Source organism: Fictibacillus halophilus (assembly GCF_016401385.1).
Classification (GTDB): Bacteria; Bacillota; Bacilli; order Bacillales; family Fictibacillaceae; genus Fictibacillus; species Fictibacillus halophilus.
Genome location: NZ_JAEACF010000001.1, coordinates 115343 through 230685, shown reverse-complemented (window position 1 = coordinate 230685; position 115343 = coordinate 115343). Strand labels below are relative to the sequence as shown.

Genomic DNA, 115343 nt, shown 5'->3' with positions numbered 1-115343 from the left:
GTAACCTCAAAAGGGTGTATTTTTAAACGTGTAAAACCTTTTAAAACGGGAATATGTTATAAAGCTGATGAAATAGATAAAGGAGTAGTTCGTATTGCGTATCATAAAAAAGAATATTTTAGCATTATGTCTTCTCCTCTCTATCCCTTTACTGAATATAATTTATCAAGTATTAAATCATGGGGAACGCGGGGCGAGGCAACTTATTACAGCAGTGGATCACCAAATCCCATTTGCGGAGATTTTTATCGTACCTTATGTCCTTTGGTATGCTTTTATTTTTCTAATGTTTGTTTACTTTTGTGTTTATGACAGAGCCATTTATTATCGCACCTTATTAAGTTTTTGTGTTGGAATGCTGGTATGTTATGTGATTTACTTCTTTTTTCAAACCACTGTTCCTCGTCCGGAATTAGTTGAAGGTGGTATCCTCACAAAGATGGTTCAGTATGTGTATGGAGCTGACCAACCGTTCAACTGTTTTCCGAGTATCCATGTTTTAAGTAGTTATCTTATGATATTAGGGATACGCCATAGTAAGATGTGGACGATCAAAAAAGATATCATTGTATCAACTATCGCATACAGCATTATTTTGTCGACACTTTTCGTTAAACAGCATGTTGTATTGGATGTTGTAGCTGGGATTTTATTAAGCAGCCTGCTTTTCAAATTGTTCTATTATCTTGAGGCTGAAACGGTCTTCAGCTTTTTCAAACGAATGTTCAAAGCAAAACTGCAAAGCACAGAAAAAAGTTAAGGTAAAGAACTGCTTTTATAGCGGTTCTTTTTTTGTCTTCTCTTTATTCAGGCATAACTAGGGATGGAAGTAAATATGAATAACATGGGAAGGAGTGATAACATGAGCTACGAGCAACATAATTCAAATGAGCAAATTAGGGCTGACAACATGCATCAAAAGTGTAAGCAACACATGTATTATCATGTAACGATTAAGACCCGAGACGGGCAAGAAGTTGAAGGAATTATTACTGATCTAGACAAGAAAAATGTTTACATGATGGTTCCACAAAACATGATGCCTGTAGAAGAACAGCAAGAAAGTCCACAATCTGCACAACAGCCTGCAAATCCCCAACAACAGTCTCAGCAAGTCCAACAAAATACTCAACGAAATCAAAGACAATGGTATGGTAATCCGTATTATCGAAGATTTTACCGTCAGATATTCCCGTTAGCATCCATTGCAGCTTTATCGTTATATCCTTACTACCCGCCTTATCCGTATCCTTATTATCCACCTTATCCATACCCATATTATTAGAAGACCGCCTGAAACAGACAGGCGGCTTTTTTTATGATTTCATTTTGGTAAAAACGGGAAGTGTACATAAGTCAAATTAATTAAGGAGGTCATAGAATGGCTAACATTTTAGTTGTGTATTATAGTTCTTATGGTCATATTCATGAGATGGCACTAGCTGCAGCAGAGGGTGTAACACAAGTTGACGGTACGAAAGTTAAAGTCGTAAAAGTTCCTGAATTTGAAGTCACAAAAAAATATATGTCTCAACAAGATGCTTATGTAAAAGCACAAGAAGCACAGGCTGATATTTCTGAAGTTACATTAGATGATTTGAAATGGGCAGATGGCATTCTTTGGGGAATTCCGACGCGATATGGGATGATGCCAGCACAGATCAAACAATTGCTTGATTCTGCAGGAAGCCTTTGGGCGAATGGTGACTTAGAGGGTAAACCGACTGCCGTAATCACAAGTTCAAATACAATTCATGGTGGACAAGAATCTACCGCCATCACTTCTTTCGTTCCACTCATGCACTTCGGGATGATCTATGTAGGGCTTCCTTATGGAGAAAATCCAGAACAGATGACATCAGAAGGCATCGGTGGTTCACCGTACGCAGCTTCTACTGTCGCTGGAGCAGATGGTAGTCAACAGCCTCAGGATGCAGAAAAAACAATGGCTACTCGTTTAGGAAAACGCGTGGCAAAAGTGGCAAAAGCACTTAAAGGGAATCTATAGAAGCTGATATATAAAAAGCCCCTCCATTCCATTTGGAGAGGCTTTTTTCACATTACTTTACATCATATCCTTGATCTTCAATCGCTTCACGCATGTCTTCATCTGTCACTTTCGAGGAATCCACTTCAACTTCCACTTTTCCTGTTTCTAAGTGAACCACTACGTTTTTCACTCCTTCTAGTTCATTCAGTGCATTTGTTACAGCTGCTTTACAATGTCCACAAGTCATACCTTCTACATTTAGTGTTTTTGTTTCCATCATTTTTTCCTCCTAAATTTTATTTAAGTTTAAACGTTTTAAACGCAATGCGTTCGTAACAACGGATACAGAGCTAAAAGCCATAGCCGCTCCGGCAACCCAAGGTTCGAGCAAACCGAATGCAGCGATTGGAATCCCTGCTGTATTGTAAAACAATGCCCAAAATAAGTTTTGTCTAATATTCCGCATTGTCTTTCGGCTTAACTCTATCGCTTTTGGAATATGATTGAGATCCCCGCCAACGAGCGTGACATCAGCTGCTTCGATCGCTACATCTGTCCCTGTTCCGATCGCCATTCCGATGTTAGCAGTCGCGAGTGCTGGAGCATCATTGATTCCATCACCTACCATCGCAACTGTTTTTCCCTTATCTTGAAGCTCTTTTACGATACGCGCTTTATCCTCGGGTAACACCTCAGCAAATACTTCTTTAATACCTACTTCTTGTGCGATTGCAAGTGCTGTTCTCTTGTTATCACCTGTGATCATATACACTTCAATACCCTGATCTCTCAAAGTGTTAATCGCATTTTTTGATGTTTCTTTAACCGTATCAGCTACAGCTACAATCAGAACGAGCTCTCCATCTACCGCTCCAAGCATGGCTGTTTTTCCTTCGTTCTCATATGCTTCAAGAAGGGCTTCGTGCTCTGTGTATTCTACTGCTTTTTCTCTCATGAGCTTTCTCGTTCCGACGAGTACGTTTTTTCCACTCACAACAGCTTCAATCCCATGACCCGGAATAGCATGAAAGGACTCCGGTTCAATGAAAGGAATATTCTGTTTGTTTCCGTACTCAACTAAAGCTTCCGCTAAAGGGTGTTCAGAGCTTTTCTCTGCGGAGATCACTTCAGAAATAAAACCTTCTTTTAACTCTTTGAGATCCGTCACTTCTGGTTTTCCTTTTGTAACCGTTCCTGTTTTATCAAGAAGTACAGCATCAATTCTTTGTGCGCCTTCTAAGTATTCTCCACCTTTAAACAAGATTCCCTGTTCTGCTCCTTTACCTGTTCCAACCATAATGGATGTCGGGGTTGCAAGACCAAGTGCACACGGGCAGGCGATCACTAAAATAGCAATGCTGACTTCAAGAGCTTGAGGCAGGTTTCCTGGATCAACAAGTAAATACCAAGCCATAAAGGCAAGTAGTGCAATCCCTACTACAATCGGCACGAAAATCCCAGAGATATAATCAGCCATACGTTGTATAGGTGCTTTTGATCCTTGAGCTTCTTCCACAATCTTTATGATTCCAGCTAGAGCCGTTTCTTTCCCTACCTTTTTAGCTTCCATACGGAGTGTACCGTTCTTGTTGAGTGTAGCTCCAATAACGAAATCACCTATTGTTTTTTCAACAGGAATTGCCTCACCTGTAATCATACTTTCATCAACGGCCGAATTTCCAGAGAGCACGGTGCCATCAACCGGTATTTTTTCACCCGGTTTAATAAGCAGCGTATCTCCAACTACCACTTGATTTAGAGAAATCCTCTCTTCACTTCCATTTCGAATGACAGTTGCTTCTTTTGCCTGCAGATTCAATAGTTTAGAAATGGCTTCTGTTGTTCTACCTTTTGCAAGAGTCTCGAAATATTTTCCGACTAAGATGAGTGTGATTAAAACAGCGCTCGTTTCAAAATACAGTTGTGGCATATATTCTGGATTGCTGATCGTTTTTATGGCTTCAACAACGCTATAAAAAAACGCAGCAGAAGTTCCTAGTGCAACAAGAACATCCATGTTCGCACTCTTATTTCGAAGTGCTCGATATGCCCCTACATAAAACGGACCTCCAATATAAAATTGAACAACTGAAGCGAGAAGAAGTTGAAACCAAGGGTTCATTAAAACAGAAGGCATTGGCAAACCAAAATCCCAAGGCATATGAGCAATCATTGTGTATAGAAGTGGCAGAGACAAGATGACAGAAAGAATTAACTTTCTTTTTTTTGACGTGATCTCTTCTTCCTTCTTTGTCTTTTTGGTTTCCCGATCTTGTTGAGTAGTCGCATGATATCCAAGTTTTTTTATCTTGTTTAACACATCATCTACCGAAACGATCGAAGGATTATATTCTATTGATCCTGTTTCATTCGTTAAGTTAACAGTGGCACTAGAGATACCTTCCATGCGATTTAAACTTTTTTCAATACGTGTAGAGCATGCTGCACAGGTCATTCCTGAGATATCAAGATCCACTTTTTCTTTAACTACTCCGTATCCTAGCTTCTCAATTCTTTGTTCGATTTCTTGAAGACTGACCGTTTCAGGATCAAACGTTACTGAAGCTTTTTCCATGGCTAAGTTTACGTTAACATCGACATGTTCGATTTTATTCAACACTTTTTCAATACGTGTTGCACAAGCTGAGCATGTCATGCCCGTGATTCCTAGATTCACTTTCTTTTCGCTCATGGTCTTCACCTTCTTTTAAGATTTAGAGAATTGTTTAATGACTCTCATCAATTCTTCTATAGAGTCTTCCCCATCACCTGATTTAATCGCATCAGCAACACAATGCTGAGTGTGACTTTCCATCAATTGATAACCCACTCTTTTTAATCCTGCTGTAACAGCTGAAATCTGAACAAGAACATCAATACAATATCGATCATCTTCGATCATTTTTTGTAGCCCACGAACTTGGCCCTCGATCTTTTTCAAACGGTTGTTTAAATCTTGTTTATCACTCTCACAGCGATGTGTTTTTTGTTCCATCTTGTTTCATCCCTTCGTTTTGGATGTTTGTAAAGTTAGTATATACTATACCCCCCTATAGTATCAAATGATATGATTAGTTTCTTCGTTTTGTTACAAAAATGTATATACCCACTAAGGCCGCAACTCCTAAAATAATTTTCCCTTCTGTATTCCATTCCGTTACGCTATACACCGAATATGCTTCAATCACCAATGCTGGTATCTTCCCTAATGAGCTGGCTACAACAAAAGTCCACGCTGAAACAGCCCCGATCGCACTAGCAAACGTAACGAATCCTGATGGGACAAAAGGCAACAGTCGCAGTGAAAGGATAAGGATGAATGCTTCCTTCCCACTTGCATCTAACAACCTTACCACCCTGGGGTACCCTTTAAGCTTCTCTCTAGAAAATTCTTTAAATCCTTTTCTATATAAAAGAAACGCTACCACAGCTCCTAATGCCTCTCCAATAAATGAAAGAATCGTTCCATACCAAAACCCAAAGAACATCATGTTTGCAGCTGTTATAAAAACGGAAGGAACAACACCTAAGATCCCAATTAATATATTTAGTCCTAGTGAAATCATAATCGCCCATTCGCTATACTCTTGGAAAAATTGAATAACCGTTTCTGACATAAGATGCGTCCTCCTTTTAAAAAAACTCATACCCCTTCATGGTACTAAAAAAGCCATGCTGCTGCATGGCTTTTCACGTTCATTATTTTCTATTGTGAAGCAGGACAGTTAGACTGATTAATGTTACAAGTATTGTAGCACCCATGTCAGAAAGGATTGCAATCCAAAGTGTGAGCCACCCCGGAATCGTAAGCAAGAGAGCTAGAAGCTTCAACCCTAGGGATAATCCGATGTTCCACTTGATGATTTTATTTACTTTCCTTGATACCTGCACAGCATCTGGAAGTTTTCCTAAATGATCTTGCATCAGTACAATATCTGCTGTTTCAATCGCACTATCTGTTCCTTTTCCCATCGCTATACCGAGGTCAGCCGTAGCAAGTGCGGGTGCATCGTTGATTCCATCGCCAATCATAGCTACTTTTCCATGCTTCTTAAGCGATTTAACCTTATTCACTTTATCCTCTGGCAACAACCCGCCGAAGAAAGAAGACACCCCCGTTTTTTTTGCAACTTTATCTGCAACAATTGGGTGATCACCAGTCAGCATGACCGTTTCTTTTATTCCTTTTTCATGAAGTAGAGAGATGATATCAGGACTTTCTTTTCTAATTTCATCTGCAATAGCAAACACACCGAGAATTTCCGTGTCACTGGCAACAAGAACGATCGTATTACCCTCTTCTTTATAAAGATCGATAATATTTTTTACGTCTTCACTCGATTCTGTTCTGCCAATTATTTTTTCATTTCCTAGTCTATAGGTTTTATGATCGACTACTGCTTTAATTCCTTGGCCACTAACTGTAGTGATTTTATCCGCTTTAACTTCTTCAGTACCCATTTCGCGGCATCTTGCAACTACTGCTTTAGCGAGAGGGTGAGATGATGAGCTTTCAATCGCATAAGCGACTTTGTAAAAGTCAGGATGAAACGCTTTTTCCGCCACAACATGAGGTTCTCCGAGTGTAAGTGTTCCTGTTTTATCAAAAGCAATGATATTTATCTTACCGAGCTGTTCAAGGTATGCTCCACCTTTAATCAGAATCCCGTTTCTTGCATTGACTGTAATCCCAGAAAGGATCGCGATCGGTGACGATAGAATAAGTGCACAAGGACACCCCACGATCAATACCGCAAGTCCTTGGTAGAACCATTCACCCCACGGATCATTGAACAGAAATGGTGGTACTAACATAACAAGTGCAGAAACAACCATAATGATCGGCGTGTAATAGTTTGCAAACCGATTAATGAAAAGTTCCGTTGGTGTCTTGGATTCTTGTGCTTCCTGAACAAGAGCCAGTATTTTAGAAAGTGCTGACTGATTATAAGTCTTCGTTATTTTCACATGAAGTACACCTTCATTGTTGATGCTTCCACCAAATACGGTCTCTCCACTCTCTTTTTCTACAGGAAGCGATTCACCCGTGATCGCAGCTTCGTTCACAGAGCTTTTCCCATATACTACGACGCCGTCTGATGGAATCTTTTGACCTGTTTTTACGAGTACGACATCGTCAACTGCAAGTTCTTCGATCGAGATCACTTCTGTTTTCCCGTCTCTTAACAGAAGCGCTTCTTTCGGTGCTACCTTTAAAAGGGATTCCATCGAGCGTCTTGCTTTTTCCATTCCGTAAGATTCAAGCAGTTCATTAATTCCAAAAAGGATAGCCACAAGTGCTGCTTCTTTCCATTCTCCGATGGCTACCGCACCGACTAAGGCGACTGTCATTAAAGTGTTAATATCAAATTTAAGCTTCGTCAGGTTTCGAAGACCTTTTAAAAACGTTGAATAACCAGAGAAAACCGTTGCAACAGCATAAAAAATAATGGAGACATACGTAGTGTTCAACACATGTTCTGTTATAAGTGCTGCTATAAAGGAAGCAACTGATACATACAACCCGATCATTAACCAATTTGGACCTGTAGGCTCTCCATCTGATTCAAAACGTACATTTTCAGTCGAAAGGATAGAACGTACTTTATCCATGTCCATTTTTTCATCTAATACAACTTTACTTGAATTAAATTGTACTTTTGCTCGCTCTCCCCCAGGAAGTTGTTGGATCTGTTCTTCAAGCTTTAATGCACAATGGCCACAAGATAATCCGGTGATCTTATGCTCTTTCATTTTGCTCCCTCCTTTCTAGTCGTGTCTCGCATGGTGTATAGATTGATGCAGAAGGGTCATCACATGCTCGTCATCTATTGAGTAAAATAGTGTTGTTCCAGCGCGCCTGAATTTTACGAGTCTTAAGTTTTTCAAAAAGCGTAACTGATGGGATACTGTTGATTGCATAAGTGACAGTTCTTCAGCAATTTCAGAAACATTGCATTCTCTCTCCCCTAAAAGATGCAAAATTCGAATTCGGGTTGGGTCCGAAAGTGCTTTAAATGTTTGAGATACGATGAATAGTGTTTCCTCATCGAGGTGTTCGTATTTGTTTTGTTGGTCAGACATGTAAACAGCCCCCTAAATTCCGGCTTTGTTTATTATATGAACATATGCTCATATATGTTACTTAGAGTGTACCTAAAATTTTGTAATTGTGCAAAACAAAAAGAAGCTAGATTTCCCAGCTTCTTTAACCATTGCTTAATTTGTGTCTTTTTAATCGCTGTTTTCGACCATATGTCAGAGAACGCCACACCCATTCAAGCGGTCCCATGTAATACCTATGCATCCACCACTTTGAAAATAGAACTTGGATAGAAAAAATAACACAAGCAAAGATGACACCAACCAATGGTCCGAATTCACCGTACAGACCAAATCCATAACTATAGAAGAACGTTGTTGCAATTATCGATTGAGTTAAGTAATTGGTAAAAGCCATCCGCCCTGTAAATTGAAAGTAGTTAAACAAACGTTTACATTTTCCACTTCGATAAAGAAGAACGATGCTGCAAATATAGAAGATGCTCATCATCGCACCCCCAAATTCGTATCCCCATGACATCGCAGTTTCATAGCGCCAATCTTCCCCTTTAAAAGGAAAGAAGATAACAGCGAGTAATTTACTGCCGGGACCAAGAATCAATGTTAACAGCCAAATTTTCCATAAGCCTCTGTTCGTGAATGTTCTTTTCTTAGCTGCATAGGCACCGAATGAAAACATCGGCAAAAGTCCCGCTATAAAAAAGAGAAAGTAACGGTTCAAATCTCCCCATTCATGAATTCTTTCCTTCATGATCTCAAGATATGTACCATCGCTATACACTTCAATGGATTGAACGATTTCTTGTTCATTGAGCTCATTTTGTGTACTCTGATAGGTTATCGCTGCGCCACTACTCCAATAATCATACGTCAAGGTTGTCATAAATAAACTGTAAACCGTTATCAGGGCAAATCCAAATGTAATGAGAAATTTCTTATTTAAACGATAGAAGATTAACATGAGCAATCCTACGATTGCGTACATAATTAAAATATCACCGTACCAAAAAAACAGAACATGTAAGATTCCAAATAGAAGTAGAACAAACTGTCGTCTTAGAAAAACAGGAACAAACCTGGTATTTTTGGCTTTTGCTCTTTCTGCCATCAAAACGATACCAAACCCAAATAAAAAGGAAAACATCGTTATAAAGTTTCCTTGGACAAAAAACTCTAACAGCACATTTGTCCAAACGTTATACGGCTCGTCAAAATACTCATAACTTAACGCACGGATTGGTGAATCAGGTCCTGAAAATGACTTCATATTTACAAGTAAAATGCCAAAAACGGCTATACCGCGCATAATATCTAACGATTGAATCCGTTCTTGATCTCCGACTGGCTTCCAATTCATGATGTACCCCACTGAAATTTTTTTTTCATGATTCCACTCCCTTTGGTTTATTTTACCGCAAATAGGCAAAAAAGTTAGAATATGAGTCATTATTTGCTATTCTATAAAGAACAGATCACGTATTTGGGAAGGATGAAAGCGGTTTTGAGAAAATATACCTTAACGATCGTTTCGATTGTCTCTATTGCAGCTACGCTTTTATGGCTGTTTGGCTTAGGCTGGACGTTACAAGATCAGCTCTCAGCTAATGAAAAAGTTATGCAGCTCAAAGAAAAAACAGAATCCACTTCAACCAAAAAACAAGACGGAACACTTACGATCTTTGCATTAGGGGATTCTTTAACTCGTGGAACTGGTGACGCTGATGGAAAAGGTTATACCGGCTATCTAACTGAGCGCTTAAAAGAAAAAACAGATCAAGATATTAATCTGCTTAACACTGCTATTAAAGGAGAAACATCTAGAGGTCTTCTTAAGCAGCTTCAACAAAGCGAGATCAAGCGTCAAGCCAAACAAGCAGATGTTATCGTGATGACGATTGGCGGGAATGACCTTTTTCAGCAAGGCGCAGCACTTGAGAACTTAGACACTAATGCGATTAACGGTAAAAGACAGATCTATTTAAGCAATGTAAAAAAAATCTATACTCAGCTTAGAGAACTGAATCCGGAGGCTGTCATCTATCATGTCGGATTGTACAACCCTTTTAGCAATATGCCTGATTCAAAAACGACTTCTTCCATCGTTAGAGACTGGAACTTTCAGTCTGCTGAAACAGCAGCTGGGTTTGAAAACATCGTATATGTACCTACTTTTGATCTCTTTCAGCTTCAAGTAGAAAACTATTTATATACCGATCAATTTCATCCTAACACGGAAGGTTACCAGCTGATTGCAGAACGTGTAGCCTCACTGATCAACTTTGAACAGAAGGAGAAGGAATCATGAGTCAAACACCCGCATTAGAAGTAGAGAATCTAACTAAGAAAATCAAAGGCAAGCAGATTATAAAAGGTGTGTCCTTTACACTTGTTCCAGGAGAAGTCTTTGGTTTTCTTGGGCCGAACGGTGCTGGGAAAACGACAACGATACGAATGATCGTCGGTTTGATCTCTCCCACTTCTGGAACGATTAAAATCGGAGGTAAGAATGTAAGAACTGAATTTACCGAAGCGATGAGACATCTCGGCTGTATTGTTGAAAATCCTGAACTGTACCCGTATTTAACAGGTTGGGAAAATCTTGTACACTTTCAAAAAATGGATTCTTCCATTCCTAAGACGAGATTGAATGAAGTAATTGAACTCGTCGGATTACAAAATCGGATTCACGATCGTGTGAGTACCTATTCACTCGGTATGAGACAGCGTTTAGGAATTGCTCAAGCTCTTTTAGGAAAACCGAAAGTACTTATATTGGACGAGCCGACAAACGGACTAGATCCTGCAGGTATTCGCGAGATGCGTGAATTCATAAGGCAGTTAGCAAGAGATGAAAACTTAAGCGTTCTTGTATCCTCTCATTTGTTAAGTGAAATTCAGCTTATGTGTGATCGAGTTGCGATCATATCAAAAGGAACGGTATTACGCACAGACTCTGTTGATAACCTATTGGCTGAGCAGGAACGTGTGATTTGGCGTGCTGAACCTCTTCCACTTGCTAAAGAGATTCTTTCTCTGGAAACAGAAGTTACAGAAGGTCCTGATGATACATTAATCACTTTGTATAACGAGCCACTGCTGCCAGAATGGAACGAAAAGCTCGTAAAAGCTGGCGTGAGGGTAAAAGAAATGAGAACTCAGCTTCCTTCTTTAGAAGATCTGTTCTTAGAAGTAACAGGAGGCGAAAGTATTGATTAATCTTGTCCGTAACGAAATGTTAAAGCTTCTTAGGAAAAAACGGTTATATGTCATCATCCTGATTATCGCGTTCCTTGTTCCTCTTTTTACATATGCTCAGTTCAAAGAGATTCAAGATCAACGTGAGAAGTTGGGGAATCAAGATTGGCGAACCACGCTGCAGCAAGAGATCACTGACACACAAAACCGATTAAGCTCGAGCCGTATTCAAGATGAATGGCGTAAGTTTCTAAAGATCAGACTTTCTCAGCAACAATATTATTTAGAGAATGATATTGATCCACGTGCTCCAGGTGCACCAACGTTTATGCGTATATTCGTTGAGAACTCGATCGATCTACTTCTTCCATTGCTTGTGATGGTAATCGTGGCAGACCTCGTTTCTTCTGAATCAAGCGGGGGGACGATTAAGCTCTTGCTCACTCGGCCTGTGAAACGATGGCGGATTCTGCTCAGCAAATATTTAGCGATGCTGCTCTCAATTTCATTTATTGTTTTATCCGTAGCTGTTCTATCGTATGGAATATCTGGCGTCGTCTTCGGATATGGTGGATGGAACATGCCACTATTAACAGGCTTTACGGTCTCTGGAGATGAACTTTTAACTGAAAATGTTCATATCGTTCCACAATGGCAATACATCCTGATGGAGTTTGGACTCGTATGGTATGTGTGTATGATCGTAGGAACACTCACCTTCATGCTATCCGTACTGTTAAGAAGTACGGCCGCTGTAATGGGAATCATGCTCGCGTCACTCATCGCTGGAGCCATTCTAGCAAACATGGTATCTTCTTGGGAGAGCGCGAAATATTTCTTTATGGTAAACCTGAACCTGACGAACTATGTGAGTGGAATGGCAACTCCAATCGAGGGGATGTCGTTAGGATTCTCGATGAGCGTTTTAGCGGTCTGGGGAATTGCTGGATTCATCATCGCTTTCGTAACATTTTCTAAGAGAGATATCTATTAAAATAGAAAAAGAGAAAGGAAACCGAAGTCGGTTTCCTTTTTTATGTGACACGTTTCTAGGTTTTGAAGGTAATCTGTCCGTTCTCGCAGTTAATCTGTCGGATTTGGATGATAATCTGTCCGGTTTAGCCGATAATCTAGCCATTTGACGCCTTTATCTGTCCAACTGCAAACTCTACTAGATCTTGAAGTGTTTAATCATCTCAGTCAGCGCTTCGGAAGCATTGTTCAATTCTTCGGCCGACTGTGAAACCGTGGATAGTGCCCTCACTTGCTCTTCAGAAGACGCGCTGACTTCTTCACTCGCTGCTGCAGATTGTTCGGCTACTGCTGCGATACTTTGAATGGACGCTACTACTTCCTCTTTATAATTGTTGATCATTTCTACTTCACTCGTAATCTGTTCGATAGACTTCACCATATCAGCCATCGTACCTGAGATTTCGGTAAACGCAGACTCTGTGTCTGTTACGGTCAAGTTTTGATCGTGAGCAATTCTTTTTGTGTAATCCATCTCTTTTACAGCTCGCTCCGACTCTTCTCCGATTCCGGAGATCGTCTTTCGTACTTTATCTGCTGCAATAGCAGATTGTTCCGCTAATTTTCGTACCTCGTCTGCAACAACCGCAAAACCACGCCCACTCTCACCCGCTCTAGCAGCTTCAATACTTGCATTTAAGGCGAGTAGATTGGTCTGATTCGAGATCTCTGTGATTGATTGAATCACTTGTTCAATCTCTTCTACTTTAACAGCTAGACCAGAAATGACAGATTCAATGTTTTTCAGAACTTGGTTGCTTTCTCCCGTTTTTTCACGCAAAACATCCATTTGCGAGATTCCTTTTTTATTTGCATCCTCAGCTAATAAGGACAATCGTGTCATTTCTTCTGCTTGTTTCTTTACTTTTTCAATCTGTAGCGATAAGTCCATCGTCCGACGGTTTGTTTCATCAGCATCTTCAGCCTGTGTTGTAGCTCCAGAAGCAATCTCTCTGACAGCTCTCGAAACCTCCTCGCTCGCTGCAATGGTTTCTTCTGACACTGCGCTCAAGTTAGAGGTAGATTCATTAACAGTTACAACAGAATGACTAACAGACGTTATCAGTCCCCGCATGTTTTCAACCATAGCGTTAAAGTGATGAGTGAGTGTCCCCACTTCGTCTTTGGATTTAGCTTCAACAGATACAGTAAGATCACCTTCAGCTACCTTCTGTACTTGTGCTTGTAATCTAGCAATCGGATTTGAAATACTTTTCGCCAACATATAGGTTACACCTAAAGCAACGATGACTGCGACCGAGGTGAAAATTAGTATCATATTCAAAAGCTCTTCAGCATCTTTTAGTAACTCTTTTTGGTCGTAGACAAAACCAAGCTTCCAGTTCGTGTCGGCTATCGTGGTGTAATAAAGCTCTCGGTCTTTATTCTGATAAGTATAGGAAACATTTCCTTTTTCATTTTTGTATATTTCTTTAATAAAAGTCTCTTTACTTAAGTTTTTTCCTTGTTGTGTCGGATGAACGAGTGCCATACCTTTTGGATCAAGAAGCACTGGATATCCTTCAAAGCCGACTTTTGTTTTGTTGATCATGCTCGTAAGTCCAGCAAGATTTAAATCGAGACCAACTACACCAAGCACCTCATCGGTTTCAGGATCTAATACCGGTTTTGTAACCGTTACAACATATTCACCCGAACTGGCATCCTCGTATGGTTCTGTCCACATCGTCTTTTCTGGTGTTTGTTTAGCCGTTTGATACCAAGGACGTCCAGTTGGATCAAACCCTTCTGGAAGCTCAAGTTTAGGAGTCGTTTTAAACTGTTTGGTTTCTGCACCTATGTATAATACCGCAACGTTTTTATTAAGATCCAAAAAGTGTTTGAAGTCCTGATCTACAACTGGCCAAGCTTCATTCAAACCTTTTGTTTCATTCGTTTTTAATGTTTTTAAATAATTGATAAGTCTGCTGTCCTGGCTGTATCGATCAATCGTATCTCCATAAGATTTTAGATACAGCTCTGTTGATGCTTTAACTTCGCTTGAAAGACTTGTTGCTTGTTCGTTGCTGTTACTTTCAAGTTGTTGTTTTGTTTGAAAATAAGAAAATAGCGATACAGATAAAAGTGTAATGGCAACTAGAATACTTACCGAAAGCATGATTTTTGTTTGAATTTTTTTGAACATCTGTTCAACCCCCATTTATCATCTAAAACCCCTTATCTACATATCGACAATTAGTTCTAAATGATTTAAGAAATAGGTCCAAACAGGTACAAAAGAATCATTTTCAATTTAAAATCTTTCAAGACAAGTGCTTTTTACCCAATTTAAGTCATGATTTATAAATGAACGCACAAAAAAAACCGCACGAGGCGGCTTTCTTAAGCTTCTTTTCTAGCCAGCACCTTTTCAGATGCTCTCTCTTGAGCAATTTTTCTTTTCTTAAGAGTACCTAATCCTAGAACAAAAAGAACCACGAGAACTTCAAATCCATATTTCACAAATCCATTCTCAAAATAAGGAGCCATGAATTTTTCTCCAACGATCATTTTAGAAGCCGTCCAAGCAAGGACACCTGCTCCAATTGTGATGATGAACGGGTATTTATCAATGACCTTAAGGAATAATGTACTTCCCCAAACAACAATCGGTACTGAGATTAATAAACCGATCACTACTAGTAAGAAATCACCATGTGCAGCTCCTGCAACAGCAAGAACGTTATCAAGACCCATTACCGCGTCGGCAATAATTATTGTTCTAATCGCTGCCCACACACTATTCTGAGCTTCAATATCATGATCTTTTTCTTCGATCATCAACTTATAAGCGATAACGACAAGAATTAATCCACCTGCGAGCAGCAAGCCTGGAATCTGTAGTAGCCATACAACCGCAAGCGTTGCAGCTGCACGGATTACAATTGCTCCTACTGTTCCCCAGATGATTACTTTCTTCTGATTTTCTTTCGGCAAGTTTCTAGCAGCTAAGCCGATTACAATTGCGTTATCACCAGCTAATACTAAGTCGATAACAACGATCGCCAATAAGGCCGACCAAAAATCTGGTGTTAAAAAATCCATTCAAAAAATCCTCCCTGTTAAACATCTGTTTAATTACAAATAAAAAAATAAAAAATTGAGTAATTACGCACACTTTATGCCCTGCCAGGCTTATCCACTTCTACATATAATAAGAGCAAAGGGGGTGTTTTTATGCGTTCATGTTCATGCGGATGTAAGCCTAGATGCCAATCCTGTGTAAACTTTTGTGGCGTTCCATTATTTTGTCGAGACATTCATCCCTGCTGTTATCCTTTCATTCAGCCTCAACCTACACCAGTAACCTCTCCTTTAATTGTTGTTTGTAGATGTCATCGTTGCTCAAAAAGACACAGGTAACACGTTTTAACAGCATTTAGCTTGTAACTTCACATCACTGATACGATTGAGTGAACGTTTTGTTTCAAAAAAAGCGTTCTTTTTTTTGATTAAGGGAATAATGCAGGATAGATTGATAAGATCCATTTTTTTGGGGGTGTCCTCGTGCGCTGGTTTATGAAACAGTGGTTTCACCGTTTCTTTCAAGATAAAGTATTTGATCTTTCTGCACAGCTTGCTTATTACTTCCTCGTTTCTCTTTTTCCTTTTGTTTTTCTCATTTTTACGATACTCAGCTTTTTGCCTATTTCTTCTTCTTATGTACTATCACTTTTCCAGTCTATTGCACCAGAAGAAGCATATGCTTTACTAGAGTATAATCTAGTGGCTGTATTGGACGAGCATAGAGGAGATGTATTATCCGTTTCATTAATCATCATGATTTGGTTAGCTACAATAGGGACGCACGCCATAATACGTGTTTTCAACCAAGCCTACCAAGTTGAAGAAAGCCGACCTTTTATAAAAGAACTTATATTAGGTATGTTCCTTACGTTCGGTCTTGTGATCGCAGTTATTACTGCTCTCCTATTGCCGGTCTTTGGAAGAAGCATCGGGATTTACATATTTGAAAGAACGGGATTCTCCCATCCTGTATGGCACATATGGGAAACAGCACGTTATCTTATTGGGTTCTCTGTGCTTCTCTCCATCTTCTCAGCTCTCTATCGTTTTGCACCAAACGTAAGATTAACGTTCAGAAACGTTTGGCCAGGAGCTATTTTTTCAACTGCAGGCTGGCATCTATTTTCTTATTTATTTTCTTCATACGTTCTTATTTTTGACTACGGACAGATATACGGAAATTTAGGCGCAATATTAACATTAATGGTGTGGTTCTATCTATCTGCCATGATCTTAATCGCTGGTGGACAGTTGAATGCGATCCTTGCATTAAAGAGGGAATTAAGAAAATAAGAAGATTTTTGAAAACTTCAGTTTCTGTGATTGACATTTTCACATTATCGTAACATCATTGTGTATATATGAAGAATTAACATCTTTTTTTCCGGTCATAATGGATAGTAACGAAAAATTTGCTGACCGGCTAAAATTACGGAGATCGGGGCTGGAAAATGACTGTAAAAAACTTAATCTTATTACTCATTTTGCTTGCCGGAATCGTCATCTTTGTCTTTTACAGTATACCTCTCCTTCTCGCATTGCTAACTGCAATAATGCTAGAACCAGTAGTAAAATTGTTTATTAGACTATTTAAAGGCAGACGATTGTTGGCCGTCACTGCTACTTTTATCTTGTATCTTGCAGGACTTGGTATTTTCTCTTACTGGCTTACAACAACACTTGTTATTCAGGTCATCGAGTTTATAACCGTTCTTCCATCCTATTCTGTTCATCTGTTTGAAGTAGCAGAGAATACGTTTTATGAAATGGAAAACTTTTATGCTAGCTTACCTCCTGAAGTTGTAAGGACGCTTGAAGAGGGATTAGTAGGTTTGAAGGATTATGGCGTTGAAACAGCAAAGAATCTAACATCTGGTATATTGGGTCTAATTACAGCCATACCAGGATTGTTGATCTACTTTATTATCTATGTCGTAGCCGTTTTCTTATTTTCACTGGATCTTCCACGTTTGTATGCTGAGTTTCTTAACCTGTTTACAACAGCAGCCCGCGAAAAGGTTGAATTAGTCTTTAGTCAACTGTCTAGAGCAACAGTAGGGTTCTTTCGTGCTCAGATCATCTTAAGTGTTGTTACATACGCATTGGCTTTGATCGGACTCATGATTTTAGATGTTCAGTATGCGGTTATTCTTGCTCTATTAATTGTTATTGTTGATATACTTCCAATCCTCGGAACAGGATCATTCCTTGTTCCATGGGCAGCTTATTCTTTCTTTATCAACAACAATGACCATCTTGCATTCGGACTTCTGATCATGTTCGGAGTAATCACGATCGTTCGAAGAATTATTGAACCTAAAATACTCGGTTCAAGTCTTGGCATATCTGCACTAGCAGCTCTTGTATCCTTATATATTGGATTCCAGCTTCTAGGCTTTATCGGATTGATCGTTGGTCCTGCTATCGTCATCATCTATGAAGCATTAAGAAGTGCTGGATTTATCAAAATAAAGATCGATTTCTAATGAAAACGTGTTTCCTGTAATAGGAAACACGTTTTTTTCTATTTATAGGTTAGAAACACCTGCAATGTTGGGAATTATAGAGAATAAGTAAAAAAAATGAGAAAATCATTCGAATACTTTATAAGGTGAATAATTATTGGAGGAATATCGATGAGTACTGCTACAAAAGAACGCGATTATTATTTCGACAACGCAAAGTTTATTTTAATCTTCCTCGTCGTGTTCGGGCACTTTATTTCCCCGATAAAAAGTCAAAACGAGTGGCTTTACACGATTTATAACTTTATATATACCTTTCATATGCCTGCATTTATCTTAATAGCAGGATTCTTTACAAAAGGAGTTTGGCGTGATGGGTATCTTCCAAAAATCTTTAAAAAAGTTCTGATTCCTTATTTGGTATTCCAGTTGATCTACAGCTTTTTCTATTACGATCTGTACGGTAAAAGTGAAGTTAAGCTAGACTTCTTTTCACCACACTGGACGCTTTGGTTCTTGCTAAGTTTAGTTTTCTGGAACATTCTTTTAAAAGTCTTTGTGAAAATGAAGTATCCGCTCGTTCTCGCCATTGGTATAGGAGTGGCAGTGGGCTATATTCATGATATTGGTACATTTTTGAGTCTCCTTCGCACATTTGTCTTCTTCCCTGTTTTCTTGCTTGGACATCTGCTTGAAAAGAGAGACTTCAAAAAGATTTTACGTCCTAGAGCCAAGGCAGTCTCTGCAGCCTTCTTAATCGTACTATTCGTGACCTATCATTTCGTATTTCCAAACGGTACAAAAGAGTGGCTATTATCGTCATCTTCTTACTCAGAAATTCTAGGATACAACGATTGGTATGGCGGTATTGTCCGACTTGCTATGTACGGTGTCATGTTTGCGGCAACCTTTAGCTTTTTAGCACTTCTTCCGCGTAGAAGATTGTTTTTCACTGAATTTGGAGAACGAACATTATATATCTATCTGTTGCATGGTTTCGTGCTGAAATACTTGTTTACAACAGATCTGTTTGCATCTATTGAGGAAAACGGCGCATACTTTATGCTCCTGTTCCTAGCTGTTATCGTAACCCTGTTTCTAGCAAGCAAGCCAGTTATCGCACTAGCACAGCCGTTTATAGAGTTACGCTGGTCTAAGCTTAAAAAAATGATAAAACCAAAGCCCTCAAAAGCCTAGAGAGAGCTAATGTTCATAGCATAAACACCGCTAAGCAGAAATCGCTAGCGGTGTTTTTTCGTTATTTAAAATAATAGGGTGATAAATATAAAGATAAGAGTGCGTAATGAAAATAAAACTTTAGGAACCATGCTTATAGTAATTTTGTTTTGCATCTGCTAACACACGTAATGGAAGTTTGTCAGCGAGTTTAAATGCTTCTTTTTCATTTAATTCCAATGTCTTTACGAGCTTTTCTATCTTTTCTTCAGAAGGAATCATTCTTCCCTTTTCAATATCTGCCATGTATTGAGGTGTAATACTTAATCTTCGTGCGAGCTCTGATTTGCTCAAGCCTTTTTGGTTTCTGGACATTTCTATAAACTTTCCGAACTCACTCATTTTTAACCCTCCCTTCTCTTTGTATAAAAAAGTGTGAATTGTATGATGATGTACGCTGCTAATCGGCTCGTCATGTTACGAAAATCTAGGGTTGGATCAATCTCTACGATATCCATTCCCTTAACAGATGACTCTTGTGCAAGATATTGTATTCCTTCAATTAATGAGTCACTGTCTAATCCACCTGGACCGATCGCAGGACAACCTGGCGCAAAAGCCTGATCCAAAACATCCATGTCGAGAGAAATATATATGTTATCTGTTGTCTGTTTTAACTGGTCAACTGATTTTTGTAACAAAGAAAGCAATCCATTACTTTTTACATCACCCATCGTATGAATTGTAACTCCATGATCCTTGGCATAATCATGATAGAGTTTTCCATTTGAGAAATCTCGAATACCAATCTGAACAAGTTGGTCGCCTGTAATCACACCATTTTCAATAAGCTGGCGAAACGGTGTACCGTTTGATGGTCCACCGTCCTCGGTGTTACGAAGATCAAAATGCGCATCAAACTGGATGATGCCGACCCGTCCCCTCGTTTCTTGGAAAGCTTTGATTGCTCCGGCAGAAACTGAATGATCACCACCAAGAGTAATCAAACATGCTTCTCTATGCTGAGTTCCAATATCTTTTAAGACCGAATGGATACGGGATTGTGAAGTAAAGAGATCAGTTACATGCATTTCAATATCCCCAAAATCGGTAATGCAGTAATCCCAAAGATCACTTTCTTCTTCAATGCTATATGTGGAAAATGAATGCATCATCGCACGGATGGTCTGTGGTGTGAGATGTGCACCTGAATGCGAAATAGAAGTCTTAGAGAGAGGAGCACCGGCTATTGCTACTCCTCTCACTTCATCTCCTGACCAAGGTTGTAAAAGCTGACCTGCCTTTTTAATCCCTCGATCAGTAAATGGCGCCTCACCCGATTTACGTAGAAAGGGTATAGTTTGCATGAATATCTCCCTTTCCAACTACTAACTTACCGTTCTTCCAAACTTTATTAACGTGGTTCACACCGTAGTGATAAGGAATATACTTATAATTTGGTACATCCCATAGAACTAGATCTGCTTTTCTTCCTACTTCTAGACTACCTGCTACATGACCGCGTCCAATCGCATAAGCGGCATTGACGGTTACGGCGTTCCAAATTTCTTCTGGCGTCATCTTAAGCTTTAATGCAGCAAGACTCATAATGAACTGCAAATTTTCTGTCGGTGAACTTCCAGGATTAAAATCAGTCGACAGTGCTACTGCTGCTCCACTTGAGATCATGTCCCGTGCTGGAGCGAAATGATCTTTTCCTAAATAGAACGTTGTGCCTGGAAGAAGGACTGCGATAGTATCAGATTCACCGAGCATACGAACCCCTTCTTTACTTGCTCCAACTAAGTGATCAGCAGAAACCGCACCGATCTCACAAGCCATCTCCGTTCCACCGAGAGGATCGATCTCATCCGCATGAATCTTCACACCAAATCCTGCAGTTTTTGCTTTTTGAAGAAAGGCTTTAGACTGTTCTACCGTAAACACACCTGTCTCACAGAAAATATCTACAAACTCTGCAAGACCCTCTTTTGAGATAACACTCAACAAAGAAAGCATCTCTTCTAAAAAGGCATCTGGTCTACCTTTATAATTCTCAGGAATAGCATGAGCTCCCAAAAAAGTTGAAACAAGATCGATCGGGTGAGTTTCATTCAGCTGTTTTGCTACTCTCAGCTGTTTTAGTTCAATCTCTTTATCCAATCCGTACCCACTCTTTGCTTCCATCGTTGTAACACCATATGTTAAACACCTGTTTAAATGGAACATTCCCTTTTTATAGAGAGCATCTTCAGCTATTTCACGTGTTGCTTTGACCGTTGAATGAATCCCGCCGCCTTGTGCCAAGATTTCTAAATAAGGAACTCCTTGTTGCTTCAAAGCGAGCTCATGCTCTCGTGATCCCCCAAACACAAGATGTGTATGAGGGTCCACTAAGCCGGGTGATAACAGTTTTCCTGCTGCATCAATTGTATCTTTTGCCTTTAGTGATGCCGCTTCTTCGGCCGTTCCAATAAAAGCGATCACTCCATCTTTTATGCCAACTACTCCGTCATCGATGATGCAAAGTTCATTCATCTGTGTACCTCGTAGTGCTTCTCCATTACTTTTCGGAACTACCACCTGTCCAGCAAAAATCAATGTATCTAGCATTGGTCACACTCCTTTTTATTTCTCGATCATTGGCAAATCTACGCCTTTTTCTTTTGCCGTTTCAATCGCTAAATCATAACCTGCATCAGCATGTCTCACGATTCCCATTCCAGGATCACTCGTTAGTACACGCTCAAGACGATGAGCAGCTTCTTCTGTTCCATCTGCTACAACGACCATTCCAGCATGAAGAGAATAACCCATACCAACACCACCGCCATGGTGCACAGATACCCAGCTTGCACCATTTACCGCATTGATCATCGCGTTTAAAATCGGCCAGTCTGAAACCGCATCACTGCCATCCAACATTCCTTCTGTTTCACGATTAGGCGATGCAACTGAACCACAATCCAAGTGGTCACGCCCGATGACGATTGGTGCTGACAATTCGCCGCTAGCTACCATTTCGTTAATAATTTTTCCAAACTTCGCACGTTCACCATACCCTAACCAACAGATGCGGGAAGGAAGACCTTGAAACTGTACTTTGTCTTGAGCCATCTTGATCCATTTGCAGAGGTGCTCGTTATCACTAAACTCTCGTAATATCACTTCATCTGTTTTTCTGATATCTTCTGGATCTCCCGATAACGCTACCCATCTAAAAGGCCCTTTTCCTTCACAGAACAGCGGTCGAATAAACGCTGGAACGAACCCAGGGAAATCGAAAGCGTTTGTAACTCCTTCATCAAGCGCAACTTGTCTGATGTTATTTCCATAATCAAATACAACGGAACCCTTCTTTTGCATCTCAAGCATAGCCTGAACGTGAATCGCCATTGATTGCTTCGATTTTTCGATATATTGCTCAGGATGACGTTTACGAAGTTCTGCTCCTTCTTCCATAGAGAAACCTACTGGTAAATACCCATGCAGCGGGTCATGTGCAGATGTCTGATCCGTAACAAGATCCGGAATCTCTCCCATCTCAATCATCTTTGGTAAAAGCTCAGCAGCGTTTCCTAAAAGACCGATTGATAGTGGCTCACCTTTTGCCGCGTATTCTTTTGCCATGCTTAATGCTTCGTCTAAACTCGTTGTCATTTTATCTAAGTATCTCGTGTCTAAGCGGCGTTGGATTCTTGTTTCGTCTACATCGATCGCTATCACAACACCATCATTCATCGTTACTGCTAGAGGTTGTGCCCCACCCATACCTCCAAGACCTGCTGTGAGTGTAATCGTTCCTTTTAGTGATCCGTTAAAATGTTTGCGAGCAGCTTCTGCAAACGTCTCGTAAGTACCTTGTAGGATGCCTTGTGTGCCGATATAGATCCAGCTTCCTGCTGTCATCTGGCCGTACATCATCAGTCCTCTTTTTTCAAGATCACGGAATGTATCCCAATTTGCCCATGCAGGAACAAGGTTGGAGTTCGCAAGTAAAACACGTGGAGCATCTCTGTGTGATTTAAATACAGCGACTGGCTTTCCAGATTGCACAAGAAGAGTTTCGTCATTCTCTAAACGCTCTAATGTTTCTATGATCTTATGATAAGAATCCCAGTTGCGGGCAGCTTTGCCGATACCACCATAAACGACTAGTTCATCGGGATTCTCCGCCACTTCCCCATCTAAGTTGTTCATCAGCATTCGGATAGCCGCTTCTTGAACCCACCCTTTTGCTGATAATTTTGTACCTCTAGCAGCTGATATAGAATGTTTTACGTTTGACATGTAAAAATACCTCCTTTTAATGTGCTAACTTTTGAATTTTTGATCCGATTAAGATGTCATTCCACGATGTATCAAGAATCCATGAAGCAACAGCTTCCATATCTCGGTGGAACATGCGGTCACATTGTATCGTTGGACAAACGATTCTTCCTTGTTCATATACTTTTCTTGTTTTTGGTGCGAGCTTTTCAGGTCCGCGGAAATCTGCAGCCTGCATCGCACAGATTAACTCAACAGCAAGTACACGCCTTGCATTTGCGATTATTTGAGCCGCATGCCTAGAAGCGATCGTTCCCATACTTACATGATCTTCTTGATTGGCAGATGAAGGTATCGAATCAACACTTGCAGGATGAGCCAATGTTTTGTTTTCTGAAACAAGTGATGCTGCTGCATATTGCATGATCATCGCACCAGACTCAAGCCCTGGATTCGGACTTAAGAAACCTGGTAAGTCACTTAATTGAGGATTGACCATCCGTTCGATCCTTCGCTCAGAAATATTTGCCCATTCTGCTGCTGCAAGCTTTAAGAAATCCATAGCAAAAGCGATAGGCTGACCATGAAAATTTCCACCTGATATGATTTTGTTTCCTCCATCAAAAATCAGTGGGTTATCCGTTGCAGCATTCATTTCGATCTCAAGCTTTTCTTTTACATAACCAAGAACTTGCCACGAGGCACCATGAACTTGAGGGATGCACCTTAAGGAGTAAGCATCCTGAACCCGGATCTCTCCTTGTTTCGTTGTAAGCTGGCTGCCTTCTAAATATTCTCTTAAACGCTTTGCAACATCTACCTGCTCTTGATAACCTCGAGCAAGATGTACGTCCTCATCAAACGCATCTGTTATACCTCGTAAACTTTCTGTGGTAAGCGCTGCAATCGCATCTGCCATGAGTCCAATACGTTCCGCTTCTATATAGGCAGCAATTCCTTGTGCTGTCATGGCTTGCGTTCCATTTATCAGGGCAAGCCCTTCTTTAGCGGTTAGGACAACAGGCTCAATGCCCGCTCTCTTGAGAACTTCTTGGCCAGGCATACGTTCCCCTTTGTAATACGCCTCTCCCTCGCCAACTAATACAAGTGCCAAGTGAGAAAGCGGCGCAAGATCTCCACTCGCGCCAAGTGATCCTTGCTGCGGAACAACAGGGTGTACACTCTTTTCGACCAACTCTAGCAGCCTTTCAATCACTACTGGTCGGATCCCAGATAAACCTTTTAATAACGCGTTCGCCCGCAAGATAAGCATTAGGCGAGAGATCGTCTCTGGAAATGGATCTCCTATGCCGCACGCATGACTGCGGATTAGATTGATCTGAAGCGTTTCTACATCGTCTCTAGAAATAAAAACATCGCTGAATTTTCCGAAGCCCGTAGTGATTCCGTATACGACTTTACCTGCAGCTACGATCTCCTCAACCGCTTTCCGACTATCTGCTACTTTCTTCATGCTAAGCGGGCAAGCTTCTACGGGTTCGTTATCATGCAGAATCCGCTTGATCTCTTCCATGGAAAGCGTATTACCTGTTAATGTAATCATCTTCATCCCTCATTTACTAAGACTGTTTTTATTATCGATTTTTATAGACTCGCGGATATACGTTAAAAACTTGCGGAATTACCTCTGAAACTCGCGGGATTATAGTCAAAACTCGCGGTATTAACTCTAAATCTCGCGGGATTATTGCTTATTTTCATTCTTTCGCTAATTGAGTATCCTCTATTTGCCTAAGCTCTGACTCGTCTGATGCCGAATTAATCGTAAAATTCGGGAAAGCGAGCACCTGGAACGGAAATCAACCACTTTCAGGACATCAGATGTCGCTTTCTCACATACAAAAAGAGCGCACCCGAAAGAAAACTCTTTCGAATACGCCCCCTCATCACTAGTTACTATGGGCACTATTTAAATATGATTGATTCCTAGACCGACCGCCTCATGCTCCAACCCTTTTACAGGAGCACCGATCGTTCCATAGAGAGCGACTGCTATCCAGTCACCTTCTTCTTTCTTCTCATACGGATTACCGCGGACAACAATGAAACGTAAACCTACAGTTCTAAGAACGGTTCCAAGCTGAACCTGTCCTCTTGTCACGCCATGAAAAGCTTCCATGATGGCATGATATAAAGAATGTGTTTCACGATAAATTCTGCTTTGAATCACATTTTCACTTTTGGCCGCTGTCTCAATGGCAGCTACTACCTTTTGTGAATCCATGGAACCGGCTTTGCCTACGCAAAACTTCCAGCCCAATTTTTCAATTTCAGGCAGATAACTTTCATCTAAAACCCCTAACATGGCCATCTTTCCGATCAAACGTTCATTTGATAATGCCATTACATGAATCACTCTTTCTCTAACGGCTAGTAACTATCTATAGTGTATGCGTTTACAATTTGTCCGTCAATTCCCTTTCAACAACTTATCACAGCAGTTTAGTAAAGAAAATGACACGTATAATCTATCAAACTAGCGGTAAGAATGATAGTAAGAAATATAACGGAATGAGGGTTGTTACATGTTAAACGTACAAAAAGAAATTGCACTTGCTTCAATGTCACGCACTCCACAGTTTGAGGAAGATGTGAATGACTTTTTTATCGCTTATGACAAAGGACATAATCCCTTACTGCTCTTACCTACAACTAGAGGTTTTCTTCCAGAAGGACAGGTATATGCGATCGCATTTATAAAAAAGGAAAACAATTCTTATCAATTTACTCTTTCAGATAAAATTATGCCTTTTTCGATGGATGAAGCAACACTCATTCATGATCAGCTCGGATTTTTCTTCGGACCTGAAAACAATATGCTTTCCAGCTTTTTTAAAGGTGATACGTATGGCGCTTATGTTGTTTGGACAAAGCATATGGTCACCCAATTGATCAACGAGACTCTTCAAAATTGGCATAACACATCAGATGATTCTCAGCGTGAAAAACATAAAACGCGTCTCACTATGCTTCTTCAAGCTTAAGAAAAAATTAAAAACTGACTGCTTATTCCTTTGAGATTTAGGAAATGAACAGTCAGTTTTTTTATTTGTGATGCATCATGTAGTAGGTGATGCCTGTTCTTTATTATTTTTCTTAAAACGTTTTTTAATGAAAGTCATAACAAATAGAAGTGGAATATAACTAATAGCTAAATAAAAACCGATCTTGTTCGTGTAGTTATTTAGCATGTTAATTTTGAGTCGAGTGTCTAGATAGTAACAAGCAGCCAATGTGATTGCTAACAATATGATGAGCGTGATATGTTGTCTAATATTCAACATCAGTTTCCCTATACGGCTCGAACACCATATCGCGAGTGTAATGTTTGGCAAGATCACAAGACACCACATTGAAACGAATACAAAATCAAATCGTTCCACGAATGAAACTTGAACGATCTTCACCATAGAGAGAGTTGCCCAAATATTTCTAGACAGTTGCTCTTGGCTAAAGAACGCAAACGAAAACAAAGTGACTAGCAAGTACATCATAAATGTAAATAGATTAGCATGATGGGCAAATTTTTGAGATCGTTTAGCGTTTTTAATAAATGGATAAAAAACAAGCAGCGTTTCAAAACCAAGATAACTAAGCATCATATTTTTAGTTGCCGACAAGTAATCCCTAATATTTTCATCAAATACAGGCAGAAGGTTAGAAAAATGAGTAAATTCCAATGGATACACGAGTAACACGATCAGACCTAACGGAATGACCACTCCTAAAAAACAGATTCCTGCAACCGTTCGAAAACCAGATGAAACGACATAATACGTTAATAAAAGGAATACAGCTGCAATTTTCCATGTACTTAAAGTCGGAAACATCCATACTTGAATAACTTCAATATATGTTCTTAACACAGTAATCGACCAGAGCAGAAAATATAAAAGTAAAAACAGGTTGAATAGATTTCCAATAAACCCGCCAAACAATGATTTATGTGTTGTCACGATATCCCCATCCCCGTTATCAAGCACATAATAGATCATCCATATGAGAATATGTACGAAAACGGCCGCTATGATAACTGATATCCAAGAATCATAGCCTGCGTATTTAGCAATGATGCGTTGATACCCAAGAACCCCTACCCCGACTTGTTCAGAATGGACGAGGAAAAAGACAAGAAAGGGAGAAACGAGAAAAGCTTCTTTAATTTTTTGCATGATGCGTGCTCTTCCTTTCTATAGACTAGCTATAAAATCTTGTTTTAGCTTTCCCTAGAGCAACGCAAATAACCCATAAATAACCAAAAAAGCTAATGCAGAATGAAGGAACTTCTCCTCACTGCATTAGCTTTCTTTTCTTTATCCGGTGAACACTTCACCGTCTGGATACCTAATATTATCTCTTGTTTGTTTTGCCAAACTAAACGCTAACGTCAGTGGCCCTAATTTACCGAAAACCATTACCACACAAATCACGATTTTCCCGATCACTGTGAGATCCGGGGTTAGCCCCATACTCAGTCCAACCGTACCAAACGCCGAAACAACTTCAAACACGATCACCATAAATGATGTATCTTTTTGAACAAAAGTGATTATAAACAATGCTGCAAATATAAACAATATTGAAATGGTTGTTATAGCAAGAGCTCTGTATACCACGGCGTTTCGGATTGTGCGTTTCATTACGACTGTATCTTCTTTCCCTTTCAAGAAAGCTGCTACGGTAAAGATGATTACAACAAAAGTTGTGAGCTTGATCCCCCCACCAGTGGATGTGCTCCCCGCTCCAACAAACATCAGGAGTATCATTAACAAAGACGTGCCCGGATTTATTGCTGTCATATCAATCGAGTTGAATCCTGCTGTTCTTGGTGAGATTCCTTGGAAATAGGAAGCCCAAAATTGCTCAGCTCCAGAGAGCATTCCGATCGTCTTAGGATTGTTGAACTCAAACAGATAGAAAAACAGAATCGCAACAATATTTATTATCAGGGTAGATAACAACATCACTCTTGAGTGCAAAGATAGAGTTTTCCACCTTTTACTGACCCATATATCCACTAAAACTGTAAAGCCAATCCCACCCGTAATAATCAGAAATGATATTACAATGTTCATCATCGGGTCCCCTACATAACCCATTAATCCGTCAGACCAAAGCGAGAATCCTGCATTGTTGTAGGCAGATATAACGTGAAATATACTATAGTAGATTCCTTTACTTACACCTAAGTCTGGTACTAGCCTTAATGACAGAAAGAAAATAGCAACGATTTGAATGCTTATAGAAAAAATAAAAAGATTACGAACCAATCTTATTACTCCACCAATTGATGGTTGGTTCAATGCTTCTTGCATTAAAACACGTTGTTTGATGGAGATTTTTCTTCCCATCATGATAACCACTAATGACGCAAAAGACATTACACCAAGTCCGCCTACTTGGATTAAAAATAAAATGACAACCTCACCAAATAGAGTAAACGTTGAGCCAGGATCAACTGTAGCCAAGCCTGTTACTGTTGCTGCTGAAGTTGCAATAAAAAAAGCATCTACCCAAGACAATGACTCTTCATGAGCAATGGGCAGTTTCAATAAACACATACCTACAAAAATTAGAAATAAGAATAACGTTGCTAAAAATTGTGGAGGACTTAGCTTAATTGGATTGTGCAAAAAACGTTTATGCTTTTTTACATGTAGTGCCAAGGCTTACACTTCCTCATCCTCAAAGCGATTTAGATCTTCGTTACGGCCGATCACGACAAGTATATCCCCATATTGAAGTGATACGTCAGCAATAGGTGAAACGAGTATCTCATCTCCACGTTTGATTGCGACAATATTACATCCATAACGTGCCCGAACATCAAGGTCTGTTAACGTCTTGTTAACAAGCTTATCCGTTACACCTATCTCTACAATACTGTGTTCATGCGAGAGCTCAATAAAATCAATAATCTTTTCAGAAGAAATGAGTTGAGCAACGCGAAGCGCCATATCACGCTCTGGGTGAATAATCCGGTCTGCTCCTAGCTTTTCCAACACTTTATGATGATAATCATTCTGTGCTTTAACCCATACCTTTTGAACACCTGCTTCTTTTAGAAGTAAAGTCGTTAAGATACTTGATTGAATGTCTTCTCCAATTGATACGATGACGTGGTTAAAATTTCGAATCCCTAAAGACTTCATGACGTTTTCATCGGTTGAGTTCGCTTGAACGGCTTGAGTAGCTATTGTTGCAAACTCGTTTACTCTTTCCATGTCTTTATCTATAGCTAAAACATCATATCCCATCGTGGCAAATTCTCTACAGATACTGCCTCCAAAACGTCCTAGCCCAATAACTGCAAACTGTTTTTTCATTATGGTCTCCCCTTAAAATCCATGAAGTTTTTGCTTCGTTGTTCTCTAGCCTTGCTGGATAAGAGGTTTACAAATTTAAGTAAAAAAACGCAAAAAAAGACCACACAAAAAAGCGGGTCCGGTTTTCCACCAAATTGACCTCTCCAGTGACATGACGCTTACGGGGTTAGCTGTCGGATTAGGGATTGGAGTATCCCTTTTTGCTAGTAGAGCAAAATTCACCCCAAAAGATTGGTTCCCCCGTTTTACAGTAGTTTCATCATAAAAACAACTGTAAATTCAGCGATCTAAAGCCTGCTAAATTTTGAATTACATATACTGTAATCCTCTATCTTTTAAATGTCAATCCATTTTTATAGGGTTAACAAATACTTTACATTTTACCTGAAAATTGAAGAATCAATACAACGATTCCAATCAACCAAACATAAATAGCAAACCCTTTTAACGTACCGGTTTGAAGAAGTCTAATCATCCACTTTACCGCCACATATCCAAATAGAGCTGACGCCAATGTACCCACTAATAAAGCTGAATAAGAGATAGGAGGATGTGCTCCAGCAAATAGATCTTTAGACTGCAATACTACTCCACCTGCAATGGATGGGATTGAAAGTAAAAAGGAGAAATATGCAGCAGCTTTTTTATCAATCTTACAGAAAAGAGCCGCTGCGATTGTGAGTCCTGAACGTGAAATAGCAGGAAGAATGGCTGCTCCCTGAAACGTGCCGATCACAAGTGCATCACGTATAGAGATATCCTCAATTCCTTTGTATCCATTCCGTTTATAAGAGTCAGCCCACCAAAGCAGAAAACCTGTGATTAAAAACTCCCACCCAACCGTGATTCCCGTTTTTGAGATCTCTTCAAAAAAATCTTTAAATGCCAGTCCTATTATAGCGGTCGGTATCGTACCAGCTATCAGCAGAATGCCCGTTTTGCTGAAGGGGCTTTTTATCACTTTTAGAATTTCTCTCCAATACACCGTCATCACGGCAATAAGTGTTCCGATATGAAGCATGCTATCCAAAAATAAACCGGCTTCCTCTAACTGAAACATTTGCCTGCCAAGAAGCAGGTGTCCTGTAGAACTTACAGGTAAAAATTCTGTTACCCCTTGCACAATGCCCAATATTAAGGCCTCGAGCCAATCCATAAAAAATCCCCCTCAACTTACACGGTCTCGTACAACCTATTCCTGAGGAGGATTTTCTATTCTTGTTTTTTTGTATCACAGTAGGAGCTTTACAGAACCCCTGAGAATAAACGAGCAAATGATTCTTTTGTACGTTCCCATAAACCTCTTTTGTAAAACTCAACGGGTTTAACTCTAACAGATTCGACCATGTCTTCTTCGTATTGTTCTACGAGATCACCGACAGATCCTGTATTTAGCAAGAACACGTTCACTTCAAAATTAAGATGAAAACTTCGCATATCCATATTAGCAGTACCGATCGAAGCTGTATCACCATCGATAATGATAACCTTTTGATGAAGAAATCCTTTTTTGTAGGAATAGATTTCTATTCCCGAACGCAGAAGTTCTGGGAAATAGGAACGCGTTGCATATTGTGTTAAAAAGCCATCATTGATTTCAGGAACTAATAATCGTACCTGAACTCCTTTTTTAGCAGCCACTCTTAAAGCTGTTCGAATCGCTTCATTAGGTACGAAGTATGGCGTTGCAATCCAGATTGATTTCTCTGCACATGAGATCAGCGAATAGAAAAGATCACTCATGATTCCTAGCTGGGTGTCTGGACCACTAGCAACAACATGAACGGTTCCGTCTCCTTCAGCAGGGTATGAGGTAGTAAGGTGATTATCTTCTAACAGATCTTCTCCACAAACATATTCCCAATCCATTAAAAAGATCGCATGAAGAACTTGAACACCTTCTCCTTCCATTACCATGTGAGTATCACGCCAGAAACCAATTTCAGGATCCTCTCCTAAATATTCGACACCTACATTCAATCCTCCAACAAATCCAACCTTACCATCTATAATGATAATCTTACGATGGTTTCTGAAATTGAGTTTTTGGTTAAAGAAGCCATATCGTACTGGTAAGAAAGCTTCAACTAAGATTCCTGCTTTTTTCATTCTGTCGATGTCATATTGCTGAAGAGAAAGACTTCCTATTCCATCATATAGGAACCTAACTTTTACACCTTCATTGGCTTTTCTAATTAACAGATCAATAATATCTTTACCAAGGCGATCTGAGCGGAAAATATAATACTGAATATGTATATACTCCTTGGCTTCTTCCAACCTCGCAAAAATTTCAGGGAATGTCTCTTGGCCATTCTTTAATATTTTTGAACTTGTTTTTCTGTTCAAACGCGTAAGGGTAATATGATGAGCGTGGGTTGCAAAGCACTGTTGATGCCTTTTTAAATCACTAAAATCAGGCTTTTCTTCCTGTTTAGATACTCTGATCCATTCGTCCCTGTCTTTCTTTCTTTTTGATTTAAAAAGATGACCTTTTAAATAAAGTTGGCCAGAATACAGATAGAACATATATCCGATAAATGGAAACAATATCAATACATAAATCCATAGAAGTGTATGTTGAGCTGTTCTGTTCTCGAGCATCAACGAATAGATCGTATACAGAATCACTGCGATGTAAAGGAGCCCAAATACTGTTTTGATGATTACATATCCTTCTGCAAAGAAAACGATGTATAAACAGACGAGTAACAATAGTGTGAGAAAAAATTCCCATATTCGTTTCATGCACGTGCTCCTTTTTACCAATCTTCTCTTTCTCTCTTTTATTCCCTTCCCTTTGTAATTAAAACAAGTGACTTCTCTCTTTTTATACCATTTTTTTATAGGATTTGCAGATATGACTGCTTATATGAAGTACGACGCGCAAATACATTGTGAGGAATTAAACGAGAGTGAATCCACGAGTTTTGACGCCCTATCCAAAAATTTGCAGCTCCAATCCAAAAATTTTGTTCATATATCCACAAGTCGACAATCTACGACAAGATGATTTGTTATTTAAACAAAAGACTCTAGAGGTTTATCGTTCCTCTAGAGTCTTTTTATACTAAATTATTCTTTTTTCGCTCCATTTTCTTTCCAATAGTACTCTGCAACTGCTTCAGCCACTGCTTCTGCACTTCTGTACAGCTCATCCATGTTGTTATCTACACCGCCAAACTCGATTAGGAGAGCGTGGTCAGAAAGGTCTTGATTATAAACACCATTTCCCTGTGTTTTGTTTTTTCCGATAACTCCACGGCTTAAGCCAGGGTATTTTTTATCTAAGATCGCATTGATCTCTTGCGCTGCTTTTTGGTTGTTTTCAAAATTAGGGTTCGCTTTACCGATAACGAACAAAGTACGTGCGTAAGACTTCCCATTAATTTCTGTAGTTGTAGACTTACCTCTCATCGAGTCTCGATGCAGGTCAAAAATCAAGTCAATATCTTGGTTGCTCGACATCGCACTTTGGACGAGTGTACGTGACATTGGGTAACTCTTACGGTAATCCGTGTTATTCTTTCTTAAAAGCTCCGTCATGTTAGTCATGTCAACGGTTGTACCAATTCCTCTCGCCTCTAATTCCTCTCCTAGCTTTTTCCCTACCATCGTGATGTTTACTTTAGAATGGATGGCATGGTCAGGGTTTGTTACACCTTTTAAATGTGGCAAGAATGATTCCCAACTGTGCGAATGATAGATATAAGCGATCTTCTTTCCGCTTGTTGTTTGACCTGGTGGTTTTTCTGAATCAGAAGGATCTGGATCTTCCAATCGCTCGATATCTTGAACTTCTGCTTCTTCACCACTTAGAAGGAGCTCCATAGGCGGCGGCGACTCGTACGCTAGGTTTGTGTAATCCGTTCCTTCCCCAGCAACAATGATCGTTGAATCATAGAGCGCAAATCCAGGAAGTTCGTTTCCCAACAGACTTCGAATATCTCCTGGCTTAATGCTTGTAGTTAGTTCAAACAAGACACTCGATAAAGCCGGCGGTTCACTCTCTTTTGGAAGCTCTTGCGTAAAATATCGATTTTCCCACCCTATAAAATAAACAAGTGCTTCACCAGAAAATTCCGTTAACCACTTATGCATGGTTGATGAACTCAATCGATATTTGTGCTCAAAGGATGTGATAAAACTAGTGGCAACGACGATAAATAGCATGGCTCCGGCAAGTAATAAAGGTAAACGCTTTATATTCAATTGCGGGGTGAACATGTATAGCCCTCCACTTCTTTTAACGTTTCTATCACATCCTATGCAGTGAAGAAATTAAATAGAATCGAATCTATGAAAAAATAATAGAGAACTATATTCGCTTGCTCACTGACCTTTTCATCTGGTTAGTTGATGAGTGAGGTTTTTTGAAAGAAATAAGGGTTATGTGCACAAAAAAAACCAGTTCCTCAACTGGTTTGTGATGTAAGGACGATCTCGTCTGAGTTTGAATGATTTCCGCTAGCAAGCTTTTCATAAATATCAATAAAAATACCTAATTCCTCAGTAGATAAATGATTTAGATAACTACTAATTGAATTTACTCTCTCATTTTCAGCCTCTCGTAAAATTTCGTGTCCTTCGTCAGTAATCTCTAAATAAACAATTCGACGATCTAGATCACTACGATAACGACTTACAAATCCACGCTTGTACAAACGATCCGCACCAACAGTTATCGCACTTGGTTTTACACCCATATAGTCAGCTAATTTTGAAACGGTCCATTTATTTCTAATACACAACGTCTTCAAAAGTACAAACTGTGTTTTCGTTAACTCCTTTTCAATAGCAATTTCCGGGTGTAAACGCTTTGACACAATGTAATGCACTTTCTCCAATCTCTCCACATAGGACTTCAAATCCTTATTCCCCATACTATGAACCTCCAGCCTCTAAGTTGTAATGCGAATATTATACTAACATTATACAAGAATTTTCATAACATTTGAACTATTATTTACAAATAATGTGTAAAAGTGTTGACGACTCGCATATAATTAAGATATATTACGTTCAAATATATTTGAACGTTTCAGGAGTGTTGAACATGAAGGAAATTTATCAGATACGTGAAGTTGAGCAGTTAAAGGTTATCTCTGACCCACTCCGGATCAAAATTCTATGGGAGATCTTAGATGATGCTAAGACTGGAAAGATATTATCAGACATTTTAGAAGTTCCCGCACCGAAGATTCATTACCATCTAAAAGAACTTGAACGTGTAGGTTTGATTAACGTTGAGAGAACCGAAGAAAAGAATGGCATTATACAAAAGTTCTACAGACCTGTTGCTCATTCATTTTCGATTGCCGAAATATTGCCTGATCAACGGCATGCCGTGAGAGATGAACTCTCAGATGCGCTAAAAGAAAATATATTAGTTTCACTCGAAAAAACAAAGTCTATGGTTCGTAAATTAGACCCTGAAGTACTAGCTTATTCAGATTCTCCTCTTAAATTTGGTTATAGACATGTAAAGCTTTCTTCGGATCAGGTCAAACTGCTTCATAACAAAGCAAAAGAAATATCAGACTTAATCTCAGAATTTAAAATGAATGAGAGTGACGATGGTGAGATCTATCACTACTTTATGCTCTCATTTCCATTGAAAGAGACACCTTATCCGGAAGAGGAGCTAGAATAAGATGGCTGAAACAATTGCTGTACACCAGAAAAGTAAAACAGAGTCCCTGTTCAGAAAGCGTTCCTTTTTATTCATATGGGCGATAACGATTTGTTCTTCTTTTTCAATCGCTATTTTTCAATTCTCACAGAGCTGGTACGTCGTAAAAACTTTAGACAAAGAAGCTTCACTTGGCATTGTATTTATTGCAGCCAACGTACCTCGTATTTTATTTATGGCTATTGGCGGGGTACTGGCAGATCGAATGAGTCGAACGAAGATTTTGTTCGTCGCTAACTTTTTAAGAACCTGTTTGTTAGTTGGCTTGTTGATCATGCTCGCAACAGGACATCTCTCCCTCCTGTCTTTTATTATTTTTGGTTTGTTTTTTGGAGCACTCGATGCATTCGTATGGCCAGCAAACGGATCTCTTCTACCTAATGTTGTCGACCAATCTCAATTAACACGTGCAAATTCAGTCATTCAGACCACCCAACAAAGCTCACTCATACTTGGACCAATGATAGGAGGCCTTCTTGTTGCAAGTAGTGGGGGATATATGCTCTCGTTCGGTGTGCCCGCTGTTATGCTGTTACTCGCTGCAATTCTTGCTTATTTGCTAAATGTCCCTGCTACCATAAGTTCAAGCACAGCAAAACCTGGCATGTGGCAATCTATAAAAGAAGGGATTGATGTAGTAAGACAATCTGCTTTTTTAAAGGCGCTCTTTCTTAGTACGATATTTCTTAATGTTTTCGTGATCGGGCCGTTGATGATGGGCTTGCCGATCTTCGTAAAAAAGGTGCTCGATGGAAGCGCACTTGACTTTAGCTTTATTGAAGGTGCTATGGCTCTAGGCATGCTCATTAGCTCCGTTATCATAGGTATATTAAACATTAAGAAAAGACGCGGTCTGATGGTAACAGTCTCTTTATTCGCCATGAATATATTCTTTTTCTTATTCAGTCAAAGTTCCTCCCTATATGCATGTATGTTGACTATTTTCTTGATTGGAATTACATTCCCCGCAACCAATATTCCACTCATTTCAGCGGTTCAGTCTTCCGTTGATAAGAACATGCTAGGAAGATTGATGGGTTTGCTTACTATGGCAAGTATGGGGCTCGCTCCTTTATCACTGGCAGCAACATCCATTCTCATCTCTTATGGCTTTTCTATTGAAAACATTATGTCTGGAGGGGCACTCTCTTTAATTGTTGTAAACCTTTTAATCATGTGGAAACTTCCTGCTTTAAGAAAAATGGAATAGGTGGTGTAAATGATGAAAGTATTACTTATTGGGGGCACTCGTTTTCTAGGAAGACATGTAGCAGATTCTTTTAACATCAATCAACATGAAGTAACTTTGTTTCATAGAGGTAAAACCGCAAAGGTGGGTATAACAGATAACGTTCATGAAATAATCGGAGACAGAGATATAGACTTATCCTTAATTGAGAATGGGTCATGGGACATTGTAGTTGATACGTGTGGTTATTTTCCAAAGCAAGTTCGCAAATCAGCTGAAGCACTTATGAGAAAAGGGACTTTCTACATTTTTGTTTCGTCTGTATCTGTTTATGAAGATCAGTCCGTTCGAAACATTACGGAGGACGCAAAAACTGCTGAACTTACTGATCCAAACACCACTGAGATTGGTGAACAGTATGGTTCCCTAAAAGCGGCATGTGAACGCGAGATTTTGGACGTATTCGGAGATAACGCTTTGATCGTTCGTCCGGGGTTGATTGTTGGACCTTATGATTACACGGATCGTTTCACTTATTGGCCAACTAGAGGTGTTCGAGGTGGAGAGATTCTAATTCCTGAGATGAAAGATCCGACCGTTCGATTCATTGATGTTCGTGATCTAGCGAATTGGATTGTACGAATGGCTGAAAATAAAGAGAATGGGATATATCAAGCCGTTGGTGGCGTGTATGATTTCAATGAAGTTGTGCAAAAATGTCTTCTTAGTCAAGTACAAACGACAATCGTACCTGTTACCGAATCATTCTTATTGAATGAAAACGTCGGTGAATGGGTGGAGTTACCACTCTGGATCTCAAGTGAAGATTATCGTGGACTAGATTATGCGGATGATACGAAAGCCATAAACAAAGGATTAATTTTCAGACCGATAGAAGAAACGATTAAAGATACTGCAGATTGGTCTTTAAGCCGAAACTTAAATCCAGATGATTGGAAAGCAGGATTACATCCTGATAAAGAAAAGATGCTTTTGAAAAAATGGCACGAAAGAGTAAAGTTGGGCTAAGGAGACATAATTTCTTCTCTATATCCAAAAATACATGAATGCCCATGGCACTTGTCCATACCATTTGTCTCTTCAGGACATATAGTATGATTGTGAGATACAAAATCTCTCCTGTTGGCAAGAGGCCGGCAGAGCAATTCCCTACCCCCCATTTCTTCATCATGCGTTCGGTTTTCTTTACCATAATCCTTTCTTAAGGATTATGGCTTTTTTTGTTTTGTAATAAAAGGGAGCTTCCGTTATAAACTCCCTCTTGAAACAAAAACCTTTTACCTTGGAAAACGCTTAGGATCATCATTAAAATGAATATATTTTTTTAGATGATCAGGCAGTTCACCTTTTTGAAACACGAATTGAATGTCAGCAAGCGGAATCTCCAAACGTGACAATGCCGGATATAAAGGTAGGATTTCTTTTGGTTCATATGTTTGCTGATAACTTGTGATGGCTTCATTTGTTTCTTTTTCAACCGTTTGACGATAAGCATGTATCTCTTGAATTTGTTTGACCATCATTAAGTACTCTGCTTTTAAACGCTCAAGCTGATGTATTTTCTTTTCCATGCTATTTTTTGCCGTGTCTAATTCTCTATCTCGTGAAGAATATACGGTTTTTAAATACTCAGATAATCGGTCATCACGGTTTTCTTTTAATTCATCCAGCTGTTCCATGGCGTTACGTTCTTTTTCCATAGCTAACAAGTATTTATTCTTTACTTCTGTTAGATCATCCATCGTGATTTTTGAGTTTCTTACACCGTAAGCATTTAATAACTCTTCATATTCATTTGAAGACCATTCTTTTTGTTTATGTAGTTGCTGCCACTTTTCTTGAGCGCGAGCAATATCGATATCGTATTCTTTTTTCATTTGCTTAAAATGGTTTAGTTCAGGATACATAACAATCTCCCTTCGAGTTTCAACATTAATAGTATTCGGGAGGGTTTTGGGTTTAACGTCTCGAATGATTAAACAACTGTTTAAATGGATTGATTGTTTAGGAAATCTGTGGGTTCTTTTTAGTAGTTGATTTCCGTTACAGTTGCTCGCTTTCTGCGGGGCAGGCGGTGAGCCACATTCGAACGTTTCACGTTTAAGTGTCTCACCTGCCCACCTGTCCCGCAGGAGTCTCGCACCCTACATTCCAATCAACTTTCAATGAAGCCTAAGAGAATTAACATCAACACCTTGTTAATAGAATTATCTATTAGAAAGAAGGATGGATTCATGAAGATTACTGCGATTAGACATTGTAAAGCGGAAGGTCAAGAATGTAATGCTCCTTTAACTGCTGAAGGAGAACAGCAAGCCAAAGAACTGACTGCCTTTTTAGAGGGTCAGCATTTTGATTGTGTGATCTCGAGTCCATTTAAAAGAGCCATTGATACCATTAAACCTTTTGCAGAGTTAAATGAGCAATCTGTAAAGATAGATGAACGATTAGCCGAACGGATTCTTTCTGCAGAAGATGATCCAAATTGGAGAGATAATCTAGAACGTACATATATAGAGGAACATTTAAAGTTTCCTGGTGGGGAGTCCACATTTGAAGCAAAGCAAAGAATTACTTCCTTCATAAATGACTTGCAAGCAAAATCCTATAAGTCTGTTCTGATCGTTACGCATGGAAATCTGCTTAGCTTGATGATTAATTTATACGATCCATCATTCGGCTTCAAAGAATGGGAGCTTCTCTCCAACCCTGATGCGTTTCTAATCGACGCTATTTCAAAAGATGTATCCAAGCTGTGGGTGTCTTAAACTGGTACATAATTCCAGACCCCCAACCCTCCTACCGAAATCCCGAAACCTGTACACGTAAGATAAATTATTAGGAGGGAAACATCTTATGAAAAAATTAGTAGTAGCATCAGTATTAGGCGCTTCCCTATTCGGCGCAAACGCAGGAATCTCAGAAGCAGCATCTTCATGCCCATTCGCTTCTTTAAATAATAATCAAACTCAACAAGCTCAAGCAGCTCCACAACAGCAACAACAAGCTGCTCCAGCACCAGCTCCACAACAAGAGCAAGCAAAAGCTCCAGCTGAAGCAGCACCAAAAGCTGAAGCAGGTGCAGAACTTACTGCACAAGAGCAACAAATGCTAAACCTTGTAAACCAAGAGCGTGAAAAACAAGGATTACCAGCACTTAAAGCTGATCCTGAACTAACAAAAGTTGCTCGCGTTAAAGCAAAAGATATGATCGACAACAACTATTTCGACCACAATTCACCAACTTACGGTTCTCCATTTGATATGATGAAGAAGTTTGGTGTTGAATATAAAACAGCTGGTGAAAACCTTGCAGGTAATTCATCTGTAGACGGTGCTCACACTAGCCTAATGAACTCTCAAGGTCACCGTGAGAACATCCTTAAGTCTGAATACACTAGCGTTGGTATCGGTGTAGTAGACGGTGGACAATACGGTAAAATGTTCGTTCAAATGTTTAAAGGATAATGTACTACTAAAAAGCTTTCCCGATATCGGGAAAGCTTTTTTAAAACTATTTTTGGATGGGAATGGTTATGGTAAACATAGTGCCTTTACCTTTTTTGCTTTTCACATCTAACCTTCCATTATGGTGTTTAATGATGTTTGTACTTACCATCAACCCTAAACCAGTACCCTCATCTTTTGTAGTGAAAAAGGGTTTGCCGATCTTCTTCATTACTGTTTCATCCATACCGCATCCATAATCTCGAATCTGAACTTGAAGAAAATCCTTTTTTCTTGATAACTTCATGTTAATTTCTACACAATCGCCTACAGCAGAAGCTTCGATCGCGTTCTTCAAAAAGTTGATGAACACTTGTTTAAGTTGCAGAGAGTCACAGAAGATCAAAGGTATTTGATCCTCCAAATTCTTTTTAATCTCAATATTTTTCATGATCGCCTGCGTGTTTAACAGGTCAACAGTGTCATTAATGATATCGGTCACACAAGACATCTTAAAATTTTGCGAATTGCTTTTGGATAGCACCAAAAACTCTTTGATGATATGTTCAATTCGATCAACTTCAGTGAGAATAATTGTGAGATATTGATCAAATTCAGCCGTTTGATTCTGAATTAATTGAACAAAACCTTTTAAAGAAGTTAAAGGATTACGTATTTCATGTGCTACACCTGCTGCAAGCTCTCCTACTACATTTAACGCTTCCGCTTTTAATAATTTTTGTTCGGTAAGCTTTTGATCCGTTACATCTCTCAAAACCGTAACATGTAAATTATCTACGATATCTTTTTCACAAGAGTATTCAATCTCTTTCGCCAGACCATCTGGTGTCTTGTAGCGAAACTCTCCTTCAATCTTTTTTCCGTTTAAAACTTCTTTCCATTTCTTACGGATTCCTTCTTTACCGTTTCCCACAAAAAATTGATCTGCACTGATTCCAATGAGTTCTTCTTTAGATAGTTGTAATAGTTCGCACGCACGGTTGTTCACTTCTGCAATCTCCATATTGGAACGACATAGGACGATTGCTTCTAAGGCATGGTTAAACAATTGTTTAAACTTTTTTAAGTTTTGAACATTTGTCTGTTCTGTCTCTTTGTCCGATGTTATATAGGATGTACCTACAACCTCCTGAACACCTCGATTGTTCCGAGTTACAGGATATATAGTTGTGCGGATACTCCTAACACCTAAGTTAATATCTGCGGTTTGGGTTGAACCTGAAAATGCTTTTTCTAACGGATCAATCCATTCAGCAATCAACTCTTTAGCATATAGGTCATGAAGATTTGTTCCCGGAGAAGGTTTGAGGGATACACCGAGTTCATCAAGCATAGAACCTGCAGAATAGGTAAATTTATATTCACCTTCAGCATCTCTTCGCAATCCGAAAAGATGGATAGGGCAACGGTTAAGAGAATGGTGAAAATCGGCAATACGTTTAATTTCAACTTCTTCATATTGCTTGTTCATTAAGTAGTCCCCTTCTTATTACAGAATTTCCTTTTCTGTTGCTTGGGCTATTATGAGATTTATCCACTTCACCTTTACTTCACTAAACTTTTTAATTCGACAAATTTATTATTTTCCCTATTGGACGACTTTCCCATTTTTTACAATAAAGTATACAGGTCTTTAGGAGTGTTTTCACAAATTAACTATTTCAACCAAAAATAAAAATAACAAAAAAAGCCCTTGATAAGTCGGTCAAAGGCTTTAATTCAATACTTACCTATTCATCTTGTCAATTTCTCTCTTCAAAAATTTATAATCCATTGGACCTATGTGCGAATTACTAATCATTCCTTTTTCATCAATAAAATAGCTAGTAGGAATCGACACGGCCCTAAACTGTTTTCCGATTGTATTCTTTTCATCAAGAGGAATGGGAAACGACAGCTTATATTCTTGGACAAACTTGCTTACTTTCTCTGTATTTGATTCAGAGTACTCAAGATTTATTGCTAATATTTCTACATCTTTATTCTTATAATCTCTATAGAACTTCTCCATCTCGGGCATCTCCTCCCTGCATGGAGGACACCACGTAGCCCAAAAGTTTACGATCACTTTTTTTCCACGATAATCCTTTAAGTCCACTTGCTTTCCATCTAACGTTCTTAATGAAAAGGCGGGGGCTATACTTCCTTGTTTCAGTCCAGTATTTTCTTCATCTTTAACTTCCGTTGATTGCTCTTCCTTCTTATCCATAGCTGTATAAAATGCTAGACCAATCAAGCCAGCAAATATTAGAAGAATCACGATCGATTTTATTCTCATTACCATTCCTCTTTTCGAGTTCTTTCACTGCATTCATTATAGAGGATTTTGTCCTGATACTGCAAAGTTCCTCCTAATCGTCTTATAGTAGAAGAGTGCCAGCCTAGGAAGTGTATCCATTGTCCTAAAAGATAAAAAAGACAACAACTTATGTTTAAGCTGTTGTCTGCCGGGTACTTATAAATTAGAGGCCATTACAATCGTACCAAGTGGCTTCTTACTATTTGGAGTTGGTTCGTGTGAGATCGCAACAGCATCCCATTTGTGTTCGCCTTCAAATTTCACTGGGAACACCACTGCACCATTTCCATTTTCGTCTGGAGTAAATGTGCCAGCTCGATAAGGTTTGTCTCCTTCGATCAGCCAAACCTGATAAGTCTCTGTTCCTTTAACTTGAGTTAAGTTATTTGTCTGAACAACAAGGTTCATCGTATCATTTTCTTGTACCATTGATGCTACACCTGTCGATTCTGTTTCTTCTGAAGCAAGTTGGACCGTCTTGAACGTTTTGTTGATTTGTTCTTGAATCACTTGTTCATTTTTGTTGTTTTCATTAAAAAGATACGCGTTCGTACCTAGTGATAACAAAAGCCCTGCAGCAAGTACACCCTGTAACCATGGTTTTGGTCTGCGTTGGGAAAGAGGTGAAATGTTTGTCGGATTTTCATCTGTTTTGTTAACAGTCTCTGTTTCTTGTCGTGTAAAGCTTGAATCAGAAGACGTAACATTTGTTAAAATACGTTCTTTCATTCCAATCGGAGGTTGTGCCTCTTCTGATAAATATGGAAGATCAGCTGTGAGGTCTTGCCATTCTGCCCATTCTTCTTGACAGGCGTCGCATTGCTTCAGGTGTTTTTCAAATGCATCTTTTTCTTTTCCTTCTAGCAACCCATTATAATAATCAAGCAAATTACCGCAAGTTTTCGGTTCCATATTTATCCCCCCTCTCTCGATAGATCTTTTTTAAATGTTTCAGCGCTAAACGTATCCTTCCTTTTACGGTACCAAGAGGTATATTCTTTCGCTCTGCGATGTCTGATTGTGAGTAGCCTTTAAAATAGAACATCTCTACAATATCTTGCTGCTCTTCGGTTAAAGAAGACACAGCTTTCTTCAGCCCCTCTCTTTCCTCGTTCCAAGTAACTGTTTCTTCTACACTCTCAGTTCGTTCATGATCTATATCTTTTTCAAGAATCTCAACTTCATTCTTTTGTTGCTTTCGTATTAAATCAATACAAGCATTCCTGGTAACGGTTAAAAGCCATGAAGAAAATTTCCCTTTATCCTCTGAATAGAGCCCCTTTTTTCGCCACAGTTTCATAAAAACGTCTTGAACTGCCTCTTCAGCCAACTCTTTTTGCCTCAACATTTTAAATGAAAAAGAAAACAATAGCTTTTCATATCGGTCATACAGCATTTCAAGGGCTTCTTTATTTTCTTCTTGAACTTTTTGATAAAGTTCGTAATCAGAAGTTCTACCCATCTTTTGTCTCCTTTACTGCACACAGAATAAATCTATCATATCAAAATGAGGAAGTATTTGTCTTTTTTTACGATGGATGTATAAAGATAACGTTAAATAAAGTATTTTGGATCACATTTTTTCCAACTTTTATCATTAAGTTTCCCTTTATCTTTCCGATATAAAAGAAAATATAACACAGGAAAAAGATACAGAATTTAAAGATAAAGTGAGGAACATCATTATGGATCGCACAACATTAATCGGAGTCATTCTAGGCATACTGGCTGTAGGTGTCGGAATGTTTTTAAAGGGCGCAAGTCCAACAGCCTTATTGAATCCCGCAGCATTGCTTATTATATTTGCGGGAACTGCAGCAGCTATCCTCATCGCATTTCCGCTCAACGAGATCAAAAAGATTCCTGCTCTTTTCAAGATTTTATTTAAAGAGCAAAAACTCATTGATATGAAAGAGCTTGTAACGATTTTTATTGAATGGGCAACAGTCGCTCGTAAAGAAGGCTTGCTCGCGTTAGAGCCAAAAGCTGAAGAAGTGGATGACCCCTTCCTTCAGCAAGGAATCAAGATGATCGTGGACGGACAACCCCCTGAATTTATTAAAGATGTCTTAATGAAAGACCTAGAAACGATGGAAGAACGTCATGCCAGCAACGCTACCATCTTTACTCAAGCGGGGACATATGCTCCGACTCTTGGTGTCTTAGGTGCAGTTGTAGGTTTAGTTGCGGCACTAGGAAACATGGCCGACATTACTGCATTAGGAAAAGCCATTTCTGCAGCCTTTATCGCTACTTTATTTGGTATTTTCTCTGGATATGTGTTGTGGCACCCCTTCGCGAATAAATTAAAACGAAAATCAAAAAAAGAAATCATGATTAAAGAGATCATGATCGAAGGACTATTATCTATTCAAGACGGAACTTCACCAAAAATTTTAGAAGAAAAACTGTTAACGTATATTCCAACTAGCGAACGCGATCAATACAAAGCAGGTGGTTCAGTTGGCTAAAAAGAAAAAGCATCATGATGAACATGTGGATGAATCTTGGCTCATTCCTTATGCAGACATGCTCACGCTTTTGTTAGCATTGTTTATCGTACTTTTTGCTATGAGTGAGATCGATGCTCAAAAGTTCAAACAGATGGCAAGTGCGTTTCGGAATGAATTCACAGGTGGAACCGGTGTCATGGAAGAACAGGTCCCTATTCCTTCTCCAGACTCCACTCCTATTCCTGATGCGCAAAAAGAAGTCATTTCTAAAGAAGAGAAAGAACGACTCGAAGCAGCAAAGAAAGAACTTGAACAATTAGAAGAGATGGAAAAAAAGATCAATGCCTATATTCAAACGAACAAGTTAGATTCTAGTCTACAAACTAAGCTAACAGAGAACGGCTTGTTGATCACCATCTTAGATAATGCTTTGTTCGATTCTGGAAGTGCTACCGTTAAACCTGGTTCTGTGGAGATCGGAAAAAAACTTTCAGATCTACTCGTTACCACGCCACCACGTAATATTGTCATCGCTGGCCATACGGATAACGTACCGATCAGTACAGCAAACTTTCAATCAAACTGGGAACTTAGCGCATTAAGAGGCATTAATTTTATGCGCGTTCTGCTCGAGAACCCTGCATTGAAACCGAATCAGGTCAGTGCAAGCGGTTATGGAGAGTACCGTCCAAAGTCAGAGAATAAAACACCGGAAGGGCGAGCAAAAAACCGCCGCGTAGAAGTACTCGTTCTGCCGAATGTTAGTTTGAAAGCTGTGCAGTGATTGGTCTTGGAGCATGTGATGGTATGTGGCGGTGCTAGGGATGGAATATGGGAATCGATCATAAACACAAATCTCACTAAGAGTTGCTTCACACATTAAATACATCCACAAAAAAACTGGCTTCTGAAGTGGCATTTCCACTATCAAAGAAGCCAGTTTTTATATTTATTCCATCTTTTTACTCGTTTTATAGCTATCTAAGAAGTGAATGCGCTCTAGCATGGTAGGATGGCCGTATAAAAACCATTTTACGATCTTTGGTGGGTTCACCTCGCTTAAAGAGACGGTCGCTAGTTCTTGGAATGCCCCTACTGCAGCTTTAGGATTGTTTGTCATCTGAATGGCATACAGATCAGCGTCACGTTCAGCTTTCCTCGAAACTGCATTTTCGACTGGAGATACAGCAAAGCTCAGTAAGGAAAAGATCAATAGCAATGCGGGAAGTGCCGCTAGATCTCCTATTCCCTTTATCCCCCATGATTTTCCGTACTTCTCGACCCATTTTCGATAGATGATATTTCCGAGCCAGAGGCCTAAGAACGATAAGACGACAGATGAAATTAAGTTCCAATACAAATGGTTCATGACATAATGACCAATCTCGTGGGCCATGACAAACAAGACTTGATTGTCACTCAATTTATTTAGTGTTGTATCCCATAGGACGATGCGTAGATTTGACCCGATCCCATTTACATAAGCATTCAATGCATTTGTTTTTTCAGACATGTTCACTTCATAAACATTTTCCGCTGGTATGTCGGCTCTTTCTGCAATATCTAGAATTTTCCCTTTTAGAACTTCATCCTGCAGCGGATAGAACTTGTTATACAACGGATCGATTACAACAGGCTGAATAAAGTAGAGAAACAAAGTAAATGGTACGGAAAGCAGCCAAGCGTAAAGCCACCATCTTTTTTCGTATTTTTTGATCAACCAATACATAACAGCGACCATCACGGTTGTTAACAGCCAGTTGATCCAGAAATCCACTAGTCCATCTCTCATCCAGCTGTGGAAAGATTGAACGGATATATTGTAACTTTTGGAAACAGTAAAGCTGTAGTAACGGAGTGGGAATGTTAACACCCAGCTAGCAAACGAAAGTAACAGTACGTAGAGGCCGGTGTGTACAATAGAGAACCTTGTTAATCCACTAGAAGCTTTTCGGAACCATTTAGATAATCCGAATCCTAGCACAAACAGATAGATCAACCACTCGAGCGGCACAGAAATGAAGTAGATAAAATCTTTTATTCGTGAAAAATCAGTGCTAAGTTCCAGTTCACGGTCTGTCATAAAGACTGCTGGATCAGCAGCAGAGCCTTTTAGATGCACAGGCAAGTTTGCGTCTGCTCCTTGAAACAAGTAGAACCACATCAAACCCGCGTATATAGCAAAGCCGATTACAAACCATAACGATTTTTTCAAAGCATGCGCCCCCCTTTATTACCTACTATAAAGTGTAGGGCGATTTGTCCAAATTAGAACAAGCTTTCATAAAATACTTTGAAAATATTACAGAGCATTCGCTAACGTTGGTACGATATGAAGATTTTCATGATCTACTTCTATGGAATTTGGCTGAATGTAAACCGCTTTTAATCCCATAAGAAGTGCAGGTGCGATTTCATTTATAAAATTATCACCAATCGATACTGCTTCATGTGGCTGTACGCCATATTCATTCAATATCGTCTTTAATTTTCCTTTCGTCTTTAACGGCTTTTCACTTTCCGTATAAAGAGCATGAAACAGGCCATTAAGCTCTAACTCATGTAACAAGCGTTTCACATCTTCTATTTCACTGTTTGTTAAAAGAACCACTTTTTTCTTATCCTTTAAACGATACAGTGCTTGTTTGAGCCCTGGTGTTTTCGAAAGCTGGAACTGATCGGTTACCATGTATTCTTTTGTCGCGTTGTAGCATTCCCACGTATCTGCTTGTTTCAAGCCGAAATGCATAGCAGTAGCATATGGCAGCCACCACCCATCGCCGATCGCGATCAATCTTTCAAAGTCATATACGAGCTCACCTGAAAATTCTGCTTTCACTCTATCCTCTGACCACTCAATTCCATCAAAGGAAGTTACTTTTGTTACTTGCAGGGTCATAGGATCAACCGTAACACTTGCATCATTTTTTATATCATACACTTTACCAATCGCAACAGGGTGTGTTCCTTTCTTCATACTTTCATATGTATCCCAAAAGGCTTGCTTTTTCTCATCAGTCACCCTTTTTTGTAACAATCGGCAGTAATAATCAAAATGGTCTGTATCTTCATATAGAGTTCCGTCTAAATCAAAAATAAGCAACTTCGCATCATCAATAATAGATTTCACGTCTCATCCCTCCTTCTTTCATTGTAGTTATCCTACTCAAAAAAAGTAAAGAAAAGTACGTTGACATAAATTTACTAATCTTGTATGTTATAAGTGTACTATACACAGTAATACACACATATAGTATATAAAGGTGGGATAACATGATATTGAATTTAGATCCCCGAAGCAATACGCCGATATGGGAACAAGTTGTTCATCAGATCAAGGAACTGATCTTGAGAGAAATTTTGTTGCCAGAAGATAAATTGCCTTCGGTACGCGAACTATCAGGAACATTGCTGATTAATCCAAATACAGTGAGTAAAGCTTATCAAGAATTAGAGCGCCAAGGCATCATCGAGACCTTACGAGGAAAAGGCACATTCGTTTCCGCTTCTATCATCCCTAAAGCTGATGATCAAAAAATTACGGAACTTAAACAACAGCTGAAACAGTTAATTATTGAAGCTTCCTACCTTGGTATCAATCATAAAACATTATCAAAGTGGTTGAAAAACTTTTCAGAAGAGCTTGGGGGTAAAGACAGTCATGCTGAGAGTGAATAATATTAGTAAAACGATAGAAGGGTCTCAAGTGTTAGATCATGTGAACATTACACTTGAACCAGGTACAATTGCAGGTTTGGTCGGAAGAAACGGTGTTGGAAAGTCTACGCTGCTTCGCGTGATCGCCGGTATTTTAGATCCTGATGAGGGGCAAGTGCTCTTTAATGATACAGATATTCATCAAGATCCTCAGGTTAAACAAAAGATCACGTATGTACCTGACTCGACTGAGATTTTAAAGAGCTATAGCGTGAAAGAGATCGTAAAGCTTTACGATGCGATTTACGAAGATTTTGATGTTGTGTACTTCTACTCTCTGCTGGACCGCTTTAAACTTCCTAAGAATAAAAAGATCAGAACATACTCTAAAGGAATGAAGGCACTGTTCTTAATGATCCTTTCTTTTTCAACGAAATCGGATCTAATTATTTTAGATGAACCAACAAACGGACTTGATCCTATCGTGAAAAGAAACATCTTGCAATTTATTATTGAAGAAGTGAGCGAGCGACAGTTATGTGTTCTCATCTCTACTCATCATTTAGAGGAAGTAGAGAAGATGGCAGATGTTCTTATCATGATTAAAGAAGGACGAATTGAATCCACAACCTCTATCGAGGATGCGAAATCATCGTTCCGCAAAGTACAAGTTGTTTACAAACACTCTCTGCCTGAAAAGATTGAGCAATTGAACAACGTGAATATCTTAAATCAAACAGGACGTGTCTATACATTGATGATCGAAGGTAACATTGACGCGACACTTGAAAAGATGAACTCAGAGAATCCGCTATTATTAGAAGAACTACCTATGACACTCGAAGATATTTTCATTTCAACACTTGGAGGTGAATCACATGTTTCATAAAGCATTGTGGATGAGGAACCAAAAACTAGGAAGTCCTGCCGTATGGGGAATCTATATTTCGTTGTTTCTGTTTCTGCCATATTCTTTTTTTGGAAAAGCACAAACCATGTTAACTGAAAAAAATAATCCGTATCGTGATGCACCTGAGAACTATTACTTAAACTTTCATTTTACTGGTTCCGATATCGTATTATTTCTCTTTTTAATAGTAGGATTAGCTGCACTTTTAGTGGGCAGTGAACGTACGTCTCATGCTACTGATCTAACGTTCTCACTTCCGTTTAAACGTAAAGATATCTTTCTTTCAAAATGGATCTTTGGAGTTGGTCATATAATAACAAGTCTATTAGTGAACTTGTTAGTTTGTATGCTTATTGTAAAGTTTACCATTCTTTCAGAAGTAACGGATGCAGCATTTCTTTTTGAATTTATGATGATCGTTATTCCGTTTTCTATCGCTATATTTTCTTTTAGTCTTTTTATTGGAACAGTTGCAGGCAGTCTAGTCTCACAATTAGTGTTAAGTGGTATCTTTCTACTTTTCCCGCTTGGTTTCTTATCTCTAGTCGTATCATTTTTAGAGAACCACGGGATTTCTATCAATCACGGTGCACATACTACTCAAGTATTTGGCGATCTAATCAATAGTTTTACATTGCCGATACCTATCATTGATTTCCGCTATGATATAAATCTTTCAACAGAAAATTCTTTTACTGATTTGTCACATACACCTTACGTTATGTTACTCATTCCGTTGGCTTACACGATTTTATCCGTCGTTTTTGGAACTTTGTTCTTTAGTAAAACAAAGAACGAGAACAACGGTAGATTACTTGTTTTTGAAAAAGGAAGAGGATTCTTCACCTTTGGCGTTGTATTATGCTTTGCCCTAACGTTCGGTATGTTAGGTGGCGAAGTATTTGGCGACTATGATTCGAGATCATTGATTGGCTATTACCTATCTGCAGCTCTAGGTGGCGTTTTGGCATTCTTTATGTTAAAAAAATTAATTCATTTCCGTATGCAGTTTGGAAAGTAATGATAAGAGCGGACAACATGTTCGCTCTTTTTTGTTTGCCTTATTTTTGTTTGGGCATCCTGATAACAGCATATATAAATGAGGGATGACGATGGAAGGAATCTTAATTACGATCTACCGTACAGTTCTAGGCTTTGCCTTTTTGTTGATGCTCATGAGACTGCTAGGAAAGAAGCAGCTTGGTGAGCTTACTTTTTTTAACTATGCAACAGGTATTGCGATGGGTAATATCATCGGGGACATGGTCGTTCATAAAGAGATCACCGTATGGGAAAGCTTAGCTTCTCTGAGCTTTTGGGCTTTAGCCGTGTTTGGTATAGAATTTCTCAACAGACATTCACCCCTGCTCACAAAACTAACAAAGAGTCAGCCGACCATCATTATAAAAAAAGGGCAGATCATGCAAAAAGAGCTTAAGCGTATGCAGATGTCTATGGATGACTTATTGATGCTGCTCAGGATTAGTGCTGTCTTCGATATTACTGAAGTAGAATATGCTGTTATGGAGCCTAATGGACAACTAAGTGTGTTAAAGAAGCCTCTCAAAGACTCTGTAACAAAAGAAGATTTAAACATACCACCAGAAGCTCCTCAATATTTGCCGGCTATGCTGATCTCGAACGGAGAGAAAATAGATCAGCCATTCAAGGAATACAATCTGTCAGACGAATGGTTGAATCAGCAATTGAAGAGTGCGGGCTATCAAGATGTCAAAGAAGTCTTCTTTGCACAGCTCCAAGATGATGGCGAAGTATTTTTTGTAAAAAAAGAGAAAAGCAGCTGACACGTGTATCAGCTGCTTATCTTCGTTATTTACCTTTTATCACTTCATGCAGAAGATCAGGGAAGTTTGTGAAAATACCTGTTACACCCCAGTCGATCAGTTTCTGCATCTCTTCTTTTTCATTTACAGTATACGGATGGATTTCAAGGCCGTTTTGAACGGCTTTTTGTACATACTCTTGATCGATCATATCGCTGTTCGGCCCGATTCCCATTGCATATTGCTTGATTGATTGTACTTCTTTATCCGTTAACTCAGCTGGAGAGGTATAATCTAAAAGCTGGACTAGTTTTACAGAGTGGTCAATCTCGTTCATCTTCAATAAGCTTTCAGAGCTAAAAGATTGAACTAACAGTTTGTCTTTATTAATTCCATACTCATTTACTACGTCAACAAGTTTTTGTTCCATACCCGGATATACTTCTGGTGATTTTGTTTCGATATAATAGTTCGCATTCTTTCCAAACGTTTCAAATACTTCTTCTAATGTTGGCACTTGAAGTCCTTCGTATTCCGCCTTTGCTTGTTCTGGATATTTCTCATTGAACCAGCTTCCTGCGTCAAGCTGTTTGATCTCTTCAAGTGTAAAATCTTTAACTTGTCCAGTTCCGTTTGTTGTACGGTCCAATGTCTCGTCATGCATAGCGATTAACTCACCATCTTTTGTCATCTGAAGATCGACTTCGATATAGTCTCCATGCATTTTTTCACCCATCTTATATGAAGTGATCGTGTGTTCCGGAGCATAACCGGAAGCTCCTCTATGTGCAACATTTAAAATGTCTTTATGTTTTTCTTTTGCATCAACCACAGAAAAATCAGCCCCCATAAATGTCAGACTTAATGCTAAAGCTCCTACACCCATTTTAAATATATTCTTCATGATGCTACACTCTCCCTTTGTTGTTAGTGAACTACTTAGTCACTTTAACAAGGGATTATTAACCTGGTTTTGCATTCCTGTAAATCACGTGTGAAGTTTGTGTGTATAAAAAAAGCCTGTCCGAAATGTTCGAACCAGCTTTTGTAAATAATATTATTCTTGTTCTAGGAACTTCTTGATCGCGTACGAGACACCGCTCTCGTCATTTTCTTTTGTGACAAATGCGGCCATCTCTTTCACTTCATCAACAGCATTTCCCATCGCTACAGGAAAACCTGCCACTTCTAACATGGAAACATCATTATAGTTATCACCGATCGCCATCGTATCTTTTAAAGAGATCCCTTTGAGTTCAGCATATCTTTTAACAGCCACACCTTTTTGTGCTTCACTGTTCGTAATCTCTAAGTTGTTATCAGCAGAAGCACTGACTGCTAGAGAATCAACACCTTTTAAATGCTGAAAGGCACGTTGAAGTTTTGCAGTGTCACTAGAAAAAGCAAGGAATTTATAAACCTCAATTCCTTTATCACTCAAGAGTCTATCAAAATCTCCAACAACACTTACTAATCCGAGGCGGAAACGACGAAGAGCTGCTTTTTGAACATCATCATCTGTAGCTTCCGGATTGGAAGTCAATACGATATCTTTCATCACTTCGTATGCTTTTTCACGATTGTCTGTAAATGTTCCTTTGCTCGTGTAGAGTTCAAAATAAATATCTTCTTCGTCCAGAATTTTTTTAATATCCTCGTATTGCTCAACCGTTAACGGAATCGAAGAAAGGATCTCCCATCCTTCTGATCGTATTTCCGCACCATTCACGCATATAAGCGGCAGATGAAGATCAGCATCTTCTAGCGTGTGTTTGGCTTCATCATAAGAGCGACCTGTTGCAATCACAACATGATGTCCCTCGTTTACAGCTTCTTTAATCGTTTCGCTGTTCTCTTCTGTTACTTTTAACTGTCGGTTAACTAAAGTGCCATCCATATCAATTGCGATTAATTTCATCTAAATCATCCTTTATTGCTTAGTCCATTAGTAAGTGTACCCATAATTGAAAGCTTGTTAATCATTATTTGAAGCTTATCAGGTAACAAAAAAAAGAGCTATAGATAGCTCTCCGATTTTACAAATTATTAATCTTTATAGATAAAAGATTGTACAACATCCGTTACAGCATGAAAGATCTCAACGGCTTGAAAAGAGAGTACAGATAAAGCTGACACGGAAAACAAACCAATTAGAACAAAACGAGCTAAATGAGGCATCTTGTATCTCCTCCTTTTAATTGTGATTATACGCCCACCTTTTCTACAAATCAATTAATAAGGTGTATTATTTACAAAGTAAATTATGACAATATCCTACAAAAACGTATAACCGTACAAAACGAAGATAGAAGATAGCACGACAACAATAACATTTAAATTCAACCAAGCGGCGATGAATGCTGCCGCTGCACCTATTCCCCCGTATAGATAACTTTCTGGATTGATGGTTAACACACCAGGAAAAATGAGAGCCCCTAATATAGCATAAGGAACGTTCTTCAATATCCCCTGTATTCTTGGATGTAGATGATTCGTATGAAAGAGAACGAGCGGCAGCATCCTTGGAATATAGGTTACGATACCCATCCCGACAATGACCCATATTAGTTGATCACTCATCTCTCTCATCCCCTCTCATAAAAAATTCGATCGTGACGGCAGCGATTAAAGTGGATAGAATAATTCCCCAGCCGCCTTTTAAAGCTGGAACCAAGGAGAAGATCGAATTTAATACGGCTGCACTTGCGGCAAGAGCGATTACCTTCTTGCTCTTTTTTGCTGCAGGTACGAGCAGTGCGATAAACATCGCATAAAGCGCGATCCCCATACTATCCTGCAGTGATTGTGGAAGTCCCGATCCCATCAGATAACCTACTCCTGAAAAGATCACCCAACAGCTGTATGCAACGAGCCCCAAACCAAGCAGGTAGCTTCCCGTGATCTTTTTTTCGGGTGAGGTTGCAGCTACAGAAAAAGTCTCATCCGTAATGAAAAAGGCATAGATCGCACGTAACCATTTAGGATCATCTTCAGCACGTTCTTTGAGAGAAGCACTCATGAGCAGGTGCCGAATATTCATGATGAAAGTAGTCAGTATCAGTTCTGCAGCTCCACTTAATGCAACAATCATGGATAGTGCGATATATTGGGACGCACCTGCAAAGACAATAATGCTCATACTTATCGTTTCAAAAAGACTTAACTCTGCCGCTTTAGCAAGCAGACCAAAGGTAAACGCAACAGGCATATAGCCAATAGCGATAGGCAATCCAGCTTGAACACCCTTCTTCCAATAGGCAGGTGTTTCTTGTCTATGTACGGCGGGGCTTGGCATCATCTCTTTTTCATCTCCGTTTTTGTAAGATGTGGGTGTAGATTAAATTGTAAGGGGTCTGTCCCCGGGACAGACCCCTTATCTTTACTTCTGTCCTGTAATCGTGCGTAGAATAAGATCTACGCTATCAGAAGCTTTAAATGTGTCCATGTTTTTCTTCATCTGCTCTTGATCAGCTTTCAGATCTTTTAAAGAGGTGATCAATGTCACCTTCGTTAGTTCTTCTTCATAAAGAACGTGGCAATACCCTTGTTTTTCAAACGATTGAGCATTAAGGATCTGATCCCCTCTGCTCGCCGCTCTTGAAAGCGGGATAAGCAGCATCGGAATTTTAAGCGTCAGCCACTCGAAGATACTGTTCGATCCAGCACGTGAAATCACAAAGTCTGTTGCCGCAACTACATCTGGAAGTTCACTTTGAATATACTCAAACTGTCTGTAACCTTCTGTATTTTTCAAACTTTCATCCATGTTCCCTTTTCCACAGATGTGTACGATTTGATAAGAACGTAACAATTCTGGTAGAGCTTCACGAAGAGCTTCATTGATCTTACGTGCTCCTAAGCTACCGCCCATGATTGTGAGTACAGGGAGATGACTACGAAAACCCAAGAAGGACAAACCTTTCTCTCTTGAACCTTGAAGCAGTTCATCGCGAATCGGTGAACCCGTTACAATTGCTTGCCCTGCAGCAAAATGCTTCTTCGCTTCATCAAACGTAACAAAGATCTTAGAAGCAAACTTAGATGAGATTTTATTAGCAAGACCTGGCGTGATATCAGATTCATGGATGTAAACAGGAATCTTACGCATCCATGCAGCGATTACCACAGGTACTGCCACGAAACCACCTTTTGAGAAAACAGCATCTGGTTTTATTTTTCCTAGCTTGAAATAAGCTTGTGCAACACCAGCTGCCACTTTAAAAGGATCCTTTATATTTTTCAAGTCAAAATAACGACGCAGTTTACCACTAGATATCCCATGATAGGGCACGTTCGTTCCATCTTGAATCAAACTTTTTTCTATGCCATCAACAGAACCAATATAATTCAGGTCCCATCCCATCTTTTCTAATTTAGGTATTAAGGCCAGATGCGGTGTTACGTGTCCAGCTGAACCACCGCCAGTTAAAACTAACTTCTTCAAACAGCATTCCTCACTTCTTTTAGATCCGCTGTGCTTTTCTATAGCGGATGTTATCTTATCGCCATTTTAATATATGTAGCCCAAAAAAGAAAATGGCATGTGAGTGATAATTGTTTGTTAATTCTGATTGAATTCATATTTTTGATACTTGGTTTGTAAGTTTCACTGATTTCGGGTCGGGGTGATTCCTTTTAAAGCTTAAATAACCGTCACTTCGGTCATCGAACGATGTTTCCACTGATACCAATGGGGGTATAGGCACAATTAATTCTAGAAATTCAGGAATTAATCCTAGAAATTTCGGACTTATTACGGCGAATTTGGGCGATAATCCGGCGAGTTTCGATCATATATCGGCGAGATGACATAACTCGACAAAATGCAGCTTCCATATACCCTCAACCCCAACAAAAAAACGGCCTAAATATGACCGTTTTTTCACATCATCATCACTCATACAGAGCTTTTCTCTTTCTTACGAGCTGGAGGTACATGAATTGCTCTCCCGCTTGCGTTTTCGATCGCTTCAAGCCATGCTTCGTTCAAAGCTGGATGCGCATAAACCGGGTAAGCCAGATCTTCTTCACGCGCAACCATCTCAAGTGCGTACGTTCCGGCTTGTATCATTTCGACAGCACCGGCTCCCATCATATGAATGCCAAGCACTACATCGCTCTTCGCATCTATCACCATCTTGGAAATACCTTCTTTTTGACCGAGAATGGAAGCAAATCCATTCCCGCTCATAGAAAATTGTCCCGTCTTCACTTCATAGCCTTCAGCTAAAGCTTGTTCTTCTGTCATACCTACTGAACCAATCGGCGGATTCGTATGCACTATATAAGGAACCAAGCTCAAATTGAATGCTGACTGCAATCCAGCCATATGTTCAGCTGCCGTCTTTCCTTGCTTAATCGCTTTTGACGCTAACTTCATCCCAATCGTGCAGTCACCCGCTGCGTAAATGTTTGACACAGAACTTTGGCTATGTTCATTTACGATAATAAAACCTTTTTCGTCTCGTTCTATTGAAATTGCTTCAAGACCAAGACCTTCAACATTCGGCGAATAGCCCGCGGCATACAATACGTGAGAAGCTTCTACCGATACTTTTTCATCACCGTCTTTTTTCAACGTTACGGTAACGGTATCACCAGCTTCCTCAGCGCTATCCCAAATATGATTCTTAAAGACTTTAATCTTGTTTTTCTTTAAAACACGCTGCAGTTCTTTTTCGATGCTAGCGTCTAAACCAAAGCCATCAGCGGGAACGACTATACTGACTTCATTCCCGAGCTGCTTGTATGCCATTGCTGCCTCTAATGCAAAGTAGTCTTCACCATAGATTAATAGACTCCCCGGAACCTCGTTCAACTCCCACAACGTATGCGGTGTCATCACTCGGTTAGATAGAGCTGCCTGTTTCGGCAATAACGGTGAACTGCCTGTAGCAATAAGGGCGTGCTCGAATTCGTACATTTCAAAATGATGACCAGAGTCGATTCCGATACGCTCACTAGACATAAAGGATGCCGTACCCGTTAAATGCTCGATCTTGTTGGCTTTTATCAGCGCTTCTACTCCTTTTTGCAGTCCAGCTACAACAGAAGAATAATAGTTTGTGAACGTGTTATACTCAAAACTCGCCTCTGGAACCGAGATTCCCATGGTTTTTAATTGAGAAAGTCCTGAAAAATTAGCTGCTGTTTGTGTCAGACTTTTAGAAGGAATACATCCTTTATGAAGACAAACCCCACCTAGCTTTTCTTTTTCAATCAGCGTAACTTCCATTCCGAGCTGTGCCGCACGAATCGCAGCATGATATCCGCCAGGTCCGCCGCCGATAATAACAAGCTGTCGTTTTGTTGCAAAATCACCTACAACCATCTATATCAGCTCCAGTGTCATGAAGTAAGGATTCTCGATGAGTTCTTTTACGCGGTTCGTGAACATAACAGCTGTTGCACCGTCTGCCACACGGTGATCGAACGACATGGATACGTTCATCATGGAACGAATCACGATCTCATCTCCAATCACTACAGGCGTTTTCTTCGTCTTATGAAAAGCCATAAGTGCAACTTCCGGATGATTGATGATCGGTGTTGCTGCAATCGAGCCGAGCGGTCCAACATTGGATATTGTAAATGTGCCGCCAGTCATATCTGAGCCCTTCAACTTGTTTGTCTTAGCACGCGTGATCTTGTCTTTCATGTCATGTGCGATGTCTCTTACATTTCGTTGCTCCACATGAGAGATAACCGGTACGATCAGACCTTCATCAGAGTCAGTGGCGATTCCGATATTCACATTTTTCTCAAGACGAATGACTTCTTTTTCTTCATCCAACTTCGCGTTGAAGATCGGGAAATCTTTCAGTGCAATCTGAATCGCTTTTACGAAAAACGCTGCAACTGACACGTTCATACCACGTTTGTTATCAGGATCCATCGCTTTTAACTGCTTCTTCAAATCCATAACAGCCGTCACGTCAATCTCTTCAAAGTGGGTAACGTGCGGGATTGTCGCAAGAGATTGAACCATTTTCTTTGCAATCTGTTTTCTGCGTCCTTTAAATGGAATCTCTTCCGCATTCTTTGTTGTAAATGATGGAGCGGCACTCACTTTTTCAGGTGCTGCAGACTCTATCTTTTCTTCTGAAAATGGCGCTGAGCCATTCTCAATAAATTGATAAACGTCTTGATCTGTTACTCGTCCACCAGGTCCCGTACCGATGATCTGTTCAATATCCACACCGTTTTCACGCGCAATTTTTCTCGTATAAGGAGCTGCAAGAACACGTTTGTTCAGAGTTGCAATACCGCCAGAAAAGGCAGTGTGACTTGGTGCTTTAACGATTTTTTCAACGACCGGCTGTTCTTTACTTTCAGCAGACTCTTCTTCTTTTTGGGAAGATGGTGTCGTTGATGTTGAAGCAGCATCAATCGTTAAGATGACAGATCCAACAGTCACAACATCCCCTTCTTTTACCTTGATGTCTTTGATCGTTCCGGCTGCTGGCGAAGGAAGTTCAGCCGTTACTTTATCCGTTTGAACCTCTACTAAAGGCTGATCAACTTTAACGGAGTCTCCGGCTTTTACAAAAAAGTGTATAACTTCTCCTTCGTGCATTCCTTCACCGATATCATGCAATTTAACTTCTACCACTCACACTCACCTCCTAAAATTGCGTTACTTTTTCAATAGCTTGAACAACACGATCTGCGCTTGGCAAGTAATGATCTTCTAGAGCAAACATTGGAACCGGAGTATCAAAACCTGTTACCCTTTCGATCGGAGCTTTCATATAAAGGAAAGATGTATCATTGATTAACGAGATGATCGTTTCTCCAAGCCCCCCTGTTCCAGGTGCTTCGTGAACAATAACTGCACGACCCGTTTTTTGTACACTTTCAGCAATCATTTCTTTATCTAATGGATAAAGTGTACGAAGATCGATCACGTCACACTTGATCCCTTTTTCTTCTGCTGTCTTTGCAGCTTTCATTACCACTTCAATCATCGCGCCATAAGCAAAAATGGTTACATCGTCGCCTTCCTGAAGCCGAGCTGCTTTTCCAAGCGGAACATTGTACTTGCCATCCGGAACATCCATCTTCGTACTTCTATAACAGCGCATTGGCTCTAGAAATAAAACCGGATCAGGATCTTCAATCGCTGAAACAAGCATTCCTTTTGCGTCATACGGATTAGATGGAACAACAACCTTCATTCCAGGCATTCCCGTAAATAATGCCTCAACAGAATCAGAATGGATTTCCGGTGCACGCACGCCTGCTCCGAACGGGGCCCGAATGACCATTGGCACTGTAAAATGTCCAAGTGTTCTCGCTCGGATCCGAGACGCATGCGTCATGATTTGATTGAACGCTGGATAAATGAATCCAAGAAATTGCATCTCTGCAATCGGTTTGAAGCCGTTCATCGCAAGTCCGATCGACGTACCGATTATGCCAGATTCAGCAAGCGGTGTATCAATCACTCGGTTCTCTCCAAACTCAGCAACTAGGCCATCTGTTGCGCGGAACACGCCGCCGTTCTGTCCTACATCTTCACCAAGCACGATAACGTTCTCATGCTCTTTCATCATCACTCTCATACCATCTGTTACAGCTTGAACCATCGTTAATTTTTTCGTATCAACTGCCGTCGTCATTAGCGATCACCTCTTGAATGAGCGTATGCTTCTTTTTGGCTTTCGATCGGCCAAGGATTCTCTGCAAACACATGATCAAACACATCGTTATAATGTGGTGCTTGTGCTTCTTCCATCTCTTTAACTGCTGCTTCGATCTCAAGCGTTAGTGATTCTTGAAGATCGGCTCCCCATTTCTCATCCCACATGTTTTCATTCTTCATAAATCGCTCTAGTCTAAGAATCGGATCGGTCGTTTCACGACGATTCACAGACTCTTCTTGGTTTCTGTATTTTGTAGGATCGTCAGCTGTCGTATGTGCTCCATAACGCCACGTTACTGCTTCAATTAAGGTTGGTCCTTCCCCTTTTCTTGCACGTTCGACCGCTGTTCGTGTGTGGAAATATACCGCGAAAACATCATTACCATCTAAACGAACGCCTTCCATCTCATACGCTACTGCTTTTTGAGCGATCGTTTTACTTTTCATCTGCTTTTCAATCGGTACAGAAATAGCAAACCCATTGTTTTGATTAAAGAAAACAACAGGTGCGTTAAATACGCTCGCGAAGTTTAATCCTTCGTGAAAATCACCTTCTGATGTTGCTCCGTCTCCAAAGTAAACGATAGAAGCGCGATCTGTACCTTTTAATTTCTCAGCCCAAGCTGCGCCTGTTGCATGAAGAAGCTGAGACGCAATCGGTACGGCTGGAGGAAAGATGTTTTTTCCTTCTGGAGGTATACAGCCTTCTTGGCGACCTTTCCAATAGAGAAAAAGTGTTTTTAGCGAATGTCCAAATGTCATCGTTGCAGCATGATCACGATAAGTCGGGAACATCCAATCGCCTTCACCCATCGCCATCGCACTTCCGATTTGTGACGCTTCTTGTCCTTCGAAAGGAACGTACGTACCGATCCGTCCTTGACGCTGCAGGTTTACCCCTTTACGGTCAAAAAGCCTCGAACGAAGCATCTTCGTGTAAAGCTCTTTCGTTAGTTCCTCTGTGATCTCACCGCGGTATGTTTCGTCATTCCACTCACCGTTCTCATTAATGATCTGCATCTTTGGAAATAACTTTTCCATGGATAAATTCCCTCCTTAGTTTCGAACTTGCCATTTTGGTCTTCGGTTGTGAGCGAAAAAGCTGTTTCGTTTTGAGCGGGCCAAAAGCTTCTCCTCACAGAAAAGATTTGCTGCTTCCATCGTAGATATCTGGTTCTTTGTACTCTCGCTATAAATCTGTATCAGACTGTCATAGATCGCTCTCGTTTTCGTTAATACACGGGCTTTATTCGGTCCATAAAGCTCATCAGCTACCTGAATAAGCCCTCCTGCGTTCACGATATAATCGGGTCCGTATAAAATTCCTTTTTGCTGCAAATAAAGTCCGTGCTTATCTTCTAAGAGCTGATTGTTGGCACTTCCTACGATCGCTTTTACTTTTAGTTGTTCAATTGTTTCATCGTGAATGATTCCGCCGAGTGCGCAAGGAATGAAAATATCAGCATCCACCCCGTAGATGTCGCTTCCTTCAACTACTTCCACATTTCCAGGTAGGAGTTCTGCTCGTTCTTGAATCATCTTTAATGCTTTTTCATTAATATCAGTAACATAGATTTGTGCACCGGCTGCGAGCAGTTGCTCTGCGACCTTAAAACCTACTTTTCCTAAACCTTGTATAGAGTATGACTTACCTGAAAGTTCATCTGTTCCTTCAAGCGTCTGAATGGTAGCTTGAAGTCCGTATATAACTCCTTGTGCTGTTGGAACAGAAGAATCGCCGCTGCCGCCATATTCTTCGGGTACGCCGACGATACAATTCGTTTCTTTTAACGCGTGCATAAAATCATCAGGTGTTGTTCCCATATCTGTTCCTGTATAAAAGCGGCCGTTTAATGAATCTACAAACTGTCCGAATGCTCGGAACAACTCTGGTGTACGATCCGTCATCGGATCCCCGATGATGACCGATTTACCTCCACCGAAGTCAACATCTGCACCAGCGCATTTGTATGTCATACCTTTTGACAATCTCAGCACGTCCTCAAGTGCCTCATCAACCGATCCATACGGTCTCATTCTGCATCCGCCGAGTGCTGGGCCTAATGTTGTGTTATGTATAGCGATAATTGCCTTGAGACCTGTTGATGGATCGTTACAAAACACAACTTGCTCATGCTGTGATATTTTTTCAAACATGTGTAAATCCCCCTAGTATGTCTCTAATTACTCTATTCCTTCTTCACTTTGCTGCTTTAAAGTGTAAGCGCTTTCATTATTGTGCAAAAAAATTTAAATCTTCATCTCTTTAATTTTTTGTGAGATCGCTTCTCTCGGCAGGATATACTGCGTAACTTCTCCTTCACCTGCTATTGCTTTTCCGTTATAGACGGTTACATCACATATGACTGCTTTTCCTTTTACTTCTCTTAACGTTGCCGTTACAGTAAGTTCAGCGCCTTCAGGTGTCGGAGCCATATGCTTGGCTGCAACTCCTCCGCCGATTCCTTCTTCATGCTCTTCAAGATATGGCAATATGATCTGTCTCGCTGCCCATTCCATATGATAGACCATGCTAACAGTTGAATATGCTGGATGGACCAGCTTTCCTTCAAATTGAGCAAACATATCGGGTGTAACGGTAGCTTTGATGGTCGCACTTTGGCCGACCTTCATGCCTGATTTCATGCACACACCTCATATCTTTCATCTAATTTATATAACGTTTTCTTAACGTAATCATAACATTTTGTGTGATATCTGGTCAACGAATCCACGGAATTGTTTGATTTGTAAGAAATATGAAAAATGTGCAAAAATAACGTTGGAGGTGATTTAACTGATGAATGAGTGTTTATTTTGTAATCCGATGAGTTTTCCTGAGCAAAAAATAGTGTTAGAGAATGAGAGCTGCTACTTTCTGCAAAGTCCTAAAGCACAGGATATATTGGAAGGTGCGGGTTTGATTATTCCAAAAGCTCATAAACAGACTGTTTTTGATTTAAGTGAGAAAGAGTGGAGAGATACATATGAGTTGATGCAAAAAGCAAAAAGTTTGCTAGACTCAGAGTTTGCACCCGATGGTTATAGCACGGGCTGGAACGTCAATCCAGCAGGCGGCCAAAGTATTCCACATGCGCATTTTCATATCATCCCTCGATTTGATGACGAGCCGTTTGCAGGAAGAGGCATTCGTTCGTGGATTAAGTCTGAGGAAAACCGCAGGCCGGGCAGGCAAGGTAAGACTTTATAAATTCCTTTTTTATATGATGGACGATTATTTTTATGTGATTCATAATCTTTTTTATGTGATTGATCACCTTTTTTATGTGATCGGCGCTGTTTTTTATATGATTAAGTTTAGCGGAAGCTCCCTACCGCATAAAAAAGCTGATACAGCACATGCTGTATCAGCTTTATCCTTATCATTTCCGCAACTGCTTCAATACTTCGTCAACTTTCGCATGATCTTCAGGAGTTTCATCCATGTGCTTCCACAAAACATCTCCATTCTGATCAAACAACCATGAACTTCCTTGAATGTTCACATCTTGATTTTTCACTGCGCTTAAAAAATGCTTTCTTTCCTTCTTATCTTTAGGCACAATGTCACTTATCTTAACTTCACCTTTTAAGAGATCCGCACCTACAGACATCATGCTTTTCACGCTCGTCATGTGGTGGTTTCCCATCTCCTCGTATAGCTCAAGCTCCGGATCACCATAGATTTCAAACGGAAATGGTCCATGTACATTCATAAATTCTTGAATCTGATCACGATTAGCTGGTGATACAACAACAACCTTAACATCTAAACGTTCAAACTTCTCAAATGACTCACGCAACTGCGCAAGGAACTCTTGATAGTATGGTCAGCCAAGGTGTCTTACTAACACAAAAAATGTTTTATCTTCACCAAACAACTCATGAACCGTAACAGGTTTTGAACCTTCAATGGACACCACTTCTTGATCTAGTTTCATCCAGATAGCCTCCTTGTATTATACGTTTGGATATTCCTGAGAAAGAGGGTGCAGCATGATCTCATCAACGACCATATGTTTTGGTGCGCTAGCCATGTAAGCAACAGCTTCTGCGATATCATCAACTTTTAGCCAGTCTTCTTTAAAATCAAGACCTTGTTCAGAATCAGCAAAGTACGTATCAATAGCTCCTGGGTTAACAGTACCCACACGTACTCCAAATTCTCTAAGTTCTTGTGCAAGAGAACCCGAAAATCCTTGAACCGCGTATTTTGTTGCTGTATAGACGGAGCCGTTCGAGATAGTTCTGCGACCAACGTCAGATGAGATCGTGATAATCGTTCCCTCTTTTCGCTCTTTCATATGTGGAACAACCGCTGTACTACATAAGAATACACCTTGTACGTTGACTTCAAACATTTTTTGAAAGTCTACTAATGAATGCTCTTCAGCCAATTTAAACTGACCGATACCCGCATTGTTTATTAGAATATCAATGTTTCCAAACGCTTCAAACGTTTGTTTAAACAGTTCTGCTACGTCCGCTTCTTTCGTCACATCCGCTTTTATGGCAAGAACATCGAATCCCTTAGCTTTTAACTCTTCTCCCGTTTTGAAGATGCCATCAGATGAACCAATGATCGCTAATTTCGCTTCTAATGTACCTAGCTTTTCTGCTATAGCTTTTCCGCACCCACGAGTTGCTCCTGTCACTACTGCTGTTTTATCTTTTAGCATTGTAATACTTCCCTTCACTTCTGTATTTCACAAATTCTATTATTAACACAAAAAAGACGCTAAAACCAATTATGGTTAGCGCCTTTCTTTCTAATTTTCTTTTTACAAGGCTGTTTTCGTATTCAGTGTTGTCTTCCGAAAGTAGTTGATTTCCGCTTCAGGTTGCTCGCTTTCCGCGGGGCAGGCGGTGAGCCACATTCGTACGTTTCTCGTATAAGTGTCTCACCTGCCCGCCTGTCCCGCAGGAGTCTCACACCTTCCACTCCAATCAACAGTCATAGACGTAAATAAAAAAGATTAAAAAGCAACAATCTTTTAGAAAAGAGCCTTTTAAAAAAGCCCAAGCATGTTAACGAATACGATGATGATCACGACAGGGACCACATAACGGATTAGCATGAGCCAAAGCGCAAATCCTTTTACAGAAACGGAAGAACCTGCTCTAAACTCTTGAAGAAGCATTTCTCTCGGATAACGATATCCTACAAATAACGCGATAAACAGCGCTCCTAAAGGAAGCAGAATGTTACTTACTAGATAGTCGAGTTGGTCAAAGATAATTTTGTCAAATAAAGTGAAATCCGACCAAACTCCATATGACAGTGTTGATGGTACACCAAATACAAAAATAAGGATTCCGATGATCCAAGACCATTTTGCACGGTTCTCTAGCTCACCTTTCGTGATTGATGCGACGATAATTTCTAGCATGGAGAAAGCTGATGTAAGGGTCGCAAACAAGAATAATGCTAGGAAAACGATAAAGAAGAATTGTCCAAACACAATTTGTTCAAACACGGCAGGAAGTACAACGAACAATAATCCAGGACCTTCTGTAGGCTCTAGACCTAATGAAAACACACCTGGGAAGATTGCTAATCCTGCTAATAAAGAAATCAGTACGTTCAGTAATACGATCGTCGTCGCTGATTTTGTAAGGCTTTCTTTTTTGCTCAAATAAGAGCTGTACGTAACCATAACCGAGATACCAACACTTAATGAGAAGAAAGACTGACCAAGTGCAAATAAGATATCGTCTCCACCGATTTTTGAAAAGTCAGGGTATAAGAAAAACTTAACGCCTTCCATTGCGTTATCTAGAGTCAATGAACGAACGATCAATACCGCAAACAACACAAAAAGTGCTGGCATCATAATTTGATTTGCTTTTTCGATACCATTTTTAATTCCACGGCTTACAACAAAAATCGTAATCATCATAAAGATGAACTGAGAGATCAAAACCGGCCACGTGCTTGAGATCGATTCTCCGAACATTTGACTAAAGTCATGGTTGAAGAAATCTCCCGAAAAACTTTTACCGAGGTAGAGAACAATCCATCCACCGATTACACTGTAAAAAGATAATAAGATAAATGCAGTCGCTACACCCATTCTGCCAAGCCATGGCCATGCAGAACCTGGCGCGATCTTTCGATAGGCAGAAACTGCCTCTTTTTGTGCACCTCGGCCAATAACGAACTCAGCCATTAAAAGAGGAAAACCTATCAAAAACGTAAACAATAAAAAGAGAAGGAAAAAAGCCCCCCCACCGCTTGTACCAGCTACATAAGGAAATTTCCAAATTGCACCGAGTCCGATTGCTGATCCTGCTGCAGCTAAAATAAAAGCTAACTTCGACGTCCACTGGTCTTGCTGATTCATAATTACTTACAACCTCCTGTTACAATTACAACTAGCTTACATTAAACGGTTGTTTAATATACTAACTGTTTCTTTCGCTTCTTTCATCATCGTTTCAAGCAGTTCTTTTACGCTCGGTACATCAGTTATCCCACCGGCGATCTGCCCGCTATTGATAAAACCGTTTTCCAAGTCCCCTTTTACAGCTCCTAAAATATGATGATCTTCTGAGGTATGTGCCATAAACTCTTCAGCAGAGACGCCATTTTTTTCAAGTTGAATCAACTTTTGAGCATAAGGTGTATCATAAATTCTTCTGATCTTTCCTGTTTGGCGGCCAACGATTAACGTTTTTGTATCATCTGCCTCTACTAAGGAAGTTTTGTATCTCTCATGAAAAGGGGCTTCCTTTGTTGCGATAAAACGAGTTCCCATCTGAACACCTTGTGCACCGAGAGCAAAGGCTGCTGCCATACCGCTCCCATCAGCAATACCTCCAGCAGCGATGACCGGAATACGGACGCTCTTGGATACTTGAGGTAACAGAACCATGGTCGTTGTCTCGTAGGGTGAGTTAAGTCCCGCAGCTTCATAGCCTTCAGCTACTAACAAGTCTGCACCTGCTGCTTCTGCTTTTTTGGCATGATATACAGAAGCCACAACACAAATAACCTTTAATCCATGTTCCTTTAGTTTCGGTATGTAAGGGGCTGGATTACCCGCAGATAAGGAAACAACTTCCACTTTATGATTGATCAGAAGTTTAAGAATTTCTTTTACATTTGATGCAACGGTTAAAGGTACATTAACAGCAAATGGCTTATCTGTCATCCCCTTTGTTGCAATTATTAAATTTTCTACCTCTTCAGGTGACATCGTCCCTGCACCAATCGTGCCTAATCCACCAGCATTTGATATCGCTGAAGCCAGTTCCGCATTACTAACATTTCCCATCCCACCCTGAAGGATGGGATACTGAATACCTAATTTTTCGCAGATTGAATTCAATTTCTCCACTTCCCATTCTAACCTTTGTTATACTGAACCTATAACCTGTATTGAGGGAGGCTCATTATGAAATACTCATTTGATGGCAAAACACCAGATGTTCATGAAAGCGCTTTTATTGCTCCAGGGGTCCACCTAATTGGTGACGTTACTGTAGAAGAAGGAGCTAGCATCTGGTTTAACTCAGTTCTTCGAGGTGATGAAGGGCCGATCTCCATCGGAAAAAAGACGAACGTTCAGGACAACTGTACGCTTCACCTCTATGAAGGATATCCCCTTATTTTAGAAGATGAGGTGTCGATCGGACACAACGTTATCCTGCACGGATGTACGATAAAAAAAGGAGCTCTCGTTGGCATGGGTTCAACGATACTTGATGGTGTGGAAATAGGTGAACAAGCCTTCATCGGCGCCAACACACTGATCCCACCAGGTAAAAAAATTCCTCCTCGTGTGATGGTCATGGGTTCTCCTGGAAAAGTAATTCGAGAACTGAACGATGAAGATTTAAAGCTGATCCAGCTAACGATCGACACGTATTATGAAAAAGGAAAGCAGTTTGCTTCTGAGTTAAAAAAATAGTGAAAAAGCACTTTCGTAGGTATGTTTGCGAAAGTGCTTTTTACTTGTTTCTAATCCCAACCAATTAAGAACGACTCTCTTGAATGAGAGGGTGGTTCAATGCATCAAACTCAGAATCTTTCTTTAGAGCGTTTCCATCCGAATAGATGCTTTCAAAGAACCGACTTGCAGGTCCAGCTAGTGCTCGGTAATAATCACTAAAGAGCGAAGCCGCGTGATCCCCTAGCCATTCTGCATGAAGCAGTTCCTTTGGAAGACCTGGATCGATGAATAGAAACTTACGGTATTCGTGAACAAGCTTTGTGCGCTCTACGAAGCACTCTCCGTCTGTCATTTCACCTTTCTCAATCTTATTTTTATCGATCACGTACTTTTGAGAATACGTTACGATGAACTCGTTGTATTTCTCGTTGATGTCATTCAGATCCCAACACTCAGAAACTAGCTTTTCATTCTCATTCGGACCATTGTAGACCGCTGTAAAAGAATGAACATAGTCTTTGATCTCATATTTATCGATCATAGATTGAATCTGCTCAGAGTATGCGTGCGGAGAGATCCAGAAGCTGTTAGCGAGTAGACCAAACCCGCTCCAGACCAGTTCTTTTCGAAGCTCATCACGTATGCTTCTTTTCTCTTCAGGAATCGTATAGGTGAACATCATCCATTCGCCGTTCCACGGTTCCTGTTGCGCATTAAAGATTCTCTTTGCGGCTTCATCCATCCGCTTTTTTCCACGCTCTGTTAAAAAATAATAACTTTTATTGCCTTGTTTTCTAGCTGCAATCCAGCCCTGCTTATTCATTCTGGAAATCGCTGCTCTTACTGCCTGTTCGTTGTGACCAAACTCTTCTAACAATCGAATCAAGCTTCCAATCCATATTTCACTGCCATAATGCCGGATATAGTCTCCGTATAATGTGAATACCATGGAGCGTGTGTTTAAACTATTCTGCATGTTCATACCCTCATTTGTACCTGTTATTGTCTGTACAATCGTATCATAAAGAAATATTCGCTGACGTCAAGTTTTCTTTATGATAGAGACAGAAACCAGTTACTCTCCCTTAAATACAGGCGGTCTTTTTTCTCCAAAAGCAACGAGTGCTTCCATTCGATCTTTTGTAGGAATCGTCACTTCATACGCTTTCGCCTCAATCGCAAGTCCTGTCTGAAGATCCACTTCCGTTCCATGCTTGATCGCATACTTTGCTTGCTGAACTGCTACTGGTCCATTCTTCATAATAAGACCAGCATAGTTTTCACAAACAGCCATCAATTCTTCTCTCGATGTCACTTGGTTTAAGATGCCGTATGAAAAAGCTTCTTCCGCCATCATCTTTTTTGCTGTTAAAATGAGTTCCATCGCTTTCGCTTGACCGATCAGTCTAGGAAGACGCTGAGTTCCTCCTGCACCTGGGATGATCGCCCAACTAAGTTCGGTCAGACCCATCGACGCTTCTCTCACAGAAACCCGCAGATCACAAGCAAGAGCTAACTCGAAGCCTCCTCCAAAAGCATGGCCATTGATCGCACAGATTGTAGGCTGCGGCAACGCTTCAACAGCAGAGAACACATCGCGGATCTTACGTACATTTCTTCTTACTTCTGAATCACTCAGTGTACGGCGCTCTTTTAGATCAGCTCCTGCACTGAATGCTTTTTCCCCTGCACCTGTAAAAATCACAACGCGAACATCATTATTGTGATGAATGTCTTCTACGACTTCTTCAAGCTCTTTTAATGTTGAAAAATTAAAGCAGTTCAAAACTTCCGGACGGTTTAATGTAACATAAGCAACATAATCTTTTACTTCGTATAAAATAGCACTCACTTTAGATGACCCTCCTATTCATTGATCGCTTCAACGATGGAAGCAATACCTTGACCAACACCGATACACATTGTTGCTAGACCATAGTGTGATCCTTGCTTTTTCATTTCGTGAATAAGCGTTGTTAAAATGCGCGCACCACTCGCTCCGAGTGGGTGTCCGAACGCTATCGCACCACCGTTTACGTTAACTTTTTCAGGATCTAGTCCCAGCTCTCTCATACAAGCAAGTGATTGTGATGCAAAAGCTTCATTCAACTCCACCAAATCTAGGTCTGCTATTGAAAGACCAGCCCGCTTCAGTGCTTTTTTGGAAGCTTCAATTGGGCCAACACCCATAATAGCGGGTTCAAGACCTGCCACACCGGATGATACATATCGAGCCAAAGGTTTTAATCCTAACTGATCCGCTTTTTCACGGCTCATCAAAAGTAATGCAGAAGCTCCATCGTTGACCCCAGACGCATTTCCCGCTGTGACACTTCCGTCTTTAAACAACGGTTTTAGTGTACCAAGCTTTTCAAGCGATGTTTCAGGACGAGGGTGTTCATCTTCTGTAACCCACGTTTCGTTTCCTTTTCGGTCTACTACTCTTACAGGAACAATTTCTTCTTTAAAACGGTTCTGTCCGATAGCTTCTTTTGCTTTCTGCTGAGAATCATAAGCGAATTGATCTTGTTCTTCTCTTGTAATTCCATATTTCTTCGCTACGTTCTCTGCTGTTTCAGGCATAGAATCTGTTCCGAACTTTTCATGCAAAAGCGGATTAATAAAGCGCCATCCGATCGTCGTATCAAACATTTTCATATCGCCACGAGGATAGTCGACTTCAGGCTTCCCCATTACGAGTGGTGCACGTGTCATACTCTCCGTTCCACCGGCGATGAAGATATCTCCTTCACCAGCCAAGATGGCTCTAGCACCGTAGATGACCGCATCCATACCAGATCCGCATAAACGGTTGATCGTCGTTCCGCCTACCTCTACAGGAAGTCCCGCGAGTAAAGCTGACATTCTTGCCACATTACGATTATCTTCTCCCGCTCCGTTTGCGTTTCCAAATATCACTTCTTCAATCTCGTTGACAGGAAGTTCAGGGTTTCTTTCCACAAGCGCTTTGATGGCCACTGCACCAAGATCATCGGGCCGAACCGTTTTAAGTCCACCTTTATATCTTCCTATAGGCGTACGAACAGCATCAACGATGACAACCTCTCTCATCACTTTTTCACCCCGTTATCTTCCGTGGTATAGTCGTATACCCCTTTACCTGACTTTCGGCCAAGTCTACCCGCCTTAACATACTTGACTAAAAGTGGTGCCGGACGATATTTTTCACCTAACGTTTTATGAAGGTAGTTCAGGTTGTTTAAGCGTGTATCTAATCCTACTAAATCGCCAAGTTCAAACGGTCCCATCGGAAAATTCAAGCCCAGTTTAATCGCTTTGTCGATGTCTTCTGGCGTTCCTACGCCTTCTTGCAGCATATAGAACGCTTCATTCCCAATCATAGCTGAAATCCGGCTTGTAACGAATCCTGGGAACTCGTTAACCGTTACGGTTTCTTTCCCCATCTTCACAGCAGCTTCTTTCGCGAGCTCGACCGTTTCATCGTTTGTTTCATGCCCGCGAACGATCTCAACGAGTGGCATTCTATGCACCGGGTTAAAGAAATGCATGGCGATTACTTTTTCAGGACGTTTCGTAAATGAACCAATTTCTGTCGGACTCATCGTAGAAGTGTTTGTCGCAAGCACGCAATGTTCAGGTGCTGAACGGTCTAGTTCTTCAAAAACAGCACGCTTGATCTCTATGTTTTCTGGAACAGCTTCAATCACTAAGTCTGCACCGCTAACGGCCGCTGAGAGATTCGTAGCATACGAAAGTCTCGCTTGCGCTTCTTCAGCCACACTTTGTGATAACTTTCCGCGAGATACTGCTTTTGAAAAAATAGAATCGATCTCTTTTTTTGCATTTTCGAGTTGTTCTTCTTTTACATCAACGAGTTGAACATCAAAACCGCCGACTGCGCTCACGTAGGCGATTCCTCTTCCCATCACACCAGATCCGATGACTACAGCATTTTGTAACAATAGTCTCTCCTGCCTTTCTTTTAAACAAATGTTTAACGTTTTGTATGCAATACTGCTTTTGAAGGAGGTTAATTTCCGCTGCAAGGCTCGCTTTCCGCAGGGTGTGCGGTGAGCCCATTCGCCGCTTTGCGTCATTGAACGTTCTCACCTGTCCCACTCATCCTGCAGGAGTCTCGCCTTTCCGCTCCAATTAACTATTCAATGAAGTAGTAATTTAAACCTCTTAGCAGCAAATTCTTGTATAAAAAGCGAGCACTAAGGCTCGCTTTTGTTTTGTTCTTTACTAAATAAATCACTGACAGAAAAGCTTTAAAACCTTCTGTTAAAGGTGATTGTAGTGGAAGATGCGAGACTCCTGCGGGACAGGCCGGCAGGTGAGACACTTAAGAGTGAAACGCTTCAAATGTGGCTCACCGCCTGCCCCGCGGAAAGCGAGCATCTGAAACGGAAATCAACTCTCCCACAAGCAACAAAGCTTAAATAAACAGTTATTTTGTTTTTACAGATTAAAAGGATTCAACGGACGTGATCCTGTGTAGGACACGACGCTCTTTGTTTCTGAATAAAGATCAAGTGTCTCAATGCATAGCTCGCGGCCGAAACCGGATTGCTTGTAGCCGCCGAATGGAGTTCCTGGGAATGCAGAGAACGGTGAGTTGATCATGATCGTTCCTGCTTGAATCATACCCGCTACACGTGTTGCCTTTGCGTGATCCTTCGTCCAAATTGCTGCTGCCAGACCGAAGTCCGTATTGTTTGCTAGTTTCACAGCCTCTTTTTCGTCCTTAAACGTCGATACAACGACAACCGGTCCGAAGATTTCTTCTTTAACCACTTTCATGTCTTCGTTTACATCCGTAATGATTGTCGGAAGATACCAATGACCGTTTTCATAACCGTCCACTTTTGCACGTCCGCCGCCTAGAAGGATTGTTGCTCCTTCTTCTTCAGCAGATTTTACGTAGCCGTCGATCACTTCAAGCTGACGCTCTGAAATAATCGCCCCAACATGAGTACCTTGATCGAGCGGATTACCTAGTACAAGTTTTTTCGCTTTTTCAACGAACTTTTCCATGAACGCGTCATAGATACTTTCCTCAATGTACAAGCGAGATCGTGCTTCACAGGATTGCCCTGTATTGTAGAAAATACCGAATAATGAGCCGTCCACTGCTGCATCAAGATCCGTATCGGCAAAAACTAAGTTAGGTGATTTTCCACCAAGTTCAAGCGTTACACGTTTTAGCGTTTGAGACGCCTTAGCCATGATGTCTTTTCCTGTTCCTGTTTCACCCGTAAACGCTACTTTATCTACACCTTCGTGTTCAGCAAGGTATGAACCAACCGTAGCTCCGTCACCTGTAATGATGTTTACAACACCTTCAGGAACACCCGCTTCGTGACAGATCTCCGTCATTACGATCGCTGTTAAAGGCGTTAAACTAGCAGGCTTTAAGATTACAGAACAGCCCGTTGCGATTGCTGGTGCGATCTTCCACGCTGCCATCATCATCGGATAGTTCCAAGGAATGATCTGTGCGCATACGCCTAGAGGCTCTTTTAGCGTGTAGTTCATGAATGGTCCTGGCATAGGGTTCACAGCACCGCGGTGGCTTACAATCGCACCTGCGTAGAACTCAAAGTCTTCAATCGCTTGCATGACTTGCCCTTGTGCAGCACTCAATGATTTTCCGCTGTTCAAAATTTCTAGCTCAACAAGTTCGTTGAAGCGAGAACGCATGATGCTAGCGATCTTATTCATCGTGCGAGAACGCTTGCTTACAGGAGAGCGCTTCCATTTTCCCGTTTCAAAAGCTGTTCTTGCAGCCTTTACAGCAGAGTCCACATCAGCTTTTGTTGCTTTTGCAACTTTCGCTAACGGTTCACCTGTTGCTGGGTTATATGTAACAAAGTATTCTCCCTCAGATCCACCAACACTTTGTCCGCCGATTACCATTTCATATACGTCACGTTTTACCGCTTTAACTTCTGTCTTTGTACTCATGTTCTCCACTCCTTTTAATCTAGATGTCTATTTTCCTGTGAATGCTGGTTTTCTCTTCTCTATAAATGCATGCAGACCTTCTTGATGATCCGCTGACTCACCAGCAATTTTTTGCGCTTGTGCCTCATATTCCAGCACTTCGTTCAGATCGCTTTCCCAGCTTTTATTCATATAGCGTTTGATGAGACCAATTGCTTTAGTCGGCATGTTTGCTAGTTTCTCAGCGAACGTTTCCACTTCAAGCATGAACTCTTCTTCGCTTACCGTTTTTGTTACAAGTCCAAACTCTTTTGCTTGTTGAGCGGTGATCTTTTCACCTAGTACCGCAAGCTCCATCGCTTTTGCATGACCTACTAAACGAGGTAAGAAGTACAGATTTCCAGAGTCAGGTACGAGACCAACATGAATGAATGCTTCTATGAAACTCGCTTTCTCACTTGCGATACGGAAGTCACAAGCTAGAGCGAGACTCATTCCTGCACCAGCTGCAACACCGTTCACGGCTGCGATTACAGGCTTCTCCATGGCAACTAGTGCTTGCACCATCGGATTGTATCCTTTTCGCAGAACATCGCCATAATCAGCGCCCTCTGGTGAACCTGTTAAGTCTTGACCTGAACAGAATGCACGCCCGGCGCCAGTAATAACAACTGCTCTTACATTGCTGTCTTTGTTAGCTTCCTTTATCGCTGACACCATTTCCTTATGCATGAGTGATGTGAATGCATTGAGTTTATCCGGACGATTTAAAGTAATCCAAGCCGTTTTTCCTCTTGTTTCGTAGCTGATCGTTTCAAACATGTTCATATCCCCTCTACTTCCCTTTAAATTCGGCTGGACGCTTTTCAACGAAAGCCTTCATGCCTTCTTTTTGATCCTGAGACGAGAATAATAGATAAAAGTTTTTACGTTCGAACTGCATGCCTTCGTGTGTGGAATAATCAATAGACTTATAAACAGTCTCTTTTATTAAACGAGTAGATAAAGGTGCTCTAGAAGCTACAATCTTCGCATACTTTTTTGCCTCGTCTACGACAAGTTCAGGTGCGATGACACGGTTAATCACTCCGTATTGAAGAGCTTCATCAGCTGTCATCGGGTCACCGAGCCATAGCCACTCGAGCGCTTTTTTCTGTCCCATCAGCTTTGTAAGTTTTACCGTACCACCAGCACCTGGCATCACGCCAAGCTTGATCTCAGGAAAACCAAACTGTGCATTTTCTGCTGCGAAGAGGATGTCTGCACACAAGGCCAATTCAAAGCCTCCACCAAAACAATAGCCGTTGACGGCACCGATAATTGGCTTTTTAATCGTTGCGAGGCGGTCCCACTCTTTAAACTGGTTTAATAGTTCAAGAGAGACGGCTGTATCTTCTTTCATCTCATCAATGTCGGCACCTGCTGCAAATGCACGCTCACTGCCTGTTAAAACAATTGCTTTTACCTCATCATTACGGTCGAAGCTTTCAAAAGCTTCTAATAGTTCCGTAACCATCGGCCTGTTGATCGCGTTTAACACGCGAGGCCTGTTTAATTGAATAGAGGCGATCCCATCTTCAACAGAGGTTAGAATTGTTTCGTAATTACTCATTGATTTCCTCACCGATCATAAGCGTTACAAGTTCAGCCGCAAAGCTCATTAAGTCTTTGCCAGAAGCTTTACCTTCATCAGACTTCATCGCTGCTTTAAGAGCATCATGATCGTCGTAGTACATTTCACAAAGAATGTGGTATTCGCTTTTCCCCATCGGCGAGCCTACGATCTTCGTTACTTCCATTTTGCGAAGTCCAGGAATCTTCTTCGTGATCTCAGTATGATGTCCAAAATAGTGGTCGTCGAACTGCTCCAAGTTTTCAGGTGTTTTGTAAAGTGCGATTAGTTTTACCATGTGTGTTTCCTCCCTATTTTTAAACTCATCATTTGTCTTACCCCATGTCAGCAACAGGTTTCATCGCTTCAAACGGGTTCTTGCACGACTTGCAATATAGGATACTTCTGCAGGCTGTTGGTCCAAAGATGTTTTCCATCGTTACATATGTTGATCCACAATACGGACAATCGATCTCCCAAGGCTCACCCATCACATGGTTCGCTGGTGGAGGTGAGATGCCAAACTCTTTTAACCTCTCTCGTCCCTCTGGTGTAATGCGGTCTGTTGTCCACGATGGTGTAAATACAAATTTCACTTCTGCTGAAGTAATTCCTTCTACATTTTCAATTGCTTTTTTAATATCTCGTTCGATGATGTGCAAAGCTGGGCAGCCAGAGAACGTAGGTAGAACAGAAATCCTTACCTTATCATCTGTCACGTCAACTTCGTGCACCATCCCGAGATCTAATATGCTGACAGAGGCGATTTCAGGATCTTTTACATCCCCAAGCGCGTCCATCACACTATCAGTCATGCTGCTCTTTAATTCGGACACGTGGTTCATCTCCTTTCTAAATCGTCTTACCAGCCAGTTGCAGGATTTGTTGCATAAACTTCAGACAGTGTTGCAGTTGCTTGCTTCAAGTCTTCGGTATGAACGCCGTTTCGACCGTTGCCTCTTTCCATGCGAGGTTCACCCGGATAAGATGCACCTACTTCTTTTAAGACAGCTTCAATCTTGTTGTTCCATCTCTTCTTCATAACGTTCTCATCATCGATGAAGTTCGCCTTTACGATCTCTTCATAATACGGTCCGAGCGTAAGAACGCCGCCAAAGTCTTTCCAAACCTTTTGGATGGCTGCTGTCATTCGCAGGGTCGCTTCATCTGTACTCGTCATCAGCTGTTTGAACCAGATCTCCCAATGCATCAGGTGATAGTATTGCTCTGTCATGATTTTGCGTGCGGCTTCTGCCAAAGGTTCATAGGAAGAGTGACGCAGTGAATCTAGACGTATATGTTTGTGTACAGCGTAAAAATAGTTGCGTACAACAGTGAAGGCCCAGTCGTAATCTGGTTCTTTTAAGTACGTTCCAGGTCCGTTCACTTCTTCTAAGATGATTGCGTTTCGGAACTGATCTGGCGTTCGAAGATGAGCGATTCTGTCAGCTTCGCCTTCACCAAGATCTTCGAGCAAGTTATAGTAAAGGTTTGCGTGCCCCATCATGTCTTGTGAGATCGATGAGAACGCAACATCCTCTTCAATATGCGGTGCAAGGCCGAGCCACTCCGAACCGCGGAACGAAAGAAGAAAATCATCGTCTGCCAGTTGATAAAGCAGCTCGATCAACGCTTTTTTCTCTTGTGGTTTTAACGTTTCCTGTGTCATGAATTGTCTCCCCTTCCGCCAAGGATGTGCTGTTCAGTAAACTGCTCCTGGTTGTAGTCACGCCACTTCTTCTTTAAATAGCCGTACCCTTTGGTTTCTCTATACTGTTTATCGAGGCGTTTCAGCATCTCTCTCTCGTCCTGGTTAAGACCCCTTATGTTCTCTCTTTTTACAACCCAAATGTCAGCAACCGTTTCTCTTCTGAAAAAGTTCTCTTTTGCCATGATGAGCGCCATATCCGCGTTTGGTGCTAAAAGGCTGAAGCTATGCTGAAACGGAGATTTATCTGTTTTTTTACTGAATACTTCATATACGTTGTAAAACTCACTTGTTGATTCGTTCACCTTTGTTTCTCTCCCTTCCGCTGTTAGATCGCCTTTTTAGCAGCGAGTGCTGCGCGTACCCACTCATTATTTTTATATGAACGGCGGCGTAGATCTAAACGATTCTGTGATTGTGGTCCGTTACCTGACACAATCTGTTTGAACTTGCTCCAGTCGGCATCCTTATAGATCCACATTTGGCTATCTTCATCAAAGCGGATCGTATCGTCTGGAATTGTCAGCCCAAGCGACCAAATACGCGGAATGTATTTCGTGAAGAACTCTTGCCTGAGGTCCTCGTTTGTTTTTGTACGGATCTTGTACATGATGTTCTTATCAGCGTTTGAATTTCCGGTTTCTTTTGCTGACTTTGGTCCAAAGAACATGATGAGTGATTCCCACCAGCGATTTAACGAATCCTGCAGCAATTCACGCTGTTCCGGTGTTCCTTCTGCCATCGCTAAAATGATGCTCTCACCGTGTTGTGCGTGGAAAACTTCTTCTGCACAAATACGCTTTAACGCCCTGGCGTATGGACCGTAAGAAGAATCAAGCATCATACTTTGAGAGATGATTGCCGCTCCATCTACAAGCCAAGCGATGATTCCCGCATCTCCCCAAGTTGGAGCATCCATATGAAACACATTATGAAACTTTAATTTACCTGAAAAAAGATCTTCCATGATGTCGTGGCGGTTCTTACCTAGAGGAGCCATCAAATCTTCTGCCACACGAAGCAAAAGCTGCCCATGCCCCATCTCATCCTGAACTTTAGCCATGATCGCGAGTTTGCGGTGTAGAGAAGGTGCTTTAGGTACCCATTCTTTCTCTGGAAGCGCTCCCATAATTTCCGAAATGCCATGCATTGAAATCAAACGAATCAGCTGCAGGCGGTAATCTTCCGGCATCCAATCGTCCGGTTCGATCTTCTCACCGGCATTGATTCGATCAAGAAAATGAGTCATCTTCTCTTCTTCACTAAGCTGATTAAAACTCATACCAACTGTCATGTTGTTCCCCTCCTGTTATATTACGTTTATTTACCGTAATTATAAATTAACGTCATATGATTGAAAAGTAATTATACGCCCATTTTTTTCTGTGTTTTCCTGACGACTCGAATCGCTTTACCTTCAGAACGTGGTATCCCTTTTGGTGGATACACTTTAATATTCATGGATACAAGGCATGTGTCTTTAATTTTTTTTGTGATCGTCTTCTTTAACAGGTGCGTCGCCTCATGATCTTCGTCACCGTTTGTTACAGCATAAAGTTGTTCTGTCATCTCAACATGAAGTTCGATATGCTCCTTTAAGCCTTCTGTTAAAATATGAACTTGATAGTGTGGAACGATGTCCTCTATCGAAAGAAGACAATTCTCAATTTCAGACGGAAACACGTTAACTCCACGAACGATGATCATGTCATCGATTCGCCCTTTCACACGACTCATACGTATAGATGTCCTTCCGCAGCTGCAAGGAACTCTATTGAGGGATGCGATATCTCCCGTACGATATCGGATGATCGGAAAAGCTTCCTTGGTTAAACTCGTAAACACGAGTTCGCCATAATGACCGTCAGGCATAGGTTCGAGTGTATCAGGGTTAATGATCTCAGCTAAAAAATGATCATCCATAATATGAAGCCCATCCTGCGCTTCATGGCATTCCATCGCAACGCCTGGACCCATCACTTCGCTCAATCCATAGATATCCATCGCTTTGATACTAAGCTTCTCTTCAAGCGTTGCACGCATCTCTTCCGACCACGGCTCGGCTCCAAATATTCCATATTCTATCGAAGTGGCTTTAGGATCTTTTCCCATCTCCTCCATCTTTTCTGCAATGGTTAAGATATAAGAAGGAGTGCCGCATATCACCTGTGGTTTAAAGTCTTCGATCAAAAGTATTTGCCGTTCTGTATTTCCTCCTGAAACAGGAACTGTAATCATGCCAAGGCGCTCTGATCCGTTATGAAGTCCGAGTCCCCCTGTAAAAAGCCCGTAGCCATAGGCATTATGAAGCACATGACCAGGCTCTCCACCTGCGATTGCGATAGAACGTGCAACCATGTTACTCCACCGATCAATGTCTCCTTCTGTATAGCCAACTACTGTAGGTTTACCGCTCGTTCCAGAAGATGCATGCAGTCGGACAAGGTGATCTTGTGGAACTGCAAAAAGTCCAAAAGGATAATGATCTCGAAGATCTTTTTTTACGGTAAAAGGAAGCTTTTGAAGATCTTCTAATGTCTTGATCGATGAGGGAAGGATTCCTTTTTCATCAAATGTATTTTTGTAAAAAGGGACATTCTCGTATACGTTCTGTAGCGTTTGCTTTAGCCGATGAAGCTGCAGCTCTTCTTTTTCATCACGACTCATACATTCCACTTGTGGATGGAGGATCATTCTTTCATCTCCCTTTATAATATGTAAGCGATTACAATTGAGATTAAAAAAATATGACGTTTTTGTACCGTTATCTAATTATTGTGTGATGTATTTGGTTTCAGCTTATCATTTATAATAATTTTCTGTCAAATAATTTTGAGTGCTGAAACAGTCGTTTAGACACGACCAGCACTTTACTCTTTTCTGATGACACGCTCTTTGTGTCACAAGAAAAGTGGAAAGTGACCTCGAGTGTCTGATTGTTGAAGCCGGATAATTAAAAGCTGAAATGACCCGTTTAGCCCCGAACAGCACATCCTTTCCTGACTAGGATAGCCTTTTGTATCCTAGTCAGGAAAGAATGTGACCTCGAGGGGCTGGTCATTGAAGCTGGACTGATTTTGAGTGCTGAAACAGCCGTTTAGACACGCAACTTTTGGATGAAATGTTGAAGACTTATAAATTGCTTATGAGGACTTATAAAAAAATTTGAAGACTTATAAATTTTTTTGAAGACTTATAAATCAAACTGAAGACTTATAAACTATTTTAAACAACAAAAACCGCCCATGAAAAGGCGGTTTTCTTCCTAATATAGAAGATCTAGAAACTCCTGACGCGTTACATTCCCGAAATAATGGCTCAAATCAATATCTTCTAACACACTTTCAATCGCTTCACGGTCATAACGTACTCCGTTCAGCTTGTTTTCGATATCTGATACGTCACCTACACCGAAGAAATCACCAAAGATCTTACTTTCTTGAATGATTCCTTTAACGATGTGCAGACGGATATCAACAGAACCTGCTGCAAATCGGTTCGAAAGTTCCACATTGAACTTCGGAGATTTTCCGTAGTTCCAATCCCAGTTGGCATAACGCTCTCTTGAGATTTTGCGGATTTCTTCCCAATCGCTTTCCGTCAATTCGTATTTTGGAACAGAATCCAATTCTTCGAATAAATACGCAAGAAGAGTCTGTTTGAATTCTTCCATCGTCATATCTTCATCCAAGTGCTCACGGATGTTCGTTACACGGCTGCGGATGGACTTGATACCTTTTGACTCGATCTTGTCCATACGCACGTTTAGGGCAGAAACTACATTCTCGATCTCAGAATCAAAAAGTAATGTCCCATGGCTAAACATACGGCCTTTCGTTGAAAACTGTGCGTTTCCGGAAATTTTCTTACCGTCTGCCAAAATATCGTTTCGTCCGCTTAATTCAGCGTTCACACCAAGTTTTTTCAGTGCTTTTACAACAGGATCGGTAAACTTCTTGAAATCATGAAACGAATTACCGTCATCTTTTGTAATAAAGCTAAAGTTTAAGTTTCCAAGGTCATGATACACCGCACCACCACCTGATAAACGACGAACCACATGAATCCCTTCATCACGAACATAGTCCGCATTGATCTCTTCAACGGTATTTTGGTTCTTACCGATGATAATCGATGGTTCATTTATATAAAAAAGCAAATACGTTTCATTGATGTCTAAATGTTTTAAAGCGAACTCTTCTATAGCTAGATTCACTCTTGGGTCTGTAATATTTTCATTATCAATAAAAAGCATATTTCTCTCCTCTTTCAGTCCCTATCTTTAAGCTCCCCACGTCCAGCCGGATGAGGCAAGCTCCACTTTATTGTTATACACCTCTTTTGCCTCTGTGACAAGCTGTGATAACTGACCAAAATGAGGAAGGTGTGTAAGGAGCAGTTCACGTGCCTCAGACTTCTGCGCTAGCTTGCCGCAATCCTCTGATGTCATGTGGCCTGGGCCGCTTCCATCCATTCCTTTGTAAAAGTTGCATTCTGCGATTAACAAGTCCGCATATCGGCTGAACGGAACGAGTTCAGGAATGAGCGCAGTATCTGCCGTATATACGATGGTATGTTTTCCGTCTGTAATGCGCATCGCATAGCAAACCGCAGCATGCTTTGTCAGTTGAAACGTAATCGTAAAAGGGCCGACCTTCAACACTTCATCTGGATGATAAGGAATTCCCTTTGTGGTAGTCCCGTGCGTGAGAGAGCGAAAACCATCTTGATCCTTATCGTGCCCATAGATCGGAAGTGGCTGTATTCCTTTTTGTAAAAACGACTGAATGAGACGACTGTATTGAAGAACACCTACATCAGCCACATGATCTGCGTGATAATGCGATAAAACAACCGCATCTAGTTTTTCTGGCTTTATATACTTTTGAAGTTGTGAAAGCACGCCGCTTCCACAATCAATGAGCAGATTGAATCCCCCACTCTGAAGAAGATATCCCGATGTGGCTTCACCCGCTCCTGGATAACCACCCCAATATCCGATGACCGTTAGCTTCATAACCCGAGCCCTCCGCCTTTTTATTTACTAGTTTACACAATGTCTGACTCTTTACACTAGTTTTTGCGTTTGAGAGCCTCTAGTACTTTTACTATTACAGGGCTGTTTTTATGTTCTACTTTATATGCGGCATAGATTGTGTTTTCTGTGGTTAGCTCAGGAAACAATATCTTTACACGATTTGCTAGCAATGATTTTTCAAATAGATAAGTGGGAAGTATACTCATTCCCAACCCATTTTCAATGCCCTCTAAAATAGATCTTAAATCAGGAATCACGTGGCAAGGTTGAAAGTCTGGCCGCTTTTTAAAATGATCACGCCAATACCTTCTTATAATAGGAAGTTCCAATCCATAACTAAGCCATTTCTGGTTGTTAAGCCATCGTTCAATTTCTACAGCATCATTTCCTGCACCCGTTTCATAGGTTGGTGGTACCACAGCAACAAACACTTCATCCTCAAGTTTTTGATATTCTATTCCTTGCTGCTGTGTTTTTTGAGTCGTCAGAATGAGATCCACTTCATCTCTCTCTAACTTCTCTAGTAACGTACCTGCCACTCCAAACTGAGATAAAAAACGAATATCTAAATCTCGAATTTTAGGAAGAGTTCGTATCGTAAAATATTCTGCAGGCGAACCGATTCGGATTACTGGTGCACGCCCATTGCCAGAAGAACTATGAAGCATTTGAAGTGTCGTATTTTCCAAGTTCTCAATCAGTGGAACGATCTTTGTATACAGCTCTTTTCCTTTGTCAGTAGGTATCATCTTACGGGGAGCACGAATAAATAGAGGCTCTCCTATTTCTGCTTCTAATGCTGCTAGATGCTGGCTCATAGCAGGCTGTGTCAAGATTCTAGCTTTTGCAGCAGCAGAAACAGAACGGTGTTTATAGATGCTGATAAAACTTCGGTACCATTCAAAATCAATCATGCATATCCTCCCTTCTAGAAATCATCATAAAAAACTGCACCGATCTGTATGAGACACGATGCAGAGTTTTATTCTATAGGTCAATGATGTTTAAGCGGTATACTTCTCTTTTCTGAACAAGCGTTTCTATGTTTTTTCGATAATTTTTATAATGATTGGATTCAATATGCCTGTTGAGTGCATCTTCATCAAGCCAGTTTTCATAAAACACAAAAGTCTCAGGATTATCAGTAGATTCGTGCAGAGTATAGCTGATACATCCTTCTTCTTCACGTGATGCATGTACAACCTTGATCAATTCTTCGCGCAAAGCATCCTCTTTACCTGGTGTTGCTGTGAGTATTGCGTTAATGGTAATTGACAAAAAATCATCTCCTTATACAAGCTTACAAACAATCTTGCCTTTAACATGTCTCTCTGAAAGCTTTTCAAGTGTTGCAGGCACTTCTTCTAGCGTGATTACTTGCTCTAGTAATGAAGAAACTTTCTTATCTGCTACAAGCGCCAACAGCTCGTCTCCCATTTTTGCTAAGTCGCGCTCTGCTACTTCGTCATGGTTATGATGAATGGCGTTTAAAGCTACCTCATGAAAAGAGATTACACGTGTAAATGGTTTTACCTTTGTATAATCCGGAGCGCCAGCAATATGTGCAATATGTCCGTTGTATGCAATGAGGTCGAGTGATGCTGTAGCACTGTCTCTTCCTACTGTATCTAGAACAGCATCTACACCTCTTCCGTTCGTGAACTCCAACACCTTTGCCTTCACATCTTCTTCTCTGTAATCAATCACAAGATCTGCTCCTAACGAACGAACATACTCGTGGTTGTGTGTAGAAGCCGTTGAGATTACCGTTTTCCCTGCATTTTTTGCAAGTTGAACAGCAAATCCCCCTACACCACCTGCACCTGCATGGATTAAGATCGTATCGATTGAAGACATAGGTAACTTTCTAAACAGAGCCTGATATGCCGTATAGCCTGCTGTTGGAAGAGCCGCTGCTTCCTCAAAAGATAGAGAATCTGGAATACGTGAGATGGTATGTGCCGTTGTTACTCCGAATTCAGCGTATGCACCTTTTTTGTTGAAATCTCCGTGATACACAACACGATCACCAATCTTCCAGTCGGTTACACCTTCTCCAACTTCATGAATGGTACCTGCAGCATCAAGTCCTAAAATGTGTGGGTATGTCCAGTTTGGATTTCCTCCAGTTGCTGTTTTATAATCAACAGGATTTAGTCCAGCAGTATGAATTTTTACTACTACCTCACCTTTGTCCGCAGTTGGTGCTTCAATTTCTTCTATCTTCATTTCTTTCCATTCATTACGTTCCTTTAAAAGTAAAGCTTTCATCCTACACTCTCCTTTCCCTTGTTCCTTCTCAATGTTCACAAAAAATAAAGCCTGCAAACCTTTTATTATAAAGGTTTGCAGGTTTATCAATTATTATGCCAACTGCTTCAAAACTTCTTTGGCTACAGAAATTGTAGATTGTGGGTTTTGACCCGTAATGAGTTGTCCATCTCTTTGTACATGATCTGCCCAATTCTCAGCAGCCACAAAATGAGCACCTAGTTCACGCATGCGTGTTTCTAACAAGAAAGGCATATACTGATCAAGCGTTGTCGCCACTTCTTCAGCATCTGTGAATGCAGTCACTTTTTTCCCTGATACTAATGGTGTGCCATCAGAAAGTTTCACACCAACCAGACCTGCAGGGCCATGACATACCGCTGCTACTACTTTATTTTGCTCATAAAGGTCGCGGATGACTTCTTGCAGTTTTGTGTTTTCTGGAAGATCAAACATGGTTCCATGACCGCCTGGCAAGAAGATCGCATCAAATCCATCAAGTTCAGTTAACTCTTCTAGCTTCAATGTGTTTTCAAGGTATTTGGCTGTGTCAAGAATCTCTTGAGGCACTTCACCTTCTAGGCTGCGGTCATCTACAGGAGCTTTTCCACCCTTAGGACTTGCAACCGTTATAGTATGACCCGCTTTAGCGAACTCCACATAAGCTTCACCAAATTCAGAAAGCCAAAGGCCTGTTGAATGTTCGTTGTTCATGTGATCAGCCGTTGTAACGACCATTAATATATGTTTAGACATCGTCTAATTCCTCCTAATAAAAAGTAAGTTATTTACCTAACAAAACTTATTTTAGACCCTATCCACCTATAATACAAATTAGAAAATAAAGCACTATGTATAAATATATTTATTAATAAGTAGCCTGATAAAATCATTCATCCAAAGACGAAAATCAATGACTTTCAAAAAGCTTTATAGATAGACAAATATAAAAACCCCCGCTTTATAGCGAGGGCTTCTTTTCAAATCTATTCTTTTACCGCACCTGAAGTTAGCCCTGACACGATTCGGCGTTGGAAAAGCAGAACCATAATTACAAGCGGCACCGTTACGATAACCGTTGCTGCTGTTACCTCTCCCCAAGGAATTGTGAACTGCCCTTCAAACATTGCAATCCCAACCGGAACGGTTTTGAACTCATCATCAGTATTGATCGTTAAAGCGAACAGAAACTCGTTCCACGCTGATATGAATACAAGAATCGCTGTAGTGAAGATTCCTGGTATCGCTAAAGGCAAGATCACACGCCAGTACGTTTGCATAGGTGATGCCCCGTCCATTTTTGCTGCTTCTTCAAGATCAAACGGGATCTTTCGGAAGAACGTGACAAGAAGCCAGATGGATAATGGCAACGTAAATGTCGTGTACGGAATGATCAAACCAAGATAACTGTTCGTCAATCCTAGATTCTTTAAAACGATATAGATCGGTGAAATGGTTGCGATCTGTGGAAACATGGAAACCGATAAGACTAATCCAAGGATGACTGTTTTCCCTTTAAAGTTTAATCGTGCGATCGCATAAGCCGCAAAGCTTGCTACAAGGACTGCATAGACGGTAGTGATCGTTGACACGACTAAACTGTTCCATAAATATTTTAAAAATGGATAGTTTACAAATACGGATTCGTAATTTTCTAACGTCATATTATCCGTAAACGGTATGAACGCACGATCACCAAACAACTCGGCAACCGGTTTAATTGAACTTGCCAGTACCCATAAAAACGGAAACATGACAAGGAAGACAAACACTGTTAAGAATACGTAAAACATTGGGCCTGCTTTTTTGTTCATTTCCTATTCACTCCTTTACCTGTTCCGTTTTTATTTGTCATTTAAAAGGTCTCGTCCAAGGAATTTGATGTAGATCATAGATATGATCGCTACACAGATAAAGACGATAACCGACAGCGCCGAACCTTCACCGAAATTGGTTTGTGCAAACATTACTTTGTAAGCCAGAATCGATATCGTTTCCGTAGAGTTTGCTGGCCCCCCACCTGTGAGTACATAGATTAAGTCAAATACACGGAAAGCATCTAGTGTACGAAACAGCAAAGCAACGAGGATGCTAGACTTTAACAAAGGTAGCGTGATCTTTAAGAACTGTTTCCACTTGCTAGCTCCATCAATCGCGGCTGCTTCATACAATGAACTCGGAATCGTTTGAAGCCCCGCTAATAACAAGAGTGCCATATAAGGCGTCGTTTTCCATACGTCTGCGAAAATTACGGCAAACATTGCACCTGTACTTGTTGTCAGCATATCCGTCATCTGGTCAAACAATCCGATTTCCGCAAAAGCTTTGGCTACAATTCCGTTCTGACCATCATATAGATATTTCCACATGAATGCTGAAACAGCGGTTGGAATCGCCCATGGAATGAGGATCGTTGCTCTGACAAGTCCTCTACCAAAGAAAGCTTTATTGATAAGGAGTGCAATCGCGAGACCTATAACGAGCTCTGCAAAAACGGAGATAACCGTAAAGACCGTTGTATTTTGAATCGCCTTCCACATGCGGCTATCTGTTAGATTTTCTTTATAATGCTTCAGCCCGATAAAGTTAGGTGTGATAACTGAATCCTTTAATGATGCTGAAAGTCCGATCACGTCTTCTGGGTTTTGCAGTTCACCCTTCAATTCTCTAATTCGTTCGGAAGAATCTGTAACAGCTTTCTCCAGATCGAGCGCTACTTCTTTGTCCAAATCAGAAACAGCAAGCTCTTCACTGATCGGCTCCATCACGGTAAGCTTCTCGTCCACTTCATCATACTTGCTACTTAATTCTTGATCAGACTTTAATTCTGCATCTACTTTTTCTAGGTTTGTTTTAATCGCTTCAAGCTCTGTTTTTGTTTTTCCAGTTGCTTCATCTAGTTCATCTTCTAGTGAACTGATTAAGAACGGATAGTTATCTAGATAGGTTTGCAGATTCACTTTATACGACACATACGCTTCCGATTTTGCTGGGTTGTTCAGTCGTAGATCAAACATGCTGTAATAGAAAGATTGAAATACGGGCCAAATGGCAATGATTAAGATCAAGATCATCGACGGGGCGATCAGCATGTAGCCTAGAGAACGGTCAGAACGCTTTTTCTTCGCCTTTTGATTTGTTTTAGTTGCTATTGGCTTTTGGTTATTAGGCATTAGATCAGGTTTCAAACGTGTCAGCTCCTTACTATTCGAATGCAATCGACGGACGGGCGCTGTTACGTCCATCCATTTCACTCTTCGTGTGGAATCGATACCAATTATAAAAGTAAGGGGAGCCTTTCAGAGAGAAAGGCATACCCCTTATCCATTTACGTTTCTTACTTTACTAGTTTTGCAGAGATTTCTTTTTGCATATTTTTAGCTGCTTGTTCTGGTGTGATCTTTTTCGCTACAGCTTGAGAAACTTGTACTTGAATGATGTCAGAGATCTCAGGATAGTTTGGTGCTACTGGACGAGATACTGCTGCTTCAAGTGCGTTTACAAAGCCTTCTTCTTTAAAGTATGGGTTAGCATCTAAAATTTCTTGGTCTTCATAAAGAGAAAGAATCGTTGGCGCGTGTCCACCTTTGATCGCGTCGATCTTCTGTCCTTCTTTACCAGCCATAAAGCTTAAGAACTTCCAAGCTTCTTCAGGATGCTTCGTGTTTTTGTTGATACCAGCCATCCAGCCGCCAAGTGCTGCAGCAGAACCTGCATCACCTGCTGGTAGTGGAGCTACTCCAACTTTACCTGCGATCTTAGATTGCTTCTCATCATTTGCTAACGCGAATTGATATGGCCAGTTACGGATCAGACCTGCTTGACCATTGATGAATGCTGTATGTGACTCTGGCTCAGCAAACGTTGTAACGTTCTGCGGAACAACATCAGAGTTTGCGACTTCTACAAGCTTAGCGATTCCTTTGATCGATTCTGGAGAGTCAACTTTAACATCACCATTTTCATCGATGATCTGACCACCGTATGATGCGATAAATTCAACCGCGTTACATACAAGACCTTCGTATTGCTTCGCTTGCATCAAGTAACCAAACTGTGTTCCACCTTGGCCCTTCGTTTCCTTCGCTTTCGCTAAAAGCTCGTCCCATGTCTTCGGAACAGAACCTTCATCGACTAAGTCTGTGCGATAAAAAAGCATTCCTGCATCAATAAACTTAGGAAGAGCCCATTGCTTTCCTTTAAATTTAGATGCTGTGATTGCACCTTGGTTATAATCATCTGGGTTGATCCCGTCCTTTTCCATAAAGCGGTCTAGCGGCATCAAAAATCCTGCTTGTGCAAACTCAGCTGGCCAGATAACGTCTAGATCAACAACGTCGATCTCATCTGAGTTAGCGTTGAACGCTGTCACATAAGCGTCATGCTGTTTGCCCGTATCAGCAGGCATTTCTTTAAAATCAACATTAATGTTAGGGTATTTCTTTTCAAAAGCTTCCACCATTGCTGTTGTACCTTGTGTATCATCCTTACCACGTGCATAGACGATCGTTACTTTTTCGTCTTTATCACCGCCGGAATTGTTACTGTTGCTGCTTCCTTCTTCTTTGTCCGAACAAGCTGCAAGTACAAGTGACAACGCTAGTGAAGTAGAAATCACTTTTGAGATTTTCTTAAGCTTTTTCATTGTATTTCCCCCTAATCTCCTGTTTTGTAAACGATTACATTTCACCACAAAATGTTATGTCGAGGATCGTTTGATCAACTGAAATGGCAAAATCACTTCTTTTCGACTCAATGGCTTCTTTGCCTGAATTGCTTCTACCATCAACTCCATAGCCTGCTTAGCGATCGTGTCAATCGGCTGTTCAACCGTCGTTAGATCCATTAATGCTGCCAAAGGCTGATTATCAAAGCCTATGATGGCGAGGTCTTCCGGTACTCTCCAGCCTGCGTCAAACGCAGCTTTTGCAATACCTGCTGCCACTTCGTCACTTCCGGTGAAAACAGCTTGCGGCCGATCAGATAACTCACTCAATTTTTTAAATGCAGCAAAGCCGTCTTGCACACTATAGGCGTTGTAAAAGAACCACTCTTCCTTCATCATGATTCCCGCATCATCTAGTGCTTGTAAGAAACCAATCTTTCTGTCTTTGGAAACTCTGGAGCTTTTGTGGTTGCCGGTACAATACCCAATCTTTGTATAGCCTTGGTCGATCAAGTGCTTCGTTCCTAGGTAGCTTCCTTCTATCTGGTTTAAGTAGACGGAAGGTACTTGAGCAGAGTCTGAGTATTCGTTACAAACGACGATGGGGCCGAACGATAAGTATGGTTCAAACTCACTCCAATCGTTTTCTATGGATGTTAAAATCAGACCATCTACTTGTTTTGTTTTTAAAAGCTCTAAGAAATTCCGCTCTTGCTCTTTCTTATAACGGGTCTGACACAAAATCAGCTGATAGCCTTTTTTTGCAGCTTCCTTCTCCATCACTTCAACCAAATGACTAAAAAATGGATTCGTGATCCGAGGTACATAAACAGCAATTGTTTCCGTTTGCTGTCGCCTCAATCGTCTTGCTGATGAATTGGGCACATAATTCAGTTCTTGCATCGCCTGCGTTACGAGACGTTTCTTCTCTTCTGTCACATACGGATGTTCATTGATCACCCTCGAGACAGTTGTGCGGGATAATCCTGCTTTCTTCGCCACATCTTGAATGGTTGCCATCAGATTCTCCTCTTAAACATTTGTGGAATCGAATTCATGAAATCGTTTTCATAATCAGAGTATAGTTCACGAAATATTCACAGGTCAATCCTTTTTTTCAGAAAGTTTTGTAATTAAAGATTTCAATTGAAGCAGGAAATACTACGATTCAACCGAACTTATGATAAAATACATACACGATTTTGTTTTGACATGAAAGGAGCCGGACCATGATTAAAGTAAAAAATTTAAAAAAGTCCTTTGGTGATCTTGAGGTTCTGAAGGATATCAATGCAGAAATAAAAGCACAAGAAGTTGTTTGTGTGATCGGCCCTTCTGGCTCAGGAAAAAGTACATTTCTCCGCTGTATCAACAAACTTGAAGATATAACAGGTGGACAAGTCATTGTAAACGGAACAGATATCACAGATCCAAAAACGAACATTAATAAAATTCGGGAAGATGTAGGAATGGTTTTTCAGCAGTTCAACCTCTTCCCTCATAAAACCGTCTTAGAAAACGTAACACTTGCACCTCTTAAAGTGAAAAGCGCCAATAAAGAGGAAACCCGTGACAAAGCGTTGAAACTGCTCGCAAAAGTAGGATTGCAAGATAAAGCAAACGCCTATCCTTCTCAGCTTAGCGGTGGTCAGAAACAGCGTGTTGCCATCGCCCGTGCACTCGCGATGGATCCTAAGATCATGCTCTTTGATGAACCTACCTCTGCACTCGATCCAGAGATGGTCGGTGAGGTATTGGAAGTAATGAAAGACCTTGCCCGAGAAGGAATGACAATGGTCGTCGTAACGCACGAGATGGGCTTTGCACGAGAAGTTGGTGACCGCGTGATCTTCATGGATGGCGGTTATATCGTTGAAGAGAACGTTCCTTCTGAATTGTTCGGAAACACGCAGCACGAGCGTACGAAGTCGTTTTTAAGTAAAGTTTTATAAGACGAGGCCGGTTCCTGATTTTGAGGGACCTGCTTTTTATTTTGCTTTCTATAGTGTGTGTAACTGTCGAATGGCCTTTATTTTTGATTTTAGACTTAATTGGTTTCAATTTTGACTTAATTTGCTGCTGTTTTGACTTAATAGGATACAGTTTCGGCTTAATTAGTTAGCTTTACGACTTAATTGACCTGCTCCCCCCTCACAAACCATCCACAAACAAAAAAACTGGACTCCTTAATAAGTCCAGTTTCTTACTTTATTTGATCAATCCTTTACTTTTCAAGAAATCCTGCGCTACTTCACGGGGATCTTCTTTATCAAGGTCCACTTTCGCGTTCATTTCTGCCATATCTTTTTCAGAGATCTTCCCCTCTAGCTCATTGAGAACACCTTCAAGCTTCGGATACTTCTTCAACGTATCTTCCCTTACAACAGGTACTGCGAAATAGGGAGGGAAGAATTTCTTATCATCTTCCAAAGTCTTTAAATTGAAACGAACAATTCTTCCATCTGTAGTGTAAGCAGGAATCGCATCTACCTTGCCTTCTTTTACAGCAGAATACATCAAGTTCGGATCCAGACTCTTCTTATCCTGAAAGTTAAGTTTATACGTGTCTACAAATGGCGTATAACCGTCCTCACGTTCAAAGAACTCTGTCGGACCGCCGAAAGTAAGCTGGTTTGACTTCGGCGCTAGTTCAGAAATTGACTTTACATTAACTTGTTTCGCCGTATCAGGATTTAATGCTAAGGCATACGTGTTTTCAAAACCGAGCGGCTTCGTCCACTTCAGATTATACTCTTTCGCATATCCTTCTTTTACAGCATCATAAATCTCTTCAGGCTTCATACTCGGATCATATTTTTCTTTTAAAATTGTTAAATAACCTGTACCTGTGTATTCAACATAAAGATCGATATCACCCTTTTTGATCGCTTCTGTAAGAATAGGCGTCTCACCAATCGCTTCTTTAACGATTACAGGGTAATCTGTTTTGTCTTTAACATATTCAGAAATCACATAAGGCAGGATATATTGCTCTGTCCACTTCTTACCTGTGATTACAATCGCATCTTCTTCACCACCACCACGAAATGCGAAGAAAAGAACGAGTGCGGCAATCGGTACTCCAATTAGCACAGGCAGTTTCCATGAACCACGTTTCTTTGATGCTTTAGGCTCAGTAGCTAACTCAATGCGTCGCAGAATAAAGTCAAATACGATGGCAAGCAATGCAGCCGGAATCGCACCTGCTAAGACGAGCTCATTACGTGTTGTGGATAATCCGCGATAGATTAGATCACCTAACCCACCTGCTCCAATAAAAGCCGCAAGTGTAGCTACACCAATCGTTAATACAGTCGCTGTACGCAGACCAGCCATGATAATCGGCAGAGCTAACGGGAGTTCAATCATTCGTAAAATTTGAGTATTCGTCATCCCCATACCTTTACCAGCTTCAACTGCCGATTTATCTACACCCGTAATTCCTGTGTAGGTGTTGCGTAGGATAGGCAGGAGTGCATAAACAGTAAGTGCAATGATGGCAGTTGTACTTCCGATTCCGAATACTGGTAATAAGAATCCGAATAATGCCAAACTCGGTATCGTCTGAAAAATCGCTGTAACCCCAATAACAGGTTCTGCTACCGTTTTTCTTCTAGAAATAAAAATCCCTAAAGGAACGGCAATTACTGCCGCGATCAAGATCGATACAAGTGATAAAAATAAATGCTGTTGAAGTCCTGTAAGAATTTCTGGCCATCTGTTAACAAACGTATCTTTCATCGTGATCAAAAAGTTATTCAAGGACCGCACCTCCCTCAACAGGGTTTTGTGCGGAAATATTTAACCCTGCTAAGCCGCGCATCATGGATGCACGTGTGATTAACCCGACTAATCTCCCATCATCCAGTACCGGAATCATCCGAACACCATGGGTAGCGAAGATTTCTGCAACTTCGGTATATGTAGAGGAGACGTCGACCGTAATGATTTCTTTTTCCATCAGATCACCGATGGTCTTATCTTCTTCAGGATAATGTTGTTCGATTTTATCAAGTGTAGTGATCCCAAGAAGCTTGTTTTGCTGATCTGTGACCAAGAGGCTGTCTACACCATATCTCTTCATCATCTTTAGAGCTTCGGCAAGTCCTCTTGTTACTTTTGCCGTAACTGGGTTTGGTCTCATAAGGTCTACCGCTTCTGGCATGGATGATTCATCAGCGGACAATCTATTCTCACCAATAAACCCTTTAACAAAATCGTTCGCAGGATGACGAAGAATTCGTTCTGGTGTATCGAACTGAATGATCTCACCTTTATTTAGAATTGCGATCTTGTCAGCAATCTTAATAGCTTCGTCCATATCATGCGTAACGAAAACAATTGTTTTCTTAATCGTATCTTGTAACTTAACGAGTTCATCTTGCAGCTGTTCACGGCTGATCGGATCAAGTGCGGAAAATGGTTCGTCCATTAGAATGATAGGGGGTTCTGCAGCAAGTGCTCGAATAACACCAATACGCTGCTGTTGACCACCGCTTAGCTCAGAAGGATATCGCGTTCTGAATGTTTTAGGATCTAATCCAACTAAATCTAGCAATTCATCAACTTTGCCATCATACTTTTCTTTTTCCCACCCTTTTAAACGAGGTACGAGTGAAATGTTGTCTTCTATCGTCATATGAGGCAATAGACCGATTTGTTGAATAACATATCCAATATTCCTTCTCAGCTCAACGGGGTTTCGGTTTGCGATATCTTCTCCATCAATGAGGATCGTTCCTTTTGATGGCTCGATCAAACGGTTTATCATTCTCATGGTTGTTGTCTTCCCACAACCACTAGGCCCGATTAATGCTACTAACTCCCCTTCTTTAATTTGAAAGTCAATATTTTTCAAGGCCTCAAAACCGTCAGGGTACGTTTTCCCTACGTTTTTGAAAGTTATCAAGTTAGGTTCTCTCCTTTACAATTACATAAAATAAGCTGCATCCATTAGAATGTCCATACCTTATGTTTCCCTTGCTTGCTTGCTTGAAAACTTCTTTTCTAAAAGTTTTGATAACATTGGTGCTATTGCTGCAAATAGACTCATTAATCTACTAAGAAACCTACAAAAAAACACCTAAAAGGATAATGTCCCTTTAGGTGTTTTCTAAAATTATGCTACTGAACCTTCATCTTCCGAATTCTTTTTTCTAATCTGACTTGCAAAGTAAGCCCATGTACCAATCATACAGATCGCCATGAAACCTACCATAATCCATAGATTAAAGCTGAAACTTTCCATGTCTCCGCTTGAGATTACCGCTTTAAAGCCAGAAACGGAATATGTCATAGGAAGCCAAGCATTGAATCCTTGAAGTCCGTTCGGAATAAGCTCTAACGGGAATGTTCCTGCACTCGTTGTAAGCTGTAGGATTAAGATAATAATCGCTACAAAACGTCCTGGATCTCCAAGCACCGTAACGAGTAACTGAATGAGAGCTAAGAAAGTAAGACTCGTGATGATACTTAGTCCAATGAACCCTCCTAAGTTGCTCACTTCAATCCCTAGACCATAAAGCAATACCGCATCCGCAATCAGTGCTTGAACAACACCGACTACTGCTAAGAATGTGAATTTACCAGCAAACCAGCTGAATCCTGAACGCGGGTGTCCTGCTTTATCACGCAATGGGAATACGATCGACATCAACAATGCTCCTACGAAAAGTCCTAATGATAAGAAGTAAGGAGCAAAGCCTGTTCCATAGTTTGGAACATCAGAAAAGGTTTTTGTTTTAACAGATACAGGGTTTGCGATTCGTTCGAACATGTCACTGTCTGGATCAAGCTCACCAGTTTTGTCCGCTGCATCACTTAATGAAGAGGAGAGTTTTCCGCTTCCATCAAGCAGCTTCTGTTCACCGTTATGAATTTCCTTAACATGGCCCGTAACTTCTTGCCAGCCTGTTGCAACAGTGGAAGTACCGTCTGCTAACTTGCCACTCGCACCTAACAGTTGCTGGCTACCTGCAGCCGCTTCTCCCAATTTAGATTGGAACGTTTGCGTACCTTCATTTACTTTCGCCTGGCCACTTGCAAGCTGATCGACTCCGTCAACTAGTTTAAGTTGACCGTTATGAAGGTCTTCTGCTCCTTTTGCAACAGCGGTTTGTGAATCGCTTAACTTTTTAGCTCCTGCAGAAAGTTCATTCGCTCCGCCAGCAATCTTACCTGTTGCAGCAGTTAAGCTATCTAAGCCGTTGTTTATACCATTACTAGCTGCCGCAAGTTGTTTTAAGGATGCTGCCATCTGCTCATCTGACATGTTTCCTTGATTTTGAATCAATGCATTAATTTGTTGTTCTAGTTGTTTTGAACCTGCTGTTGCTTTTTGAGCACCAGCGTTCCATTCATTTACTGATCCTGCGAGCGTACTTGCACCAGTTGATAATTTAGATGCACCGCCTTGTAAGGCTAAGCTTCCGTTCTTAATTTTTTCAGAACCTGCTGTCGCTTGACTCAGTCCACCTTTTAAAGCTTGTGCTCCATTATTCAGCTGACCCTGCCCGTCTGCTAGTTGTTTATGAGCAGCAAGCAATTTATCGATTCCACTATCAAACTCGGTCATTTTTGAATTAAAAAGTACAGCTCCATCTTTTAACTCATTAATCTGAGGTGTTTTTTCTTCCATTCCAGAAGCTAGTTCACCACTACCAGAAGCAGCTTTTTTCAATCCATCCGTTACTTGATTGGAGCCATCTGCCGCTTTCTCCAACCCACCAGCCAACTGCTCGACTTGATCAAACATGACCTCGGCATATGTTTTTGTAAGCTCATTAGATAAACTTTCTTTCATTTTATCAACGGCTGTTCCGCCAATTTGTGCGGCTAGAAAGTTAAAGCCAGCGTTCGGTGTATAAATGATCTCAGGCTTTTTGTTCGAATTTCCTGATAGGGCAGTCGCTTCTTCAGAAAAGTTATCAGGAATCTCGATCATCATATAATAATCGTTATGCTCCAAACCTTGCTTTGCTTTTTCTTCGTTAACGAATTCCCACTCAAACTGTGGATTCTCTTTGAGTTTTTTTACAAACTCATCTCCAACGGTTAAATTTTCACCGTTATATTCATAGCCTTCATCTTGATTGACTACGGCCACTGGCAGATCTTCCATCTTGTCATACGGATCCCAGAACGCCCATAGAAACATTCCGCTGTATAACACAGGTATAAATAGAACCGCTAAGACCGGTACAGCAATTTTTCTGTTTGAGAAAACTGCTTTAAATTGAGCTCCGATACTTTTTAGCACAGTTGTTCACTCCTCCTAATACTGAATGACTATTTTAGTCATTTGGTCATTTTACGGTAAAAAAAGAGACTCTTACAGTCCGCTTTTTCGAAAATGACCGAAATAGAAATTTGGTCACAACTTAATGTAACATGTTTTTCTTCCTTCTGCAATACTATGTTTTCCTTAAACCATCCATTACAAACATCTCCAAAACTTCAAGCATCTTTTCTTTTTGAAGAGCTTCATGATCACGTTCCCAATCAAAAATAAGAGCGATGTATACCTTGACCATCATAAACGCCACAATATCTGTATGACATTCTTTGATCTCGCCTTTTTCAACCGCTTTATCCAGCTCTTTTTGAACAAAACTCAATACCGCTTTTTCGATCCTCTGCAAAGCCTCAGTTACAGGTGAAGTATTTAACTCTTTCACTTCTTGAGAAAGTTTAACGGCTAACTTGTGCGTTTTACGAAGTTCAACAACTTCATACAGTGCATTGTGCAAGTTTTCATAAAAAGGGCGCTCCTCTTTAATTGCCGAAGAAGCCGCTAACTTCGTCTCTGTTACTAGGTTTGTGATAATTTCCGAAAATAATTCTTCTTTGTTTGCGAAAAAAGTATAGATCGTTCCTTTTCCAACGTTTGCGATCTTAGCGATCTGATCCACTGTACTCGCCTTATAGCCGAACATAGAAAAAGAACGCTCTGCTGCATCTAGAATACTTTTTCTGCGGTCCATCATCCCACCTCCTCACCATTAACAATATTTCGTTTCGTACATAACTGCAAGGTTAAAAGGACTCTGGTGCCTTCATTAAGTACGCTCTCATACCGAAGTTTCCCGTCCATATCTTGAATCAGTTTATAAGTTACCATCATACCCAACCCCGTGCCTTTTGCTTTCGTTGTATAAAAAGGTAACCCGATCTGTTCGAGTTCCTCTTCTGTCATACCTTTACCATTGTCTTCAATCGCGATGGTAATACTTCTTTTTGTCACTTTATAGCGATATAGATGGATCGTACCTCCCTCTTCAATCGCTTCTATCCCGTTTTTAATAATATTTATTAAACATTGCTTAAGTTTTGGTTCATCAATGCACACATTGTAAGAACCTAATGGACTAGCGGTGACCTCAACATTATTTATCGCTCCGTATGGGGCTGTAAGGGCAATGACATCTCTTAACACTTTTTCAAGTGGTACTGTCTCAAGCTTAGGAACATCAGGCTTAACCATGGACAAATAGTCTGTGATAATCTTGTTCGTTCGATCTAATTCTTCGATTAAGAGTGGCGAATGCTCTCTCAACTTAGCATCAGTTGTCGTGCTGCCAAGAAACTGAATCATTCCACGAATCGTCGTCATCGGGTTTCTGACTTCGTGCGCGATTGCTGCTGCCATCTGTCCGGCAACTGCAAGCTTATCTAAGTAAACGGTTTCCTTTAACTGCATGTTGATTTTAACAAGCCTCTCGATTAAGAAGATACAAGAAAAGAACGCAATCAAAAAGCTCGAGAAATAGACGAGATAAAAATCGATTGTCAGAAAATCAAGATATGTATGAATGAACAACATATAAAAAAGTGTATAAACCAAAGCGATATAGATCGCAGAAATCCATCTGCGCTTATCTTCATCAAAGAATCCATGATAGATCAAGCAAACCACATATGCTAGTAGGATTAATACAATTCCAAGCCATGCCAATTCTCCACCCACGACTATTCTTGCAATGGCAACAATCAACGAACAAATTGCCCCCGGAAGCCAGCCTACATACAATGTGACAATCATGATTGGAACATTTCGAAGATCAAAAAAAGATTCCTTTAACGTTTCAATGGGAAACAGCATGCAAACCAGTGCACCAGCACCACTGATCAAACCAAAGACGATCTGATTTTTATAACTCGGAATGACACCAGGATGAAGGGGAAAGAACATGTTCAAAAGATGTGTAAAAGAAAATATGATTGCAATATTTACAAATAACGGCTCAATAAATGCTTGCACAGCGCTTCCCCCTTCCTTTTTTTCTCCCTACAGTATAGCAGAAACATTCTACAAGAAAATATAAAAAACGACAAACATATCCATTTGCCGTTTAATTCTTAACATATTTATTATTTTGTTGTTTAGATTCAGTGACTTAACGTTCAAAATCATTTTGAGCTGAACAAAGAATCCACAGCCATTTTTGCTGAATTTACACAATCTGGCAATCCCACACCATCATATGGAGCTCCGGCTAGTTTGACGCCAGGCAGCTCATTCTGAAACGCTGTTCTGAGCTTTTTCACATACTCTTTATGTCCAACTTCATATTGCGGCATTGAATCAATCATTCTGGATACATGATAGAATTCGGGCCGAGCATCCACACCCATGATCTTCTTCAAATCATCTAATACTTTTTCTAAAATAACTTCATCTGGTTGTTGAACGATGTCCTGATCTTCTGCACGCCCTACATAACAACGAAGGACCACTTTTCCTTTAGGGGTCGTATGGGGCCACTTCCGGCTCGTCCACGTACACGCCGTAATCGATGTGTTTTCACTTTTAGCAATAACAAAACCTGTTCCATCAAGACTAAAGTTCACGTCTTCCTCGTTAAAACTCATCGCAACTGTTGCTACTGAAGTTGGCTTCGTGTCGTGAAAACCAAGTGGAAACAGAGATTCGCCAAAGAGTTTCTTCGTGATAGGGTAAGGTGTCGTGACGATAACATGATCACCTATCAGAACCGAACCATCTTCCATCATCACAGAGTAGGTTCCATCTTCAGACCGCTCGACAGCCTTAACGTGAACACCTGTTTTTATGCTCTCTTTTGGTACTGCATTTGATAGAGCTTCAATGAAAGAGGAAAGCCCACCTTTAAGTGTTAAAAAAACACCTTTTTTCTTCTTCGCAATCGGCGCATTCTCTTTTTTAGGCTGTGTCTTTTTCATCCCTATAATTAAACTTCTATATTTCTCTTCCGTCTCTACAAACTGCGGAAAAGTAGACTGCAGGCTAAGTCGATCAATTCTTCCAGCATAAATCCCAGATAACAAAGGTTCGATCAGCCGATCAACGACTTCATCTCCAAGACGTCTTCTAAAAAAATGACCTACAGAAATATCTTGTTGAGCGTTTTTTCGTTTAGGAAGGACAAGATCTAATCCTGCTCTTGCCTTGCCAGCAACAGAGAAAAGAGGCGTGGTCGCAAACGGCATCACTTTAGTTGGGATACCCATTACAGCTCCTTCTGGAATAGGATGAAGCTTCATATTATGCAAAATATAAGCTTGACCTGTTTCATTCGAAACCAAATCGTCACCTAGACCCACGTCTTTAACAAGTTCTGTCATCACTGTTTTTCTAGCAAGATAGGAATCTGGGCCTCGCTCTAGCACAAATCCATCTTCTTTAATGGTATCAATTTTACCGCCAAGACGGTCGCTTGCTTCTATGACCGTGAAGGTTATTGGCTTACCTGTTTCTTTTGCATGCTTCTGAACATAAAAGGCAGCGGCTAAACCTGTTATGCCGCCGCCCAATATTATAACGTGCTTTCGCTCGTTCATTTCTTTCACATTCTTTCTTTTGCTAGTGCGTTTTCAATGACCGTTGCCAAACAGTCTATAAACTCAGGTTTTGCGTTCGGCATCTCAGGACGATAATAGTTAACGCCCAACTCATCTGTGACTACTTTACACTCATAGTCATTGTCATATAAAACTTCTAAGTGATCGGCAACAAAACCAACCGGACAATAGATAAAATGCTTGTAGCCATGCTCGTTATAGAGATCACGCGTTAGATCCTGAACGTCTGGTCCGATCCACGGTTCAGGTGTATTACCAGCACTCTGCCAGCCGATCGTATAGTGCGGAACATTCGCTTCTTTCGCAATCAGATCAGCTGTTTCCTGAAGCTGCGTCGGGTAAGGATCTCCCATTTGAAGGATCTTTTCTGGCAGACTGTGTGCGGAGAAGATCACAACGGTTTTGTCATGCTCGTTCTCTGGAATGGAGTTAAACGTTTGTTTAATCCCATCTGCCCAAAATTGGACATATTTCGGCTCGTCATACCAGCTATCGATCGTCATGAAAGATGGTCCACCTATCTTTGCAGACTCTTCCACTGCACGTCCGTTGTATGATTTTACGCTGAACGTTGAATAGTGAGGAGCAAGTACAAGTGTTACTGCTTCTTCAATTCCATCTTCCTTCATCTGCTGCACAGCATCTTCAATGAAAGGATTAATATGCTTTAGACCAAGATAGCTTTTAAACTCACGGTCGGGGTAACGTTGATTCATCTCTGCTTCAATTTTTTGCGCTTGCTCTTCTGTAATCTTAGCAAGCGGTGAGATTCCACCGATCTGCTCATAGCGTTCCGTAAGTTCTTGTAGCTGTTCAGGAGAAGGCTTACGTCCCCGTCTTATGTGTGTGTAATAGCTTTCTACTTCATCCAGACTTCTTGGCGTACCGTACGCCATAATTAATAGACCTGTTTTCTTATTACTCACTCTTTATCACCCTAGTTTTTTTGACGTATATTCATGAACAAAGGTGGTCAACTGCTTTAATGTTGCAATGTTTACCTCAGGGAAAATACCTTTTCCAACATTGAATATAAAGCCTGGTTCTTCCATACCCTCATCCAAAATTTCTTTCGTACGTGCTTCGATAACTTCCCATGGCGCAAGTAGAATGGAAGGATCTAAGTTTCCTTGAAGTGCCTTTGTCACACCCATCTGACGCGCTTCTCTCGGAGATAATCTCCAATCAAGCCCGATTACATCGATCGGAAGCTCGTTCCACTCCATAACTAAGTGTCTTGCACCTGTTCCGTATAGAATCAACGGAATATTTTCTTCTCGCAGTGATGAGAAGATTTTATACATAACAGGCTGAATGTATTTTCTGTAATCAGCAGCATTTAATGCGCCGACCCATGAATCAAAGATCTGAAACGCTTGTGCGCCGGCTGCAATCTGTGCTTTTGCATAAGCGATCGTCATATCGCCTAGCTTGTCCATTAGCATGAACCAGCTTTCAGGGTCAGAGTACATCAGCTGCTTAGTTTTATGATAATCGCGTGAAGGACCTCCTTCAACCATATAGCTCGCAAGCGTAAATGGAGCACCTGCAAATGTGATAAGTGGCACTTCTAACTGCTGTCTTAAAATTTTGATCGTATCTAAAACATAAGGTACGTCTTTCTCAGGATTGATGGTCCCTAAGCGCTCTACATCCTCGCGTGTTCGTACAGGCTTATCAATCACTGGTCCAATTCCTGATTTAATCTCTACATCTACTCCAATCGCTGGGACTGGAGACATAATGTCTTTATAAAGAATGGCAGCATCCACTCCATGCTGATCTACAGGGAGCTTCGTAACGCCAGCGCACATCTCTGGTCTATGTGTGATTTCAAATAGTGAATACTTCTCTTTCAGTTTATGGTACTCTGGCTGGGAACGGCCCGCCTGTCTCATGTACCATACAGGAATATGTGAATTTTTCTCCTTACGACACGCTTTCAAAAACTCTTCATTCATAGTCAAAACGTACACACCTTTCTATACAAGACCAAAAGCTGCAGCACTATTGTTATCTCCTAGCTGCTGAAACTTAAAACCTTTAACGTCAATATCCATACACATTGTAAGGGAATTCATAATAAAAGTATAGAAGATAAGCTTAATTGTCATGATTTTGGCAAAATGGATGTTCATTGGATGCTGAAAGCCTTTACAGATGCATGCTGCTTAAACCCTATGAGATAAGTAAATGATGGATTTGGTCTTCGAGCGCATCGATTAAGTCAAAAGTGGCATCAATTAAGTCGAAATGAGCAACCATTAATCGGAAACACTCCACAATTAAGTCTAAGATGAAAAATATAGGCATTACGACACCGTTCGACTCCCTCGCTCCACTTCCAACTTCCAAGCTCTCATCAAAAAAGAAGACGGCCTCGCAGACCATCTTCCACCTCTTAATCCTCATTTTTCTTCTTTTTCTTCTTTTCTTTTTCACGATCTTTTCGAATCTTCTCTCTTTCATCTTTCTTATCTTCCTCACCAAAACTCGGGAAAAGGGAGATCGACACCACATTTGACGGCTCTCCTTCTTGTTTTGTAAGAGGATTGTATGGAACGACATAGAAGTCTGGCAGTGTGAAGAGATTCTTGCCTGAAGCACTATACTCTCCTTCACCTTTTAACGTATCTAAAAGAGTAGTTTCTCCTTCATTCACCGCATAAACCTTATATTGCAGACGCTCGTCTTTAGACGGAGTCCAGTTCAGTTTAACCGAAGGAACTCCATAGTCCCCCATTCCAAATGAAGCACGCAGATCGTTTAACTCAATAAGCTCGATTGGCGGCGCTAGATCTTTTACCCCGTCAGGTTTTTTGAACGACAGACCTTGTTGAGACGGCATTTCGTTGATCACTTGTTTAAATAGGAGTGTGGGTAGAGAACTGCCGCTGTTAAGATAAGATTCTTCGGTTGTTCGATCATAACCGACCCATACTGCACCGACTACTTCTGGCGTATACCCGACAAACCATGTATCTTTGTTTCCTTTTTCAACGTTTGGATAGTTTGTGGTACCCGTCTTTCCTGCGATCTCCATATTCTCTCTTCCATCAGATCCTGTTCCATTCTTTACGACTTGTTGAAGCATACGAGTCATGTACCATGCGTTTTGTCTTTTCCAAACTTTCTTTTCTTCTTGTTTTGCCTTTCCTATCAGATCTCCTTCGTTGTTATAGATCTTACTGATCACATAAGGCTCGATCGTCTTACCTTCATGAAGGAAACTGCGATATCCTTTTACCATTTGCAATGGTGTTACCCCTTGATCAATGCCACCTAGCGCGATTCCGAGTCCTTTGTCCTCAATCGGCATGCCAAGCTGTTCGAGGTAACTTTTTGAATCAGATATTCCATTCTTGTTTAATAGCCATACTGCCGATGCATTTACAGAGTGAGAAATGGCGTCTACCATGGAAACTTCTCCATCGTATCTACCGTTATAATTCTTAGGTTCATAACCGTCATAGCTTAATTCTTCATCACGCAGCATAGAATAGGGTTTGTATTTTTCAGTTTCAAGAGCCGGACCATACACGGATAAAGGCTTAAACGTTGAACCAGGCTGGCGATTGACCTGTACCCGATTTAGTCCCTCTGTAACATAATTTCGTCCACCTTGAACAGCAAGCAGACCACCTGTTTTTCCATTCATCAGCACCATTGCGCCTTCGGGTTTTTCCTGGCCTGTACCAACAAAATAGCGGCCGTCTTGAAAGCTCTTATAAACTGAATCTTGTGCAGCGAGATCCATAGGAACGACTATTTTATAACCGCCTTGTCGCAGCTCTTCTCTTGAAATTTGGTATTTTTCTTTTGCTTCTTTTATCACCATATCAATATACGTTGTATAAGCCGGGTTTCGTTTTTCTTGCTGAAAATCAAGAGCGATCGTTTTCCCTTGCGCTCTTACCGTTTCAGTAGGTGTCAGATAATCTTGCTTCTCCATGAGCGTAAGAACGAGATCCCGCCGCTCTTTCGCCTCCTTAAGATTTTTTAGTGGAGAATAATAGTTAGGTGCTTTAGGAAGACCCGCAAGCATCGCACCCTCTGCTACTGTTAAATCGCTGACATCCTTATTAAAATACGTTTTTGCAGCGAGCTGGATTCCGTATGCGCCATGACCGAAATAGATTTGATTCAAATACATCTCCAAAATTTTATCTTTCGGGTATCTTCTTTCCAGATTGATAGCAATAACTGCTTCCTTTGTCTTTCTTAGCCATGACTTTTCATGAGATAAAAAAACATTTTTCGCTAGCTGCTGCGTGATCGTACTGCCGCCTTCGACTTTTCCTCCAGCTAAAATATCTTTATAGATAGCACGCGAGATCGCTTTTACATCAATTCCATTATGCTTATAGAAACGGCTGTCTTCAACGGCCACAAACGCTTCTTGCACATGTTTTGGGATATCTTCAATGTCGACGATCTCTCTATTTTCATCATAGATCTTCGTAATTTTATCTCCGTTCTCGGCAACGAGGACAGTGGCTGAATCCATCACAAGATCTTTTTCATCAATAACATAATCTCCAGCTAAAATAATGAAAAGATAGGCAAAAAAACCTATTATAAGTGAACCCACTAATATACCGAGTCCGACGAGACTTCTCTTTACCATAACCAACCCTCATTTCATTCTAGGTCGAAAAGTTCATTTTATATAATTTTCCCTTAGTTGGAAAGTATATTACAAGTATCCAACTTCTTACACTGTTTAATGTGCTGAACGGTTGGGTAAAACAAAGGTAAATCAATAAAAAAAGGGCAGGGATTCCTATGAACATATATATTACTTATGGGACTTTAGACTATTTAGCAACAATCCAGGAAAAATACGATGGAGCTCTCCTGCTAGAAGGCGACTCTAATTCTGCTCTCGTGATTGAAACAGATGAAGAGAATCCATTTACAGAAAAACATGAGTATGAAGTAATAAACCAAAGAGGCTCCTTAACAGGTGCCGGTTTTGTTGTTATGAACCACATTCCGGTATCAGAAGAAGGACGATCACTTTTTGAAGAACGCTTCCAAAATCGTGCTGGGCTTGTTGAAAACGAACCAGGCTTTACTGGCATACGAATTTTACGACCTCTTCAACAAGATCCTTATATCGTAATGACACTTTGGAATTCACATGCTGACTTTACGAACTGGCAACAATCCAAAGCTTATGAAGAAGCTCATAAGAATAGAGGCACATCAAAAGCACTTCCAGAAACACTTTTTACAGGAAAGTCATTCGTAAAAGAATACATGGTAGCGAAATGACTAGAAATCCCTCAACCATAAAAAGAGCTTCTGTCATACTTAACCCTTCTGCCGGACAAGGTAGGTTGCTTAATCAATGGAATGCTGTGCTAGAGCAGCTTAAAATTGGTTTTGAAGACGTTCAAGTTTATGAGACGACTGCTCCTGGCGAAGGTGCTTCATTCGTTAAGGAGCTAGAAGGTAATACTGATTTAATCATAGCCGCGGGTGGTGACGGTACGGTACATGAAATTGCAGAAGCTGTATTGTCTATTGAAGAGAATCAACCGGCTTTCGGAATCTTGCCAGGAGGAACATGCAATGATTTTTCGAGAGCTTTAGGCATGAACCAAAATCCTATTAAAGCAGCACAACAGCTTAGTGAAAAAAAGTTTAGCCTCATTGATGTTGGAGAGTTTAACGGACATTTCTTTACAAACTTCTGGGGTGTTGGATTGATCACACATGTTTCAGAATCTATTGATCCAGATACAAAAGAAAAGTTTGGCCGACTTTCTTATTATTTATCTGCGGCTAAATCCTTTCAAACGTGGGAGCCATTCCACATCTCTGTTTCTTCTAAAGAGTTCCAATTTGATGGACAAGCTGCCATGTTTCTTGCTGTAAACGGCCCATTTACCGGTGGGATCCGTCCCTTCTTTCCCGATACAGATATACAAGACGGAAAGCTCGATTGCTTGCTGATTGAAGAACCTTCCACATCGTTTATTTGGGACGTCCTCCTGAATCGATTATCCGATACTTCAAAAGAAGGACAAGGGTACCATTATTTTCAAAGCTCAGAGATCAGCATAAAAACAGCTCCCCAACAGCTTATTGACTGTGATGGAGAGCGTCAGCATCGTACACCTGCCGTTATTAAATGTTTGCAAAATCAACTACTCACACTTACTGGGGATGTTTCCTTTTAAAAAAAGGAAGCGTCCTTTTTTGATACGCTCTTATGGATTCACGGCCACCTACACAGAGCAGTAGCCAAACCGTTCCAGCACTAAATCCAGCTGCTATGTCAGATGGATAATGAACGCCTAAATAGACACGGCTAAAACCAATAAGAAGAATCGTGGATATAAATGCAATCGTAAGAAGGATTTTAAGTGGCTTTCCTCTTCTGCTTCTTACGACCAAGTAGCCAAGAAAACCATAATAGATGAGACTGCCCATCGCATGTCCACTTGGATAACTGAAACCTTGTTCGACGATCAGGCTATCTTCTGGACGTATTCTTCCAAACCAATGTTTCAACCCTAGGTTTAAAAGACCTCCTCCGGCAACAGCAATCAAATAGAAAATCGCACCCCAATAGTTCTTCCGTTTCGCGATTAACCAGATAAGACTTCCTACTAACAAGAGAGTTAATATGTTTTTCGACCCAAAAAAAGTAATTACTTTCATTACTTCGGTTAGAGTGTCACTTCTAATATCCGTTACATATTGAATGATCACTTGATCAAACTCAAATACCTCGTTTTCCATCAAGTCTTCCGAAAGCTCAAAAAAGACATTTAACGATAAGAACGAAAGACCTAATCCGCTTATGATATATATTAGAGGAAGGATTGGAAAGGGTAGTTTTTTGGCCAGTTCTCGTAACATAAAATTCTCCTCAACATCTTTTCTTTTTAACTTTTACTTATTTTTCTCAAGGTTGTTGCATAGAAAAGTTTCAATAGCTCTTTTCTATAAATTGTTTTCACCTTTTAATCTTATTAAATCTAAGTTTTCACTCTTTTTTCTTTGGATAAACCACTTTAAAACATTGTCGTTTTTTTAAAGTAGTTTGTAAACGGTCATTGAGGTGAATTTATTGACGTTTTAGCAAATTTTATTGCTTTTACAGCTTTTCAAACGAACGATTACTACCGGCATGGTTTCATTCCATGAATAGATTTCACAAAACATAACTCTCCCTGACAGATAACGACAAGTGTAATAAAAAAAGCCGCTCAGCGATGAGCAGCTTTTACATGTATGCTATTTAACAAGCTTAACTAACATATGAGCAAGCTTATGACGCTCTTCTTGCTCTCCAACTTTCCATAGTTCTTTTAAGAGGTTCTCTTCTGAGTTACGAGGCTCCTCATGGTTAGCTAAGTAATCTGCTACTTTCTCTGCAGTTTTTGCCAATGTTTCTTCGCTCATGCCCATTTTTTCACCAATTTGCACTTTGCCGTGCAAGTAGCTCTTAAATTCATCAAAGTTTGATAAGATCTCGTCTTTTTTGCTCTCACTCATACGGCTTGCTGTTTCTTCTACCTTACTTGTGTCAACATTACGCTCTTCATCAACCATGTGTCTGCTATCCATTTTTGTTACCTCCTTAGAATTTTGTATCACTTTTGTTCAACATTTGTTTCATGCATAGTAGTCTTTTACCGATTTTTCCAATCCCTAAACCTCATTCTACAGTTCCATTGTTTTTTAGTTCGTCTATCCTATAAATTTTGTTTATGGTGGCGAGAAAAGGGGAAGGATATCTCTGTAGAACAAGATTCAGGAGGTTATACAAATGGAAAAAGACTTACAAGCACTAATCGATGGACTAAATGAGGATCTTGCAAACGAGTACTCTGCAATCATTATGTACAACCATAATGCAGCTACGGTTTCTGGTTTGTACCGTCAAATTCTAAAACCTTTCTTCCAAAGTGAAATTGCTGATGAGCAAGGACATGCTCTATATTTAGCAGAAAAGATTAAAACACTTGGAGGTACACCAACTACTCAACCAAAACCGGTTAAACAAGTAGAGAGTGTTCGTGAAATGTTAGAAGAAGCTCGAAACGCTGAGGAAGATACAATCAGACGTTATGAAGAACGAAAAGAGCAAGCATCTAACTTAAAATTGACTGAGCTTGTCGTTCAGTTAGAAGATATGATTGCTGATGAGACGAAGCACAAAGAGGAAATGGACCGCCTATTAAGCGACAGTCGTTTCTAGTATACAAACTTGTACAAGCACCCGCAATTTATTGCGGGTGCTTGTTTTGTATAATCCTCTTCTTTTTTTCATCTGTTAGTAAACGCCATCTAAAACAATTTTTTGCCACATGACCTAAATCATCAAGAAAATGATAGTTCGCATATGCCCCAACAATGGCTCCTAATCCTGGAACCATCTGAAGCATTTTTATTAGATCGATATGATCTCGATAGTCTTGTTGCAGTTCTTGCCAATTCATTTGGTTGATTGATTCAGGAGACTCAGGAAATTCTTGAATTGTCTCTTTCCATGAGATAACCCTTTGAAATGCCTCTTCTCGTTTGTGTGGATCAGAAAAAGCAAGCCGAAATACATGAAGAATAAAGATCCGTTCTTTGTAGTCTCTAACATCCAATCCATAAATACTTGCTGCTTCAAATAAAAACTTCATTTTGATTCCTAACAATAAGGGAAAATCTGCAATGCCGAGCAAAATGCCACCAGCACCTGTTCCCGCTCCTTCTATCGCTGCTGTTCTTTTGTAAAAAGAAAGCCGATCTTCAAATTTATAATCACGCTCTCGTAAATCTGCTGTAAACTTAAACGTTTTTTTAGTCGTATATTCAGAACCGATTAAAGTAGCTTTAATCATATGTTTCATACTTGATGTCATGACATCATGCACTTTTTGCGGTATTTTTTCATTGATCTTCGTTTGAAGAGATTTCGTTGTTTTATTCCATAGCGAGGGCCGTTTGCACATTTCAGTTTCCCATTTTTTAAGTTCTGTTAGTACTTGTTCTTCATAAGTGTTCATCATCTACCTACCTCCCTCCATCTTCCATCTATACGGTAATAGTGTGATCTTAGTTTCGATATTATGCCCTCACATTGTTTTTACATCTTAAAGATTAATATTTGCAGTTGGAATACCTAATGGAAACTTAAACACGTTTTCAGGATCATATTTTGTTTTCACCTCAATTAAGCGAGGCAAGTTAACAAAGTAACATTGTTCAAGCCAATTCTTAATACAATTATCATGAAAATTTACATAAGCTCCATCTGCATAAGGAAGTAAAGAATTCCTTAAACTTTCTACCCACCGTGTATTTATGTTTGCTTCATTTTCATTCTGCCACTTAGTGATATATAACAAGCTGAACAATGCTTCTCTATGAACATAAGCCGTTTCAGTCGGTCCTATACAAGCTGCTTTTCCCGATAGGGCTTGCAGCTGCACTTTATTATCAATACTAGGTGATTTTGATAGAAATTCTTTCAGTTTTTTTATCGCTCTTATCGGTAACTGCATACTCGCAAACGCACCTGTATTCTTAAAAGGATGCGCATCAGGATCACCGTGGTTAACAGCGTACTCCATCATATTAGGCATCATTCCTCCAAATATCTTAACAGCATCGATATATGGTACGCTCTTAACTTCCATTTCCTTAGGCGGATATGCGGTTAAAAGGGGCTTAAGTAACTTTTTCAGTTCATCCGTACTGCCAAGGAATTCACCTAATGCACGCAGCTCACCTATGTCTTTTGTTAGAAGATCAATAATGGCTGTTAATCTATCGTCTGTGTAAGGAGCCCATTTTTGCCATGAATCCACGACTTTTTCAAATCCTTTAAAGTCCCAAGTAATTTTAAAGATGGCAACTTCATCAACGGGAACAACTTGAAAACGAAATGATGTAACCACACCAAAGTTTCCACCCCCACCCCCTCTTGATGCCCAAAATAAATCAGCGTTCTTATACTTATTGGCTATGATAATCTTTCCGTTTGCATCTACCATCTCCAGCTCAAGAAGCTGATCGATCAGCATGCCATAAGGACGGGTTAACATCCCCCACCCTCCACCGAGCGTTAAGCCTGAGAGTCCTACTGATGGACAAGTACCTCCTGGGATCGTGAAACCTTCTTCATACAATTTTTCATATAGTGGGAAAAGCAATGAACCTGCACCAAGTACGGCGGTTTTTGTTTTGCGATCCACCTTTACTTCATTCATATCGCTGATGTCGATCACTAAACCGCCATTTAATGATGAATAAGCTTCATAACTATGCCTTCCTGTACGAATCCGAAACTTAACATTCTTCTTTCTTGCCCACCGGATTGCGTTTGAAACATCCTTAGTAGTTGCACAAAAATTGATTATCAAAGGAAATAAGTTAAAACGAGTATTGAACTCTTCTCGTGCCAGGTCATAGTCAGGATTTCCCGGTGTTACAATCCGTCCTGTTAATCCATAAGTATTCATGAGACCCGCTCCCTTCCATAAAACTTATATGCATAAGCTATGAAAGATGCCCAAAATCTGATTACAAAAAAACTTCCCAGCCCATAAAGAGCTAGGAAGTCAACGTGATATGTTTTTTTGTCATACTAGGCAGTCGTACTATGCTGTAAAGAATTGCTGCTACGGGCATAAGGATCGCGATCAGCCAGTCTCCGGAAAGCAATCCATAAAATAGGCCATAGAGTACCCCTTGTATGATCAGCAAATATTTCAGCCAATTTTGAAAGGCTTTTACTCTTATTTCTTGTTTGATGGGATAAATCATGAATACAACATTCCATCTATACTGTGTGTAAAGTGTGAATAATTGTAGGGCAAACATTTGAAAGAACAAGAACACGACGATCAACTGCCACCATCCTGCAGGAATTAAATAAATGAACAAAAATCCGATCAAGATCAATCGTACATAAAGGCCCAGATAGTCCCCTGAACGCAAGAATGTCTTCATATACAGAGCAGAAAGTGCGTTCTTCTTTTTAAATGAGAAACTTGCTAAGCTGTTCAACCACGGTCGCTTATGTACGGTCTGCTTTAGCGCTGGAACATCCGTAAAATAATTGACGAGTCGGTACCCTTTCATTTTTAAAGACTGCTCCTCGGCTAACAACAATTCCCACTGATAACCATGCTGTTTTTTAAAGACGCCGAAAACAAAGTTCTTTAATACGTACATGATCGCAAAAATTGCGATTAAGAAGAGGTAAGCTTCATTAAAGAGAAGATAGGAATAAACAAAGTTTACGATGAACCTTATGATTCTATAGTTCGTTTGATGACTTTTGTAAGGCAGCCTTCTTTCTTCCCACGATACATATATGTTAAATACTTTTGCTGCGATCAAAAAGAATCCAAACGTGACATACATCTTCCATCCATCATGGATAAAAACTTGGACGATCGGCCATAGCAACGTAAAAATAAATAGAGTCGAAAATGCGCCAGTTGCTGTGGCAGACGAGATCGCTTTTGAGAAATATTGTTTCATGCCCGATTCTACAGGAAGTAAAAATACGAGATCTCCTTCTTTTAACAATGTACGAATTGAGCTTTTGGTCAACCAGATTGAAAAGATGATCGTTAAAATAAAGACAGCAGGGAAATTTTCAGGAAGAGCTTGAAGAAGCTTTGCATAATACACACTTCCGATGACGATGAGCAAAATTAAGGAAACAATCAGTCCGCTGTTTGCCATTAAACTAAAGTATTTCAGCGTTTGTGTAACGTGAGCATTGCGTCGTTTTGTCCATAATTTTTTTACATCAATCATGTGACTTTACCTCTTGCTACATAGAGATAGATCTCATCTAACGTCGCATTCTCCAGCCCGCTTGTTACGCGTAATTCCTCTAACGTTCCGCTTAACACCAGCTTTCCTTCATGCATGATTAAAAAGCGATCACAATATCTTTCTGCCGTGGACAAAATGTGAGTCGACATTAAAACGCCAGCGCCGTTATTTCTAAATTTAACCATATACTCTAGAAACGATTGAATACCTAATGGATCAAGACCAACAAAGGGTTCATCCACAATATATAGCTTAGGTTCCACCAGCAATGCACAAAGAATCATTACTTTTTGCTTCATTCCTTTGGAAAACTGACTCGGAAACCATTTGATCTTGTTATCCATGCGAAACTCTTCAAGTAATGGGCGGACACGTGTTAAAAAGGTTTGTTCTTCAAGTCCGTATGCCATTGCTGTTAGTTCTAGATGTTCCCATAATGTTAGTTCTTCATAGAGAATCGGCATCTCAGGTATGTAAGTAAACTGACTTCGATAATTTTCTGGTTCTTCTCTAAACGTCTGCCCTTCGATTTTAGAAGTGCCTGACATGGGTTCCATAAGGCCTAGCACATGTTTAATGGTTGTACTTTTACCGGCCCCATTCAAACCGATCAATCCTACTATCTCATTTTCTTTCACCGTGAAATCTAAGTGATGAATAACAGGCTGATTAGGTAGATACCCCCCTGTTAGATCCGTAACTTCAAGGATTGGTTTCATACAGTACCTCCTTCTGCAATCCAGCATTTTCATTATTGTTTGCCATTTTTCTCGTTTTACACCTTATGAGGCAGGCATTGGTGTTGGAGTTGGCTCTGCAAATCCTTCTTTATATTTTTCATCGATCATCTTTCTGATTTCAAAGTGCGTCTTTCCATCAGCAGAAGCACTCATGCTGATCGCAGCGATTTCTAAACACGTACCACATTTTGTACCATGATCGTCCCAAACGATTTTTCCATCTTCTTTGTTTTCTGAGACGAAACAATCATAGTTGTTTTTATGACCCGCAGAATCACCACATCCGCAAAAACAAGGCATTGATTCTAGCAGCTCCTTATATTTAGGAACTTCTGCATATATGGTGGAAATTTCATCAGGTTGTTTGTCTAAGAAGCCGGGTAATACATCCATTGAAGCAGTAAGTTCTTGAATATCACCGTTCGGCAAATGATTTCCATGTCCTTCATGAGACGCCTCTTGTTTAGCACTTGATTCCTCTTGGTGGTTTTTATGCTCATCTTCTGATTTATTGCCGCAGCCTGAGATGAGGAAACTAACACCAAGTGTCATTGTTAATATAAGTTGTCTTTTTTTCACGGAGAATCCTCCTTTTTGTCATTCTTTTCTTATAATAGCGTAATTCACGTTTCCTTTACCAATTTTATATGTATAACAAGTAAGACTTCATGGACAAGATAAGAGGGAAGAAGGTATCCCCCCTTCTTCAGGGAGAAAGATGCAAGGTATTAGATTTTTTCAGATATGCTTTTCTTTAAGGAGATGGTTCTCTTGGACTATTTAGTGCTTGAGCAATTACAAATTCTTAATATTGAGGTGCATGGCTAAAAAATCGTATTGTTTTGTTTTCGTGTTCTCCTTTCTTCTCTAACCTCTATAAGAAGAAGGGTTCTATTTTTTGAATAGGACCCTTCTTTTTTATTACCTGTTTTCGTAAACTTTGTTACTTTTGGAAGTGTTGATTTCCGTTCCTGACTGCTCGCTTTCCAATCAACCTGTCAATGAAAAAAATAATAAAACATTCAAAAGCCACTATCCCTATAGAAAAGAGCCTTTTAATAAGATAAAAAGAATACCTTATTTTTTAGGTTGATCATGTGTGATATGATAAGAAAAAAATGAGGTGAGCCACTTGTCCCACGATTCAAACTGCATTTTTTGTAAAATTGTTGCGGGTGAAATTCCTTGCTACAAAGTGTACGAAGACGAGAACGTTCTAGCTTTCTTAGACATCAGTCAGGTCACAAAAGGACATACGCTAATCATTCCTAAAGAGCACTCTACAGATATTTTTGAACTGCCTGCGGAAACAGCAGCGAAACTTTATTCTGTCGTGCCTAAAATTGCCTCAGGAATTAAACAAACGTTTAACCCGATTGGTCTGAATATCTTAAACAACAACGGTGAAGCAGCTGGACAATCTGTTTTCCACTATCATATGCACTTTATCCCTCGCTATGGATCCGGAGACGGTTTTGGTGCGGTCTGGAAAACACAGGATACCCCTGCCGATGAAATGAGCGAAATCGCTCAAAATATTAAAGAAAACGTTAAAAACTAACGTTACATATTAAAACTGCCTTTTTTTTAAAACTGGGCAGTTTTTTCATATTCTTTTTTTGTTTCGCAATATTTAAAAAAGATTTTTGGTTATAAGACATCATTGAAATGTTGATTGTAGTGTAAGGTGTGAGACTCCTGCGGGACGAGCGGTCAGGTGAGACCCTTAAAGGCGCAAAGCGGCAAGGGGCTCACCGGTCGCCCCGCGGAAAGCGAAGCACCTGTAACGGAAATCAACAACTTTCAATTGCTCTAAGAGTTTACTAAAACAGCGTAATTTTATAAGGAGGAGAACGATGACACGCATCTATTTTCAAGCGGGACCAACAACATTGCCTAAAGAGGTTATGCAGCAAGCAAAGGAAGAATGGGATGACTTTCTTGGTACTGGATTAAATATCATGGAGCATAGCCACAGGGGTTCAGAATATGAAGGCATCCACGAGCAAGCAAAAACGCGTATGAAACGTTTGCTCGATATACCGGATACACATGAAGTATTGTTCTTACAAGGTGGAGCAAGTCTACAATTCGCCATGATTCCGATGAATTTTATTCAAGGTGGAAAAACAGCAAAATATGTGCTCACAGGGGCATGGTCTGAAAAAGCCTATAAAGAAGCTCAAAAAATCGGCTCGTGTGAAGCAGCCATCACAGGTAAGGAATCCGAGTATCGCACCCTTCCTGAAACGAATTATGTTTCCAGTGAAAATGACGCTTATCTTCATATTACATCTAACAACACGATTTATGGCACACAATGGCCAGATTTACATGCTTTTACGCATCAAAATCTTGTAGCTGACATGTCTAGCGATATTATGAGCCGACCTATCTCAGTTGAAAATTATGGATTAATCTATGCAGGTGCACAAAAAAACCTTGGACCTTCAGGAGTGACGGCAGTCATCATTCGAAAAGATCTGCTACAGGAAAACAAATCTGTTCCATCCATCTTGTCGTATTCTGTTCATGCAAAAAACAACTCTCTCTACAACACACCCCCTGTATATTCCATCTATTTACTAAACCTTGTACTAGGTTGGGTAGAAAGGTCTGGTGGTGTCATTGAAATGGAAAAGAGAAATCACAATAAAGCTGGAGTCATCTACGACACGATTGATAAAAGCAAAGGCTTTTATAATGGCTATGCGACACCTGAATCACGTTCGAACATGAATATTACATTCACTCTTCCTAATGATGAACTGGAAAAGCAGTTTATTAAAGAAAGTGAAGCAAACGGAATTTACGGATTAAAAGGACATCGATCGGTTGGCGGTTTCCGAGCTTCTATTTATAATGCAGTACCTCAAGATTCATGTGATAGTCTGGCTCAGTTCATGATACATTTTCAGGAAAAATACGGAAAGTAGTTTATAAACCTTTTCAGTTGTACGTACATCTGTTAACATAAAGGTACTTTCGCATTAGGCCAAGAGGGCACTAATGGAAAGAAATTAGGCTAAGATTAGCTGAGGAGAGATGAGAAAATGAATACGAATACCAAATCATTAGCTTTAACATCTGTACTTATTGCATTAGGGTATGTGTTTCACACAGTCGTACCCCCATTATTTTTTGGGATGAAACCTGATTT

At 40.4% G+C, this 115343-nt stretch carries 115 protein-coding genes and 1 riboswitch (1 of these 116 cut by a window edge); of the genes, 30 read left to right on the top strand and 85 right to left on the bottom strand.

Features of this window, described 5'->3' with window-relative positions; all coding sequences use genetic code 11:
- Positions 1–94 precede the first annotated feature (94 nt).
- From I5J82_RS01250 to wrbA, 3 genes are all read left to right on the top strand, one after another.
- Entirely contained in the window at positions 95–760 is a 666-nt protein-coding gene (locus tag I5J82_RS01250) for a phosphatase PAP2 family protein (RefSeq protein WP_198766312.1), read from the top strand.
- Positions 761–862: 102 nt separating this feature from the next.
- Positions 863–1285, top strand: a complete 423-nt coding sequence (locus tag I5J82_RS01245; RefSeq protein ID WP_198766311.1) for a hypothetical protein — start codon at positions 863–865, stop codon at positions 1283–1285.
- Positions 1286–1381: 96 nt separating this feature from the next.
- A complete protein-coding gene (gene wrbA / locus I5J82_RS01240) occupies positions 1382–2008 on the top strand; it encodes an NAD(P)H:quinone oxidoreductase (protein ID WP_198766310.1) in 627 nt (208 codons plus the stop codon).
- Between the two features lie 52 nt (positions 2009–2060).
- Here wrbA and copZ read toward each other — a convergent pair whose 3' ends face one another.
- The 7 genes from copZ to I5J82_RS01205 all read right to left on the bottom strand — a co-directional run bounded on the left by copZ (position 2061) and on the right by I5J82_RS01205 (position 9410).
- Positions 2061–2267: a copper chaperone CopZ gene (gene copZ / locus I5J82_RS01235; RefSeq protein WP_198766309.1), complete on the bottom strand. Its 207-nt coding sequence runs from the start codon at positions 2265–2267 to the stop codon at positions 2061–2063.
- A gap of 12 nt (positions 2268–2279) precedes the next feature.
- The gene (locus I5J82_RS01230) at positions 2280–4682 is read right to left on the bottom strand and encodes a heavy metal translocating P-type ATPase (protein WP_198766308.1); all 2403 of its coding nucleotides are present in this window, start codon (positions 4680–4682) and stop codon (positions 2280–2282) included.
- 15 nt (positions 4683–4697) lie between these two features.
- Complete coding sequence (locus tag I5J82_RS01225; RefSeq protein WP_198766307.1) at positions 4698–4985, bottom strand: metal-sensing transcriptional repressor; 288 nt, start codon at positions 4983–4985, stop codon at positions 4698–4700.
- Between the two features lie 76 nt (positions 4986–5061).
- A complete protein-coding gene (locus tag I5J82_RS01220; RefSeq protein WP_198766306.1) occupies positions 5062–5607 on the bottom strand; it encodes a TVP38/TMEM64 family protein in 546 nt (181 codons plus the stop codon).
- 82 nt (positions 5608–5689) lie between these two features.
- On the bottom strand, positions 5690–7744 hold the full coding sequence (locus I5J82_RS01215) for a heavy metal translocating P-type ATPase (RefSeq protein WP_198766305.1): 2055 nt from the start codon (positions 7742–7744) through the stop codon (positions 5690–5692).
- Positions 7745–7759: 15 nt separating this feature from the next.
- Positions 7760–8074, bottom strand: coding sequence for an ArsR/SmtB family transcription factor (locus I5J82_RS01210; protein ID WP_066391583.1), 315 nt, complete (start codon positions 8072–8074; stop codon positions 7760–7762).
- A gap of 124 nt (positions 8075–8198) precedes the next feature.
- Positions 8199–9410 (bottom strand): DUF418 domain-containing protein, encoded by a 1212-nt coding sequence (locus I5J82_RS01205; RefSeq protein ID WP_198766304.1) that lies wholly within the window; start codon positions 9408–9410, stop codon positions 8199–8201.
- Between the two features lie 144 nt (positions 9411–9554).
- Between I5J82_RS01205 and I5J82_RS01200 the strand changes: the two genes are divergently transcribed.
- Genes I5J82_RS01200 through I5J82_RS01190 form a run of 3 tightly spaced genes read left to right on the top strand, consistent with a single transcriptional unit; the run spans position 9555 to position 12242 of the window.
- Positions 9555–10358, top strand: coding sequence for an SGNH/GDSL hydrolase family protein (locus I5J82_RS01200; RefSeq protein WP_198766303.1), 804 nt, complete (start codon positions 9555–9557; stop codon positions 10356–10358).
- Positions 10355–11269, top strand: a complete 915-nt coding sequence (locus I5J82_RS01195; protein WP_198766302.1) for an ABC transporter ATP-binding protein — start codon at positions 10355–10357, stop codon at positions 11267–11269. Before I5J82_RS01200 ends, I5J82_RS01195 begins: the two co-directional genes overlap by 4 nt.
- The gene (locus tag I5J82_RS01190) at positions 11262–12242 is read left to right on the top strand and encodes an ABC transporter permease (RefSeq protein WP_066391569.1); all 981 of its coding nucleotides are present in this window, start codon (positions 11262–11264) and stop codon (positions 12240–12242) included. Before I5J82_RS01195 ends, I5J82_RS01190 begins: the two co-directional genes overlap by 8 nt.
- A gap of 177 nt (positions 12243–12419) precedes the next feature.
- Here I5J82_RS01190 and I5J82_RS01185 read toward each other — a convergent pair whose 3' ends face one another.
- Positions 12420–14426 carry a methyl-accepting chemotaxis protein gene (locus I5J82_RS01185; protein WP_198766301.1) on the bottom strand — a complete coding sequence of 669 codons (2007 nt, stop codon included), beginning with the start codon at positions 14424–14426 and terminating at the stop codon, positions 12420–12422.
- Between the two features lie 197 nt (positions 14427–14623).
- On the bottom strand, positions 14624–15325 hold the full coding sequence (locus I5J82_RS01180) for a TerC family protein (RefSeq protein WP_198766300.1): 702 nt from the start codon (positions 15323–15325) through the stop codon (positions 14624–14626).
- A gap of 462 nt (positions 15326–15787) precedes the next feature.
- Between I5J82_RS01180 and I5J82_RS01175 the strand changes: the two genes are divergently transcribed.
- The 3 genes from I5J82_RS01175 (at position 15788) to I5J82_RS01165 (ending at position 18969) form a co-directional block, all read left to right on the top strand.
- Positions 15788–16600: a YihY/virulence factor BrkB family protein gene (locus tag I5J82_RS01175; RefSeq protein ID WP_198766299.1), complete on the top strand. Its 813-nt coding sequence runs from the start codon at positions 15788–15790 to the stop codon at positions 16598–16600.
- Positions 16601–16758: 158 nt separating this feature from the next.
- Complete coding sequence (gene ytvI, locus I5J82_RS01170; RefSeq protein ID WP_198766298.1) at positions 16759–17793, top strand: sporulation integral membrane protein YtvI; 1035 nt, start codon at positions 16759–16761, stop codon at positions 17791–17793.
- A gap of 150 nt (positions 17794–17943) precedes the next feature.
- Complete coding sequence (locus I5J82_RS01165; protein WP_198766297.1) at positions 17944–18969, top strand: acyltransferase family protein; 1026 nt, start codon at positions 17944–17946, stop codon at positions 18967–18969.
- Positions 18970–19089: 120 nt separating this feature from the next.
- Here I5J82_RS01165 and I5J82_RS01160 read toward each other — a convergent pair whose 3' ends face one another.
- From I5J82_RS01160 to hutP, 6 genes are all read right to left on the bottom strand, one after another.
- A complete protein-coding gene (locus I5J82_RS01160; RefSeq protein WP_198766296.1) occupies positions 19090–19350 on the bottom strand; it encodes a helix-turn-helix domain-containing protein in 261 nt (86 codons plus the stop codon).
- A gap of 2 nt (positions 19351–19352) precedes the next feature.
- Entirely contained in the window at positions 19353–20315 is a 963-nt protein-coding gene (hutG, locus tag I5J82_RS01155) for a formimidoylglutamase (RefSeq protein ID WP_198766295.1), read from the bottom strand.
- Positions 20290–21561: an imidazolonepropionase gene (gene hutI, locus I5J82_RS01150; RefSeq protein WP_198766294.1), complete on the bottom strand. Its 1272-nt coding sequence runs from the start codon at positions 21559–21561 to the stop codon at positions 20290–20292. Before hutI ends, hutG begins: the two co-directional genes overlap by 26 nt.
- 15 nt (positions 21562–21576) lie before the next feature.
- The gene (hutU, locus tag I5J82_RS01145) at positions 21577–23238 is read right to left on the bottom strand and encodes a urocanate hydratase (protein WP_198766293.1); all 1662 of its coding nucleotides are present in this window, start codon (positions 23236–23238) and stop codon (positions 21577–21579) included.
- A 16-nt stretch (positions 23239–23254) separates the two neighbouring features.
- Positions 23255–24781 carry a histidine ammonia-lyase gene (hutH, locus tag I5J82_RS01140; RefSeq protein WP_198766292.1) on the bottom strand — a complete coding sequence of 509 codons (1527 nt, stop codon included), beginning with the start codon at positions 24779–24781 and terminating at the stop codon, positions 23255–23257.
- A gap of 366 nt (positions 24782–25147) precedes the next feature.
- Positions 25148–25582, bottom strand: coding sequence for a histidine utilization transcription antiterminator HutP (hutP, locus tag I5J82_RS01135; protein WP_198766291.1), 435 nt, complete (start codon positions 25580–25582; stop codon positions 25148–25150).
- A 181-nt stretch (positions 25583–25763) separates the two neighbouring features.
- On the opposite strand from hutP, the gene I5J82_RS01130 reads away from it, so the two are divergent.
- Positions 25764–26222 carry a hypothetical protein gene (locus I5J82_RS01130; protein ID WP_198766290.1) on the top strand — a complete coding sequence of 153 codons (459 nt, stop codon included), beginning with the start codon at positions 25764–25766 and terminating at the stop codon, positions 26220–26222.
- Between the two features lie 75 nt (positions 26223–26297).
- Here the strand turns inward: I5J82_RS01130 and I5J82_RS01125 are convergent, their stop codons facing one another.
- The 7 genes from I5J82_RS01125 to I5J82_RS01095 form a co-directional block, all read right to left on the bottom strand.
- Positions 26298–27410, bottom strand: a complete 1113-nt coding sequence (locus I5J82_RS01125; RefSeq protein WP_198766289.1) for a GerAB/ArcD/ProY family transporter — start codon at positions 27408–27410, stop codon at positions 26298–26300.
- 141 nt (positions 27411–27551) lie between these two features.
- Positions 27552–28904, bottom strand: coding sequence for a TrkH family potassium uptake protein (locus I5J82_RS01120; RefSeq protein WP_233096373.1), 1353 nt, complete (start codon positions 28902–28904; stop codon positions 27552–27554).
- A 3-nt stretch (positions 28905–28907) separates the two neighbouring features.
- The gene (locus I5J82_RS01115) at positions 28908–29564 is read right to left on the bottom strand and encodes a potassium channel family protein (RefSeq protein ID WP_198766288.1); all 657 of its coding nucleotides are present in this window, start codon (positions 29562–29564) and stop codon (positions 28908–28910) included.
- A 139-nt stretch (positions 29565–29703) separates the two neighbouring features.
- Positions 29704–29859: riboswitch (cyclic di-AMP (ydaO/yuaA leader) on the bottom strand.
- A 78-nt stretch (positions 29860–29937) separates the two neighbouring features.
- Entirely contained in the window at positions 29938–30720 is a 783-nt protein-coding gene (locus I5J82_RS01110) for an undecaprenyl-diphosphate phosphatase (RefSeq protein ID WP_198766287.1), read from the bottom strand.
- 89 nt (positions 30721–30809) lie between these two features.
- Positions 30810–32312 carry a cardiolipin synthase gene (cls, locus tag I5J82_RS01105; protein WP_198766286.1) on the bottom strand — a complete coding sequence of 501 codons (1503 nt, stop codon included), beginning with the start codon at positions 32310–32312 and terminating at the stop codon, positions 30810–30812.
- A 327-nt stretch (positions 32313–32639) separates the two neighbouring features.
- Positions 32640–33791 (bottom strand): stage II sporulation protein P, encoded by a 1152-nt coding sequence (gene spoIIP / locus I5J82_RS01100; RefSeq protein ID WP_198766285.1) that lies wholly within the window; start codon positions 33789–33791, stop codon positions 32640–32642.
- 188 nt (positions 33792–33979) lie between these two features.
- Positions 33980–34447: a MarR family winged helix-turn-helix transcriptional regulator gene (locus tag I5J82_RS01095; protein WP_198766284.1), complete on the bottom strand. Its 468-nt coding sequence runs from the start codon at positions 34445–34447 to the stop codon at positions 33980–33982.
- 173 nt (positions 34448–34620) lie between these two features.
- Here I5J82_RS01095 and I5J82_RS01090 point away from each other — a divergent pair, with 173 nt between their 5' ends.
- From I5J82_RS01090 to I5J82_RS01080, 3 genes are read left to right on the top strand one after another with little or no spacing between them, the layout of a single operon-like run.
- Positions 34621–35217, top strand: coding sequence for an ArsR/SmtB family transcription factor (locus I5J82_RS01090; RefSeq protein ID WP_198766283.1), 597 nt, complete (start codon positions 34621–34623; stop codon positions 35215–35217).
- 1 nt (position 35218) lies between these two features.
- Positions 35219–36466 (top strand): MFS transporter, encoded by a 1248-nt coding sequence (locus tag I5J82_RS01085; RefSeq protein ID WP_198766282.1) that lies wholly within the window; start codon positions 35219–35221, stop codon positions 36464–36466.
- A gap of 12 nt (positions 36467–36478) precedes the next feature.
- Positions 36479–37474: an NAD-dependent epimerase/dehydratase family protein gene (locus I5J82_RS01080; RefSeq protein ID WP_198766281.1), complete on the top strand. Its 996-nt coding sequence runs from the start codon at positions 36479–36481 to the stop codon at positions 37472–37474.
- A 269-nt stretch (positions 37475–37743) separates the two neighbouring features.
- Here the strand turns inward: I5J82_RS01080 and I5J82_RS01075 are convergent, their stop codons facing one another.
- Complete coding sequence (locus tag I5J82_RS01075) at positions 37744–38373, bottom strand: hypothetical protein (RefSeq protein WP_198766280.1); 630 nt, start codon at positions 38371–38373, stop codon at positions 37744–37746.
- Positions 38374–38700: 327 nt separating this feature from the next.
- On the opposite strand from I5J82_RS01075, the gene I5J82_RS01070 reads away from it, so the two are divergent.
- Positions 38701–39234: a histidine phosphatase family protein gene (locus tag I5J82_RS01070; RefSeq protein WP_198766279.1), complete on the top strand. Its 534-nt coding sequence runs from the start codon at positions 38701–38703 to the stop codon at positions 39232–39234.
- 88 nt (positions 39235–39322) lie between these two features.
- Complete coding sequence (locus I5J82_RS01065) at positions 39323–39934, top strand: CAP domain-containing protein (RefSeq protein ID WP_198766278.1); 612 nt, start codon at positions 39323–39325, stop codon at positions 39932–39934.
- 46 nt (positions 39935–39980) lie between these two features.
- Here the strand turns inward: I5J82_RS01065 and I5J82_RS01060 are convergent, their stop codons facing one another.
- The 4 genes from I5J82_RS01060 to I5J82_RS01045 all read right to left on the bottom strand — a co-directional run bounded on the left by I5J82_RS01060 (position 39981) and on the right by I5J82_RS01045 (position 43695).
- On the bottom strand, positions 39981–41405 hold the full coding sequence (locus I5J82_RS01060; protein ID WP_198766277.1) for an ATP-binding protein: 1425 nt from the start codon (positions 41403–41405) through the stop codon (positions 39981–39983).
- A gap of 255 nt (positions 41406–41660) precedes the next feature.
- Positions 41661–42212 carry a TlpA disulfide reductase family protein gene (locus I5J82_RS01055; RefSeq protein WP_198766276.1) on the bottom strand — a complete coding sequence of 184 codons (552 nt, stop codon included), beginning with the start codon at positions 42210–42212 and terminating at the stop codon, positions 41661–41663.
- A 177-nt stretch (positions 42213–42389) separates the two neighbouring features.
- Positions 42390–43145 carry an anti-sigma factor gene (locus I5J82_RS01050; RefSeq protein WP_198766275.1) on the bottom strand — a complete coding sequence of 252 codons (756 nt, stop codon included), beginning with the start codon at positions 43143–43145 and terminating at the stop codon, positions 42390–42392.
- On the bottom strand, positions 43123–43695 hold the full coding sequence (locus I5J82_RS01045) for an RNA polymerase sigma factor (RefSeq protein WP_198766274.1): 573 nt from the start codon (positions 43693–43695) through the stop codon (positions 43123–43125). Before I5J82_RS01045 ends, I5J82_RS01050 begins: the two co-directional genes overlap by 23 nt.
- 223 nt (positions 43696–43918) lie before the next feature.
- On the opposite strand from I5J82_RS01045, the gene motA reads away from it, so the two are divergent.
- Together motA and motB are read left to right on the top strand one after the other, a co-directional pair.
- Entirely contained in the window at positions 43919–44704 is a 786-nt protein-coding gene (motA, locus tag I5J82_RS01040) for a flagellar motor stator protein MotA (RefSeq protein WP_137790478.1), read from the top strand.
- Positions 44697–45470: a flagellar motor protein MotB gene (gene motB, locus I5J82_RS01035; RefSeq protein ID WP_198766273.1), complete on the top strand. Its 774-nt coding sequence runs from the start codon at positions 44697–44699 to the stop codon at positions 45468–45470. The genes motA and motB overlap by 8 nt, the downstream gene beginning before the upstream one ends.
- 165 nt (positions 45471–45635) lie before the next feature.
- Here the strand turns inward: motB and I5J82_RS01030 are convergent, their stop codons facing one another.
- Both I5J82_RS01030 and I5J82_RS01025 read right to left on the bottom strand, forming a co-directional pair.
- Positions 45636–46901, bottom strand: a complete 1266-nt coding sequence (locus I5J82_RS01030; RefSeq protein WP_233096372.1) for a M48 family metallopeptidase — start codon at positions 46899–46901, stop codon at positions 45636–45638.
- An 87-nt stretch (positions 46902–46988) separates the two neighbouring features.
- Positions 46989–47816: an HAD family hydrolase gene (locus I5J82_RS01025; RefSeq protein WP_198766272.1), complete on the bottom strand. Its 828-nt coding sequence runs from the start codon at positions 47814–47816 to the stop codon at positions 46989–46991.
- 143 nt (positions 47817–47959) lie between these two features.
- Here I5J82_RS01025 and I5J82_RS01020 point away from each other — a divergent pair, with 143 nt between their 5' ends.
- The 4 genes from I5J82_RS01020 (at position 47960) to I5J82_RS01005 (ending at position 51058) form a co-directional block, all read left to right on the top strand.
- Positions 47960–48364: a GntR family transcriptional regulator gene (locus I5J82_RS01020; protein WP_198766271.1), complete on the top strand. Its 405-nt coding sequence runs from the start codon at positions 47960–47962 to the stop codon at positions 48362–48364.
- Positions 48348–49232: an ABC transporter ATP-binding protein gene (locus I5J82_RS01015; RefSeq protein ID WP_144702743.1), complete on the top strand. Its 885-nt coding sequence runs from the start codon at positions 48348–48350 to the stop codon at positions 49230–49232. The genes I5J82_RS01020 and I5J82_RS01015 overlap by 17 nt, the downstream gene beginning before the upstream one ends.
- Entirely contained in the window at positions 49222–50274 is a 1053-nt protein-coding gene (locus I5J82_RS01010; protein ID WP_198766270.1) for an ABC transporter permease subunit, read from the top strand. Before I5J82_RS01015 ends, I5J82_RS01010 begins: the two co-directional genes overlap by 11 nt.
- Before the next feature lie 91 nt (positions 50275–50365).
- Entirely contained in the window at positions 50366–51058 is a 693-nt protein-coding gene (locus tag I5J82_RS01005) for a DUF421 domain-containing protein (protein ID WP_198766269.1), read from the top strand.
- A gap of 25 nt (positions 51059–51083) precedes the next feature.
- Here the strand turns inward: I5J82_RS01005 and I5J82_RS01000 are convergent, their stop codons facing one another.
- The 12 genes from I5J82_RS01000 to I5J82_RS00950 form a co-directional block, all read right to left on the bottom strand.
- Entirely contained in the window at positions 51084–51887 is an 804-nt protein-coding gene (locus I5J82_RS01000; protein WP_233096531.1) for a glycerophosphodiester phosphodiesterase, read from the bottom strand.
- A 207-nt stretch (positions 51888–52094) separates the two neighbouring features.
- A complete protein-coding gene (locus tag I5J82_RS00995; RefSeq protein ID WP_198766267.1) occupies positions 52095–52955 on the bottom strand; it encodes a Cof-type HAD-IIB family hydrolase in 861 nt (286 codons plus the stop codon).
- Between the two features lie 128 nt (positions 52956–53083).
- Positions 53084–53215, bottom strand: a complete 132-nt coding sequence (locus tag I5J82_RS20470) for a hypothetical protein (RefSeq protein ID WP_269819555.1) — start codon at positions 53213–53215, stop codon at positions 53084–53086.
- Between the two features lie 96 nt (positions 53216–53311).
- A complete protein-coding gene (locus tag I5J82_RS00990) occupies positions 53312–53617 on the bottom strand; it encodes an AzlD domain-containing protein (protein ID WP_198766266.1) in 306 nt (101 codons plus the stop codon).
- Positions 53610–54335 carry an AzlC family ABC transporter permease gene (locus I5J82_RS00985; protein ID WP_408610370.1) on the bottom strand — a complete coding sequence of 242 codons (726 nt, stop codon included), beginning with the start codon at positions 54333–54335 and terminating at the stop codon, positions 53610–53612. The genes I5J82_RS00990 and I5J82_RS00985 overlap by 8 nt, the downstream gene beginning before the upstream one ends.
- A gap of 81 nt (positions 54336–54416) precedes the next feature.
- On the bottom strand, positions 54417–55481 hold the full coding sequence (locus I5J82_RS00980) for an undecaprenyldiphospho-muramoylpentapeptide beta-N-acetylglucosaminyltransferase (RefSeq protein WP_198766265.1): 1065 nt from the start codon (positions 55479–55481) through the stop codon (positions 54417–54419).
- Between the two features lie 453 nt (positions 55482–55934).
- Positions 55935–57368: a dihydrolipoyl dehydrogenase gene (gene lpdA, locus I5J82_RS00975; protein ID WP_198766264.1), complete on the bottom strand. Its 1434-nt coding sequence runs from the start codon at positions 57366–57368 to the stop codon at positions 55935–55937.
- The gene (locus I5J82_RS00970; protein WP_198766263.1) at positions 57369–58649 is read right to left on the bottom strand and encodes a dihydrolipoamide acetyltransferase family protein; all 1281 of its coding nucleotides are present in this window, start codon (positions 58647–58649) and stop codon (positions 57369–57371) included.
- Between the two features lie 13 nt (positions 58650–58662).
- Positions 58663–59658 (bottom strand): alpha-ketoacid dehydrogenase subunit beta, encoded by a 996-nt coding sequence (locus tag I5J82_RS00965; protein WP_198766262.1) that lies wholly within the window; start codon positions 59656–59658, stop codon positions 58663–58665.
- A complete protein-coding gene (gene pdhA, locus I5J82_RS00960; protein ID WP_198766261.1) occupies positions 59658–60722 on the bottom strand; it encodes a pyruvate dehydrogenase (acetyl-transferring) E1 component subunit alpha in 1065 nt (354 codons plus the stop codon). The genes I5J82_RS00965 and pdhA overlap by 1 nt, the downstream gene beginning before the upstream one ends.
- A gap of 15 nt (positions 60723–60737) precedes the next feature.
- Positions 60738–61838, bottom strand: coding sequence for a Leu/Phe/Val dehydrogenase (locus tag I5J82_RS00955; RefSeq protein WP_198766260.1), 1101 nt, complete (start codon positions 61836–61838; stop codon positions 60738–60740).
- A 93-nt stretch (positions 61839–61931) separates the two neighbouring features.
- Complete coding sequence (locus tag I5J82_RS00950; protein WP_144702772.1) at positions 61932–62327, bottom strand: thioesterase family protein; 396 nt, start codon at positions 62325–62327, stop codon at positions 61932–61934.
- A 154-nt stretch (positions 62328–62481) separates the two neighbouring features.
- On the opposite strand from I5J82_RS00950, the gene I5J82_RS00945 reads away from it, so the two are divergent.
- Positions 62482–62892, top strand: a complete 411-nt coding sequence (locus I5J82_RS00945; RefSeq protein ID WP_198766259.1) for an HIT family protein — start codon at positions 62482–62484, stop codon at positions 62890–62892.
- Positions 62893–63064: 172 nt separating this feature from the next.
- On the opposite strand, the gene I5J82_RS00940 is transcribed toward I5J82_RS00945, so the two are convergent.
- The 4 genes from I5J82_RS00940 to I5J82_RS00925 all read right to left on the bottom strand — a co-directional run bounded on the left by I5J82_RS00940 (position 63065) and on the right by I5J82_RS00925 (position 67012).
- Complete coding sequence (locus I5J82_RS00940; RefSeq protein WP_198766258.1) at positions 63065–63484, bottom strand: AhpC/TSA family protein; 420 nt, start codon at positions 63482–63484, stop codon at positions 63065–63067.
- 156 nt (positions 63485–63640) lie between these two features.
- A complete protein-coding gene (locus I5J82_RS00935; protein WP_198766257.1) occupies positions 63641–64360 on the bottom strand; it encodes an SDR family oxidoreductase in 720 nt (239 codons plus the stop codon).
- Between the two features lie 330 nt (positions 64361–64690).
- On the bottom strand, positions 64691–66025 hold the full coding sequence (locus tag I5J82_RS00930) for a sodium-dependent transporter (RefSeq protein WP_198766256.1): 1335 nt from the start codon (positions 66023–66025) through the stop codon (positions 64691–64693).
- A gap of 36 nt (positions 66026–66061) precedes the next feature.
- Positions 66062–67012: an NAD(P)H-dependent flavin oxidoreductase gene (locus I5J82_RS00925; RefSeq protein ID WP_198766255.1), complete on the bottom strand. Its 951-nt coding sequence runs from the start codon at positions 67010–67012 to the stop codon at positions 66062–66064.
- Positions 67013–67078: 66 nt separating this feature from the next.
- Here I5J82_RS00925 and I5J82_RS00920 point away from each other — a divergent pair, with 66 nt between their 5' ends.
- A complete protein-coding gene (locus tag I5J82_RS00920; protein ID WP_198766254.1) occupies positions 67079–67594 on the top strand; it encodes a gamma carbonic anhydrase family protein in 516 nt (171 codons plus the stop codon).
- Positions 67595–67658: 64 nt separating this feature from the next.
- Here the strand turns inward: I5J82_RS00920 and paaX are convergent, their stop codons facing one another.
- The 23 genes from paaX to I5J82_RS00805 all read right to left on the bottom strand — a co-directional run bounded on the left by paaX (position 67659) and on the right by I5J82_RS00805 (position 89819).
- Entirely contained in the window at positions 67659–68552 is an 894-nt protein-coding gene (paaX, locus tag I5J82_RS00915) for a phenylacetic acid degradation operon negative regulatory protein PaaX (protein WP_198766253.1), read from the bottom strand.
- Positions 68553–68651: 99 nt separating this feature from the next.
- Complete coding sequence (locus I5J82_RS00910; protein ID WP_144702794.1) at positions 68652–69428, bottom strand: enoyl-CoA hydratase-related protein; 777 nt, start codon at positions 69426–69428, stop codon at positions 68652–68654.
- Positions 69429–69442: 14 nt separating this feature from the next.
- Positions 69443–70648, bottom strand: a complete 1206-nt coding sequence (locus I5J82_RS00905; protein ID WP_198766252.1) for a thiolase family protein — start codon at positions 70646–70648, stop codon at positions 69443–69445.
- Positions 70648–71520: a 3-hydroxyacyl-CoA dehydrogenase gene (locus I5J82_RS00900; protein ID WP_066391452.1), complete on the bottom strand. Its 873-nt coding sequence runs from the start codon at positions 71518–71520 to the stop codon at positions 70648–70650. Before I5J82_RS00900 ends, I5J82_RS00905 begins: the two co-directional genes overlap by 1 nt.
- A gap of 499 nt (positions 71521–72019) precedes the next feature.
- A complete protein-coding gene (locus I5J82_RS00895; RefSeq protein WP_198766251.1) occupies positions 72020–73525 on the bottom strand; it encodes an aldehyde dehydrogenase family protein in 1506 nt (501 codons plus the stop codon).
- Between the two features lie 27 nt (positions 73526–73552).
- Positions 73553–74326 carry an enoyl-CoA hydratase-related protein gene (locus I5J82_RS00890; protein ID WP_066391448.1) on the bottom strand — a complete coding sequence of 258 codons (774 nt, stop codon included), beginning with the start codon at positions 74324–74326 and terminating at the stop codon, positions 73553–73555.
- Positions 74327–74339: 13 nt separating this feature from the next.
- Positions 74340–75116, bottom strand: coding sequence for an enoyl-CoA hydratase/isomerase family protein (locus tag I5J82_RS00885; RefSeq protein ID WP_198766250.1), 777 nt, complete (start codon positions 75114–75116; stop codon positions 74340–74342).
- Complete coding sequence (locus I5J82_RS00880; RefSeq protein ID WP_198766249.1) at positions 75109–75414, bottom strand: EthD family reductase; 306 nt, start codon at positions 75412–75414, stop codon at positions 75109–75111. Before I5J82_RS00880 ends, I5J82_RS00885 begins: the two co-directional genes overlap by 8 nt.
- Positions 75415–75451: 37 nt before the next feature.
- Positions 75452–75952 (bottom strand): 1,2-phenylacetyl-CoA epoxidase subunit PaaD, encoded by a 501-nt coding sequence (paaD, locus tag I5J82_RS00875; RefSeq protein ID WP_408610369.1) that lies wholly within the window; start codon positions 75950–75952, stop codon positions 75452–75454.
- 26 nt (positions 75953–75978) lie between these two features.
- Positions 75979–76785, bottom strand: a complete 807-nt coding sequence (paaC, locus tag I5J82_RS00870) for a 1,2-phenylacetyl-CoA epoxidase subunit PaaC (protein WP_198766248.1) — start codon at positions 76783–76785, stop codon at positions 75979–75981.
- Positions 76782–77129 carry a 1,2-phenylacetyl-CoA epoxidase subunit PaaB gene (paaB, locus tag I5J82_RS00865; protein ID WP_198766247.1) on the bottom strand — a complete coding sequence of 116 codons (348 nt, stop codon included), beginning with the start codon at positions 77127–77129 and terminating at the stop codon, positions 76782–76784. The genes paaC and paaB overlap by 4 nt, the downstream gene beginning before the upstream one ends.
- Before the next feature lie 23 nt (positions 77130–77152).
- A complete protein-coding gene (gene paaA, locus I5J82_RS00860; RefSeq protein ID WP_198766246.1) occupies positions 77153–78118 on the bottom strand; it encodes a 1,2-phenylacetyl-CoA epoxidase subunit PaaA in 966 nt (321 codons plus the stop codon).
- A 71-nt stretch (positions 78119–78189) separates the two neighbouring features.
- Positions 78190–79518 (bottom strand): phenylacetate--CoA ligase family protein, encoded by a 1329-nt coding sequence (locus I5J82_RS00855; RefSeq protein WP_198766245.1) that lies wholly within the window; start codon positions 79516–79518, stop codon positions 78190–78192.
- A gap of 571 nt (positions 79519–80089) precedes the next feature.
- A complete protein-coding gene (gene lplA / locus I5J82_RS00850) occupies positions 80090–81079 on the bottom strand; it encodes a lipoate--protein ligase (protein WP_198766244.1) in 990 nt (329 codons plus the stop codon).
- Positions 81080–81106: 27 nt separating this feature from the next.
- Positions 81107–81841 (bottom strand): MBL fold metallo-hydrolase, encoded by a 735-nt coding sequence (locus tag I5J82_RS00845; RefSeq protein WP_198766243.1) that lies wholly within the window; start codon positions 81839–81841, stop codon positions 81107–81109.
- 56 nt (positions 81842–81897) lie between these two features.
- Positions 81898–82776: a LysR family transcriptional regulator gene (locus tag I5J82_RS00840; RefSeq protein WP_198766242.1), complete on the bottom strand. Its 879-nt coding sequence runs from the start codon at positions 82774–82776 to the stop codon at positions 81898–81900.
- 73 nt (positions 82777–82849) lie between these two features.
- Positions 82850–83140 carry a putative quinol monooxygenase gene (locus I5J82_RS00835; RefSeq protein ID WP_198766241.1) on the bottom strand — a complete coding sequence of 97 codons (291 nt, stop codon included), beginning with the start codon at positions 83138–83140 and terminating at the stop codon, positions 82850–82852.
- A 12-nt stretch (positions 83141–83152) separates the two neighbouring features.
- Entirely contained in the window at positions 83153–84133 is a 981-nt protein-coding gene (locus I5J82_RS00830) for a zinc-binding dehydrogenase (protein ID WP_198766240.1), read from the bottom strand.
- A 93-nt stretch (positions 84134–84226) separates the two neighbouring features.
- Positions 84227–84889 (bottom strand): type 1 glutamine amidotransferase domain-containing protein, encoded by a 663-nt coding sequence (locus tag I5J82_RS00825; protein WP_198766239.1) that lies wholly within the window; start codon positions 84887–84889, stop codon positions 84227–84229.
- Positions 84890–85119: 230 nt separating this feature from the next.
- Positions 85120–85947, bottom strand: coding sequence for a carbohydrate ABC transporter permease (locus I5J82_RS00820; RefSeq protein ID WP_198766238.1), 828 nt, complete (start codon positions 85945–85947; stop codon positions 85120–85122).
- 30 nt (positions 85948–85977) lie between these two features.
- Complete coding sequence (locus I5J82_RS00815) at positions 85978–87306, bottom strand: carbohydrate ABC transporter permease (protein WP_198768864.1); 1329 nt, start codon at positions 87304–87306, stop codon at positions 85978–85980.
- 164 nt (positions 87307–87470) lie between these two features.
- Positions 87471–88778, bottom strand: coding sequence for an ABC transporter substrate-binding protein (locus I5J82_RS00810; protein WP_198766237.1), 1308 nt, complete (start codon positions 88776–88778; stop codon positions 87471–87473).
- A gap of 54 nt (positions 88779–88832) precedes the next feature.
- On the bottom strand, positions 88833–89819 hold the full coding sequence (locus I5J82_RS00805; protein WP_198766236.1) for a LacI family DNA-binding transcriptional regulator: 987 nt from the start codon (positions 89817–89819) through the stop codon (positions 88833–88835).
- Positions 89820–90028: 209 nt separating this feature from the next.
- Here I5J82_RS00805 and I5J82_RS00800 point away from each other — a divergent pair, with 209 nt between their 5' ends.
- Positions 90029–90751, top strand: a complete 723-nt coding sequence (locus I5J82_RS00800) for an amino acid ABC transporter ATP-binding protein (protein ID WP_198766235.1) — start codon at positions 90029–90031, stop codon at positions 90749–90751.
- A gap of 256 nt (positions 90752–91007) precedes the next feature.
- On the opposite strand, the gene I5J82_RS00795 is transcribed toward I5J82_RS00800, so the two are convergent.
- From I5J82_RS00795 to I5J82_RS00750, 10 genes are all read right to left on the bottom strand, one after another.
- Positions 91008–92570 (bottom strand): glycine betaine ABC transporter substrate-binding protein, encoded by a 1563-nt coding sequence (locus tag I5J82_RS00795; protein WP_408610368.1) that lies wholly within the window; start codon positions 92568–92570, stop codon positions 91008–91010.
- Entirely contained in the window at positions 92554–93708 is a 1155-nt protein-coding gene (locus tag I5J82_RS00790) for an ABC transporter ATP-binding protein (protein ID WP_198766234.1), read from the bottom strand. Before I5J82_RS00790 ends, I5J82_RS00795 begins: the two co-directional genes overlap by 17 nt.
- A gap of 210 nt (positions 93709–93918) precedes the next feature.
- On the bottom strand, positions 93919–96057 hold the full coding sequence (locus I5J82_RS20580; RefSeq protein ID WP_332873616.1) for a YhgE/Pip domain-containing protein: 2139 nt from the start codon (positions 96055–96057) through the stop codon (positions 93919–93921).
- 154 nt (positions 96058–96211) lie between these two features.
- Complete coding sequence (locus I5J82_RS00780) at positions 96212–96784, bottom strand: TetR/AcrR family transcriptional regulator (protein ID WP_198766233.1); 573 nt, start codon at positions 96782–96784, stop codon at positions 96212–96214.
- Positions 96781–98058 (bottom strand): ATP-binding protein, encoded by a 1278-nt coding sequence (locus I5J82_RS00775; protein ID WP_198766232.1) that lies wholly within the window; start codon positions 98056–98058, stop codon positions 96781–96783. The genes I5J82_RS00780 and I5J82_RS00775 overlap by 4 nt, the downstream gene beginning before the upstream one ends.
- Positions 98059–98207: 149 nt before the next feature.
- The gene (hemY, locus tag I5J82_RS00770; protein WP_198766231.1) at positions 98208–99617 is read right to left on the bottom strand and encodes a protoporphyrinogen oxidase; all 1410 of its coding nucleotides are present in this window, start codon (positions 99615–99617) and stop codon (positions 98208–98210) included.
- Between the two features lie 5 nt (positions 99618–99622).
- Entirely contained in the window at positions 99623–100564 is a 942-nt protein-coding gene (gene hemH / locus I5J82_RS00765) for a ferrochelatase (protein WP_198766230.1), read from the bottom strand.
- 6 nt (positions 100565–100570) lie between these two features.
- Entirely contained in the window at positions 100571–101599 is a 1029-nt protein-coding gene (gene hemE / locus I5J82_RS00760) for a uroporphyrinogen decarboxylase (RefSeq protein ID WP_198768862.1), read from the bottom strand.
- Positions 101600–101816: 217 nt separating this feature from the next.
- Positions 101817–102029 carry a hypothetical protein gene (locus I5J82_RS00755; RefSeq protein WP_198766229.1) on the bottom strand — a complete coding sequence of 71 codons (213 nt, stop codon included), beginning with the start codon at positions 102027–102029 and terminating at the stop codon, positions 101817–101819.
- Between the two features lie 10 nt (positions 102030–102039).
- Positions 102040–104265 (bottom strand): transglycosylase domain-containing protein, encoded by a 2226-nt coding sequence (locus I5J82_RS00750; protein ID WP_198766228.1) that lies wholly within the window; start codon positions 104263–104265, stop codon positions 102040–102042.
- Between the two features lie 158 nt (positions 104266–104423).
- Between I5J82_RS00750 and I5J82_RS00745 the strand changes: the two genes are divergently transcribed.
- Positions 104424–104915 (top strand): antibiotic biosynthesis monooxygenase family protein, encoded by a 492-nt coding sequence (locus I5J82_RS00745; RefSeq protein WP_198766227.1) that lies wholly within the window; start codon positions 104424–104426, stop codon positions 104913–104915.
- Positions 104912–105826, top strand: coding sequence for a diacylglycerol/lipid kinase family protein (locus tag I5J82_RS00740; protein WP_198766226.1), 915 nt, complete (start codon positions 104912–104914; stop codon positions 105824–105826). Before I5J82_RS00745 ends, I5J82_RS00740 begins: the two co-directional genes overlap by 4 nt.
- Here I5J82_RS00740 and I5J82_RS00735 read toward each other — a convergent pair.
- The gene (locus tag I5J82_RS00735; RefSeq protein ID WP_198766225.1) at positions 105804–106511 is read right to left on the bottom strand and encodes a phosphatase PAP2 family protein; all 708 of its coding nucleotides are present in this window, start codon (positions 106509–106511) and stop codon (positions 105804–105806) included. The two genes, I5J82_RS00740 and I5J82_RS00735, sit on opposite strands and share 23 nt — an antisense overlap.
- Before the next feature lie 378 nt (positions 106512–106889).
- The gene (locus I5J82_RS00730) at positions 106890–107207 is read right to left on the bottom strand and encodes a DUF3243 domain-containing protein (RefSeq protein ID WP_198768861.1); all 318 of its coding nucleotides are present in this window, start codon (positions 107205–107207) and stop codon (positions 106890–106892) included.
- A gap of 217 nt (positions 107208–107424) precedes the next feature.
- Here I5J82_RS00730 and I5J82_RS00725 point away from each other — a divergent pair, with 217 nt between their 5' ends.
- The gene (locus I5J82_RS00725) at positions 107425–107856 is read left to right on the top strand and encodes a ferritin-like domain-containing protein (RefSeq protein WP_066391396.1); all 432 of its coding nucleotides are present in this window, start codon (positions 107425–107427) and stop codon (positions 107854–107856) included.
- Between the two features lie 28 nt (positions 107857–107884).
- Here the strand turns inward: I5J82_RS00725 and I5J82_RS00720 are convergent, their stop codons facing one another.
- The 5 genes from I5J82_RS00720 to I5J82_RS00700 form a co-directional block, all read right to left on the bottom strand.
- Complete coding sequence (locus tag I5J82_RS00720; RefSeq protein ID WP_332873615.1) at positions 107885–108658, bottom strand: EcsC family protein; 774 nt, start codon at positions 108656–108658, stop codon at positions 107885–107887.
- Between the two features lie 84 nt (positions 108659–108742).
- Positions 108743–110113 carry an FAD-binding oxidoreductase gene (locus I5J82_RS00715; protein WP_198766224.1) on the bottom strand — a complete coding sequence of 457 codons (1371 nt, stop codon included), beginning with the start codon at positions 110111–110113 and terminating at the stop codon, positions 108743–108745.
- Between the two features lie 91 nt (positions 110114–110204).
- Complete coding sequence (locus tag I5J82_RS00710; protein WP_198766223.1) at positions 110205–111422, bottom strand: ABC transporter permease; 1218 nt, start codon at positions 111420–111422, stop codon at positions 110205–110207.
- The gene (locus I5J82_RS00705; protein WP_198766222.1) at positions 111419–112162 is read right to left on the bottom strand and encodes an ABC transporter ATP-binding protein; all 744 of its coding nucleotides are present in this window, start codon (positions 112160–112162) and stop codon (positions 111419–111421) included. The genes I5J82_RS00710 and I5J82_RS00705 overlap by 4 nt, the downstream gene beginning before the upstream one ends.
- 63 nt (positions 112163–112225) lie before the next feature.
- Positions 112226–112762, bottom strand: coding sequence for a PCYCGC motif-containing (lipo)protein (locus I5J82_RS00700; protein ID WP_332873614.1), 537 nt, complete (start codon positions 112760–112762; stop codon positions 112226–112228).
- A gap of 553 nt (positions 112763–113315) precedes the next feature.
- On the opposite strand from I5J82_RS00700, the gene I5J82_RS00695 reads away from it, so the two are divergent.
- The 3 genes from I5J82_RS00695 to I5J82_RS00685 all read left to right on the top strand — a co-directional run.
- Complete coding sequence (locus I5J82_RS00695; RefSeq protein ID WP_198766221.1) at positions 113316–113744, top strand: HIT family protein; 429 nt, start codon at positions 113316–113318, stop codon at positions 113742–113744.
- Positions 113745–114039: 295 nt separating this feature from the next.
- Entirely contained in the window at positions 114040–115119 is a 1080-nt protein-coding gene (gene serC, locus I5J82_RS00690; protein WP_198766220.1) for a phosphoserine transaminase, read from the top strand.
- 117 nt (positions 115120–115236) lie between these two features.
- On the top strand, positions 115237–115343 hold the beginning of the coding sequence (locus I5J82_RS00685; protein WP_137790535.1) for a tryptophan transporter. It continues 412 nt past the right edge of the window; 107 of the gene's 519 nt are visible here — the first part of the coding sequence; it begins with the start codon at positions 115237–115239; its stop codon lies off the right edge, out of view.

Bases quoted from the DNA above. Each gene is read 5' to 3' on its own strand.
- I5J82_RS01010 (WP_198766270.1), top strand. From the start codon at position 49,222: ATGTTTCATAAAGCATTGTGGATGAGGAACCAAAAACTAGGAAGTCCT.
- pdhA (WP_198766261.1), bottom strand. From the start codon at position 60,722: ATGGAAAAGTTATTTCCAAAGATGCAGATCATTAATGAGAACGGTGAG.
- I5J82_RS01060 (WP_198766277.1), bottom strand. From the start codon at position 41,405: ATGAACAAGCAATATGAAGAAGTTGAAATTAAACGTATTGCCGATTTT.
- ytvI (WP_198766298.1), top strand. From the start codon at position 16,759: ATGACTGTAAAAAACTTAATCTTATTACTCATTTTGCTTGCCGGAATC.
- hutH (WP_198766292.1), bottom strand. From the start codon at position 24,781: ATGATTACATTAACAGGTAATACGCTTTCCATGGAAGAGATCAAGCGG.
- I5J82_RS01160 (WP_198766296.1), bottom strand. From the start codon at position 19,350: ATGAGTGAGTTCGGAAAGTTTATAGAAATGTCCAGAAACCAAAAAGGC.
- I5J82_RS01225 (WP_198766307.1), bottom strand. From the start codon at position 4,985: ATGGAACAAAAAACACATCGCTGTGAGAGTGATAAACAAGATTTAAAC.
- hutU (WP_198766293.1), bottom strand. From the start codon at position 23,238: ATGTCAAACGTAAAACATTCTATATCAGCTGCTAGAGGTACAAAATTA.
- I5J82_RS01015 (WP_144702743.1), top strand. From the start codon at position 48,348: ATGCTGAGAGTGAATAATATTAGTAAAACGATAGAAGGGTCTCAAGTG.
- I5J82_RS01220 (WP_198766306.1), bottom strand. From the start codon at position 5,607: ATGTCAGAAACGGTTATTCAATTTTTCCAAGAGTATAGCGAATGGGCG.
- I5J82_RS01125 (WP_198766289.1), bottom strand. From the start codon at position 27,410: ATGCAAAAAATTAAAGAAGCTTTTCTCGTTTCTCCCTTTCTTGTCTTT.
- I5J82_RS00805 (WP_198766236.1), bottom strand. From the start codon at position 89,819: ATGGCAACCATTCAAGATGTGGCGAAGAAAGCAGGATTATCCCGCACA.
- I5J82_RS00725 (WP_066391396.1), top strand. From the start codon at position 107,425: ATGGAAAAAGACTTACAAGCACTAATCGATGGACTAAATGAGGATCTT.
- hutI (WP_198766294.1), bottom strand. From the start codon at position 21,561: ATGCTAGATACATTGATTTTTGCTGGACAGGTGGTAGTTCCGAAAAGT.
- I5J82_RS00800 (WP_198766235.1), top strand. From the start codon at position 90,029: ATGATTAAAGTAAAAAATTTAAAAAAGTCCTTTGGTGATCTTGAGGTT.
- I5J82_RS00755 (WP_198766229.1), bottom strand. From the start codon at position 102,029: ATGGTCTGCGAGGCCGTCTTCTTTTTTGATGAGAGCTTGGAAGTTGGA.
- I5J82_RS01020 (WP_198766271.1), top strand. From the start codon at position 47,960: ATGATATTGAATTTAGATCCCCGAAGCAATACGCCGATATGGGAACAA.
- I5J82_RS01115 (WP_198766288.1), bottom strand. From the start codon at position 29,564: ATGAAAAAACAGTTTGCAGTTATTGGGCTAGGACGTTTTGGAGGCAGT.
- serC (WP_198766220.1), top strand. From the start codon at position 114,040: ATGACACGCATCTATTTTCAAGCGGGACCAACAACATTGCCTAAAGAG.
- I5J82_RS00990 (WP_198766266.1), bottom strand. From the start codon at position 53,617: ATGAGTGATCAACTAATATGGGTCATTGTCGGGATGGGTATCGTAACC.
- I5J82_RS00905 (WP_198766252.1), bottom strand. From the start codon at position 70,648: ATGAGAGAGGTTGTCATCGTTGATGCTGTTCGTACGCCTATAGGAAGA.
- paaA (WP_198766246.1), bottom strand. From the start codon at position 78,118: ATGACAGTTGGTATGAGTTTTAATCAGCTTAGTGAAGAAGAGAAGATG.
- I5J82_RS00815 (WP_198768864.1), bottom strand. From the start codon at position 87,306: ATGCCTAATAACCAAAAGCCAATAGCAACTAAAACAAATCAAAAGGCG.
- I5J82_RS01000 (WP_233096531.1), bottom strand. From the start codon at position 51,887: ATGGGGGCTGATTTTTCTGTGGTTGATGCAAAAGAAAAACATAAAGAC.
- lplA (WP_198766244.1), bottom strand. From the start codon at position 81,079: ATGCTTTTTATTGATAATGAAAATATTACAGACCCAAGAGTGAATCTA.
- I5J82_RS00715 (WP_198766224.1), bottom strand. From the start codon at position 110,113: ATGAATACTTATGGATTAACAGGACGGATTGTAACACCGGGAAATCCT.
- hutG (WP_198766295.1), bottom strand. From the start codon at position 20,315: ATGCAAACTATACCCTTTCTACGTAAATCGGGTGAGGCGCCATTTACT.
- I5J82_RS01210 (WP_066391583.1), bottom strand. From the start codon at position 8,074: ATGTCTGACCAACAAAACAAATACGAACACCTCGATGAGGAAACACTA.
- hemY (WP_198766231.1), bottom strand. From the start codon at position 99,617: ATGAACGAGCGAAAGCACGTTATAATATTGGGCGGCGGCATAACAGGT.
- I5J82_RS00810 (WP_198766237.1), bottom strand. From the start codon at position 88,778: ATGAAAAAGCTTAAGAAAATCTCAAAAGTGATTTCTACTTCACTAGCG.
- I5J82_RS01205 (WP_198766304.1), bottom strand. From the start codon at position 9,410: ATGAATTGGAAGCCAGTCGGAGATCAAGAACGGATTCAATCGTTAGAT.
- I5J82_RS01065 (WP_198766278.1), top strand. From the start codon at position 39,323: ATGAAAAAATTAGTAGTAGCATCAGTATTAGGCGCTTCCCTATTCGGC.
- I5J82_RS00780 (WP_198766233.1), bottom strand. From the start codon at position 96,784: ATGATGGACCGCAGAAAAAGTATTCTAGATGCAGCAGAGCGTTCTTTT.
- I5J82_RS01185 (WP_198766301.1), bottom strand. From the start codon at position 14,426: ATGTTCAAAAAAATTCAAACAAAAATCATGCTTTCGGTAAGTATTCTA.
- I5J82_RS01075 (WP_198766280.1), bottom strand. From the start codon at position 38,373: ATGTATCCTGAACTAAACCATTTTAAGCAAATGAAAAAAGAATACGAT.
- I5J82_RS00820 (WP_198766238.1), bottom strand. From the start codon at position 85,947: ATGAACAAAAAAGCAGGCCCAATGTTTTACGTATTCTTAACAGTGTTT.
- I5J82_RS00950 (WP_144702772.1), bottom strand. From the start codon at position 62,327: ATGAAATCAGGCATGAAGGTCGGCCAAAGTGCGACCATCAAAGCTACC.
- I5J82_RS00745 (WP_198766227.1), top strand. From the start codon at position 104,424: ATGAACATATATATTACTTATGGGACTTTAGACTATTTAGCAACAATC.
- I5J82_RS00825 (WP_198766239.1), bottom strand. From the start codon at position 84,889: ATGTCTAAACATATATTAATGGTCGTTACAACGGCTGATCACATGAAC.
- I5J82_RS00890 (WP_066391448.1), bottom strand. From the start codon at position 74,326: ATGTTTGAAACGATCAGCTACGAAACAAGAGGAAAAACGGCTTGGATT.
- I5J82_RS01215 (WP_198766305.1), bottom strand. From the start codon at position 7,744: ATGAAAGAGCATAAGATCACCGGATTATCTTGTGGCCATTGTGCATTA.
- I5J82_RS20470 (WP_269819555.1), bottom strand. From the start codon at position 53,215: ATGCCTCATTTAGCTCGTTTTGTTCTAATTGGTTTGTTTTCCGTGTCA.
- I5J82_RS01055 (WP_198766276.1), bottom strand. From the start codon at position 42,212: ATGAGAATAAAATCGATCGTGATTCTTCTAATATTTGCTGGCTTGATT.
- I5J82_RS01045 (WP_198766274.1), bottom strand. From the start codon at position 43,695: ATGGGTAGAACTTCTGATTACGAACTTTATCAAAAAGTTCAAGAAGAA.
- paaC (WP_198766248.1), bottom strand. From the start codon at position 76,785: ATGACACAGGAAACGTTAAAACCACAAGAGAAAAAAGCGTTGATCGAG.
- I5J82_RS00880 (WP_198766249.1), bottom strand. From the start codon at position 75,414: ATGGTAAAACTAATCGCACTTTACAAAACACCTGAAAACTTGGAGCAG.
- I5J82_RS01245 (WP_198766311.1), top strand. From the start codon at position 863: ATGAGCTACGAGCAACATAATTCAAATGAGCAAATTAGGGCTGACAAC.
- I5J82_RS00750 (WP_198766228.1), bottom strand. From the start codon at position 104,265: ATGGTAAAGAGAAGTCTCGTCGGACTCGGTATATTAGTGGGTTCACTT.
- I5J82_RS00965 (WP_198766262.1), bottom strand. From the start codon at position 59,658: ATGACGACGGCAGTTGATACGAAAAAATTAACGATGGTTCAAGCTGTA.
- I5J82_RS01130 (WP_198766290.1), top strand. From the start codon at position 25,764: ATGTTAAACGTACAAAAAGAAATTGCACTTGCTTCAATGTCACGCACT.
- hemE (WP_198768862.1), bottom strand. From the start codon at position 101,599: ATGAATGAAGAGTTTTTGAAAGCGTGTCGTAAGGAGAAAAATTCACAT.
- hutP (WP_198766291.1), bottom strand. From the start codon at position 25,582: ATGGCATTATCAAATGAACGTTTGATCGGAAAGATGGCCATGTTAGGG.
- I5J82_RS01070 (WP_198766279.1), top strand. From the start codon at position 38,701: ATGAAGATTACTGCGATTAGACATTGTAAAGCGGAAGGTCAAGAATGT.
- paaX (WP_198766253.1), bottom strand. From the start codon at position 68,552: ATGCAGAATAGTTTAAACACACGCTCCATGGTATTCACATTATACGGA.
- I5J82_RS00920 (WP_198766254.1), top strand. From the start codon at position 67,079: ATGAAATACTCATTTGATGGCAAAACACCAGATGTTCATGAAAGCGCT.
- I5J82_RS00945 (WP_198766259.1), top strand. From the start codon at position 62,482: ATGAATGAGTGTTTATTTTGTAATCCGATGAGTTTTCCTGAGCAAAAA.
- wrbA (WP_198766310.1), top strand. From the start codon at position 1,382: ATGGCTAACATTTTAGTTGTGTATTATAGTTCTTATGGTCATATTCAT.
- I5J82_RS00705 (WP_198766222.1), bottom strand. From the start codon at position 112,162: ATGAAACCAATCCTTGAAGTTACGGATCTAACAGGGGGGTATCTACCT.
- I5J82_RS01165 (WP_198766297.1), top strand. From the start codon at position 17,944: ATGAGTACTGCTACAAAAGAACGCGATTATTATTTCGACAACGCAAAG.
- cls (WP_198766286.1), bottom strand. From the start codon at position 32,312: ATGAAACGAATATGGGAATTTTTTCTCACACTATTGTTACTCGTCTGT.
- I5J82_RS00985 (WP_408610370.1), bottom strand. From the start codon at position 54,335: ATGATGCCAAGCCCCGCCGTACATAGACAAGAAACACCTGCCTATTGG.
- I5J82_RS01050 (WP_198766275.1), bottom strand. From the start codon at position 43,145: ATGGAACCGAAAACTTGCGGTAATTTGCTTGATTATTATAATGGGTTG.
- I5J82_RS01110 (WP_198766287.1), bottom strand. From the start codon at position 30,720: ATGGATTGGCTCGAGGCCTTAATATTGGGCATTGTGCAAGGGGTAACA.
- I5J82_RS00855 (WP_198766245.1), bottom strand. From the start codon at position 79,518: ATGATCCTCCATCCACAAGTGGAATGTATGAGTCGTGATGAAAAAGAA.
- I5J82_RS01095 (WP_198766284.1), bottom strand. From the start codon at position 34,447: ATGGGGAATAAGGATTTGAAGTCCTATGTGGAGAGATTGGAGAAAGTG.
- I5J82_RS00830 (WP_198766240.1), bottom strand. From the start codon at position 84,133: ATGAAAGCTTTACTTTTAAAGGAACGTAATGAATGGAAAGAAATGAAG.
- I5J82_RS00740 (WP_198766226.1), top strand. From the start codon at position 104,912: ATGACTAGAAATCCCTCAACCATAAAAAGAGCTTCTGTCATACTTAAC.
- I5J82_RS00710 (WP_198766223.1), bottom strand. From the start codon at position 111,422: ATGATTGATGTAAAAAAATTATGGACAAAACGACGCAATGCTCACGTT.
- I5J82_RS01005 (WP_198766269.1), top strand. From the start codon at position 50,366: ATGGAAGGAATCTTAATTACGATCTACCGTACAGTTCTAGGCTTTGCC.
- I5J82_RS01085 (WP_198766282.1), top strand. From the start codon at position 35,219: ATGGCTGAAACAATTGCTGTACACCAGAAAAGTAAAACAGAGTCCCTG.
- I5J82_RS00735 (WP_198766225.1), bottom strand. From the start codon at position 106,511: ATGTTACGAGAACTGGCCAAAAAACTACCCTTTCCAATCCTTCCTCTA.
- I5J82_RS01230 (WP_198766308.1), bottom strand. From the start codon at position 4,682: ATGAGCGAAAAGAAAGTGAATCTAGGAATCACGGGCATGACATGCTCA.
- I5J82_RS01180 (WP_198766300.1), bottom strand. From the start codon at position 15,325: ATGGATTTTTTAACACCAGATTTTTGGTCGGCCTTATTGGCGATCGTT.
- motA (WP_137790478.1), top strand. From the start codon at position 43,919: ATGGATCGCACAACATTAATCGGAGTCATTCTAGGCATACTGGCTGTA.
- I5J82_RS00840 (WP_198766242.1), bottom strand. From the start codon at position 82,776: ATGATTGATTTTGAATGGTACCGAAGTTTTATCAGCATCTATAAACAC.
- I5J82_RS00895 (WP_198766251.1), bottom strand. From the start codon at position 73,525: ATGAGTACAAAGACAGAAGTTAAAGCGGTAAAACGTGACGTATATGAA.
- copZ (WP_198766309.1), bottom strand. From the start codon at position 2,267: ATGGAAACAAAAACACTAAATGTAGAAGGTATGACTTGTGGACATTGT.
- I5J82_RS00955 (WP_198766260.1), bottom strand. From the start codon at position 61,838: ATGTTTGAAAAAATATCACAGCATGAGCAAGTTGTGTTTTGTAACGAT.
- I5J82_RS01080 (WP_198766281.1), top strand. From the start codon at position 36,479: ATGAAAGTATTACTTATTGGGGGCACTCGTTTTCTAGGAAGACATGTA.
- I5J82_RS00935 (WP_198766257.1), bottom strand. From the start codon at position 64,360: ATGCTAAAAGATAAAACAGCAGTAGTGACAGGAGCAACTCGTGGGTGC.
- I5J82_RS00995 (WP_198766267.1), bottom strand. From the start codon at position 52,955: ATGAAATTAATCGCAATTGATATGGATGGCACTTTAGTTAACCGACAG.
- I5J82_RS00885 (WP_198766250.1), bottom strand. From the start codon at position 75,116: ATGAGTAATTACGAAACAATTCTAACCTCTGTTGAAGATGGGATCGCC.
- I5J82_RS00930 (WP_198766256.1), bottom strand. From the start codon at position 66,025: ATGAATCAGCAAGACCAGTGGACGTCGAAGTTAGCTTTTATTTTAGCT.
- I5J82_RS01195 (WP_198766302.1), top strand. From the start codon at position 10,355: ATGAGTCAAACACCCGCATTAGAAGTAGAGAATCTAACTAAGAAAATC.
- I5J82_RS00720 (WP_332873615.1), bottom strand. From the start codon at position 108,658: ATGATGAACACTTATGAAGAACAAGTACTAACAGAACTTAAAAAATGG.
- I5J82_RS00730 (WP_198768861.1), bottom strand. From the start codon at position 107,207: ATGGTTGATGAAGAGCGTAATGTTGACACAAGTAAGGTAGAAGAAACA.
- I5J82_RS00845 (WP_198766243.1), bottom strand. From the start codon at position 81,841: ATGAAGCTAACGGTCATCGGATATTGGGGTGGTTATCCAGGAGCGGGT.
- lpdA (WP_198766264.1), bottom strand. From the start codon at position 57,368: ATGGTTGTAGGTGATTTTGCAACAAAACGACAGCTTGTTATTATCGGC.
- I5J82_RS01090 (WP_198766283.1), top strand. From the start codon at position 34,621: ATGAAGGAAATTTATCAGATACGTGAAGTTGAGCAGTTAAAGGTTATC.
- spoIIP (WP_198766285.1), bottom strand. From the start codon at position 33,791: ATGTTCACCCCGCAATTGAATATAAAGCGTTTACCTTTATTACTTGCC.